Annotated in this window: 104 protein-coding genes and 3 pseudogenes (2 of these 107 only partly in view); 51 read left to right on the top strand and 56 right to left on the bottom strand. The window is 61.7% G+C overall.

Features of this window, described 5'->3' with window-relative positions; all coding sequences use genetic code 11:
• The 4 genes from VXM67_RS15115 to VXM67_RS15130 all read right to left on the bottom strand — a co-directional run.
• Nucleotides 1-669: the 5' end (the start) of a sigma-54 dependent transcriptional regulator gene (locus tag VXM67_RS15115; RefSeq protein WP_023380825.1), read on the bottom strand. 756 nt of this gene lie to the left of the window's left edge; only the first 669 of its 1425 coding nucleotides appear in the window; the start codon lies at nt 667-669; the stop codon falls past the left edge of the window.
• Complete coding sequence (locus VXM67_RS15120) at nt 638-2131, bottom strand: sensor histidine kinase (RefSeq protein WP_023380826.1); 1494 nt, start codon at nt 2129-2131, stop codon at nt 638-640. Before VXM67_RS15120 ends, VXM67_RS15115 begins: the two co-directional genes overlap by 32 nt.
• 292 nt (nt 2132-2423) lie before the next feature.
• Complete coding sequence (locus VXM67_RS15125; protein ID WP_023380827.1) at nt 2424-3881, bottom strand: HAMP domain-containing sensor histidine kinase; 1458 nt, start codon at nt 3879-3881, stop codon at nt 2424-2426.
• Between the two features lie 118 nt (nt 3882-3999).
• The gene (locus tag VXM67_RS15130) at nt 4000-4596 is read right to left on the bottom strand and encodes a lytic transglycosylase domain-containing protein (RefSeq protein ID WP_023380828.1); all 597 of its coding nucleotides are present in this window, start codon (nt 4594-4596) and stop codon (nt 4000-4002) included.
• Between the two features lie 185 nt (nt 4597-4781).
• On the opposite strand from VXM67_RS15130, the gene gspG reads away from it, so the two are divergent.
• Together gspG and VXM67_RS15140 are read left to right on the top strand one after the other, a co-directional pair.
• Nucleotides 4782-5207, top strand: coding sequence for a type II secretion system major pseudopilin GspG (gene gspG, locus VXM67_RS15135; RefSeq protein ID WP_023380829.1), 426 nt, complete (start codon nt 4782-4784; stop codon nt 5205-5207).
• A gap of 11 nt (nt 5208-5218) precedes the next feature.
• Nucleotides 5219-6409 carry a type II secretion system F family protein gene (locus tag VXM67_RS15140; protein WP_367237126.1) on the top strand — a complete coding sequence of 397 codons (1191 nt, stop codon included), beginning with the start codon at nt 5219-5221 and terminating at the stop codon, nt 6407-6409.
• Nucleotides 6410-6451: 42 nt separating this feature from the next.
• Here VXM67_RS15140 and VXM67_RS15145 read toward each other — a convergent pair whose 3' ends face one another.
• The 5 genes from VXM67_RS15145 to VXM67_RS15165 all read right to left on the bottom strand — a co-directional run bounded on the left by VXM67_RS15145 (nt 6452) and on the right by VXM67_RS15165 (nt 11899).
• Nucleotides 6452-7987 (bottom strand): DHA2 family efflux MFS transporter permease subunit, encoded by a 1536-nt coding sequence (locus VXM67_RS15145; protein ID WP_023380831.1) that lies wholly within the window; start codon nt 7985-7987, stop codon nt 6452-6454.
• Nucleotides 7984-9177, bottom strand: a complete 1194-nt coding sequence (locus VXM67_RS15150) for an HlyD family efflux transporter periplasmic adaptor subunit (protein WP_023380832.1) — start codon at nt 9175-9177, stop codon at nt 7984-7986. The genes VXM67_RS15145 and VXM67_RS15150 overlap by 4 nt, the downstream gene beginning before the upstream one ends.
• 30 nt (nt 9178-9207) lie before the next feature.
• Nucleotides 9208-9681, bottom strand: coding sequence for a MarR family winged helix-turn-helix transcriptional regulator (locus VXM67_RS15155; protein WP_023380833.1), 474 nt, complete (start codon nt 9679-9681; stop codon nt 9208-9210).
• Nucleotides 9682-9845: 164 nt separating this feature from the next.
• Nucleotides 9846-10478: a response regulator gene (locus VXM67_RS15160; protein WP_104883828.1), complete on the bottom strand. Its 633-nt coding sequence runs from the start codon at nt 10476-10478 to the stop codon at nt 9846-9848.
• Nucleotides 10479-10492: 14 nt separating this feature from the next.
• Nucleotides 10493-11899, bottom strand: coding sequence for a PAS domain-containing sensor histidine kinase (locus tag VXM67_RS15165; protein ID WP_041925503.1), 1407 nt, complete (start codon nt 11897-11899; stop codon nt 10493-10495).
• Between the two features lie 194 nt (nt 11900-12093).
• Here VXM67_RS15165 and VXM67_RS15170 point away from each other — a divergent pair, with 194 nt between their 5' ends.
• From VXM67_RS15170 to VXM67_RS15180, 3 genes are all read left to right on the top strand, one after another.
• Entirely contained in the window at nt 12094-13716 is a 1623-nt protein-coding gene (locus VXM67_RS15170; protein WP_023380836.1) for an acyl-CoA synthetase, read from the top strand.
• Nucleotides 13717-13755: 39 nt separating this feature from the next.
• Nucleotides 13756-15525 (top strand): acyl-CoA dehydrogenase C-terminal domain-containing protein, encoded by a 1770-nt coding sequence (locus VXM67_RS15175; protein WP_367237127.1) that lies wholly within the window; start codon nt 13756-13758, stop codon nt 15523-15525.
• A gap of 170 nt (nt 15526-15695) precedes the next feature.
• On the top strand, nt 15696-16703 hold the full coding sequence (locus VXM67_RS15180) for a FecR family protein (RefSeq protein ID WP_023380840.1): 1008 nt from the start codon (nt 15696-15698) through the stop codon (nt 16701-16703).
• Between the two features lie 12 nt (nt 16704-16715).
• On the opposite strand, the gene VXM67_RS15185 is transcribed toward VXM67_RS15180, so the two are convergent.
• On the bottom strand, nt 16716-18035 hold the full coding sequence (locus tag VXM67_RS15185; RefSeq protein ID WP_367237128.1) for a Na+/H+ antiporter family protein: 1320 nt from the start codon (nt 18033-18035) through the stop codon (nt 16716-16718).
• A 212-nt stretch (nt 18036-18247) separates the two neighbouring features.
• On the opposite strand from VXM67_RS15185, the gene VXM67_RS15190 reads away from it, so the two are divergent.
• The 4 genes from VXM67_RS15190 to VXM67_RS15205 all read left to right on the top strand — a co-directional run bounded on the left by VXM67_RS15190 (nt 18248) and on the right by VXM67_RS15205 (nt 23174).
• The gene (locus VXM67_RS15190) at nt 18248-20392 is read left to right on the top strand and encodes a methyl-accepting chemotaxis protein (protein WP_023380844.1); all 2145 of its coding nucleotides are present in this window, start codon (nt 18248-18250) and stop codon (nt 20390-20392) included.
• A gap of 179 nt (nt 20393-20571) precedes the next feature.
• A complete protein-coding gene (locus VXM67_RS15195) occupies nt 20572-21489 on the top strand; it encodes an AEC family transporter (protein ID WP_367237129.1) in 918 nt (305 codons plus the stop codon).
• Nucleotides 21490-21537: 48 nt separating this feature from the next.
• Nucleotides 21538-22149 carry a cell wall hydrolase gene (locus VXM67_RS15200; protein ID WP_041925504.1) on the top strand — a complete coding sequence of 204 codons (612 nt, stop codon included), beginning with the start codon at nt 21538-21540 and terminating at the stop codon, nt 22147-22149.
• Between the two features lie 173 nt (nt 22150-22322).
• The gene (locus VXM67_RS15205) at nt 22323-23174 is read left to right on the top strand and encodes a CAP domain-containing protein (protein WP_023380848.1); all 852 of its coding nucleotides are present in this window, start codon (nt 22323-22325) and stop codon (nt 23172-23174) included.
• Between the two features lie 20 nt (nt 23175-23194).
• Here VXM67_RS15205 and VXM67_RS15210 read toward each other — a convergent pair whose 3' ends face one another.
• On the bottom strand, nt 23195-24163 hold the full coding sequence (locus VXM67_RS15210) for a GlxA family transcriptional regulator (RefSeq protein ID WP_186598218.1): 969 nt from the start codon (nt 24161-24163) through the stop codon (nt 23195-23197).
• A 101-nt stretch (nt 24164-24264) separates the two neighbouring features.
• Between VXM67_RS15210 and VXM67_RS15215 the strand changes: the two genes are divergently transcribed.
• Nucleotides 24265-24876: a LysE family transporter gene (locus tag VXM67_RS15215; protein ID WP_027906689.1), complete on the top strand. Its 612-nt coding sequence runs from the start codon at nt 24265-24267 to the stop codon at nt 24874-24876.
• Between the two features lie 24 nt (nt 24877-24900).
• Here the strand turns inward: VXM67_RS15215 and VXM67_RS15220 are convergent, their stop codons facing one another.
• Nucleotides 24901-25800 carry a LysR family transcriptional regulator gene (locus VXM67_RS15220; protein ID WP_027906690.1) on the bottom strand — a complete coding sequence of 300 codons (900 nt, stop codon included), beginning with the start codon at nt 25798-25800 and terminating at the stop codon, nt 24901-24903.
• 117 nt (nt 25801-25917) lie between these two features.
• Between VXM67_RS15220 and VXM67_RS15225 the strand changes: the two genes are divergently transcribed.
• From VXM67_RS15225 to VXM67_RS15240, 4 genes are all read left to right on the top strand, one after another.
• The gene (locus VXM67_RS15225) at nt 25918-26271 is read left to right on the top strand and encodes a cupin domain-containing protein (protein ID WP_023380853.1); all 354 of its coding nucleotides are present in this window, start codon (nt 25918-25920) and stop codon (nt 26269-26271) included.
• A 298-nt stretch (nt 26272-26569) separates the two neighbouring features.
• Nucleotides 26570-28987: a glucose/quinate/shikimate family membrane-bound PQQ-dependent dehydrogenase gene (locus VXM67_RS15230; RefSeq protein ID WP_023380855.1), complete on the top strand. Its 2418-nt coding sequence runs from the start codon at nt 26570-26572 to the stop codon at nt 28985-28987.
• A 111-nt stretch (nt 28988-29098) separates the two neighbouring features.
• On the top strand, nt 29099-30370 hold the full coding sequence (locus VXM67_RS15235) for a carbohydrate porin (RefSeq protein ID WP_023380857.1): 1272 nt from the start codon (nt 29099-29101) through the stop codon (nt 30368-30370).
• A gap of 170 nt (nt 30371-30540) precedes the next feature.
• Nucleotides 30541-30927 carry a VOC family protein gene (locus VXM67_RS15240; RefSeq protein ID WP_023380858.1) on the top strand — a complete coding sequence of 129 codons (387 nt, stop codon included), beginning with the start codon at nt 30541-30543 and terminating at the stop codon, nt 30925-30927.
• A 6-nt stretch (nt 30928-30933) separates the two neighbouring features.
• Here VXM67_RS15240 and VXM67_RS15245 read toward each other — a convergent pair whose 3' ends face one another.
• The 7 genes from VXM67_RS15245 to VXM67_RS15275 are packed head-to-tail and all read right to left on the bottom strand — an operon-like array spanning nt 30934 to nt 37214.
• Nucleotides 30934-32301 carry an ATP-binding protein gene (locus VXM67_RS15245; RefSeq protein ID WP_027906693.1) on the bottom strand — a complete coding sequence of 456 codons (1368 nt, stop codon included), beginning with the start codon at nt 32299-32301 and terminating at the stop codon, nt 30934-30936.
• Complete coding sequence (locus VXM67_RS15250) at nt 32298-32960, bottom strand: response regulator (protein ID WP_023380860.1); 663 nt, start codon at nt 32958-32960, stop codon at nt 32298-32300. The genes VXM67_RS15245 and VXM67_RS15250 overlap by 4 nt, the downstream gene beginning before the upstream one ends.
• Before the next feature lie 2 nt (nt 32961-32962).
• Nucleotides 32963-33604: a tetratricopeptide repeat protein gene (locus VXM67_RS15255; protein WP_023380861.1), complete on the bottom strand. Its 642-nt coding sequence runs from the start codon at nt 33602-33604 to the stop codon at nt 32963-32965.
• Nucleotides 33601-34407 (bottom strand): SDR family oxidoreductase, encoded by an 807-nt coding sequence (locus VXM67_RS15260; protein WP_027906694.1) that lies wholly within the window; start codon nt 34405-34407, stop codon nt 33601-33603. The genes VXM67_RS15255 and VXM67_RS15260 overlap by 4 nt, the downstream gene beginning before the upstream one ends.
• Complete coding sequence (locus tag VXM67_RS15265) at nt 34394-35074, bottom strand: TenA family transcriptional regulator (RefSeq protein WP_023380863.1); 681 nt, start codon at nt 35072-35074, stop codon at nt 34394-34396. Before VXM67_RS15265 ends, VXM67_RS15260 begins: the two co-directional genes overlap by 14 nt.
• Nucleotides 35075-35086: 12 nt before the next feature.
• Nucleotides 35087-36547, bottom strand: a complete 1461-nt coding sequence (locus VXM67_RS15270) for an AMP-binding protein (RefSeq protein ID WP_027906695.1) — start codon at nt 36545-36547, stop codon at nt 35087-35089.
• A complete protein-coding gene (locus tag VXM67_RS15275) occupies nt 36537-37214 on the bottom strand; it encodes a thermostable hemolysin (protein WP_023380865.1) in 678 nt (225 codons plus the stop codon). The genes VXM67_RS15270 and VXM67_RS15275 overlap by 11 nt, the downstream gene beginning before the upstream one ends.
• 142 nt (nt 37215-37356) lie before the next feature.
• On the opposite strand from VXM67_RS15275, the gene VXM67_RS15280 reads away from it, so the two are divergent.
• Nucleotides 37357-37926 (top strand): hypothetical protein, encoded by a 570-nt coding sequence (locus VXM67_RS15280; RefSeq protein ID WP_023380866.1) that lies wholly within the window; start codon nt 37357-37359, stop codon nt 37924-37926.
• 86 nt (nt 37927-38012) lie between these two features.
• Here VXM67_RS15280 and VXM67_RS15285 read toward each other — a convergent pair whose 3' ends face one another.
• From VXM67_RS15285 to VXM67_RS15295, 3 genes are all read right to left on the bottom strand, one after another.
• Nucleotides 38013-39692 (bottom strand): MFS transporter, encoded by a 1680-nt coding sequence (locus VXM67_RS15285; RefSeq protein ID WP_023380867.1) that lies wholly within the window; start codon nt 39690-39692, stop codon nt 38013-38015.
• Nucleotides 39693-39910: 218 nt separating this feature from the next.
• Nucleotides 39911-40324: a VOC family protein gene (locus VXM67_RS15290; RefSeq protein WP_023380868.1), complete on the bottom strand. Its 414-nt coding sequence runs from the start codon at nt 40322-40324 to the stop codon at nt 39911-39913.
• A 76-nt stretch (nt 40325-40400) separates the two neighbouring features.
• A complete protein-coding gene (locus VXM67_RS15295) occupies nt 40401-41327 on the bottom strand; it encodes an alpha/beta fold hydrolase (protein WP_023380869.1) in 927 nt (308 codons plus the stop codon).
• A 231-nt stretch (nt 41328-41558) separates the two neighbouring features.
• On the opposite strand from VXM67_RS15295, the gene VXM67_RS15300 reads away from it, so the two are divergent.
• Nucleotides 41559-46436 (top strand): NEL-type E3 ubiquitin ligase domain-containing protein, encoded by a 4878-nt coding sequence (locus VXM67_RS15300; RefSeq protein ID WP_367237130.1) that lies wholly within the window; start codon nt 41559-41561, stop codon nt 46434-46436.
• A 7-nt stretch (nt 46437-46443) separates the two neighbouring features.
• Here VXM67_RS15300 and VXM67_RS15305 read toward each other — a convergent pair whose 3' ends face one another.
• Complete coding sequence (locus tag VXM67_RS15305) at nt 46444-48948, bottom strand: UvrD-helicase domain-containing protein (RefSeq protein WP_367237131.1); 2505 nt, start codon at nt 48946-48948, stop codon at nt 46444-46446.
• Between the two features lie 175 nt (nt 48949-49123).
• Here VXM67_RS15305 and VXM67_RS15310 point away from each other — a divergent pair, with 175 nt between their 5' ends.
• Nucleotides 49124-49822, top strand: a complete 699-nt coding sequence (locus tag VXM67_RS15310) for a pirin family protein (protein WP_023380872.1) — start codon at nt 49124-49126, stop codon at nt 49820-49822.
• A gap of 106 nt (nt 49823-49928) precedes the next feature.
• Here VXM67_RS15310 and pgm read toward each other — a convergent pair whose 3' ends face one another.
• The 6 genes from pgm to VXM67_RS15340 form a co-directional block, all read right to left on the bottom strand.
• The gene (gene pgm / locus VXM67_RS15315) at nt 49929-51566 is read right to left on the bottom strand and encodes a phosphoglucomutase (alpha-D-glucose-1,6-bisphosphate-dependent) (protein ID WP_023380873.1); all 1638 of its coding nucleotides are present in this window, start codon (nt 51564-51566) and stop codon (nt 49929-49931) included.
• Between the two features lie 86 nt (nt 51567-51652).
• A complete protein-coding gene (locus tag VXM67_RS15320) occupies nt 51653-53914 on the bottom strand; it encodes an ATP-dependent DNA helicase (protein WP_027906698.1) in 2262 nt (753 codons plus the stop codon).
• Nucleotides 53911-55560: a VRR-NUC domain-containing protein gene (locus VXM67_RS15325; protein ID WP_367237132.1), complete on the bottom strand. Its 1650-nt coding sequence runs from the start codon at nt 55558-55560 to the stop codon at nt 53911-53913. Before VXM67_RS15325 ends, VXM67_RS15320 begins: the two co-directional genes overlap by 4 nt.
• A gap of 79 nt (nt 55561-55639) precedes the next feature.
• Nucleotides 55640-56995, bottom strand: a complete 1356-nt coding sequence (locus VXM67_RS15330; protein WP_367237133.1) for an aminotransferase class I/II-fold pyridoxal phosphate-dependent enzyme — start codon at nt 56993-56995, stop codon at nt 55640-55642.
• A complete protein-coding gene (locus tag VXM67_RS15335; protein ID WP_104881674.1) occupies nt 56995-58377 on the bottom strand; it encodes a hypothetical protein in 1383 nt (460 codons plus the stop codon). Before VXM67_RS15335 ends, VXM67_RS15330 begins: the two co-directional genes overlap by 1 nt.
• A gap of 469 nt (nt 58378-58846) precedes the next feature.
• The gene (locus VXM67_RS15340; protein ID WP_027906701.1) at nt 58847-59869 is read right to left on the bottom strand and encodes a zinc-dependent alcohol dehydrogenase family protein; all 1023 of its coding nucleotides are present in this window, start codon (nt 59867-59869) and stop codon (nt 58847-58849) included.
• 205 nt (nt 59870-60074) lie between these two features.
• Here VXM67_RS15340 and VXM67_RS15345 point away from each other — a divergent pair, with 205 nt between their 5' ends.
• From VXM67_RS15345 to VXM67_RS15390, 10 genes and pseudogenes are all read left to right on the top strand, one after another.
• A complete protein-coding gene (locus VXM67_RS15345; RefSeq protein WP_023380879.1) occupies nt 60075-60989 on the top strand; it encodes a LysR family transcriptional regulator in 915 nt (304 codons plus the stop codon).
• A gap of 210 nt (nt 60990-61199) precedes the next feature.
• A complete protein-coding gene (gene hxsD / locus VXM67_RS15350) occupies nt 61200-61499 on the top strand; it encodes a His-Xaa-Ser system protein HxsD (protein WP_023380880.1) in 300 nt (99 codons plus the stop codon).
• Nucleotides 61496-62983: a His-Xaa-Ser system radical SAM maturase HxsB gene (gene hxsB / locus VXM67_RS15355; protein ID WP_367237134.1), complete on the top strand. Its 1488-nt coding sequence runs from the start codon at nt 61496-61498 to the stop codon at nt 62981-62983. Before hxsD ends, hxsB begins: the two co-directional genes overlap by 4 nt.
• A 5-nt stretch (nt 62984-62988) precedes the next feature.
• Complete coding sequence (gene hxsC / locus VXM67_RS15360; protein ID WP_367237135.1) at nt 62989-64218, top strand: His-Xaa-Ser system radical SAM maturase HxsC; 1230 nt, start codon at nt 62989-62991, stop codon at nt 64216-64218.
• Entirely contained in the window at nt 64215-64823 is a 609-nt protein-coding gene (hxsA, locus tag VXM67_RS15365; RefSeq protein ID WP_023380883.1) for a His-Xaa-Ser repeat protein HxsA, read from the top strand. The genes hxsC and hxsA overlap by 4 nt, the downstream gene beginning before the upstream one ends.
• A 47-nt stretch (nt 64824-64870) precedes the next feature.
• A complete protein-coding gene (locus VXM67_RS15370) occupies nt 64871-65284 on the top strand; it encodes a hypothetical protein (RefSeq protein ID WP_023380884.1) in 414 nt (137 codons plus the stop codon).
• Between the two features lie 32 nt (nt 65285-65316).
• Entirely contained in the window at nt 65317-65622 is a 306-nt protein-coding gene (locus VXM67_RS15375) for a hypothetical protein (protein WP_023380885.1), read from the top strand.
• 600 nt (nt 65623-66222) lie between these two features.
• Nucleotides 66223-66540: a type II toxin-antitoxin system PrlF family antitoxin gene (locus tag VXM67_RS15380; RefSeq protein ID WP_023380886.1), complete on the top strand. Its 318-nt coding sequence runs from the start codon at nt 66223-66225 to the stop codon at nt 66538-66540.
• Nucleotides 66540-67001, top strand: a complete 462-nt coding sequence (locus VXM67_RS15385; RefSeq protein ID WP_023380887.1) for a type II toxin-antitoxin system YhaV family toxin — start codon at nt 66540-66542, stop codon at nt 66999-67001. Before VXM67_RS15380 ends, VXM67_RS15385 begins: the two co-directional genes overlap by 1 nt.
• A gap of 359 nt (nt 67002-67360) precedes the next feature.
• A pseudogene (locus VXM67_RS15390) lies at nt 67361-67495 on the top strand (AbrB/MazE/SpoVT family DNA-binding domain-containing protein); the annotation flags it as partial.
• A gap of 305 nt (nt 67496-67800) precedes the next feature.
• Here VXM67_RS15390 and cynR read toward each other — a convergent pair.
• Complete coding sequence (gene cynR, locus VXM67_RS15395; RefSeq protein ID WP_104881673.1) at nt 67801-68748, bottom strand: transcriptional regulator CynR; 948 nt, start codon at nt 68746-68748, stop codon at nt 67801-67803.
• 110 nt (nt 68749-68858) lie between these two features.
• Here cynR and VXM67_RS15400 point away from each other — a divergent pair, with 110 nt between their 5' ends.
• The 3 genes from VXM67_RS15400 (at nt 68859) to VXM67_RS15410 (ending at nt 70342) form a co-directional block, all read left to right on the top strand.
• Complete coding sequence (locus VXM67_RS15400; protein ID WP_023380891.1) at nt 68859-69518, top strand: carbonic anhydrase; 660 nt, start codon at nt 68859-68861, stop codon at nt 69516-69518.
• Between the two features lie 30 nt (nt 69519-69548).
• Nucleotides 69549-70019 (top strand): cyanase, encoded by a 471-nt coding sequence (gene cynS / locus VXM67_RS15405; RefSeq protein ID WP_023380892.1) that lies wholly within the window; start codon nt 69549-69551, stop codon nt 70017-70019.
• A gap of 65 nt (nt 70020-70084) precedes the next feature.
• Nucleotides 70085-70342 (top strand): DUF2790 domain-containing protein, encoded by a 258-nt coding sequence (locus tag VXM67_RS15410; protein WP_081669618.1) that lies wholly within the window; start codon nt 70085-70087, stop codon nt 70340-70342.
• 116 nt (nt 70343-70458) lie between these two features.
• Here the strand turns inward: VXM67_RS15410 and VXM67_RS15415 are convergent, their stop codons facing one another.
• Complete coding sequence (locus VXM67_RS15415; RefSeq protein ID WP_027906704.1) at nt 70459-70983, bottom strand: hypothetical protein; 525 nt, start codon at nt 70981-70983, stop codon at nt 70459-70461.
• 214 nt (nt 70984-71197) lie between these two features.
• Between VXM67_RS15415 and VXM67_RS15420 the strand changes: the two genes are divergently transcribed.
• Both VXM67_RS15420 and VXM67_RS15425 read left to right on the top strand, forming a co-directional pair.
• Nucleotides 71198-71662, top strand: coding sequence for a hemerythrin domain-containing protein (locus tag VXM67_RS15420; protein ID WP_023380895.1), 465 nt, complete (start codon nt 71198-71200; stop codon nt 71660-71662).
• Nucleotides 71663-71824: 162 nt separating this feature from the next.
• Nucleotides 71825-72175, top strand: coding sequence for a hypothetical protein (locus VXM67_RS15425; protein ID WP_023380896.1), 351 nt, complete (start codon nt 71825-71827; stop codon nt 72173-72175).
• Between the two features lie 497 nt (nt 72176-72672).
• Here the strand turns inward: VXM67_RS15425 and VXM67_RS15430 are convergent, their stop codons facing one another.
• The 4 genes from VXM67_RS15430 to VXM67_RS15445 all read right to left on the bottom strand — a co-directional run bounded on the left by VXM67_RS15430 (nt 72673) and on the right by VXM67_RS15445 (nt 77870).
• Nucleotides 72673-73926 (bottom strand): OprD family porin, encoded by a 1254-nt coding sequence (locus VXM67_RS15430; protein WP_367237136.1) that lies wholly within the window; start codon nt 73924-73926, stop codon nt 72673-72675.
• A 59-nt stretch (nt 73927-73985) separates the two neighbouring features.
• Entirely contained in the window at nt 73986-75290 is a 1305-nt protein-coding gene (locus VXM67_RS15435; protein WP_023380898.1) for a CitMHS family transporter, read from the bottom strand.
• A 123-nt stretch (nt 75291-75413) separates the two neighbouring features.
• Entirely contained in the window at nt 75414-76727 is a 1314-nt protein-coding gene (gene dctA / locus VXM67_RS15440; protein WP_023380899.1) for a C4-dicarboxylate transporter DctA, read from the bottom strand.
• A 63-nt stretch (nt 76728-76790) separates the two neighbouring features.
• On the bottom strand, nt 76791-77870 hold the full coding sequence (locus VXM67_RS15445) for a 4-oxalomesaconate tautomerase (RefSeq protein WP_023380900.1): 1080 nt from the start codon (nt 77868-77870) through the stop codon (nt 76791-76793).
• Nucleotides 77871-78017: 147 nt separating this feature from the next.
• Here VXM67_RS15445 and VXM67_RS15450 point away from each other — a divergent pair, with 147 nt between their 5' ends.
• On the top strand, nt 78018-78911 hold the full coding sequence (locus VXM67_RS15450) for a LysR family transcriptional regulator (protein ID WP_023380901.1): 894 nt from the start codon (nt 78018-78020) through the stop codon (nt 78909-78911).
• A gap of 60 nt (nt 78912-78971) precedes the next feature.
• On the opposite strand, the gene tcuB is transcribed toward VXM67_RS15450, so the two are convergent.
• The 4 genes from tcuB to VXM67_RS15470 form a co-directional block, all read right to left on the bottom strand.
• Nucleotides 78972-80153 carry a tricarballylate utilization 4Fe-4S protein TcuB gene (tcuB, locus tag VXM67_RS15455; RefSeq protein ID WP_023380902.1) on the bottom strand — a complete coding sequence of 394 codons (1182 nt, stop codon included), beginning with the start codon at nt 80151-80153 and terminating at the stop codon, nt 78972-78974.
• Nucleotides 80134-81588: an FAD-dependent tricarballylate dehydrogenase TcuA gene (gene tcuA, locus VXM67_RS15460; RefSeq protein ID WP_023380903.1), complete on the bottom strand. Its 1455-nt coding sequence runs from the start codon at nt 81586-81588 to the stop codon at nt 80134-80136. Before tcuA ends, tcuB begins: the two co-directional genes overlap by 20 nt.
• Before the next feature lie 148 nt (nt 81589-81736).
• Nucleotides 81737-82657 carry a LysR family transcriptional regulator gene (locus tag VXM67_RS15465; RefSeq protein ID WP_023380904.1) on the bottom strand — a complete coding sequence of 307 codons (921 nt, stop codon included), beginning with the start codon at nt 82655-82657 and terminating at the stop codon, nt 81737-81739.
• 298 nt (nt 82658-82955) lie between these two features.
• The gene (locus VXM67_RS15470) at nt 82956-84470 is read right to left on the bottom strand and encodes a PLP-dependent aminotransferase family protein (RefSeq protein WP_023380905.1); all 1515 of its coding nucleotides are present in this window, start codon (nt 84468-84470) and stop codon (nt 82956-82958) included.
• Between the two features lie 183 nt (nt 84471-84653).
• On the opposite strand from VXM67_RS15470, the gene VXM67_RS15475 reads away from it, so the two are divergent.
• The gene (locus VXM67_RS15475; RefSeq protein WP_367237137.1) at nt 84654-85103 is read left to right on the top strand and encodes a carboxymuconolactone decarboxylase family protein; all 450 of its coding nucleotides are present in this window, start codon (nt 84654-84656) and stop codon (nt 85101-85103) included.
• 168 nt (nt 85104-85271) lie between these two features.
• On the opposite strand, the gene VXM67_RS15480 is transcribed toward VXM67_RS15475, so the two are convergent.
• Nucleotides 85272-85787, bottom strand: a complete 516-nt coding sequence (locus tag VXM67_RS15480; RefSeq protein ID WP_023380907.1) for a cupin domain-containing protein — start codon at nt 85785-85787, stop codon at nt 85272-85274.
• A 257-nt stretch (nt 85788-86044) separates the two neighbouring features.
• Here VXM67_RS15480 and VXM67_RS15485 point away from each other — a divergent pair.
• A pseudogene (locus tag VXM67_RS15485) lies at nt 86045-86218 on the top strand (hypothetical protein); the annotation flags it as partial.
• Between the two features lie 197 nt (nt 86219-86415).
• Here VXM67_RS15485 and xth read toward each other — a convergent pair.
• Together xth and VXM67_RS15495 are read right to left on the bottom strand one after the other, a co-directional pair.
• Nucleotides 86416-87204 (bottom strand): exodeoxyribonuclease III, encoded by a 789-nt coding sequence (gene xth / locus VXM67_RS15490; protein ID WP_023380908.1) that lies wholly within the window; start codon nt 87202-87204, stop codon nt 86416-86418.
• 245 nt (nt 87205-87449) lie between these two features.
• A complete protein-coding gene (locus VXM67_RS15495) occupies nt 87450-88349 on the bottom strand; it encodes a LysR family transcriptional regulator (RefSeq protein ID WP_023380909.1) in 900 nt (299 codons plus the stop codon).
• 106 nt (nt 88350-88455) lie between these two features.
• Here VXM67_RS15495 and VXM67_RS15500 point away from each other — a divergent pair, with 106 nt between their 5' ends.
• Nucleotides 88456-89457, top strand: coding sequence for a zinc-dependent alcohol dehydrogenase family protein (locus VXM67_RS15500; protein WP_367237138.1), 1002 nt, complete (start codon nt 88456-88458; stop codon nt 89455-89457).
• A gap of 160 nt (nt 89458-89617) precedes the next feature.
• Here the strand turns inward: VXM67_RS15500 and VXM67_RS15505 are convergent, their stop codons facing one another.
• Both VXM67_RS15505 and VXM67_RS15510 read right to left on the bottom strand, forming a co-directional pair.
• Nucleotides 89618-90400, bottom strand: a complete 783-nt coding sequence (locus tag VXM67_RS15505) for an SDR family oxidoreductase (protein ID WP_367237139.1) — start codon at nt 90398-90400, stop codon at nt 89618-89620.
• Complete coding sequence (locus VXM67_RS15510; protein WP_367237140.1) at nt 90397-90723, bottom strand: nuclear transport factor 2 family protein; 327 nt, start codon at nt 90721-90723, stop codon at nt 90397-90399. The genes VXM67_RS15505 and VXM67_RS15510 overlap by 4 nt, the downstream gene beginning before the upstream one ends.
• 244 nt (nt 90724-90967) lie before the next feature.
• Here VXM67_RS15510 and VXM67_RS15515 point away from each other — a divergent pair, with 244 nt between their 5' ends.
• Entirely contained in the window at nt 90968-91897 is a 930-nt protein-coding gene (locus VXM67_RS15515; RefSeq protein WP_023380913.1) for a LysR family transcriptional regulator, read from the top strand.
• Nucleotides 91898-91989: 92 nt separating this feature from the next.
• Here the strand turns inward: VXM67_RS15515 and VXM67_RS15520 are convergent.
• Together VXM67_RS15520 and VXM67_RS15525 are read right to left on the bottom strand one after the other, a co-directional pair.
• Nucleotides 91990-92217, bottom strand: a pseudogene (locus VXM67_RS15520) (IS5/IS1182 family transposase); the annotation flags it as partial.
• A 206-nt stretch (nt 92218-92423) separates the two neighbouring features.
• Nucleotides 92424-92882 (bottom strand): hypothetical protein, encoded by a 459-nt coding sequence (locus VXM67_RS15525; RefSeq protein WP_027906712.1) that lies wholly within the window; start codon nt 92880-92882, stop codon nt 92424-92426.
• 566 nt (nt 92883-93448) lie between these two features.
• Here VXM67_RS15525 and VXM67_RS15530 point away from each other — a divergent pair.
• The gene (locus VXM67_RS15530; RefSeq protein ID WP_023380915.1) at nt 93449-93652 is read left to right on the top strand and encodes a hypothetical protein; all 204 of its coding nucleotides are present in this window, start codon (nt 93449-93451) and stop codon (nt 93650-93652) included.
• Between the two features lie 312 nt (nt 93653-93964).
• On the opposite strand, the gene VXM67_RS15535 is transcribed toward VXM67_RS15530, so the two are convergent.
• A complete protein-coding gene (locus tag VXM67_RS15535) occupies nt 93965-94351 on the bottom strand; it encodes a cupin domain-containing protein (protein WP_186598205.1) in 387 nt (128 codons plus the stop codon).
• 73 nt (nt 94352-94424) lie between these two features.
• Nucleotides 94425-95249, bottom strand: coding sequence for an AraC family transcriptional regulator (locus VXM67_RS15540; protein ID WP_027906713.1), 825 nt, complete (start codon nt 95247-95249; stop codon nt 94425-94427).
• A 241-nt stretch (nt 95250-95490) separates the two neighbouring features.
• Here VXM67_RS15540 and VXM67_RS15545 point away from each other — a divergent pair, with 241 nt between their 5' ends.
• The 5 genes from VXM67_RS15545 (at nt 95491) to VXM67_RS15565 (ending at nt 101062) form a co-directional block, all read left to right on the top strand.
• Nucleotides 95491-95997, top strand: a complete 507-nt coding sequence (locus VXM67_RS15545) for a sigma-70 family RNA polymerase sigma factor (RefSeq protein ID WP_023380918.1) — start codon at nt 95491-95493, stop codon at nt 95995-95997.
• Nucleotides 95994-96992, top strand: coding sequence for a FecR domain-containing protein (locus VXM67_RS15550; RefSeq protein ID WP_023380919.1), 999 nt, complete (start codon nt 95994-95996; stop codon nt 96990-96992). The genes VXM67_RS15545 and VXM67_RS15550 overlap by 4 nt, the downstream gene beginning before the upstream one ends.
• Nucleotides 96993-97072: 80 nt before the next feature.
• Nucleotides 97073-99481: a TonB-dependent receptor gene (locus VXM67_RS15555; RefSeq protein ID WP_023380920.1), complete on the top strand. Its 2409-nt coding sequence runs from the start codon at nt 97073-97075 to the stop codon at nt 99479-99481.
• A gap of 352 nt (nt 99482-99833) precedes the next feature.
• Entirely contained in the window at nt 99834-100436 is a 603-nt protein-coding gene (locus VXM67_RS15560) for an NAD(P)H-dependent oxidoreductase (RefSeq protein WP_023380921.1), read from the top strand.
• A 2-nt stretch (nt 100437-100438) separates the two neighbouring features.
• On the top strand, nt 100439-101062 hold the full coding sequence (locus VXM67_RS15565) for a TetR/AcrR family transcriptional regulator (protein WP_027906716.1): 624 nt from the start codon (nt 100439-100441) through the stop codon (nt 101060-101062).
• A gap of 345 nt (nt 101063-101407) precedes the next feature.
• On the opposite strand, the gene VXM67_RS15570 is transcribed toward VXM67_RS15565, so the two are convergent.
• Together VXM67_RS15570 and VXM67_RS15575 are read right to left on the bottom strand one after the other, a co-directional pair.
• Nucleotides 101408-102199, bottom strand: coding sequence for a substrate-binding domain-containing protein (locus VXM67_RS15570; RefSeq protein ID WP_023380923.1), 792 nt, complete (start codon nt 102197-102199; stop codon nt 101408-101410).
• A gap of 222 nt (nt 102200-102421) precedes the next feature.
• Nucleotides 102422-103228, bottom strand: coding sequence for a hypothetical protein (locus tag VXM67_RS15575; protein WP_367237141.1), 807 nt, complete (start codon nt 103226-103228; stop codon nt 102422-102424).
• Between the two features lie 636 nt (nt 103229-103864).
• Here VXM67_RS15575 and VXM67_RS15580 point away from each other — a divergent pair.
• The 6 genes from VXM67_RS15580 (at nt 103865) to VXM67_RS15605 (ending at nt 110068) form a co-directional block, all read left to right on the top strand.
• A complete protein-coding gene (locus VXM67_RS15580; protein WP_027906718.1) occupies nt 103865-104884 on the top strand; it encodes an ABC transporter substrate-binding protein in 1020 nt (339 codons plus the stop codon).
• A 41-nt stretch (nt 104885-104925) separates the two neighbouring features.
• Nucleotides 104926-105951, top strand: coding sequence for an aromatic ring-hydroxylating dioxygenase subunit alpha (locus tag VXM67_RS15585; protein ID WP_023380926.1), 1026 nt, complete (start codon nt 104926-104928; stop codon nt 105949-105951).
• Between the two features lie 66 nt (nt 105952-106017).
• On the top strand, nt 106018-106866 hold the full coding sequence (locus VXM67_RS15590) for an ABC transporter ATP-binding protein (RefSeq protein WP_367237142.1): 849 nt from the start codon (nt 106018-106020) through the stop codon (nt 106864-106866).
• 10 nt (nt 106867-106876) lie between these two features.
• Complete coding sequence (locus tag VXM67_RS15595; RefSeq protein WP_367237143.1) at nt 106877-107680, top strand: ABC transporter permease; 804 nt, start codon at nt 106877-106879, stop codon at nt 107678-107680.
• Nucleotides 107681-107696: 16 nt separating this feature from the next.
• Nucleotides 107697-109127, top strand: a complete 1431-nt coding sequence (locus tag VXM67_RS15600; RefSeq protein ID WP_367237144.1) for an amidohydrolase family protein — start codon at nt 107697-107699, stop codon at nt 109125-109127.
• The gene (locus VXM67_RS15605; protein WP_104881646.1) at nt 109124-110068 is read left to right on the top strand and encodes a PDR/VanB family oxidoreductase; all 945 of its coding nucleotides are present in this window, start codon (nt 109124-109126) and stop codon (nt 110066-110068) included. The genes VXM67_RS15600 and VXM67_RS15605 overlap by 4 nt, the downstream gene beginning before the upstream one ends.
• A 120-nt stretch (nt 110069-110188) precedes the next feature.
• On the opposite strand, the gene VXM67_RS15610 is transcribed toward VXM67_RS15605, so the two are convergent.
• The 3 genes from VXM67_RS15610 to VXM67_RS15620 are packed head-to-tail and all read right to left on the bottom strand — an operon-like array spanning nt 110189 to nt 112439.
• On the bottom strand, nt 110189-110539 hold the full coding sequence (locus VXM67_RS15610; protein ID WP_367237145.1) for a hydroxyisourate hydrolase: 351 nt from the start codon (nt 110537-110539) through the stop codon (nt 110189-110191).
• Entirely contained in the window at nt 110536-111042 is a 507-nt protein-coding gene (locus VXM67_RS15615; RefSeq protein WP_023380932.1) for a nucleoside deaminase, read from the bottom strand. The genes VXM67_RS15610 and VXM67_RS15615 overlap by 4 nt, the downstream gene beginning before the upstream one ends.
• A 59-nt stretch (nt 111043-111101) precedes the next feature.
• A complete protein-coding gene (locus tag VXM67_RS15620) occupies nt 111102-112439 on the bottom strand; it encodes a nucleobase:cation symporter-2 family protein (RefSeq protein WP_104881644.1) in 1338 nt (445 codons plus the stop codon).
• A 182-nt stretch (nt 112440-112621) separates the two neighbouring features.
• On the opposite strand from VXM67_RS15620, the gene VXM67_RS15625 reads away from it, so the two are divergent.
• Nucleotides 112622-113536 (top strand): LysR family transcriptional regulator, encoded by a 915-nt coding sequence (locus VXM67_RS15625; protein ID WP_023380934.1) that lies wholly within the window; start codon nt 112622-112624, stop codon nt 113534-113536.
• A 201-nt stretch (nt 113537-113737) separates the two neighbouring features.
• On the opposite strand, the gene VXM67_RS15630 is transcribed toward VXM67_RS15625, so the two are convergent.
• The 3 genes from VXM67_RS15630 to VXM67_RS15640 form a co-directional block, all read right to left on the bottom strand.
• Entirely contained in the window at nt 113738-113956 is a 219-nt protein-coding gene (locus VXM67_RS15630; protein ID WP_023380935.1) for a hypothetical protein, read from the bottom strand.
• Nucleotides 113957-114178: 222 nt separating this feature from the next.
• Nucleotides 114179-114475, bottom strand: a complete 297-nt coding sequence (locus VXM67_RS15635; RefSeq protein ID WP_023380936.1) for a DUF6555 family protein — start codon at nt 114473-114475, stop codon at nt 114179-114181.
• A 74-nt stretch (nt 114476-114549) separates the two neighbouring features.
• Nucleotides 114550-114864, bottom strand: coding sequence for a hypothetical protein (locus VXM67_RS15640; RefSeq protein ID WP_027906722.1), 315 nt, complete (start codon nt 114862-114864; stop codon nt 114550-114552).
• 305 nt (nt 114865-115169) lie between these two features.
• On the opposite strand from VXM67_RS15640, the gene VXM67_RS15645 reads away from it, so the two are divergent.
• Nucleotides 115170-115343, top strand: partial view of a mechanosensitive ion channel family protein gene (locus VXM67_RS15645; RefSeq protein ID WP_023380938.1) — the beginning only. 948 nt of this gene lie beyond the right edge of the window; only the first 174 of its 1122 coding nucleotides appear in the window; it begins with the start codon at nt 115170-115172; the stop codon falls past the right edge of the window.

Genomic DNA, 115343 nt, shown 5'->3' on the forward strand with positions numbered 1-115343 from the left:
GTGACCGAACAACTCGGCCTCCAGCAGGTTGGCCGGAATCGAGGCGCAGTTGAACTCGATGAACGGCCCCTTGCTGCGTGAGCCGTCGAAATGCAGGGCACGGGCCACCAACTCCTTACCAGTGCCGGTCTCCCCTTCGATCAGCACCGGCGGCAGATCGTCACTGGCCATGCGGCGCTCGGCATCGAGCACCTGATGCAGGGTGTGCTTGAGCGTGAGCATCGCCGGCGACTCGCCGATCAATGCCTGCAGGCCGGACTTCTGCGCTTCCCGCTCCTGATAGAACGACAGTGTGCGCTCCATGCGGTCCGCTGCCAGCGCCTTGTCCAAAGTCAACTTGAGTTCTGCCAGCACCACCGGCTTGGTCAGGTAATGGAAGGCCCCCTCCTTCATCGCCAGCACGGCGTCTTCGACATTGCCGTAGCCGGTCATCATGATCACCTTGAGGTCGGGCGCCTGTCCGACGAGGGTGCGTAACAGGTCATGACCGTTCATGCCGGGTAGCGAATTGTCGGTGAGCACCGCATCGGGCTGGACGCGCTTGATCTGCTCCAGTGCCAGTTCGGCACTGTGGCACACCGTCACCTCGAAGCCTTTGATGCCCAGGTACGTGCGAATGTTATCGGCGAGGACTTCATCATCCTCGACTACCAGGATGCTGTGCTCCATGGTCTCCTCCCGCTGCGATATTGAAAGTAAGGCTGACGCGGGTTCCTTCCTCTTCACGACTGCTCAAGCTGACCGAGCCGCCAAAACGTTCCATGATGCGTTTGACCAAGGCCAGGCCAACACCCAGCCCGCCTTGCTTGGTGGTGAAGAAAGGCTTGAACACCATCCGCTCCTGCTGCCGGGTCATGCCCTTGCCGGTGTCGCTGAGCAGCAGCTGAGCGCGCTGCCCGTCCTGCACACTTACCTCGGCGCGCAGCTCGCCGCCGTTAGGCATCGCTTCCAAGGCGTTGGCGAACAAACTGTTGAGAATTTGGGTAAGCTGCAGCGGCTGGCTGGCGACCCACTGCACCGATGGCCCCTCGAAGCTGAACTGCACACCGTTGCGCTCGATCTGCTGCGTGAATGCCAGCCGGGTGTCCTCGATGGCAGCGACCAGATCCACCGCCTCGGCTTCGTCGCTGGCCGGGCGTAGCGATACCAGTAGATCGCGCACCCAACGGGACATACGGTCAACCTGACCGATGATGTCGACGATGTTCTTCTGCGCCACGGGATTGGCGATTTCCTGCGCCAACTCCGCACTGGAACGGATGTTGGCCAGCGGGTTGCGCAAACTGTGGGCCACCGCCGAGGACATCTCGCCAAGCGCCACATAGGTTTCACTGGCCACCAGGCGGTCCTGCTGCTGACGAAGCATGGACGCTGCCCGACGTACGATCCAGAACAGGCCGAAGTAAATCAGCGCGCCGCCGACCAAGGTCGACGCCCAGATCAGTACGTAGCCGCGCTGTATGCGACGGATCAGGTCCTTGGGTTCCTTGTAGATCTCAACCATAGAAAGCACCTGCTCCCCCTGGCTGTCGAACAAGGGGATGTAGTTCTCGATGAACAGGTACTCGGGCTCACGCAGAAACTTCTGTTCTTCACGGTCTTCGTGGGCCTTGTGATAGCTGGCCGACACAGCCTTTCGTGAGCGGAACGCACGATCGAGGTCGCCATCGGCCTCGATGCGCACGCCGATCAATTCTCGGTTGGTGGACCACAGGATGGTCCTGTCGCGAGCATAGACGTTGGCCAGCAAGGTGTCCGGGAGGTGCTCGACATGATCGAGGAACTCGACGCGGGTAGACTCGGCCAGCGCCGGGGCGAATTGCAGATGCTGCTCATCCCGTCGTGGGTCAAGCAATTCGCCCATCGTGACACCTGGGGGCAACTGCGAATGGCGTACCTCAGCCTGGGCCATGGACTGGATGAATTGGGCGGTCAGCATGGCATCGCGCTCGACGCTGTCGCGCACCACGAACCGAGTCGACAAATACCCCAAGCCCCCCGCCACCGCGGCGATGATCAGCAGGCTGATGATCGAAAACCAGCGCAGCAGATTGAATTCGCGCAACGGCACAGCTGGGCCACTGGTAAGGCCACGCGTCGTGCCCGGAACTTCGTTTTCCAGCGTCTGCATCGCTTGGTTCCCGCTCAGCAAGTCCATTCAGGAAGGCCTCAAGGGGTTGCTACCGTACGTAGCAAATTGATAGCACTTCGCCAGAGCGGCAACAGCCGCCATTTGTCGTGATCATGACGCTGCAAAAAGTTGGCCAGGCTATTTAGATTATATTTTATATTTACAATTCAATGACTTATGGCACTTTTATTATGCAGATTCGAGAATAATTCCCCGACATCGGGTGTTTTCCACCCAATTCGTAGAAAACGTTTTAAATCAGATACTTAAGGTCAACATGTAATTCAGGACATCACGTTCTCGCCAATCGGAAGCTCAACGAGACCCGGGTGCCATGGCCCGCGCGGCTGCTCAACCTTACCGAGCCTCCAAAACGCTCCATGATGCGCTTTACCAACATGAGGCCCACCCCCAAGCCACCTTGCTTGGTGGTGAAAAAGGGTCGAAACGCCAGTCGCTGCTGCTGCTCGCTCATGCCCTTGCCGGTATCGGAAAGACGCAAAGTCAGGTTGGTGCGATCGTGGCGTACCACCTCGACCTTGAGTTGCCCACCCTGCTCCATCGACTCCAGGGCATTGGCGATCAGGCTGTTGAATATCTGCGCAAGCAACGCTGGCTGACCCAGCACCTGAACGGCGGGTAATGGTCGCACTTCCAGGCTGACCCCTGACCGCGCGAGCGCCGCCGCGAATGTCTGCAGGCTTTCCTGCAGCGCCTGGGACAGGTCCACCGGCACCGCGTCGTCGTTCAGCGGCCGCAACGATTGCAACAACTGGCGGATCCACTGCGACATGCGGTCGACCTGGCTGATGATGTCGTTGATGTTTTTCTGTGCGGGGCCGTCGTCGAATGCCTGGGCCAGCTCTGCACTGGAGCGAATGCTGGCCAGCGGGTTGCGCAAGCTGTGGGCCACCGCCGAGGACACCTCGCCCAGGGCGACGTAGGTCTCGCTGTTGATCAGCCGCTTCTGCTGTACCGCCATCACCCGCGAGGCACGCCGCATGATGCCGTACAGGCCGATGTAGACCAGGCCTGCACCGACGGCGATCGCCAGCCAGATCAGCAACAGGCCGTGCTCGATGCGCACGATCAGGTCGTGGGGCTCCTTGTAGATCTCCACCATCGCCGTGACCTGCTCGCCCCCGGCATCGAACAGCGGAATGTAGTTCTCGATGAACAACTGCTCAGGCGGGGTCACGAACTTTTGCTCGGCCCGCGCCTGCTCGAAGTCGTGATAGCTCGCCGACACCCGCATCTTGTACTCGAAGGCGCGGTCCAGGTCTTCGTCGCCTTCGATCAGCTTGCCCACCAGCGCAGGGTTGCTGGACCAGATCACCGTGCGGTCAGGTGCATAGATGTTGGCAAGCAGCATGTCCGGCAGGTGGGCGATATGGTCGAGAAACTCACCCCGAGCCCTGCGCCGCGCGTCCGGGTCCACGTCAGGCAAGGCTTGCTGGTCGGTGCGAGGGTCGATCAACTCGCCCATGGTGCGCACATTGGGGATGGACACATGGCGCACTTCGGCATCGGCAATGGCGGTGATGAACTGGGCCGTGAGCAATGCGTCGCGCTCGACGCTTTCATCGATGATGAAGCGGCTTGAAATCAGGCCCAGCCCAACGCCGATGGACAGAATGATCGCCAGGCTGACCCAGGCATACCAACTCAACAAATTGAATGGCTTGCGCTGTGGAGCGGCCTCGCCAGCTGTGGGCACGTCGAGGCTGTTCAAATGCGGGGCGCTGTCCATGCCGGACTCCAAGGCGGGTCACCTTTGAAGGTTATAGCCCAGAGTTGGGGAATCATGACGCCGATTGGTCGGAACGCTGCGGTTTATACGTTCTAGAGCCGCGTGCAGCAGTGCGGTACTACAAAGGGGAATCTTCGGCCAACCCCTGCAATTTACGGTATTCACGCAATACGTTGGGGACATATCGGCGGGTTTCGGCGAACGGCGGAACCGCCCGTCCACGTCGCAGCACCGCATCGGGTCCAGCGTTGTAGGCAGCCACGGCCAGGGTGATATCGTTATCGAAAAGCTTCAGCATTCGCTTGAGGTAGCGTGCCCCGCCCTGCACGTTGTCTTCAGGATCCAGCGCGTTCTCCACGCCCATCTCCCGGGCGGTGTCCGGCATCAATTGCATCAGCCCGACTGCCCCGGCCGCCGAACGGGCCTTGGGGTTATAGCCGGACTCGGCCTTGATCAAGGCATGCAGCAACGCCTGGGGTACATCATGGGTTCGCGCCGCCGCCGCGACAACATCGGCGTATGGCCTTCCGGTCACCCTCTGCGCATCGGCAGGACCGGCCTGTGCGACCGTTTCGCTGATCACCCGCTGGTAGTGGCTGCCTGGCCGATGGACGTTGGTCAGGACATAGCCGCCTTTGGCATCAATGCTGATGTACACGTCGGCCTGGGCCGCACCTGCCACCAGCCAGATCAATCCCAGAATGATAACTCGCATCTCGGTCACCTCCCGTTCGCTGCCCCCGTTTTGGGGGATATGCCCCAGAAAACCTGAGCTTTCGAGCTACGACGCAAGCACCGTGCCGCTTGCCATCCCGCATGCCGCAAGGCCCCGAGGCAGACGTGCACGGCAGTTGCATAAGGCTTGAAAAAGCATGTCCACATGCAGCGGAGGGCTTCACCATGCAGCGCAGAATCAATACCCAACGTGGTTTCACCCTGCTTGAGCTTCTGGTGGTGTTGGTGGTGCTTGGCCTGTTGGCCGGGATCGTCGCGCCCAAATACTTCAGCCAGCTCGGCCGCTCCGAGGCCAAGGTGGCGCGGGCACAGATCGAGGGGCTGAGCAAGGCGCTGGACCTCTATCGCCTGGAAGTGGGGCATTACCCCAACAGTGAGCAAGGATTGCAGGCGCTGGTGGCAGCCCCCAGCGGCGAGGCACGCTGGTCCGGGCCTTACCTGCAGAAAGCGGTGCCACAGGACCCCTGGGGCCGGCCTTATATTTACCGCCAACCGGGTGAGAACGGCGGCGAGTACGACCTGCTCTCGATGGGCAAGGACGGCCAGCCCGGCGGCGATGGGGAGAATGCCGAAATCACCAGTTGGCAGTAAGGAGAACGGCCATGCGCTACAGCCTCAAAGCCTTGGGTAGCCGGGGCCTGGTGCAGTTGCAGATCGACGCAGAGGATATCGAGCAGGCGCGGCGCAAGGCCGAAGAGCAAGGCCTGAAGGTGGTCAGTGTGCGTGGCCAAGGGCACTGGCTCGGCGGCCTGACCTGGCGCCGCGAGGCAACGTTCGACCTGGTGCTGTTCAGCCAGGAGCTTTCAACCTTGCTCAATGCCGGCCTCCCCCTGATCGACGCCCTGGAAAGCCTGGCGGAAAAGGCTCCTGCCGCCGCGACCCGCAAGGTGCTGGCGGCGTTGGTAAGCCAGCTCTACGAGGGCCGCTCGCTGTCCCAGGCCCTGGGACAACAACCGCGGGTCTTCCCAAACCTGTATGTGGCGCTGGTGCAGTCCAGCGAGCGCACCGGCGCCCTGGGAGATGCGCTGACCCGCTACATCAGCTATCGCCAGCGCCTGGACCTGGTTCGGCAGAAGCTAGTGGGTGCCTCGATCTACCCCTTGCTGTTACTGCTGGTGGGTGGGGGTGTGGTGCTGTTTCTGCTGGGCTACGTGGTCCCCCGCTTTAGCCTTGTGTTCGAAGGCATGGGCACCGAACTGCCCTGGTTGTCACGGGTACTGATGCAGATCGGTCTGTTCCTGCACGCCCAGCAACTGCCGTTGGGCCTGTCGGCCTTGGTGAGCATAAGCGCACTGGTCGTACTGCGCCGGCATCCGGCGCTGCGGCGTTGGGCATCCCGCCAACTGCGACGTGCTCCGGCCCTGCATCAGCGCCTGATGATGTACGAGCTGGCTCGGTTCTATCGCTCGCTGGGCATATTGTTGCAGGGCGGTATTCCCATCCTCACCGCCATGGGTATGGCCCGCAGCCTGCTGGGCAGTGCCGCGGCCCAGGGGCTGGAGCAAGCCAGCAAACGGGTGGGTGAAGGGTTGCCACTGTCCGATGCGCTGGAAGCGGGCCAACTGGTGACGCCCGTTTCGTTGCGGCTGCTTCGGGCGGGTGAGCAGTCAGGCAACCTTGGCGAAATGCTGGAGCGCTGCGCGGACTTCCACGACCAGGAAATCGGACGTTGGGTGGAGTGGTTCGTTCGTCTGTTCGAACCGTTGTTGATGACCTTCATCGGGCTGTTGATCGGCCTGATCGTGATCCTCATGTACATGCCGATCTTCGAGCTGGCATCGAGCATCCACTGACCATCAGGCGGACGAGACGGCTCCGCCCGCCTGTGGCGCGACTCAGTGCCCTGCCGACGCCGGTCCGGCCTTGGCGGTGAAGGGTGGCTTGGCCAGCCATACCAGCAGGATCAGGCCGGCGAACACCCAGGTCATCAAGGTGAAGTAGTCCACCGTCGACATCATGTACGCCTGTCCGTTGAGCATCTGTTCCAGTTGCGCGTAATGCTGTGGGGTGGCGCCGCCCAATTGCTCCAGGGTGTGCCGCGTCGTCGGGTCGTAGGCGCTGATGTGCTCGCTGAGATAGGCGTGGTGCTGGTCGGCGCGGCGAATCCAGATCCAGGTCGTCAACGAGGCGGCAAAGCTGCCACCCAAGGTGCGTAGGAAGGTCGCCAGGCCAGAACCATCGGCGATCTGCTGCGGCGGCAGGTCCGACAACAGGATGCTCAGGGTTGGCATGAAGAACAGCGCCACACCGATGCCCATGAACAGTTGCACCAAGGCTACGTGCTGGAAATCAACGTCGCTGGTGAAGCCTGCGCGCAGGTAACAACTGGTGCCGATGGCCAGGAACGCCAGCCCGGCCAGTACCCGGAGGTCGAAGCGGTGCGCATACTTGCCCACGAACGGCGACAGCACCACCGGCAGCAGGCCGATCGGCGCCACCGCCAGGCCTGCCCACGTGGCGGTATAGCCCATCTGGGTCTGCAACCACTGCGGCAGAATCAGGTTGATGCCGAAGAATGCGGCGTAGCCCCCGACCAGCACCAGCGTGCCGATACGAAAGTTGCGGTGAGCGAACAGCCGCAGGTTGACCACAGGGTGTCGATCCGTGAGCTCCCAGATCACGAAAATCGCCAGGAACACCAGCGAAATCAGGCTGCCGACGATGATGAACGACGACTCGAACCAGTCCAGGTCGTTACCTTTGTCCAGCACTACCTGCAGGGCACCGACGCCAACGATCAGCGTCAGCAAGCCGATGTAGTCCATCGGCTGGCGACTGGTGACCACCGGGCGGGTGCGCATCTGCTGACGCACCACGGCTGCGGCGAACAAACCGATGGGCACGTTGATGAAGAAGATCCACGGCCAGCTGTAGCTGTCGGTGATCCAGCCGCCCAGAATCGGCCCGGCGATCGGCGCCACCACCGTGACCATTGCCAGCAACGCCAGCGCCATGCCCCGCTTGGCCGGCGGATACACCGCGATCAGCAGTGTCTGGGTCATCGGGTACAGGGGCCCGGCCACCACACCCTGCAATACCCGAAAGCCCACCAACTCGGGCATCGACTGCGCAATACCGCAAAGAAAAGAGGCCAGCACGAACAGCAAGGTGGCCCAGATGAACAGTTTCACCTCACCGAAGCGGCGGCTCAGCCAGCCGGTCAGCGGCAACGCAATGGCGTTGCTCACCGCGAACGAGGTGATCACCCAGGTGCCCTGCTCATAGCTGACACCCAGGTTACCGGAGATGGTCGGCAAGGCCACGTTGGCGATGGTGGTGTCGAGCACCTGCATGAAGGTAGCCAGCGACAGGCCGATGGTGGTCAGCAGCAGGCTCGGCGGCGTGAACTGCGCAGGGGCTTGGTTGCTCATCGCTGGGCCGTCTTGCCAGTCGCGCTGTTTTCGTGAATCAACCGGGCGATCAGCTTGTCAGCCTCGACCAACTGGCGATCGTAAACCTGCGTGGTGTAACTGGCCTGCTGCGGTGGCTGCTGGGCCAGCGCCGGGCCACTCTGGTCGTGCAAGTCCACCTCGACCACCGTGGACAGGCCGATACGCAGCGGGTGGTCCTTGAGCTGCTCGGGGTTCAGTTGGATACGCACCGGGACACGCTGCACGATCTTGATCCAGTTGCCGGTGGCGTTCTGCGCAGGCAACAGGGCAAAGGCACTGCCGGTGCCGGCGCCAAGGCTGTCGACCGTACCGCTGAAGGTGACCTGGCTGCCGTAAAGGTCTGCAGTGATCTGCACAGGTTGGCCGATGCGCATCTCGCGCAGTTGGGTTTCTTTGAAGTTGGCGTCGATCCAGACCTCGTCCAAGGGAATGACTGCCATGGTCGCAGTGCCCGGTTGCAGGCGCTGTCCCAACTGCACGGTGCGCTTGGCGACATAACCGGTCACTGGGGCCACCAAGGTGGTACGGGCATGGTCGAGATAGGCCTGGCGCAGATCGGCGGCGGCAGCCATCACCTCAGGGTGCGAAGACACCACAGTGTCGTCGATAAGCGCCGCGCTGGTGTTGAGCTGCTGGCGGGCGCTGTTCAGGGCGCTCTGGGCCACGCTCAGGTCGTCACGAGCGTGGGAGATTTCCTCAGCCGCGATGGCCCCGCTGTCGGCAAGCACCTTGCGTCGGTTGTAGTTGTCCTGGGCCTTCTGCAGCTCGGCCTGGCGGGTCTGCAACTGGGCCTTGAGGGCATCGACATTGCTGTACAGGCCTCGGACCTGGCGCACGGTGCGGGCCAGCTTGGCTTCGGCGGACTGCAGCGCAACCTCGCTGTCGGCCGGGTCGAACTGCAACAGCACCTGGCCCGCGTGGACCAGGTCACCATCGTCAGCACCAATGCTGGTCACCGTGCCGGTCACCAGTGGGGTGATTTCCACCACGTTGCCGTTGACGTAGGCGTCGTCGGTGCTTTCGTGCCAACGCCCGACCAGGCTGTACCAAGCCCAGGCGCCGAGGCCACCGAGGACCAGCAGCAGAAGCAGGCCGAGCAGCCAGACCTTGCGCTTGCGCGAAGGTTCGGGGGTGGCGGAGGGATGAGAGGCGTCTGCGGGAGTAGCCATGACAGTACCTTGGAGAATGCTTGACAGGGATCAACGATCGCCGAAGCGGCGGATCGTCAGGGGGTCGCCAGAACCGAGCAGAACCTTGGCCAGCAGGCTTTCGAGGGTCTTGAGTTCCTCAGGCTGCAACACACCGACCAGCTCGTTCATCGCCAGGGCGCCGATCTCGGGCAGGCGATCGGCCAGGCGCTGGCCATCGGCAGTCAGCGCCAGGCGGACCTGGCGCCGGTCGTCCTCGCAGCGGTTGCGCAGGACCAAGCCCTTTTGCTCGAGGCGGTCGAGCATGCGGGTCATCGAACCACTGTCCAGGCCCAGGTAGCGGCACAATTCGGCCGGCGTATCCACCTGGTACTGGGTGACGATGATCAGCACCTTGAACTGAGCAGCGGTCACGCCCTCGGACTCAAGGTGCCAGTCCAGAATGCGGTCCTTGAGGATCGCCGCCCGGCCCAGGAGCATGCCGATGGCACAGGTATGGAAATTTTCCGGGTTGAAATGGGACATCGGGGTCTGCTCGATTAGATGTGTAAAAATATTACTGCCTAGGCAGTTAATGTCAAAGCTTTGATTAGGTGGCTATGTAAATAGAGATGAATGGTCCGCCTTGGTTCGAGCGGCCTTGCATCGCGAAAGGCCGCTCAAACAGCGGATGTAAACACGTAGGTGATTCAAGCCTTGCTTACCACTCCCAACCCCAGTGCTTCCACCACGCCGCAGGCAATCGCCATTCCCACCAGCTCTGCCAGACTTTGCGCCTGCAATCGCTTCATCACCCGTGCGCGATAAAGATCGACGGTCTTGACACTCACCCCCAGCCGCTCGGCCACCTCGCGGCTGCTCAGGCCTTGGGCCAGAGGCACGAATACATCGCGCTCACGCGGTGTCAGGGCATCGATCCGCGCCTGCACCTGCGCCAGCTCGCCACGCCGCGCTCGCCCGGCACGCTCCAGCGCGGCCTGGACACTGTCCAACAGCAACTGGTCGTTGTAAGGCTTCTCGATGAAGTCACAGGCGCCGGCCTTGAATGCCCGCACCACGATGGGCACATCGGCATGGCCGCTGACGAAGATCACCGGAATCTCCAATCCCCGCTCACGCAGTGCCTGCTGCACCGCCATACCGCCGACTCCCGGCATGCGTACATCGAGCAATACGCAGGCCGGCCCATCGTCCACGCATGCCTCCAGAAACGCTGGTCCGCTGGCGAACGGCAACGCCTGCAACCCCACCGACTCCAAGAGCCATACCGTCGAGTCGAGCATGCCCTGGTCGTCATCGACCACATACACTTTCGCTTGCACCCTTCTGCCTCCAGTTATCCCCGGCTCACGGCCAGCCGACAGCACATCACCAGCCCGCCCTGCTCACCCAATCGTGCCCACAAGTTGCCGCCAAAGCCCTCGATCAGGCTGCGGCTCATGCTCAACCCAAGCCCCAGACCGTCCGCCTTGCTGGTGGTGAACGGTATGAAGATATCCTCCAGGCGTTCAGGCGCTACGCCTGGCCCTTGGTCCTTCACTTCGACCAGCACACTGTCGCCCTCGCGCACCGCGCCCAGCAGGATACGCGACGGTCGCTCGCCGTGCTGCTCGCGGTTGGCATCGATGGCATTGCGCAACAGGTTGAGCAGCACCTGCTCCAGCAACACCCGGTCGGCATAGACCGCAGGCAACTGCGCGCTCACACGCAGTTCGATGCTGACCTGCTCGCGGGCAGCCTCCCAAGCACACAGGCGAATGGCTTCGCCCGCCACGTCGGCCACTTCAATGGCCTGCAGGCGCCTTGGCCCCTTGCGCAGGAACGCCCGCAAACGGCGGATCACTTCGGCCGCGTGGGTAGCCTGCTCGGTGATACGCAGCAATCCCTGGCCAACCCGCTCACGCGCCTGCGGGTCGTGGTCCAGGCCCTGCAAGTAGCGCTGGCTGGCGTTGGCGTAATTGACCACCGCCGCCAATGGCTGGTTGATTTCATGGGCGATACCCGAGGCCAGCTCGCCCAGGGTGGCCAGCCGCGCACCATGAGCCAGGCTCTCCTGGGCCTCGATACGCAACGTGATGTCCCGAGAGACACAAACGATCTCCACCACCGCACCGGTGTAGGTTTCACGTATCGCGCGGGCGGCGATCTCGAACCAGCGGTAGTTGCCCGACGCGTGGCGCACGCGGCAGGTCATGGTGTGATAGCCGTCCTGATCCAGGGCCTCGGCGGCCTGCTGCAATACCTGACGGCGCTCACGGGGGTGCAACAGCGCGCGAACCGCCGTGCCACGCAGGTGCTCAGGCCATACGCCCACCAGTCGATAGGCGGCGGGCGAGGCGTCGAGGAAACGGCCATCGGGGCTGTGACGTGAGATCAGGTCAGTGGTGTTTTCGATGATCAAGCGGTAAAGGCGTCGCGCCTGGGCGGCTTCCCGAGCCCCCATACGTTCGTCGCTCGCATCGCGGCAGCGGGCCAGCACCTGTTGGCGCCGATCGTCAGGGATGAAAGTCCATAACAGGATGCGCTCACCGACCTGCACCTCCACGTCGGCAATTGCCCGGTGCTGATGCAGACATGCACGCACCAGCGCCCCAGCGTTAGACGGCAGCCAGCCGGTCAGTGCAAGGCCCTCGTCAAGCAACGCCTGGAGAGCCGGGTTTACGGCGAGGGGCTGGGCATCGGCCGCCAGAATCAGGCTCGGTTGTGGATCTAGGGCGAGCAAGGGTGAGGGGGGGGTGTCCACGTTACAAAGCTCACTCGTATAGTATTTATACTATATTGCTATGGTCGATATTCCAGATACCATAGCAATTCGCGTAAAACAGCGACAGAGGAAGGCGGCCCATTGCGCGCCTTCCCGTTCCCTGATCAGAGCTAACAATCAGCCACCGGGGTCATGCGCACAACTTGCGCCTGTCTCCCCTACAGGAAAACCGCATGTCGATCTTCTCTCAGGGCCTGATGCCCGCTGCTGTCAACCACGTCGCCCTCACCCCCTTGAGCTTCATCGAACGCACCGCGGCCGTCTACGGCAGTTACCCGGCGGTGATCCATGGCGCCATCCGCCGTGACTGGCGCGAAACCTACCAACGCTGCCGCCGCCTGGCCAGCGCTTTGGCCGGGCGCGGCATCGGCCCTGGCGACACCGTGGCGGTGATGCTGCCGAACATCCCGGCCATGCTCGAAGCGCACTTCGGCATACCTATGGTTGGCGCCGTGCTCAATACCCTCAATGTGCGCCTGGATGCCGAAGCGATCGCCTTCATGTTGCAGCATGGCGAAGCCAAGGTGCTGATCACCGACCGCGAGTTCCATGGTGTGATCAGCGCCGCCCTCGCCCTGCTCGAACACCCCCCACTGGTCGTGGACGTGGACGACCCCGAATACGGTGAGGGCCAGCCAGTCAGCGAACTGGACTATGAAGCCTTTCTGGCCGAAGGTGATCCGGCGTTCGACTGGGAATGGCCCGCTGACGAATGGCAGGCCATCTCCCTCAATTACACCTCGGGCACCACCGGCAACCCCAAGGGCGTGGTTTACCATCACCGCGGAGCCTACCTCAATGCCTTGGGCAACCAGATGACCTGGGCCATGGGCCACCATCCGGTGTACCTGTGGACCCTGCCGATGTTCCATTGCAACGGCTGGTGCTACCCCTGGACCATCACTGCCCTGGCTGGTACCCATGTGTTCCTGCGCCGGGTCGATCCCCAGCGCATCCTAACCCTGATCCGCGAGCATCGGGTTAGCCACCTGTGCGGTGCGCCGATCGTGCTCAATGCCCTGGTGAACATGCCAGAGACCGCCAAGGCGGCTATCGAACACCCCGTGAACGCCATGGTCGCAGGAGCCGCCCCGCCGGCCAAGGTGATCGGCGCGGTGGAAGAAATGGGCATTAAGGTCACGCATGTGTACGGCCTGACCGAAGTCTATGGCCCCGTCACCGTCTGTGCCTGGCACGCCGAGTGGGATGAACAGCCACTGGCCGAGCGGGCGCGGATCAAGTCGCGCCAGGGTGTGCGCTATCCGACACTGGACGGCCTGATGGTCGCCGACCCACAGACCCTGCAGCCCGTACCTCGCGACGGGACTACCCTGGGCGAGATCTTCATGCGCGGCAATACGGTGATGAAGGGCTATCTGAAAAACCCCGAAGCCACTGCCGAGGCCTTCCGAGGCGGCTGGTTCCACACCGGTGACCTGGCTGTGTGGCATGCCGACGGCTACGTCGAAATCAAAGACCGACTCAAGGACATCATCATTTCAGGTGGCGAGAACATCTCCACCATTGAAGTGGAAGACACCCTGTACAAGCACCCTGCCGTACTGGAGGCCGCCGTGGTAGCCCGCCCGGACGAGAAATGGGGAGAAACACCGTGCGCCTTCGTGGCACTCAAGCCAGGACACGAGGCCACCCGTGAAAGCGAGATCACCAGCTGGTGCCGCGAGCACCTGGCCGGGTTCAAGGTGCCCAAGACCGTGGTGTTCGGTGAACTGCCCAAGACATCGACCGGCAAGATCCAGAAATACGTCTTGCGTGACCGGGCCAAAGGACTGTGACCCGCCCTACTGCCATCCGACTTTTTCAAGAGCGCTGCCATGACTGACTACAATGCCCCCTTGCGCGACATGCGCTTCGTCCTCCATGAGCTGTTCGACGGCCCCGCCCTATGGGCGCGCCTGCCGGCCCTGGCCGAACGGGTCGACGCCGACACCGCCAATGCCATCCTCGAAGAAGCGGCCAAGGTCGCCGGCCAATTGATCGCCCCGCTCAGCCGCAACGGCGACGAGCAAGGCGTGCAATTCGATGCCGGCCTGGTCACCACTGCGCAAGGCTTCCGTCAAGCCTGGCAAACCTACCGCGAAGGCGGCTGGGTGGGCCTGGGCGGCAACCCTGAGTACGGCGGCATGGGCATGCCGAAAATGCTTGGCGTGCTGTTCGAAGAGATGCTCTACGCCGCCGATTGCAGCTTCAGCTTGTATTCGGCATTGAGCGCCGGCAGTTGCCTGGCACTCGATGCCCACGCCAGCGAAGCGCTCAAGGCGACTTACCTCCCGCCCCTGTACGAAGGCCGCTGGGCCGGCACCATGTGCTTGACCGAACCCCACGCCGGCACCGACCTGGGAATGATCCGCACCCGCGCCGAGCCCCAAGCCGATGGCAGCTATCAGATCAGCGGCAGCAAGATCTTCATCACCGGTGGCGAACAGGACCTGACCGAGAACATCATTCATCTGGTACTGGCCAAACTGCCGGATGCCCCTGCTGGCGCCAGGGGTATCTCGCTGTTCCTGGTACCCAAGTTCATGGTCGAGGCAGACGGTCGCCTGGGGGTACGCAACGCCGTGCACTGTGGTTCGATCGAGCACAAGATGGGTATCAAGGCCTCGGCCACCTGCGTGATGAACTTCGATGGTGCCACTGGTTACCTGGTCGGCGAGCCAAACAAGGGCCTGGCCGCCATGTTCACCATGATGAATTACGAACGGCTATCGATTGGCATCCAGGGTATCGGCTGCGCCGAAGCGTCCTACCAAAGCGCCGCCCGATACGCCAACGAGCGTCTGCAAAGCCGCGCCGCCAGTGGCCCGCAAGCACAGGACAAGGCTGCCGACCCGATCATCCATCATGGTGACGTTCGGCGCATGCTGTTGACCATGCGCACCCTCACCGAAGGTGGCCGGGCTTTCGCCGCCTACGTCGGCCAGCAACTGGACCTGTCGCGCTACGCGGAGGACACCAATGAACGCGAGCAAGCCCAGCGCCTCGTGGCGTTGCTCACGCCAGTGGCCAAGGCATTCTTTACCGACAACGGCCTGGAAAGCTGCGTGCTCGGGCAGCAGGTCTATGGTGGCCACGGTTACATCCGCGAGTGGGGCCAGGAGCAGCGTGTGCGTGACGTGCGCATCGCCCAGATCTATGAAGGCACCAACGGTATCCAGGCCCTGGACCTGCTGGGACGCAAGGTGCTCGCCGATGGTGGCCAGGCCCTGGCCAGTTTCATCCACGAAGTGCGCGCCTTCGCCGTGACCGCTCCCCTGCACCGCGACGCCCTGCAGGAAGCCCTGGCACGCCTTGAAGCTACCAGCCAGTGGCTGCAACAACAGGCCCCTGCCCAGGCCAACCTCGTCAGTGCCGTGGCGGTGGAATACCTGCACCTTTTCGGTTTGACCGCCTATGCCTACATGTGGGCGCGCATGGCCGCCGTGGCGCAGGCCAAGGCCGATGAAGACCCGTCCTTCTACGGCGCCAAGCTGGTCTGCGCCGACTTCTACTTCCAACGCATCCTGCCACGCAGCCTGGCCCTCGAGGCCTGCATTCGGGCCGGTAGCGCCAGCCTCTATGGGATGACGCCCGCGCAATTCTGACCCACCTCGCGCCCCATGGCCCGCAATGTCCGATGGGGCGCGAAGCATTCTCAAACGCTGAATATTCAGCGCAAAACCGACAAAAGACCGCTCATCTGATAGTCATTCGCCATTACCTCGGTTCTCGGAAACCCCTCGCCAGGGGTAGAATGCGCAAAACCGGAGCCGCAATGAACCACGATCCCTTGACCCCCGCCCCTGACGATGCCATTACCGACGCCGCCGCGCATTGGTGCATGCGTCTGCATGCCGACGACTGCACGGCGGCCGAGCGCGAGGCGTTCACTCGCTGGCTGGCCGCCGATAAGCGGCACGCCGAAGAGTACCAGGCGATGCTGGAGATCTGGGATACCGCCGAGCTGCTGCCCCGTACGGCCACGGTGGTCGAATTCAATCCGGCGCCACACGTCACCCGCCGCACTCGCACGTGGCGCCCGCTCGCTTCTGCCGCGGCCATTGCCCTGGCGGTACTGCCGTTGGCGGGCTGGATCGGGTGGGAACAAGGCTGGTTACCCAACCAGTACCAGCACTTCGAAGCCGACGGCCGGATGCAGACCGTGCAACTGGGCGATGGCAGCCAGGTCGACCTCAACCTCAACACCGAGCTGACCTACCTCAATTTCAAGGATCAACGCCAGGTCAGGCTCAAGCGCGGCGAGGCGTTCTTCAACGTCACCCACGACAGTGCGCACCCGTTCATCGTCCACGCCGGTCGTGGCCAGACCCGCGTCACCGGTACCCAGTTCAACGTGTGGAAGTACCAGGACGAGGTCAAGGTCACCCTGGTGGAAGGTTCGGTTCTGGTCAGCAGCGACGGCAGCGAAGGCGGCTACCGCCTGGGCCCTGGGATGCAGGCCAGCTACCACACCGGCGACTTCGAGCCGCAACTGGTGCAGAGCAACGACTTTGGCAACGCCCTGGCCTGGCGCAGCGGCAAACTGATTCTGGACAACCTGAGCCTCGACCAGGCCCTGCCGGTGATCAACCGCTACCTCGACGCACCGCTGTTGCTCGCCGATGCCAGCACCGGCCGGATCCGTATCAGCGGTATCTACAACACCCGCGAGGTCGAGCGGCTGGTCGACAACCTGCCCAAGGTCCTGCCGGTTTACCTGACCCGCAGCAAGGACGGCAGCACCGTCCTCAACCGCATTTCTCCTCCGCCGAGCGAGGGCTGACGGCGGCCAGCCTTACAGCACCATTGCCGCCAGCCAGCCAAAGGCCAGCAGCGGGAGGTTGTAATGGATGAAGGTCGGCACCACGGTATCCCAGATGTGGTGATGCTGGCCGTCGACGTTCAGACCTGAAGTTGGACCCAGGGTCGAGTCTGACGCCGGCGAACCCGCATCCCCCAGCGCTCCAGCAGTACCGACGATGCAGACGGTGGCCACCGGGTCGAAGCCCAGTTGCACGCACAGCGGTACGAAGATCGCCGCCAGAATGGGCACCGTGGAAAACGACGAGCCAATGCCCATGGTCACCAGCAGTCCCACCAGCAACATCAGCAAGGCACCGATGCCCTTGCTGTGATCGATCCACTGCGCCGATGCCTCGACCAGGCCCTTGACCTCACCGGTCGCCTTCATCACTTCGGCGAACCCCGAAGCGGCGATCATGATGAAGCCGATCATGGCCATCATCTTCATGCCCTCGGTGAACAGGTCGTCCGTGTCCTTCCAGCGCACGATGCCCGACAGCGAGAAGATCAGGAAACCCACCATCGCGCCGATGATCATCGAATCCAGCCACAATTGAACGATGAACGCGCAGGCAATGGCCAGTCCCGCCACCAGTAGGGTCAGAGGGTTGTACTGCACACTGACCTGCTCCACTTGCTCGATGCGTTCCAGGTCATACTCACGACGTTTGCGGTAGCTGAAGAACACCGCGATCAGCAGGCCTGCCAGCATACCGGCAGCCGGAATGGCCATCGCATGGGTCACGTTGATACCGCTGACATCGACCCCGGCGCGAGCGACATTGGCCAACAGGATTTCATTGAGGAAGATGTTGCCGAAGCCTACCGGCAGAAACATGTAGGGCGTGATCAGGCCGAAGGTGATGACGCAGGCGATCAGGCGTCGATCGATGCGCAATCGAGTCAGCACGTACAGCAGGGGCGGAACCAGCAATGGAATGAAGGCGATGTGGATAGGCAGGATGTTCTGCGACGACACCGCCACCACCAGCATCAGGCCGATCAGCAGCCACTTCATCCGACCACCCTCGGCATGTCCCTGGCGGTCGATCATGGCCAGGGCACGGTCAGCCAGCGCATGGGCCAGCCCGGACTTGGCGATGGCCACGGCGAACGCACCCAGCAACGCATAGGACAGCGCCACCGTGGCACCACCGCCCAAGCCGCCGTTGAACGCCTTTAGCGTACCTTCGATACCCAGGCCGCCGAACAGCCCTCCAGCCAGCGCACCGATAATCAGGGCGATGACCACATGCACCCGAGACAGGCTGAGTATCAGCATGATGCCGACCGCGGCGATCACTGCATTCATGGTTTGGCTTACCTCGTTTGCGACAGAAAAAAAGCGCGCACTCTGAAGCACCGAGCGAAGGATGTCAAAAGCGCCATGTGTCGACCTGTTTCGAGGCTATCAACGCGTCGCCACAGGCTGGGCCAAAAATTAAATTGATCGTTCGAATAAAGAAAAAAATTTCAGCGCCGACACAGTCTCTAGCCCAGACCTATTACAAGGGAATTCTCCCCATGCCTTTGCGACAACTTTCCATCCAGTGGAAAATCACCCTGCTCGCCGGTCTCTGCCTGGCGGGTATTGTCACGTTGCTTGTAGGACTATCGCTGTATCGCATGGACCACAGTTCGGACCTGGTCAAGCAAAGCAGCACGCAGATGCTCACCCAGGCAGCCCAAGCACGCATCGAGTCACAAGGTGAAGTCCAAGCGCTGAACATTCGCCGCCAGTTCATGGACGCCTATCAATACGGCGCAGGGTTCGCCCGTCAGGTGCTGTTCCTGCGCGAACAAGCCGAAAAGCGTTTCCTCGACGCTTTCGACCTGCGCGAGGACATGACCCGCCAGGTGCGCGCCGCGCTGCAGGCCAACCCCGACCTGCTCGGCTTGTCGCTGGTGTTCGAACCCAACGCTCTGGATAACAAAGACAGCCTGTTCGCAGACAAGGCGGAGCTGGGCAGCAACGAAACCGGGCGTTTTTCCCTGTACTGGTCGCAACCACGAGCAGGCCAGCTGACCTCCATGTCCCTCCCCGAGCGCGACTTGACCGATACCCAAATCGGGCCGAGCGGGCAGCCGGCCAACACCTGGTTCGTGTGCCCACGCACCACCGGTAAAGTCTGCGTGGTCGAGCCTTACTTCTATGACATCGACGGCCAACGGGTGCTGATGACCAGCATCGTCTTCCCGCTGTCGGTTCAGGGCAAAGTGGTCGCGACGCTTTCCGTCGACATCAATCTCAACAGCCTGCAAGCCCTGAGCGAAGACGCCAGCCGCAGCCTGTACGAAGGTCGTACCACCGTCGGCATCCTCAGCCCGGCAGGCCTGCTGGCAGGCTACAGCGCCGACGCCAGCAAGCTTGCCCATCGTTTCGACGAGGTTGACCCGGCCAAGGGCGACGAACTGGTCCGCAAGCTGGCGGAAGGCAAGCTCAACGTCCTGCACGACCAGCAACGTCTGAAGGTACTGACGGCATTCCAGCCGATCCCAGGCGCCCAGCCATGGGGTGTACTGCTCGATGTGCCGGAGAACGCCCTGACCGGGCCGGCTGAAACCCTCAAGCGCGAACTCGACACCCTCAACACCAGCGGCACCTTGCTTGAACTGGGCCTGGGCCTGGCAGCGGCGATCGCCGGTCTGCTGATGGTGTGGCTGATGGCCCGTGGCGTCACCCGACCGATTCTTGGGGTAGCGGCGATGCTCAAGGACATTGCCAGTGGCGAAGGCGACCTCACCCGCCGCCTGACCTATGACAAGCGCGACGAGCTCGGTGAACTGGCTGGCTGGTTCAACCGCTTCCTGGACAAACTGCAGCCCACCATTGCCGAGGTCAAACGCTCGGTCCAGGCTGCTCGCGGCACCGCCGACCAGTCTTCGGCCATCGCCACTCAGACCAGCGCCGGCATGGAGCAGCAATACCGCCAGGTCGACCAGGTCGCCACCGCATCCCATGAAATGAGCGCCACGGCTCAGGACGTCGCCCGCAGCGCAGCCCAGGCCGCCCAGGCCGCCCGCGATGCTGATCAGGCAACCCGCGAAGGCCTTGCGGTAATCGACCGCACCACCCAGAGCATCGACACCCTGGCCGCCGACATGAGCACCGCCATGGCCGAGGTCGAGGGGCTGGCACAGAACAGCGAGAAGATCGGTTCGGTGCTGGAAGTGATCCGCTCGATCGCCGAGCAGACCAACCTGCTGGCTCTGAACGCCGCCATCGAGGCTGCACGGGCGGGTGAAGCCGGCCGTGGCTTCGCCGTGGTCGCCGATGAGGTACGCAACCTGGCGCAACGCACCCAGGAATCGGTGGAAGAAACCCGTCAGGTGATCGAAGCCCTGCAAGCCGGTACCCGCGAAGTGGTCGGTGCCATGGACAACAGCCACCGCCAGGCCCAGGGCGGTGTCGAGCAGGTCGGTCAGGCCGTGACCGCGCTGCAGCGTATCGGACAGGCCGTGACGGTGATTACCGACATGAACCTGCAGATCGCCTCAGCGGCCGAGGAGCAGAGCGCGGTGGCCGAAGAGATCAACAGCAATGTGGCGACCATTCGCGATGTGACCGAGTCGCTGTCCGGGCAAGCCAACGAGTCGGCGCGGGTCAGCCAGTCGCTCAACAGCCTGGCCAACCAGCAACAGGCGTTGATGGACCAGTTCCGCGTCTGAGCCTCGAGGGCCGGCAAAAGCCGGCCCTCTTCACATGGCCACCACGCTGGCCGCCAGGTGCGCGGCGCTGGTTTCTGAGCGCGGCATTACACCCGTCAACCGTCTGTGTGCAAAACAACGTGATCCCAAACATCGGTCCACGCTAGTCTGTGCCGGAATCCGACAACGGAACACCGACCATGCTCCACCTGCTGCTGACCACCTTGGTCCCGATCATCGTGCTGATTGCCTTGGGAACCTTCCTGCGCGTTCGTGGTTTTCTGGCCGAAACATTCTGGCCCGGCGCAGAACGCCTCAGTTACTACGTGCTGCTGCCGTCGCTGTTCCTGCATGGCCTGGCGACCGCCAACCTCGATGGCGTTCCGGTAATGGGCATGGTTGTCGTGCTGATGCTCTCGACCGTGCTGGGTGCCCTGCTCCTGATGCTTTACCAAGGCGCCGCCAACCATGACGGGGCCGACTTCACCTCGGTATTCCAAGGCGGCGTGCGCTTCAACAACTACATCGGGGCCACATTGGCAGCCGGCATCTATGGCAGCGCCGGCATCGCACTGGCGGCAGTTGCCAACGCAGCGATCGTGCCGCTGGTGAACCTGCTTTGCGTCCTGGTCTTCGCTCGTTTCAGCGCACGCCACAGCTCACCGATCACGGTACTGCGGGCAATCTTTGCCAACCCTTTGATCGTCGGCTGCGCGGGCGGGCTGCTGTTGCGGTTCAGTGGCCTGGGTCTGCCCGCGGGTATCGAACCCACGGTCAAGGCGCTGGGCCAGGCTGCCCTGCCCTTGGGCTTGCTTTGCGTGGGAGCGGCCCTGGGCGGTGCAAGACTTGGCCAGCAGGTGCGGCCGTTGGTGGCCGCTTCGACGTTCAAGTTCCTGGTCATGCCGCTCACAACCTGGGGGCTGTGCCGGCTGCTGGGGCTGGGCGGTCAGGCGGCCGTCGTGGCAGTGCTGTTCCAGGCGTTGCCCACGGCTTCATCGTCCTATGTCATGGCCCGGCAAATGGGCGGCAACGCACCGTTGATGGCCACCATCATCGCCCTGCAGACAGTGGCTGGCGCAGTCACCCTGCCATTGATGCTCTCGCTGACGTTGAGTTGATGGCGATTGGCTAGACTGTGATTCAGCTCACAGTACGGACATTCGCCCATGCGCCTATCGTGGATGGTAATCGCGCTGACCACAGCCCTGCTTGCAGGCCCTCTTCACGCGGCCGACAGTACCAAGGCCGCGGTCGCCGAGGACAAGGCCGAAGCGCTCGAGGAAAAAGTCGTCGAGGATGCCCCGCCACCGAAGAAAAGCGAAACCCTGACCCCGAGCGAGGTAAAAGCGGTGGACCCGGCCGGCCAGTCGCCGATGGACGACAGCATCACCTGCCTGGCCCGGACCATTTACTGGGAAGCCAAGGGTGCCACGGACGAGGACATGAGTGCGGTGGCCAGCGTAGTGCTCAATCGCCTGGGCCATGAGGGCTTCCCGGACTCGATCTGCGCGGTGGTCAAGCAAGGGGTCGAAACCAAATCCTGCCAGTTCTCCTGGTGGTGCGATGGTCGCCCGGACCAGGTCGAAGAAGAACAGCGCTACACCATCGCCAAGGAAATCGCGCGCAGGGCCCTCAACCAGCAACTCAAGGACCCCACAGGCGGCGCACTGTACTTCCATGACCGCAACGTACACCCGGAGTGGGCCAAGGCCTACCGCAAGACCGCCGAGACCCAGCATTTTCTGTTCTACAAGCCAAACCAGGCGTTGGCCCGCTGAGCCAGGTCATTGGATCGCACTTTTCCGGCGACCAATGGTCTATCCCCTCCTTTGCCGCCCATAACCTTTCTGCCGGCTTCACCGGCAAGCTGCACGATTCCGGGCCAAAAGCCTCGAGCTTGTGTAGGATGGGCAGCGCTTACCAAGACGCTGCCAGCCATAGGGAGATCCACATGCGCGTCCTGTCATCCGTTGCCGCCTTGTCACTGGGCCTGGTCGTCTCGACGGGGGCCCTGGCCGTTACTGGCGAAGAGGCGCAACTGATCGATTCGATCAATGCCTATCGCAGTCAGACGCAACGCTGCGGCGGCGAGGTGTCGCTGGAACTGCCGCCCCTGAACAGCGATACGCGCCTGGCACTGTCGCCGGAAGGCACCCGCGACCTGCAGCAGGCCATGTCCCGCGCGGCCTACCCCATGGTCAATGTCCAGGCCATCAGCCTGTCCGGCCCGCGCGACGCCCGTGCCGCGATGAACGCCATCGAAGAGAGCTTTTGCCAGGTGGTGCTCGACCCCCAATTCGTCGACATCGGTGTGAGCCAGGAAGGCCGTGACTGGCGTATCGTTCTTGCCCGTCCGCTGCTAAGCGGCGGGCTGGGCGACTGGCAAGCCGAGGGGCAAAAGGTGCTGCAGGCGATCAATGCCGCACGCAAGGTGCCACGCCAATGCGGTGGCCAACCCTATGCCGCTGCCCCCGCACTGGGCTGGAACGCGACGCTGGCAGGCGTGGCCGCCAGCCATACCCGAGCCATGGCCAATCAGAATTTCTTCGACCATGTCGACAAGGATGGCCGCACCCCGGGCGACCGCGCCGAGCTTGCCGGCTACCTCTATCAGCAAATCGGCGAGAATATCGCCGCCGGTCGCGATACGGCGCGCAAGGTGGTCGACGGCTGGCTGGACAGCCCAGGACACTGCGCGACCCTCATGAACCCAGACTTCCGCGAACTGGGCGCGGCCTATGCGGTGGACCCGAAAAGCGATGCAGGCATCTACTGGACGGCGCTGTTCGGCAGTCCACAGTAAGTCCTTCTGGTGAAGGGGTTTCAAGGACCTGTCCGGCGCAAGACCTGCGCCGTGCAACCAAAGCGCCGGCGCACGCATTTGCCCAGGTAACTCGCATCGCCCAACCCTACCTCGTCGGCAATCTGCGCCAAGCTGTGACTGGAATTGAGCAGTCGCCAACGCGCCTGCTGCAAGCGCATCTCCAGCCACCAGCCTTTGGCGCTCATGCCGTGGCTGGCCTGGAACTGTCGATCCAGCTGGCGCCGACTGATGCCAAGCTCGCTGGCCAGTTGTTCGACGGACAGCTTCGCCCCCAGATGGTGACGCATCAGCGCCAAGGCCCGCGTAACCTGACGCCCCTGCCCAGCCCCGGTTTCGAGCGAGCGCAGCGCGTGACGGCTGTGGCGTGTTTCGTCCACCAACATGTCGGCCAACCCCTTGAGTGCACGGGTTCGACCGCAGGCTGCCGACAACAGCTCCACTGCAAGGTCTATGACCGCCGTACCGCCTGCACAGGTAATGCGCCCGCCATCGATGCAGTACAGCTGCTCGGGCAGAACCTGAAGGTGCGGGAAACTGGCTCTGAACTCCACTTCGTGGCGCCAGTGCACCACCACCTTGTGCCCGTCCAGCAAGCCACAAGCCGCCAGCAGAAAGGCTGCATTGTCGACTGCGACCAGCTTCACGCCCGCCTTGACAGCCTGCCTGAGCAGGCCTTGATAACGCGGAGCGAGCTGGGCGGTTGCGCCCGCGCTGCGTCCGCCGAACACCACCAGGTAGTCGTAACCGCGCAGTTCCAGCTGCTCCGGCATTACGTGCACATGGACCACCGCCCCACTGCTCGATGGCACCGGATCGTCAGTCAGGCCCAGCAATGTCCAACAGCAATACCGCTGACGGCTGTAATCCTCATCGTCGGCGCTGAAACGCAGCTTGTCGAGAAAGCCGCCGAAGGGCAGCAAGGCAAAATCCGGCAACGGCAGGATCAACAGGCGAAGATCAGGGGGCATTGCACAATGTCCAGAAAACACCATTGAATGGCCAGATAATACCCTTTGATTCGAACGGCGTACCCTAAACTGGACGCCTGTGAATCGACAAGGCACTTTACATGGCACTCGACACCTGGCTGATCTACCTGCTGGCCAGCACCGGCCTGTCGCTGACCCCAGGCCCCAATAGCCTGCTGGCCCTGACCCACGGCGCCCAGTACGGCGCTCGCCGGACGCTGTTCACCATCGTCGGCGGTGTGTTTGGCTTCAGCGCCCTGATCGCCCTGGCCATGTTCGGCCTTAGCGCCCTGCTGCAAGCGTCTGCCTCGGTGTTGACCGTGCTCAAGTGGGTTGGCGGCGCCTACCTGATCTGGCTGGGGATCCAGCTATGGCGCAGCCCAGCCCTGCACCTGGAGATGAACGCGCGTCCTGCTCGACTGAACAATGCCGGACTGTTTCGCCAGGGCCTGCTGTCGGCCTTGGCCAACCCCAAGGTGCTGCTGTTCTATGGCGCCTTCCTGCCGCAATTCATCGACCCGCAGCGCGGGCTGCTCATGCAGTTCGTGGTGATGGCTGCTACTTTCGCCAGCGTCGAGTGCCTGGTCGAGTATGTGCTGGCGCGTCTGGCATTTCGCATCCGTCCCTGGTTGGCCAAAGGTGGCAAAGGATTCAATCGCTGCTGCGCCAGCCTGTTCGCGCTGATTGGCGCGGCGCTGCCCTTGGGTCGCTGAAGGCCATCCTTTGAAAGCCTCGACTCAGGGCTTGAGCAAGCCTTCGCAGAAGCTGACGAATGTCTTGACCCGACGCGAGCCACGATGATTGGGCAGGTACAACGCATTGATGCTGTCACTGGCCGCGCCTGGGCTTGCCTGCCAATCACCGAAAATCCGCTGCAGCCGGCCAGCCGCCACGTCCTCGCGCACCAGCCAGTCGGCCAGCAGAGCGATGCCGCAGCCCGCAAGGGCAGCCTCGCGCAACATATCGGCGTTGGCGCTGCGCAACGGCCCGCTGACGTCCAGTTCCAACGCCTGCTCTGCCTGGCGCAAACGCCAGGGCCGCGCTTTTTGTCCGTAGCGAAAACGCAGGCAGGCGTGATCCAGCAGCTGCCGAGGGTGGAGTAACGGCTCGCGCCCAGCCAGATACGCCGGGCTGGCCACCAGCCAGCGGTCGAAAGTGCCCAGCTGGCGGCAGACCAGTTCGTCATCCGGCGCCGGGTCGCCCAAGCGGATCGACAGGTCATAACGGCCATCGAGCAGGTCATCGAGACGGTCGCTCATGTCGATGTCCAACTCCAGCGCCGGATGCTGTGCCATGAACGGCCCCAGATGCGGGGCGATCACCCGGCGACCGAACTCCACCGGCAAGCACAGGCGCAACACCCCTACCGGCTCCTCGCCTCGGTCGGCCACACTGGCGTCAGCCTCTGCCAACGCCTCGAGAATCGCCCGTGAGCGCTCATAGTAGCGGGCCCCCGCCTCGGTCAGGCTGACTTGGCGGGTGGAGCGATTGAGCAACGTGGCCCCCAGGGCGCCTTCCAGGGCATCGACCAGCCGGGTGACCGAGGACGGAGCCACACCCTGGGAGCGGGCAGCGGCTGAAAAACCCTGTGCATCGACGGTGGCCACGAACATCTTCATCGCCAAGAGCTTGTCCATATCTTTCCCGCCGTTGAAATCTCGGAACGGTCCTACAATCGGTGTGGCAGGTCAAGAAGCGCACTGATGACTCCTCCCGTTCATAGTGGAAACACCCCCCGTAGAGCGAGATCCCAAATGCCCCTTGCGAATGTATTCGACGCACTTCCGTCCCGTTGCCCGAGCGACGTCGAACTGGTCGACGCGTTGCTCAAGCGCCCCGGCCTGCGCATAGAACGTATCGTCTCCACCGGCCAGGCCAGCCCACCCGGCTTCTGGTACGACCAGGCCGAAGGCGAATGGGTCGTGCTGCTCAGCGGCGCAGCCGGGCTGCGTCTGGAGCACGAAGACCATACCCGCCTGCTCAAGCCGGGGGACTGCCTCGACATTCCTCCCCACTGCCGCCATCGGGTGGAGTGGACCTCCCAGCAAACTTCCACCATCTGGCTCGCGGTGTTCTACAGCGCCTCCCTGCCCTGGCCAAATAGCTGAGCCGACCTGCCCACGCCCACTGACTGAACGCCTGCCTGCTGCCCGCTGGTGGCGGCGCCGCGCAGCGTTACCGACTGCCCCTGGGTGGCGCATTACGACGAAAGTCTACTGCGTCACATCGACAAATGAACACGAACGGCACACCCCGTGCACATTTACCGGCCTGATCTAGACTTTTAGCCACTCCTTGGCAAGTTCAACCCTGCGACAATCAGCCTCAGAAAATTTTGTACTAACTTGTTAATTAGCTTGCTAAGGGCTTAAACTCCGCCGCATTCCACCTGCTGAGATCTCTGGCATGAAAGAAACCCCGCGCGCCTCTGGCGCCACAACCCTCATTCTGGTCGGCTTGGGCGTAATCGTCGCCCTGCTTGGCCTTCTCCTGGCTGCTGGCGGCATCAAGCTCGCTGGCCTGGGCGGTTCCTGGTACTTCCTGATCGGCGGCCTGGCCATGGCCATCGCCGGCGTCCTCATCGCACGCCGCAAGGTCGCCGGTGCCTGGCTGTACGCCCTGTTCCTGGTCGGTACCGTGATCTGGGCGCTGGTCGATGCCGGCTTGCAGTTCTGGCCGCTGTTCTCGCGCCTGTTCATGTTTGCCGCGATTGGCTTGGTGGTGGCATTGGTGTACCCAATGCTGGCCCGCGCCAACGGTGCCAGCGCCGGCCGTGGCGCTTATGGCATCGCGGGCGTATTGGCTGTGGTGCTGGCCATCGCCGTCGGCAACATGTTCGTTGCCCACCCCAGTGTCGCCCCCACCGGTAAAGGCCCTGGCCTGACCCCAGTGGCGCCGGAAAAAGCACAGAAAGACTGGGCCCACTACGGCAACACCGAAGGTGGCAGCCGCTTCGCCGCGCTGGACCAGATCAACCGCGCCAACGTCGACAAGCTGCAGGTGGCCTGGACCTACCGCACCGGTGACGTCGCCCTCAGCGACGGCAACGGGGCCGAGGACCAGCTGACCCCCCTGCAGATCGGCAGCAAGGTGTTCATCTGCACGCCGCACAACAACCTGATCGCCCTCGACGCCGACACCGGCAAAGAGCTGTGGAAGAACGAGATCAACGCCCAGTCCAAAGTCTGGCAGCGTTGCCGTGGCATGGCCTACTTCGACGCCACCGCGCCGATCGCACAGCCGACCCAGCCAAACAGCTCGCCAATCACCCAGGCCAGCGTGCCAGCCGGCGCCAACTGCCAGCGTCGCCTGCTGACCAACACCATCGACGGTCGCCTGATTGCCGTCGACGCCGACAATGGTGAGTTCTGCCAGGGCTTCGGCAACAATGGCCAGGTCGACCTCAAGGCTGGCCTGGGCAACGTCCCTGACTCCTACTACCAGCTTTCGTCCGCGCCGCTGATGGCCGGTACCACCGTCGTGGTCGGCGGCCGCGTTGCCGATAACGTCCAGACCGACATGCCAGGCGGCGTGATCCGTGGCTTCGACGTCATCACCGGAGCCATGCGCTGGGCGTTCGACCCAGGCAATCCGGAAGATCGCAACGCACCGACAGGTGACAAGACCTACGTGCGAAGCACCCCCAACAGCTGGGCACCCATGTCGTACGATCCGGCGATGAACACCGTGTTCCTGCCGATGGGTTCCTCGTCCACCGACATCTACGGTGTCGAGCGCAGCAAGCTGGACCACACCTACGGCGCGTCGGTGCTGGCCCTCGACGCCACCACCGGCAACCAGAAGTGGGTGTTCCAGACCGTACACAATGACCTGTGGGACTTCGACCTGCCAATGCAGCCGAGCCTGATCGACTTCACCAAGGACGACGGCAAATCCGTTCCTGCGGTGGTGATCGGCACCAAGGCTGGGCAGATCTATGTACTCGACCGCGCCACCGGCAAGCCGCTGACCCAGGTTGACGAAGTACCGGTCAAGCCGGGCAATATCCCTAACGAGCCGTACTCCCCGACGCAACCGAAATCGGTGGGTATGCCGCAGATCGGCGCGCAGACCCTGACCGAATCGGACATGTGGGGTGCCACGCCGTTCGACCAGCTGCTGTGCCGCATCGACTTCAAGAAAATGCGCTACGACGGCCTGTACACCGCGCCGGGTACCGACCTGTCGCTGAGCTTCCCGGGTTCGCTGGGTGGCATGAACTGGGGCAGCATCTCTACCGATCCGGTACACGGTTTCATCTTCGTCAACGACATGCGCCTGGGCCTGTGGATCCAGATGATCCCATCGCAGAACAAGGGTCAGGCCGCAGGTGGTGGTGAAGCATTGAACACCGGCATGGGCGCGGTACCTCTCAAGGGCACGCCTTACGCGGTGAACAAGAACCGCTTCCTGTCGGTAGCCGGCATTCCATGCCAGGCACCGCCTTTTGGCACCCTGACCGCCATCGACATGAAAACCCGTCAGGTTGCCTGGCAGGTTCCGGTCGGCACCGTCGAAGACACTGGCCCGCTCGGCATTCGTATGCACCTGCCAATCAAGATCGGCCTGCCGACCCTTGGCGGCACCCTGTCGACCCAAGGTGGCCTGGTGTTCATCGCCGGCACCCAGGACTTCTACCTGCGCGCCTACGACAGCAGCAACGGTAACGAGATCTGGAAAGCCCGCCTGCCCGTAGGCAGCCAGGGTGGCCCGATGACCTATGTCTCGCCGAAAACCGGCAAGCAGTATGTGGTCGTCACTGCCGGCGGTGCCCGTCAGTCGACCGACCGTGGCGACTACGTCATTTCGTACGCCTTGCCGTAAACCGCTTCGTCCGTCATCACCGGCAAGCCGGCCACTACAGGACCCGCGAAGGTCCCAGTAGTGGCCGGCTTGCTGGCGATGAGGCCCTGAAAGACTATCCGAGACCCCGTAATGTCCCCCGCTCTTCGCTACACCCCCACTGCTCTACTCCTGGCCCTGGCCAGTACCACAGCCCTGGCCGATGGCGACCTCATGACCCGCAGCACCCTGACCGGTGACTGGGGCGGCCTGCGTCACCAGCTGGAAGAGGACGGCATCAAATTCACCGGTGACTACAGCGGCGAAACCGCCTACAACGCCCATGGCGGCCTGCACCGCTCCGCGCGCTATTCGCAGAACCTCAAGCTCGGTGTGCAGTTTGACCTGTCCAAGCTCTATGGCCTGGATAACGGCGGCAAAGTCCAACTGACCATCAATGACCGTCGCGGCAACAGCGCCTCGGAAGATCTGGTGGGCAACCGTCTTCCGATCCAGGAAAACTACGGCGGCCTTTACACCCGCCTGACCGAACTGAGCTATGAGCGCACCCTGTTCACCCCGGCGCTGAACGTCAAGCTCGGCTACATGGCCATGGGCAACGACCTGGGCGGGCTGGACAGCGGCATCCTGTGCAACTTCATGAACGCCGGTTTCTGCGGCCACCCATTGAACATGTCGGGCGGTAGCGGCTGGACCAACTATCCCAACGCCCACCTCGGCGTGCGTGTGAAGTACGACTTCTCGCCGTCCTGGCAGTTGCGCGTCGCGGCGTTCAATGTCGACCCCGAAAGCAATGGCAACTCCAGTCGCGCCTGGCACCTGGGGCCGAAGCACACCACCGGCACCGTGGTTCCGGTAGAGCTGGTGTACAAGCTTCAAGGCGAGCTGCCGGGCGAGTACAAGCTGGGCTATTACTACGACAGCTCCGATGTAAAACGCATTGGCAGCGACGACGAAGTGTCGGGCCGTGGTGGTCACTACCTGCTGATCGACCAAGCCGTGTGGAACGATCCGCAATCGGCTGGCCGCAGCCTGCATGCCTTCGGCCAGTATTCGGCATCGAGCAAGGCCGCCTCGCCATTCACCAAGTGGTATGGCGCCGGTGTGGTGCTGTACAAGCCGTTCGAAGGGCGCCCTCGCGATACCCTGGCCCTGGGTTACGGTCGCGCCGTGCCGAACCCGCGTAGCCGCGACGTGCTGGAAGAAACTGCGCTGAACAATGGCCAGGCCTTCCCCGATATCGACAGCGCCGAACAACTGATCGAGCTGAGCTACGGCTACCAGGCCACTCCATGGCTGAACCTGCGACCTGATGTGCAATACATCATCGAGCCAGGCGCCTTCTCCGGAAAGGACATCGACAACGCACTGGTGGTTGGCCTGCAGGTCAAAGCCACGTTCTGATAGCGGTTCAGGCTAGAACGCGCCGGTGGTTTGCGCGCCCTTTTCCATCAAGGGAGGGGGCAACCGCCGGCCCGTCCCCCCAAGGCTCAGGCCGAGTTCGGATAACGCTGGCCAAACGATGCAGAGCAGCTTTACTAGAGGATAACGAGCTTTGGAAACGGTGGACGCCCATGAAGATCGTAGTCACCAGCATCCTCGTAGACGACCAGGCCAAGGCCCTTTCCTTCTACCATTACGTGCTCGGCTTCGAACCCAAGCATGACCTGCCCATGGGCCAGCATCGCTGGCTGACCCTCACCTCACCCAATGACCCTGACGGGGTCGAACTGCTGCTCGAACCGGATGTACACCCTGCAGCAAAGACCTACAAGTCAGCGCTCAAGCAGGAGGGTATTCCCTTCACGACCTTTCGGGTGCGCGATATCCAGGCCGAGTACGCCCGCCTGTGCAAAGCTGGCGTGAGGTTCACCCAGCCGCCTACCGTCATGGGGCCGGTCACCACCGCGGTATTCGATGACACTTGCGGCAACTTGATCCAGCTCGCCCAGAAGCACTGAAGGCATTCACGACTTCGTCGGTAGACGCAGCGTTGCACGCAAGCCATGCGGTGCCCGGTTGTCCAACTGCACGCTGCCGCCCACGCGGCTCATGATGGCGGCGACGATCGATAGCCCCAACCCAGCGCCATTGGGTGCATCCTTGCTGTAGAAGCGCTCAAAGACCCGCTTCAGGTTCGCAGGCTCGATGCCAGGCCCTTCGTCATCAACATCCAGCCGCACTGTCTGGCCCTCGCGACGCAGGCGTACACTCACCCGTCCACCCGCCGGCGAATGATCTGCAGCGTTGGTCACAAGGTTCTGGATGGCGATACCCAGGGCACCGGCATCGGCACTGACGCGGTAGTCAGCTTCGGCAATGTCCAGGGAAGGCTCCAGTCCTCGTGCGAGCATCCAAGGGGTCAGGTCGGCCAGGGTATCGGTGACCACCTCAGCCAGATCGACCGGCTGCCAGTCACGCGGGCCCAGTTGTGGCTCCAGCCGCGCCAGGGTCAGCAGTTGGTTGACCACCCGGGCAAGGCGGTCGACACCACCAATCAGGTAGGTCAGCGCCTTTTGTCGCTCCGCCTCGCTGGCAGCAGCAAGCGCGTTCTGCGCATGCAGGCGCAGAATTGCCAACGGCGTGCGCATCTCATGGGCGGCATCGGCGATGAAACGGTGCTCGCGTCGGAGCATTTCGTCGATCTGCGCGAGCAACCGGTTGATCGCGGCCTGCATGGGCTCGAGCTCAGCCGGTAGCGGTACCAGCTGCAAGGGCTCGAGGGATTCGGCGTGGCGCGCGCGTATGACCGTGGCCATGTTCTGCAACGGCTTCAGCCCCCAGCCAATCGCCGCCCAGACCAACAGTGCCAGCACCAGGCTGCCGAGCAGGAACGGCATCAACGTGTGGCGCACGATGCGGTCGATCAGGTCATAGCGCACATCGTTGCGCTCGCCGACCCAGATCACCCAGCGCTTTTCGGGTACCGGCAGCATGAAACTGCGCCAGCGCTGCTCGGCCACGACGATATCGGCAAACCCCGGCGTGCGCGGGGCTGGCTCGATACGCGGTGCGCTGGGCGTGTGCACCAGCAAACTGCCATCATCGGACCAGACCTGGAATGCCAGCTTGCTTTCATAAGGGTGGCCCACCCTGTGGTGCCCCGCCTTGCTCAGCGCCTCGTTGAAGGCACGGTAGAGGGCATCGCGGCTCTGTTCCTGCACCGGCAGGCTCATGATCCCTTGCAACAGCCGCGCGTTCTGCGCCAGGTGGGCGTCATAGACCTCGTTAATTTCGTGTCGACTGTCGTGGTAGTTGTACAGCGCAAGCGCTCCGCTCCCGACCAGCAACGACAGCATGACGCGCCACAACGTGCGCTGGCGCAATGAACTCATCGATGGCCTTCCACCAGGTAGCCAATACCTCGCACGGTTCGGATCAAGCCATTGAACAGCTTCTTGCGCAGCTGGTAGATGTTCACCTCCAGGGTGTTGCTTTCAGGCTCCTCATCCCACCCATACAACAACTGGGTCAGGCGCTCACGGGTGAAGACCTTGCCCGGTTGCGCGAGCAGTTCGTGCAGCAAGCGATACTCCTTGGGTGTCAGCACCACCGGCTGGTCCAAGTAATACACCTGCTGGGTCGCAGGGTCCAGACGCACCCCGGCATGTTCGATGACCAGTTGCGCACGACCGGCACTGCGGCGCAGCAGGGCCCGCAACCGGGCCTTGAGCTCGTTCAGGTCGAAGGGTTTGACCAGGTAGTCGTCGGCACCGGCATCCAGGCCATTGATGCGATCTTCGGTGGCATCCCTGGCGGTGAGTATCAGCACTGGCAGGTTCTTGCCGCTGGCGCGCAGGCGCCTGAGCAGTTCGATACCGTCCAACCGGGGCAGCCCCAGGTCCAGAATGACCAAATCGAAAGCCTCGTGCACCAGGGCGTGCAGCGCACTGGCGCCATCCTGCAGCCAGTCGAGGGTATACCCTTCCTGGCGCAGGCCGTCACAGATCCCCTCTCCTAACGCTGCATCATCTTCAACCAGCAGTAGACGCATGCTTAATCCTGCTTGTCCTTGATTGCCTTGAGTAAAGCATCGATTTCCCCTCGCCGGCCCTGGTCGGCCAATTCGCGGCCGGGCCGGGCGGGCGCTTGCAAGGCCTTCTGCAGTGCGGCGCGGGCCTCATCGTAGCGGTTCTGCCGATACAAGTGGTCAGCCCAGAAGTAGTTGCTGTCGATGCCATCAGGGTTGATCGCCAGGGCTTGACGCAACATCGCTTCGGCCTTGTCATGGTCGCCAAAACTCAATGGCCACCCCGGCACCTGATCATACAGCGCCCCCAAGCTTGTGTAAGCGGAGCCTTGCAGGGCCTTGGGGTCCATGGCCAAGGCCTTTTCCAGGCTGGCCCGTGCCGCCTTGACCTTGCCCAATGCCCCTATCCCGCCGGTGGCACCCGCCCAACTGCTGTTGACGATTCCGTCCCAGATCAACGGCTCGGCTGAACCTGGGTGCTGGTGAACCAGGGCCGCCGATTGCCCGGCCAGGGCCTCGAACGCGGCAGCCTGCTGCGCCTCGGGTACACGGTAGCGAACCTCGGCCCAGCGCTGCTGGATGGCACCGAGCTGCTGCGTGCCGGCTTGATCCAAGGCCCAGGTGAAAGGCGCGATGACCAGCAGACTGGCCAGTATCAGGGGTTTCATTTGCTCGACTCCTTGCTGTGCGAGGTGCTGTAGCGGCGAATCAGCGGCAGTTGCTTGCGCAGCGCGCGGTCGACCACGCCCGGTAGCATGCCGTTCAGACGGACGAATAATTTCTCTGGCCACCCCAGGTACAGCTCGTTGCGGTCCGATTGCACCGCCGCCAGCACGGCGCGGGCAACATTTTGCGGGTCGTCCATGCCCACCTTCAAAGCCTGGTTCAAGGCCGTCGCTGCACTACTGTTCATTGCCGTACGGGTGGCCCTAGGGGCGGCATACAGCACGCTTACCGTGGTGTCGGCCAGTTCGCGCCGCAAGGCTTCGGAGAAACCACGCAGGGCAAACTTGCTGGCACAGTAGGTGGCGTAGCCTGGGTAACCGATCGAGCCATAGGTCGAGCCTACGTTCACCACCAATGCCGCAGGCTGTTCGCGCAGCAGTGGCAGGCAGATGCGGGTGAGCTTCACTGCGGCTTTGATGTTCAGGTCGAACAGTTCGTCGAGCGCGGCTTCGTCGAGCTGTTCGATCAAGGCGAAACGGTTAACGCCCGCCGCGTTGATCAACACATTGAAACCGCCCATGGCCCGCGCCGCTGCCAACACCTCGCCGCGGCCTTCGGCGCTGCACAGATCAGCCGCCTGCCAGCGCAATTGCTGCGGGTAGCGATTCATCAGGCTGCTCAGCTTGCCCAGGTGGCGGCTGACCGCCAACACCCGCGCCCCCGCCGCGCAGAGTTGATCCGCCAACTCAAGGCCAATGCCGCCGCTCGCGCCAGTCAGCACCACCACGCAGTCAGACAGCCGCATGGCGCACCTCGCCCCGGTTGGCGCGTGGCAACCCTTCGAACATCGCGGTGTACAGCCGGTACACCACTTTCGCTGCGTGGACTACAGCCTGCTGGTCCTCGGGACTGTCGAGGCGATCCATCAGCTTGCGATACGTGGCCATGTGGTCCTGATCCAGCGCGCCGTGGGAGCTGAGGTAGCTGAATGCGGTGTCCGGCAGGCCGAGGCCTTGCTTCAGGGAACCGGCAGCCTGAGTGGCCAAGGCAATGCTGGTGCCTTCCAGTACATTGACCATTCCGAACAGCGCCACGGGGTTGCCACGGGCGACCTGGTCATAGAGAAACGCCACCATCAGCTCGATGGGTAGCGCCGGCCGCGCATCGCGTACCTGTTGCGGCTCGCCACCGCAGGCAGCGATGTCATTGAGAATCCAGTGTTCGTGGCCATATTCTTCTTCGATGTACTCGCACACCGCACCGCGTAGCCACTCCAGCCGCTCAGGCAGTCTCGCCCCGCAGGCCATCATCAGTGGCACGGTATGCCGGACATGGTGATACGCCTGGCCGAGGAAGGCCCTGTAGGACTCAAGGCTGGCCTTGCCGTCAAGCGCGTCCTTGATCACAGGCACATTGAACAACGCCGTACGTTCCTCGGCGGTTTCCGCTTGCAAGGTTGCAAAGAATGACATGATGGACCTCTTTCATTGAATTTCAGTTAGCAGCGACTCGTAGCGCTGCAGAATGTGTTCACGCCGCGGGCGGCCATTGGCCGTGAGGGTCTGCTGGGCAACACTCAGTGACTCGGGCAAACGCCTCCAGGCATGCACCTGGGCATAGTCCGGCAGCCCGGCGTTGGCCTGACGCACCGCTTGCTCGATCGCTTCATCGGACGCTGACGGGTCCAGCGGCCAGAGCAACGCCAGGTTGTGGGGCAGGTGCTCGCCGTGCACGAACGCCTGCGCGATCACGCCCCCTTGCGTCAACTCGGCCTCCACCCATTCAGGGTTCACGTTGCGTCCGAAACTGGTGGTGAACTGGTGCTTCTTGCGCCCATCGAGGTACAGGAAACCGTCCGGGTCGAAGTGCCCGATGTCCCCCGTGGGCCACCAGGCGCCGTCGAACCCAGGCTCCCCCAGGTAACCCAGCAGGGCCGAGCCACAGACCAGTACCTCGCCGTCCTCGGCGATACGTACCTGCACATGGGGCAAGGGCCGCCCGACACTGCCCAGGCGCTGCTCGCCAGGACGATTGAGGCATACCACCGATGCGCATTCGGACAACCCGTAGCCCTCGAACACCGGAAGCCCGACGGCCTCGGCTCGCTGCAGCAGGCTGGAAGCCACTCGCGCACCGCCCACCGCGACAAAGCGCAAGGGCCCCACACGCATCAGGCCCCGCTCGATGGCCGTGACCAGACCCAGCAACAGCTGTGGAACCAGAATCAGGCTTTCGGCTCCGGACAACGCGATGCAGCCCAGCAGACGCTTGAAGTCGACCTGACTGGCGCCACCCATGCCCAACTGCTGCTGCGGGTACAGCATTACACTGGCACCTGCCAGTAAGGCGGCGTACAGGCCCAGGTTCTCCAGTAGAACGGCCAAAGGCAGCACTGCCAGGTACTTGCCCGGTGCCGCAGCGCGGCTGGCGGCCTCCAGCTCACTGGCGACCCGTAACAGGCTGTCGGCGCTGAGGCACACACCTTTGGGCGCCCCCGTGCTGCCGGAGGTGTAAGTGATCTTCGCGGTGCCGAGGGGCAACGGCTGGGCGACTGTGGCTTCACGCGTCCAGTATTGTTCACGCGGGTTGAAGCCGCATTGGCGCAGGTCCTCGGCGAAGCCCTCATCGGCCACCGCCAGTACCGCGCCGCTCTGCTCCAGGCAGTGCCTGCGCTGGGCATGGCTGAAGAACGTCGGCAGGATCACGCACGGGCGATCGCCGAACAGTGCCGCCAGGTCCCAGAACAAGGCCTCGGGGCCATTCTCCAGGGCCAGCACGAAGGTACCGCGAGGTTGCCCGGCCAACCAGTCCTGCCGCCATTGCACTTCGGCCAGCAGCTGGTCATAGGTAAACGCGCCGCTGCTGCCTTGCACGGCGGGTTGCGCGCCACGGCTACGTGCATGCCGGTGCAGGATCTGCTGAAACGCTTGCAGTTCATGCGGCATGACCGGCCTCCTGTACAGATACCGGCAAGCCAAACCGCTCGAATACCCCACTCTGGGCGAGCGCCGTGTAGCCACCACCGATGCGTCCGACGAACACTTGCGGATGCTGGGCGTAGTAATGCCCCCAGCTCGCTGCCTCGCCGTGCAGGCGCTCCGGGTCCGCCGGGGCCAGTGCCGTTGGCACCAGGCCAAGTCGATGGAAGCTGTTGACCAAGGTCGTCGCCCCTGTGAAGGCCACCCACTGCAAACCACGTTCGGCCAGCAACCAGGTCACGGCAATGATCATGATCCGCGCGCTGCCCGCACTGAGTGCGGCCAGGTTCCCGACCTCCACCAGTTCCGAGCGCTGCACCGTGCCGGCGGCCAGGCGCGATACGCAAGCCTCCAGTGGCTCATCGAGATAGCGTTCGAGAAATAGCGGACCGCTGATGGCCGGGCGAATGCCCGCCGCGGCGATCAGACGATGGTGACTGTCGTACAGCCCCAGTAGCTCAGGCAGATAGTGATGGACGTCGGCGTGGTGAATGGACTGGAAGCGGGCATGGATGAACTGTTCCAGTTCGGCGCGTCCTGGGTCGGACACGCCATGCAGCAGCAGATGGGCCTGGCGCTCGGGATGCACGCCTATGGCCAATGGAAACATCGCGCCGCAATCGTTCTGGGTCATGGTATCCCCCTGGGTTCATGCGTTCGGCGCAGTATCCCGGAGAAATCTGAAGCCAGTCTGAAGTGGCTGTCCTGCGTTCACAGTCTGCAAGGCGTCCGCTACAGTTGCCCTTGCTCACCGCGTATTACAACAAGGAACAGCGATGCGCCACGAATTCAGCGAAGTGCTCACTGACTGGGTCGACTACTTTCTGGTCGGCGATATCCAGTTGCTCGAAAGCTACAAGCAGGCCCATGGCCTGCCAGACGATCTGGCCTACGAGTTCACCCATGGCGACAGCGGCGACCAGGCCGTGCGCGAGGGGGTCGTGCTGCCTTTGGCCGGCGTCGACAACCTGCCCTACCGCATCCTTTTCACCCTCGACGGCGACCCGCCCGCGCTGCGCCAACCCGGCAGCCGCCTCAAGCATCAACGCTCCGGCTATGTGTTGCGGGTTGAGAACCGCGCGCTGATGCTGTTCACCTGGCGCATCCTGCAACACTTCACCCCCAAGACCTTGGGCGACCTACTGGCACGTTACCAGGAGCCCGGGCGGCCGATCATCGAGCTCGATAACGGCTGGTATGACGTGGAGGTGCTGGCGGGTGCCGTGGTGCGCGAAGGGTTGTACGAGCCGGCATTCGAGTTCGTGTTGAACAAGCGCTGGAGCCGGGGTGAGGCCGCGCAGGTGGATATCGGCTACGCCTTCACCCTGCGCGGGTACTTCGATTGAGCAAGCACCTGCAGCGGCCCTTGGGCGGGTAAGCCCGTTCCTGGCTGCGTGGGAACGAGCCTGCCCGCGAAAGGGCCAATGAAGCCTCAACTGTGATGGATATCCCGATCCTTGGTCTCCGGCAAGAAGAAGATCCCCAGCACCGCGGTCATCACCGCAATCACGATCGGATACCACAACCCATAGTAGATATCGCCGGTCGCCGCCACCATGGCGAATGCCACCGTCGGCAGGAAGCCACCGAACCAGCCATTACCGATGTGGTATGGCAACGACATCGAGGTGTAGCGGATACGCGCTGGGAACAGCTCCACCAGCCAGGCGGCTATCGGCCCGTAGACCATGGTCACGTAGATCACCAGAATCGTCAGCAGCAGCAACACCATGGGGTAATGGATCTTCGCCGGGTCGGCCTTTTCCGGATAACCGGCATCCTTCAGAGCGCCCGCCAAGGTAGCGGTGAAGGCATCGCTCTGGGACTTGAAGTCAGCGGCCGCGAGGCCACTGCCATCGAAGCTCGGAATCACCCGCTCGCCGATACGGATCTGCGCGACGCTACCCGGCTCGGCCTTTTCGTTCCCATAGGGGATCGCACGCTTGGCCAGCAGGCTTTTGGCGATGTCGCAGGAACTGGTGAATTTGGCCTTGCCGACCGGGTCGAACTGGAAGGCGCATTGGTCAGGATCGGCCACCACCACAACAGGGTTCTGCTCCTGGGCGACGAACACGTCCGGGTTGCCGTACTCGGTCAGTGCCTTGAAGATCGGGAAGTAAGTCAACGCCGCGATGATGCACCCCGCCATGATGATCTTCTTGCGTCCGATGCGGTCGGAGAGGCTGCCGAAGACGATGAAAAACGGCGTGCCGATCAGCAACGAACCCGCAATCAACAGGTTGGCGGTCTGCGGGTCGATTTTGAGCGTCTGCAGCAGGAAGAACAGCGCATAGAACTGCCCGGTGTACCACACCACGGCCTGGCCGGCGGTCCCGCCAAGCAACGACATGATCACCACCTTCAGGTTGTCCCAACGGGCGAAGGACTCGGTCAGTGGCGCCTTGGACGCTTTGCCTTCGGCCTTCATCTTCATGAACACCGGCGATTCGTTGAGCTGCATGCGGATGTACACCGATATCGCCAGCAGCAGGATCGACAGCAGGAACGGAATGCGCCAGCCCCAGGCTTCGAATGCCTCGGTCCCCATCGCGGTGCGGCATGCCAGTATCACCAGCAGCGACAGGAACAGCCCCAAGGTAGCGGTGGTCTGGATCCAGGCGGTGAAGAAACCTCGCCGCCCTTTGGGTGCATGTTCGGCCACGTAGGTCGCCGCGCCGCCGTACTCGCCTCCCAGAGCCAGGCCTTGCAACAGGCGCAGGCTAATCAGAATGATCGGCGCCGCAACCCCGATGGTCGCATAGCTGGGCAGGATACCCACCACCGCGGTGGACAAGCCCATGATGACAATGGTGATGAGGAAGGTGTACTTGCGCCCGATCATGTCGCCCAGGCGACCGAACACGATGGCGCCGAACGGCCGCACGGCAAAGCCTGCGGCGAAGGCCAGCAAGGCGAAGATGAACGCGGTGGTTTCATTGACGCCTGCGAAGAAGTGCTTGGCGATGATGGCCGCCAATGAGCCATAGAGGTAGAAGTCGTACCATTCGAACACCGTACCCAGGGATGACGCGAAAATGACTTTTCGCTCCTCTCGGGTGATGCCGCGTTGGGGTGCGCTATTGCCCGTGGTTGCGCTATCGAGTACCGCCATGGGTTGCCTCCGTCTTGTTGTTCTAAGGCCGGAGTACCTCACACCCATTTCAGCGTCGCACCCAGGCCCTGGGGCTTGCATTGGTTGCGCGAAGCACGACGAGGCAAGCCGCCTCGGATCGCAGCAAGGACAGTAGAAGCATAATCGGCTTTTCCAGGATATCCACTGGCCAGCATCGCCAGTGAGCGCCGAGGGCTCCGCGTTCCTCGCCCTGGGGTTCAGTCCTGCACTGGCCCCTTCAACTCGACCTGATTACCGTCGGGATCATAACAGTACAGCGACAACCCTTCCCCTTCGGCACCGTAGCGTCGTTCGGCAGGTTCGACACGGATTCCCTGCTCCAGCAGGTAGGCGGTCAGCGCCTGCTCATCGAAAGGCTCGATGCGCAGGCAGAAGTGATGCAGGTTGCGCCCTTGCGACCCGGGACCCGCACCGCCCGGTTTACCCAGTGGACCATCGAGGGTGACCAGATCGATCATCGCCGAACCGGTCGCCAAGTGGACCATGCCCAGATCCTCCCGCTCGCGACTGACCCGACAGCCCAATACATCGCGGTAGAACGCAACGCTGCGCGCAAGGTCCGTGACCCTCAAGACCAGATGGTCGATATGGGCGATGGCGAAAGGTCGCATGCCGAGCCTCCCTATGGCATCCAGGCAATCATTGCCTGTCACCATAGCTCAGGACCTGACACCGTCGCCATAACCGTCACTCATTGACCCGTCGTTGCAGCAAGCTCCCCTCGTGGCGGGCCAGGATGCGCAGTATCTGGTCGACCAGCGCGCGATCAGGTGCTTCCAGGTGAAAATGGTGGCCACCCGGATGCCAGGAAACGCGGGCATGTTCAGGCAAGGCCGCCTTGCGTTGCTCGAACCCTTCACCGGTGAACGCCCCCTGGCGACCGAACATCAGATACAGCGGACAACGGATTTGCCGAAGCAGGTCGCAGGCTTCGCCCTCGGTCAGCGGCATGGGTTCGGGCAGCACCAGCCGTGGGTCGTGGCGCCAGCAGTAGCCATCGCCCAGTTGCAGCAAGTCGCGCAGGGCCAACAGTCGCGTGGCCTCTTCGGACAATTCACCGTCCAGGCGCTTGCGCCGTTGCGCCAAGGCCATCTCGATGGTGTCGAAACGCTGTGTGTCAGGCTCGCCGAAGCCTTGCAACTGGCTGCGCTGGACCATGCGCTTGAGCCGATAGGCGCGCGCCAGGTGCTGCACGCGGTCATGCTCGGCAACCGTGAACGGGGCTCCCATGCCGTCGAGGAAGATCATGCTGGCGATGCCACTGGTCATAGCACCAAGCAGCGATGCGACCCCGGTGCCCATGCCATGGGCCAACACATGAAACTGCGACAGGCCCAGGCTGTCGGTCACCGCCAGCATGTCCTCGGCATGCTCCCACAGGTAGTAGCCGCTGTCATGGCGTCGATGGTCGGAGCGCCCGTGGCCAACCATGTCCGGGGCCACCACGAAACAACCGTCGAGCAACGGCCCGAGCCGTTCGAACGAAGCCGCGTTGTCCAACCAGCCGTGCAGGGCCAATACCGGGATCCCATCTTCAGGCCCCCACGTGCGCACGGCAATTTCAATGCCTTCGAGGTCAAGCAGATGATCCTTCGGACCGCATAGCGAACGCATGCAACTACTCCCTGGCTAAACCTGGCGCCATGGCCAGACGGAATTCGCCACCGTCCTCATGCCTACCCGGTGACACCGTGTATAGCCACACCATCCTCCAGAAGCCCCGGCAACGCTGCCCTCGTACCGACCCATACATGCGCGAGACCGACCCTTGCGGGCAAGTATCTACCGCATCCTGACCGCGAAACGAAGGTCGACTATCGCCTCTGAAGACCAGAGGCTCTCGCCATGTACAGCACACCCCCGCTCCACCAGGCATCTATCAGCCGCGCCCTGCCCGAATGGGTCACGATGTTGCATCCAACGCATACCCAGTACATCGTCGAGCAATTGCGTGCCGACTACCTCGCCGATGACGGCGCCCCCTTCAGTTGGTACAGCACCGCCTCGGATGATGATCGCCAGCGACTGCGCTCACTCATCGAAGCGCGCAACACCCACCAACGAGCCCTGCAAAAGAGCCTGCGCGGGTTCCAAGGGATCACCGAATTCTGCAAACCGTTGCTGACCCGCCGACTGAACATCGCTGTGGCCGTGGACAAGGCCCACTATGTGTTCCAACCCTTCGAACCCGCCAGCAGTAACTGGCCAGGCGTTCCCAACCCGGAGATACCGCTGGTACCGGAGCGGGAAGTGGACATCCTGGCCACCCGACCTGTCGGCGCGTCGCAGTCGCGCAGCCTGTTCGAGGCGGCCCTGCACAACTTCGAAGGCCTGGATGAAGTCGGCGCCTACAGCACACTGATCAACGCGCCAGACGATGACAGCCCACTGCAAGGGCTATCGATGGCGAGCTTCGTCAGGCATTGCCGGGAGCTGGACCTGGGTCGACAGTACCAGGCCCATCTTCAGTCGTACTATGACGGCCCGCGCAAGGCTGAAATCGAGCGACTGACCCTCGACACCCTGCGCCATTCATTACGGGTGCGGGCGCAGGTCGCGGCCCTTCAGGGACTGCTTAGCCAACGCGGCCTCCGCGGCCTGAACCAGCTGGCCGAAAACGCAGCTCGGCCAACCTATGGACAACACGACCTGCACTGCTGGCGCCTGAGCCTGTTCGACATTCCCCTCCACGACCTCCTGCTGATCGGGCCAGACCAACCCGACCAGAACAATCCATGCATCGTCTACATGCCGAATGACAGCGAACACCCGGTCAGGGAGTTCAGCTCACGCCAGGAGGCTGGACGGCATCTCAGCCACAGGCTGCTGCAGAGCACGTTCCGCCGCCTGTTGATCAATTGCGCCTACCAGGACAGACAGGCGGAGCTGAACCGCTTGCTTGAGCAGGCACTGTTCGAACCGCGTGACGGCCTCGTCCACCCGCGCCGAGAGATCGATCTGCGGTTCACCCCTTCGCGAGTCAATGGCGGGCTCTGGTCGGCGCTCTACGCGGCCAATGTCTCGCGGATGAAAGCAGATGCCAGGGCCATCGCCGTCCCAACCGCCGATGTCGACGCCAAGGCCCGCCAGGAACGTCTGGCCCATTGGGCCGAGACGGGCGTGAGCCTTCTCAATGTCGCCGCCTTTTTCGTCCCCGGCCTGAATACGGTCATGGCGGGCGTGTTCGCCTATCAAATCATGGATTCGGTGTTCACCGGGTTCCACGCCTGGGAGGAAGGCGATACTGCCCAAGCGTTGGGGCAATTGACCGCACTGGCCATCAATGCGGCGGTAACGGCGGGTTTTGCGGTAGGTACGCGGCTGGTGCAGGCCTCTGGCTTCGTCGATGCCTTGCAACGCGTCTGGCATGACGGGCAAGCATTGCTGTGGCACCCGCAAATGGCCCGTTATGCCAGCTCCACAGTCTTGCCGGAGGGTGCAGTGATGGACGCGTCAGGCTATTACCGGGTCGAGGGTAAGATCTACTGGATGCACGATGGCGCGATGTTCGAAATCTTCCAGGACGCCGAACAGCAGTGGCGTGTTCGCCATCCCCACGACCCCAATGCTTATGCCCCTCGTCTGCACCACCACGGTGACGGTCGTTGGCAACTGGCTTTCGAACGACCGGTGGAATGGGAGCCAGCCCAGTTGCTGCGCCGCCTGGGCCAGTTCAGCGCCGGGCTCGACGATGCCGAACTGGCCGCCGCCCTGCGTACTACCGGCATCGACAGCACGGTCCTGCGGCGCACCCAGGCTACCGGGCTGCAGCCTCCGGCACTGCTGCGCGAAACCTTGCTTCGCCTGCGCCTGGACAACCAGGTAGAGCACATCGTCGGCAGCGTACGCCATGGCCAACGCCTGGCCGCCTACAAGAACTACGCACTGCCAGAACTGCTGAACATGCCCCAATGGCCCCTGGATCATGTGCTGAAGGTGTACGACGGCCCGGAGCCTTGGGGCGATTCGGTGCGCTACGGCGCGCCACCGATGCTTGGCCAGGTGGAAATCGAGATCACTCGCTCGGACCTGGAAAGCGGCCATTTGAGCCAGACCGTGCTGGCCCAGATGGGTGAGCAACAGCGGCAATCCCTGCTGGGCGATACGCCTTCCGCGCAGCGTGCCAGCACCCTGGACCAACGACTGGCCGATCGCCTGGACAGCAAGCGCCAGGACATTTTCGACAGCTTGCGGCACAGCCAGGGCAAATTGCGTAGCCCTGCCGAGCAAACACTGGCACGGCAGTTTCCTGGGCTACCGGACAGCGCGCTGGAGGAGATACTCAGACACATCGGGCACGGCGAGCGGCAACGACTTGCATCGGGGCGGATGCCCTTGCGCATTGCCGAAGAAGCACGGTTGCTGCAAGCCCATGCACGGCTCGATCAGGCACTCCTGGGCTTGTATCGGCCCTCGCTGGCCAATGCCGACAGCCATTTGTTGAAACAGGCGTTGCTGGCCGAACACCCCGGCGCAACGGCCACCGAGCTGTTCGGCCACGCCACCGCCGACCGAGGGCATTGCGCTGCCCTGCTCGGCCAACAGCCCATCAGGCCGAGCGTGCGATCACCCTTGCGCCTGGCCAACGGCCGTCTGGGCTACCCGCTCAGTGGCCGAGGCGCCTCCACGAGCGTCGCCACCGGACGACTCCGGGCCCTCTACCCAACGCTCAATGCCGAGCAGCTCAGCGCGCTGCAAGCGCAACTGTCCCAAGCCGGTGACTTGGGCAGCGCAATCCAACGACTCGAAGAAGAACAGCGCACCTTGCTGAGCGCACTGAACCGCTGGCATCAGGCCGTCGAGCAGTCGCCCCTGCGTGACCAACGCCGGCAATGCAGCGAACGGCTCATGCGTGCATGGCGCCAAGAAGGCGAGCCCGACGCCTCGGTGCTGGTACTCGATGACCTGGAACTGACCGAACTGCCGGCAATCAGCGCACGCTTCCCACAGGTCCGCGCCCTTACCCTCGAGCGTCTGACGTTGACCCGACTGGAAGGCGCCTTTCTGGCGTGCTTCCCAAACCTCTCGCAGCTTGAAGTGATCGACAACCCGCGAATCGACGCTGAGTCACTGTTCGACGCCCTGAGGTCGACCCCTAAATTACAGGCGCTGTCGCTGGGCGAAAACCGCCTCACCACCCTGCCCCCCACGGCGCTGCGGGCCCTGGGCGCCATGCGTGACCTGCGTGTGCTCAATCTGCATGGCAACCTGCTGGAGCTTAACGATGCCAGCCTGGATTGCCTGGCAGGATTACCGCTGGAGGCCCTGGGCCTGTCGGACAACCACATCACGCTGAACCCGGCACTGGCGGCGCGCTTCCAGGACCTGGTGCATCTCAAGGTGCTTCGACTGAGTGGCAATCCACTGCAATTGGCCCCCGACCTGCGTTACATGGCGCGGCTGAGGCAACTCGACCTGGACCGCTGCGACCTCAGCCAATGGCCCAACGGGCTGTCCACCCTAATGCGCCAGCCGCAGTACCAACTGCGCATCCTGGACCTTTCCCACAATCGCATCGGTACAGTCCCCGATCTGTCCGACGTGTTACAGACACCCTTCGCCCGCGATGTTGCCGCCCGTGTCGAAGGACGCAGCTGGCTGTTCAATTTCAACCCGCTCGAAGGCCCAACGCGTACTCGCCTGGCGAACGGTGGTGTCAACGTGACCGAGCGTACGCCACGACAAGGGGATCGGGGGATATGGCGTGACCAGGCCAGCAGTCACCAGCAACGACTCTGGAGCGACCTGTTCGAACACGGCGGGAACCGCCATCTGCTCAACGCTTTGGAGCGTTTGGCGCAATCGGCAGAAGCTCGCCAGGACGCACAAGGCGTTGCGACGCGCGTGTGGGCCATGCTCGAGAAAGCCGGACAGGACACCGGGCTACGAGAGCGCCTTGAACAAGTCGCCCAGGACTACCCACCCACCTGTGGGGATGCCGGTGCCGATGCTTTCAGCGCTCTGGAGATCGAGGTGCTGGCCCACGAGACGGCGGGTCGGCTCGGTGATCGCTCGCAAACGCTGCTGCACCTTTACCACCGGTTGTTCCGGCGCAGCAAAGTCAATGAACTGGCCGACCGCATCAGTCTGCGAAGAACGCTACGCAAGCAGGCCCTGCAAGATGATGTCTTTGACGAAGACTTGCCGCCATACGATGAGCTGGACGAGCCTTTGGCCTATCCGGATCTGTACCTGCAAACCGGCCTGGTCGACGATATCGAGGTACGACTGGCCTTGCGTCAATCGCTGGCCGCGCGCCTGGACTTCCCCGAGCCGAGCCGGGGCATGCTGTACCGTGACACCGCCAGAATCACCCAAGGCATCATCGACAAAGTGGCTGCCGAGGTGGAACGGCTCGATCGTGACCACCAGGCTCGGGAGCGCTGGTTGATCGAGCAACCAGGTTGGGTCATGCACATTAAGACCCGCTATGCCGAGCAGTTCATCCTGCTCACCGATTTCTGGCGATCAGGCCATGACTACCTGTTCTACTGCCTGGATCGAAGCAATGAGCCTGTCACGCGCCTAGATACCTCGGTCACCACCGCTCTGGCGAAAGTCATGCCGGCCAGTCCCCTGGACGAACAGCACCATCTGCGCCGCGTGCAGCTCAACGACGGGCAGTTCAAGCAAGCCATGGATGCCCTGAACGCCGAGCAACAGCAGGTCGAACATGGCCTGTTGCTCAGCCTCACCCACCAGGTGGCAACCCTCGGCGGCTAGGTCGCGCTCACTGTCCGCGCAGGTCTTCGAAGAAGGCCTGCCGGCCATCCACCTGGCTGGACGCACGCGGCGCACTCGCCGCCTCGCCATTGGCAGCCTCGACATGCCAATAGCAGTGCCGGACCGCCCGCGTCACCGCTACGTAGGCCAAGCGCTGTACCTCTTCTTTCTGCGCGGTATCGAAAGGCTGGGCATCGCCTGAACGGCCCAATTCGGCCAGTCGATAGACCTGGTTCTTGTACGGCGAACTGGTCAGGTACTGGCAGTCGCCCAACATGAACACCGCATCGGCCTGCAGGCCCTTGGCGCTGTGATAGGTCAACTGACGCAGCCGACGCTGCTCGGCGGGCAGTGCCGCTTCGGCTTGCAGTACCGTTTGCAGGTGCTCACTCATCAAGGCCCGGTCACTGCCCTTGCGGTACAGCATCATCACCGACTCACCGCGCTGGTAGTGCTCGATCAAGGTTTGGCCCAGTGCCGCCTCGTCACGGTCGAACACCCGGACCGGCGAGCCCGGCAATTCCGCAGCCGGCCCCGCGGCACGCGCCTTCTTGCCCGCGATGGCCGGAGTCCCCTTGACCAGATGCTCGGCGGCGTCGATCACCTGCTGCTGGCAGCGGTAATTGTCGACCAGCATCACCCGGGTATTGGCCGGTGACGGGAAGGTCTTGGTGAACTCCATGAAGTACTTGGGCGAGCTGCCACGCCAGCCGTAGATCGACTGCCAGTCGTCCCCCACGCACAGCAACGACGAGTGCTGGGCATTACGCCCAGTATGCATCGCTGTGCCACGCCGGCGAATTTCAGCGAGGCTGGCCCGGAGCCAACTGACGATCTGTGGTGAAACGTCCTGGAACTCGTCGATCATCAAATGGGCCAACGGGCGCAGCAATGGGTCGGGCAACAGCTGCAGGTTCTCGGGATTGTTTTCACCAAACAGGGCGAACATGCGGTTGTAGCTCATCACCGGCGGCGACTGGGCGAGCAAATGCGCCTCCAGCGCCTTCCAGTACAATGCCAGCGCTTCGAAGAACAACCCATCACTGTCGCCTGCGGGGAAGCTCATCGCTGCGACCGCTCTGCCGACCTCAAGGCCAAGGTTCTCGATGAAACTTGCCGCGCCGACGAAGGCATCGAGCAGCGGCGCCGCTGCCAGTTCGCCCTTGACCTTGTACTCGAAACCCGGTCCCGACACCGCATCCCCCGCCAACGACGCCGCCAGGCGCCGGGCCATCGCGTAGTTGTCGAGCCAGATCAGCGGCTTGTCACAGTAGGCCTGCAACAGCGTGCGCTTGACCGCCCATTCCGCACGCACCGCAAGCTTGGCGCCGGGGCGTTGGCACTGAGCACTTTCCGAGGGGTCGAAGCCCAGCACCACCCAGGTATCCAGCCCTTCTAGATGCCCGTGGACATGGAAGCGACTGCCGCGAATGTCTACCGTCTCGCGGCACGGCTCGATGCCCCTGATCGGCCAGGCGCCCGCCGCGAACCACAGGTCCTCGATCACATCGCACAGCTCTTCGTCACGCTGGGCGGCCAGCTGGGTCACCTGCACACGCTTTTGCACGTCCGGGTGGTCCGGGTCCAGGGGCTTGAGCTGCAGGGCCTCGCGACGCAAGGTCGCGATGATCTGGGCAAAGCGCGGGCTTTGATCGAGCAGCTGGCTGTAGCACAGGTTCAGCTGCTGACGCTGGGCGTCGTTCAGACGTAGATCGAACGGATTACTGTCAGCCTCAGCCTCTTGGCCGGCCGGCATCTCGCTGCCCAGTGTCTCGAATGCCCGTACCTGGCCAAAACCCGGCAGGCTGCGGACCAGCGGCAGAATGCGCGAATGGAAGGTCCGCACCATTTCCCGGGCACGGGCAGGCGACAGATCGACCTGCCAGCGTGCGAAGACCTGCACCAGGCGCTTGATGAAATCCTTGCGTGACTCGCGGGTGAAGGTGACCACGGTCATCGCGTCAAGCTCGTAGCCCAGGTAATGGCGTAGCAGCAATATCCGCAGCACCAGCGAGGTAGACTTACCCGCGCCGGCCCCCGCCACCACGCAGGTGGACGGTGTGTCGCTGAAAATCAGCTTCCACTGCGCGGCGCTGGGCTGGGCCTCGGCAGGCAGGCGCTGGGCGACATCGGCCTTGAAGCGCTTTTTCAACTCGGCGCTCAGCGGCAGACGCCAATCATCGAACAGTTTGTCGTCCTGGCCGGGAACCGCAGGCGCATCGGGGCGAGTGTCGCGAATCACCAGTACCTGGCGCCCGGCTTCGTAACCTTCCAGCCGTCCACGCTCGAAACCTTCTCGCAGGCCGTCAGCGTGGCCGCTGCGTTGGCCAGTGGCGTGCCCCAGGAACCAGGAGTCGCGGTGTTGCGCTTGCAGACGGCTCAGGCCACGCCCAAGCAGGCGTGCGGCCAGGCGACGAAACCAAGGCAGCTGGGCTGGAGGGGTAAGGTCGGCGGGCGCCTGGGTTTGCTCGTGGGCCACGATCACTCCGTTGAAAATCGAATCAGCAGCCATGTTCGCTGCATCTAAGAAAAATCGCCAGCGAATCAGTGCATTAGGCGACAAAGCGGTCAAATGCCATCTGCAATTCAATCTATTTTATAGATTGTTTTAAGCCGATATTTACGCTTTTTTTCGATCTTTAACCCACGCATCATGGCGTCATTCCACCGAATCAAGGAGCACGACCATGCTGCAACTGCGACCGTTCGAAAGCCTTGGCCACGCCAATCATGGCTGGCTCGATGCCCACCACCATTTCTCCTTCGCCGAATACTACGACCCGGCGCGCATGCACTGGGGCAACCTGAGGGTCTGGAACGACGACTTGATCGCGGCCGGCAGCGGGTTTCCACCGCACCCGCACCGCGACATGGAAATCATCACCTACGTCCGTGAAGGCGCCATCACCCACCAGGACAGCCTTGGCAACAAGGGCCGTACCGAGGCGGGCGATGTCCAGGTGATGAGCGCCGGGACCGGCATCGTTCATAGCGAGTACAACCTGGAAGACGTCGACACGCGGATCTTCCAAATCTGGATAGTGCCTGAGCGGGTTGGCGATGCGCCGTCCTGGGGAACCCGTCCCTTCCCCAAAGGCGAACGCGGTGAGGGCTTCGTCACCCTGGCCAGTGGCCGTGCCGGCGACGAAGACAGCTTGCAGATTCGCACCGATGCAAGACTCGTGGCAGCCACCCTGCGTGCAGGGGAAAGTGCCGAGTACCGCCTCGATGCAGGGCGCCGCGGTTACCTGGTGCCAGCCAAAGGACTGGTGGAAATCAATGGACTGCGAGCCAAGGCCCGCGACGGGGTGGCGATCGAGCAGGAAGAACTGCTGCAGGTGACCGCGATCGAAGACAGCGAGATCGTGCTGGTCGATGTAGCTTGAGTGAAGGGAACAACCGCCAGCAAGCTGGCTCCTACATCGCAATTTCTGTAGGGGCCGGCTGGCTGGCGATTGGGCTGCACGACAGCCCCTGTTTTAACCGTTTCGATCAGGCAATCGCCGCATCCACCAACACCTGGGCTTCTTGCACCAGACGCTGCAAATGCGCTTCGTCGATGAAGCTCTCGGCGTAGATCTTGTAGATATCCTCGGTACCCGAGGGCCGCGCGGCGAACCAGCCGTTGGCGGTCATCACCTTCAGCCCGCCAATGGCCTGGCCGTTGCCCGGTGCATGGCTGAGGATCTGCACGATTGGCTCGCCGGCAAGTTCCGTCGATGTCACCTGCTCTGGCGCCAATTTGCTCAGCAAGGCTTTCTGCCGTGCATCGGCCTTCGCCTCGACACGCGTGGCATACGGTTTACCCAGTGCTTTGGTCAGGTCGGCATAGGCCTGGCTTGGGTTGCGTCCGGTACGGGCGGTCATTTCCGCCGCCAACAACGCCGGGATCAAACCATCCTTGTCAGTCGCCCAGACCGTGCCGTCCTTGCGCAGGAACGAGGCACCGGCACTTTCCTCACCGCCAAAGCCCAACGAGCCGTCGAACAGGCCCTGGGCAAAGAACTTGAAGCCGACCGGCACTTCGTACAATGCACGCCCCAGATGCTGGGTAACCCGGTCGATCAGGCCACTGGACACCACGGTCTTGCCCACGGCGGCATCGCTGCGCCATTGCGGGCGGTGGCGGTACAGATAGTCGATGGCCACTGCCAGGTAGTTGTTCGGTTGCAGCAGGCCGTCGGGCGTGACGATACCGTGACGGTCGTGGTCCGGGTCGCAGGCAAACGCCACATCGAACCGCTCGCGCAGACCAATCAGTCCCTGCATCGCGTATGGCGAAGAGGGGTCCATGCGAATCTGGCCGTCCCAGTCGACGGTCATGAAGCGGAACGTCGGGTCAACCTCGGTGTTCACTACTTCCAGGTTCAGTTGGTAACGCTCGGCGATCGCCGACCAGTAGCGCACCCCTGCTCCGCCCAGCGGATCGACGCCCAGGCGCAGGTTGGCGCCACGGATGACATCGAAGTCGATGACGTTCTCAAGGTCTGCGACATAGCTGGAGACATAATCGTGACGCTGGGTGGTCGCTGCCTGCAGCGCCTGGGCGTGGTCCACGCGCTTGACGCCGGCAAGGCCCGCCGCCAGCAGTTCGTTGGCCTTGGCCTCGATCCACTTGGTCACATCACTGTCGGCAGGGCCGCCATTGGGCGGGTTGTACTTGAAACCGCCGCTCTGGGGTGGGTTGTGCGAAGGCGTGATGACGATGCCGTCGGCCAGGCCCTGGGTGCGGCCGCGGTTGTAGCAGAGGATGGCATGGGACACCGCGGGCGTCGGGGTGTACTCATCGTCCTTGGACAGCATCACCTGCACGCCGTTGGCGGCCAGTACCTCCAGAGCGCTGGCCGCTGCCGGGGCAGACAAGGCATGGGTATCGGCACCGATGAACAGGGGGCCGTCGATGCCCTGCTCCTGACGGTACAGGCAGATGGCCTGGGTAATGGCCAGGACATGATGCTCGTTGAAGCTCAGTTCAAGCGAACTGCCCCGGTGCCCCGAGGTGCCGAAGGCCACGCGCTGGGCCGCCACGGCGGCGTCGGGACGGCCGGTGTAATAGGCGGTGAGCAGGCGGGGAATATCGACCAGCACGCTGGCCGGAGCCGGCTTGCCTGCCAAAGGACTGAGCGTCATGCAAAAACCTCGAGTTCAACGGATGTTGGTGTTGGAACACGCAGTGTACTGGGAGTTGCAATACTGCGCGATGGGCCCGCCGAGGATTATTCGCCAGCCATGTGCCACCATCCCGGAAACATCTGCTGGACCCGCGCCTGGGCAAAGCGCTCGTCGATCAGCACCAGCACGCCACGGTCCTGATCGCCTCGTATGACCCGACCAGCGGCCTGAATGACCTTGCGCACACCTGGGTACAGATAGGCGTAGTCGAATCCGGCGCCGAACTGGCGACCCAGTCGCAACTTGAACTGTTCGTTGACCGGGTTGACTTGCGGCAGACCGAGGGTCGCGACAAAGGCGCCGACCAGGCGCGTACCCGGCAAGTCGACCCCTTCACCGAAGGCGCCACCAAGGACCGCGAAGCCAACCCCCTGGCCGTCGGCGACAAAGCGGTCGAGAAACGCCTGACGCGCCTGTTCGTCCATGCCCGGCGACTGCAGCCACAATGGGATCGTCGGGTGGCGACGGGCGAGCACGTCGGCGACCTGTTGCAGGTATTCGAAGCTGCTGAAAAACGCCAGATAGTTGCCCGGCATCCGCTGATACTGCTCGGCGATCAGGGTGGCAATAGGCTCCAGCGAGGCGTGCCGTTGGTGGTAACGGGTGGACACTTCGCTGGCGATACGCACTTGCAGCTGTTCACCCCGAAATGGCGCCGCCACCTCAAGCCATGCGGTATCCGAGGGCATGCCCAGGAGGTCGGCATAGAAATGCCTGGGGCTGAGCGTGGCCGAGAACAGCGTCACGCTCCGGGCAGCCTGCATGCGCGGGCCCAGCAGCCGCGCCGGCGTGACATTGCGCAGGCACAGGGTGGCCAGGCGCCGATTGCGCTGACCGCTGCGCAAGCTGATATCGAACAGGAAGTGCTCATCGAACAGCTCGGCCACCCGATTGAACTGCAAGGCCTGGAAGAAGAACTGCAGCACCTGCGGGTCCACTTCACCATTGGACTGGTCCAGGCGTTCCTGGATGACCCCGATGCATCCCTGCAGGGCTCGCAGAAAAGCCTCTGGTAGTTTGTCGCTGGCCTGATACGGCGCCTGTTGGGCCTTGAACACGGCATTCCACTGCCGGTTCAGACGGTCCAGCGCGCTGCCAAGGCCCACTGGTTTACTCTGGCGCAGCGCAAGCAACTGGCCCTGGTCGAGACTGGCGCTGTACATGCCGCGGCCGCGCTCGATCAGGTTGTGGGCTTCGTCCACCAGCACCGCGACCCGCCACTGGTTGGCCTGGGTCAGGCTGAACAGCAACGCATGGGCATCGAAGTAGTAGTTGTAGTCGGCCACCACCACATCCACCCAACGGGCCATTTCCTGGCCCAGGTAGTACGGACACACCTGGTGGGCCAAAGCCACCTCGCGAAGCAGTTGCCGATCGAGCATCGGCAGGCGTGCTGCTGCCTCTCGCGCCGCCGGCAGGCGATCATAAAAGCCCTGGGCCAAGGGACAGGACTCGCCATGGCACGCTTTGTCGGGGTGCTCACAGGCTTTGTCGCGAGCGATCAACTCCAGGGTCCTCAACGCCGGCTGCGCCGAGGCATCGTCGATCTGTCGCAGGGCGTCGAGGGCCAGTGCCCGGCCTGGGGTCTTGGCCGTCAGGAAGAACAGTTTATCGAGCTGTTGCGGTGCCATGGCCTTGAGCAACGGGAACAGCGTACCCAGGGTCTTGCCGATCCCCGTGCTGGCCTGGGCCATCAGGCAACGGCCAGTGCTGACCGCCTTGTACAGGGTCTCGGCCAACTGGCGCTGGCCCTGGCGAAACTGCGGGTATGGAAAGCCCAATACCTGCAAACCCTGGTTGCGCTCGACCAGGCGCTGCTCCTGATATTGGGCCCAGGCGAGAAATCGCTGGCACTGGGTTTCGTAGAAGGTTTGCAATTGGCCAGCCTGGTAGCGCTCGCTGATCAGCGTCTGGCCATCGTTGTCGACGTCCAGATACACCAGCGCGACGTCGATTGACGCCAGCTGCCGGGCCTGACACAGCAGCCAGGCATATACCTTCGCCTGCGCCCAGTGCAGTTGCCGATGGTTGGCCGGCTGGCGCGCCAGATCGCCACGATAGGTCTTGATCTCCTCCAGCCGATTGCAACTGGGGTCGTAGCCATCGGCACGCCCGCGCACCTGCAAACCCCGATACTGGCCTTCAAGGGTGATTTCCGACTCATAGTCGGCCGCGCGCCGGGCCACCACTCGCCGATGCCCCTCGATGCCTTCCAGCGCCGTGGGCGATGGCGTGAAGCGCAGGTCCAGGTCACCGACCTTGGCACTGAACTCACAAAGCGCACGTACTGCTACCGAGTAGGTCACGACGCCTCGCTCCAGCGAACATGACACACCGCCACCGGCAAGTCATGCTCGGCGCAGAATGCCAACCAGCGCAACTGGTTGTCCTGCAGGCGATCTCCCGGCCCTTTGACCTCGACCATCTGGTAACGGCCTTGCTCAGGCCAGAACTGAATCAAGTCGGGCATGCCCGCACGGTTGTTGCGAATGTCCTGCAACAGCCGCGTGAAGCAGTGTTTCAGGTGGGCGGCTGGCAAGCAGTCCAGTGCCTGGTCCAGCAACGCCTCGCTCAACTGCCCCCAGAACACGAACGGCGACTGCAGGCCGTGCTTGGCGATGTAGCATTCACGCATGGCCTGGCGATAGCTACCATCGTCGAGCCTTGCCAGGCAGGCGTCGAACAGGGCGGCACGACGCTGCTGAAAGTCGCTGTCGTGTAGGTCTTGAGGCCCGCTCTGGAACGGGTTGAAAAAAGCCCCCGGCACCGGAGCGAATATCGCATCCCAGCACAAGAGGCCGAACAGGCTGTTGAACAGGGTGTTTTCCACGTAGTGGACCACTGCGCCCTGCCCGGCCAGATGTTGCCGCACCGCTTGCTCGACGCCCAGCGCTGCCAGCTCGCGGGGCAGCTCCAGTTCGAGCAGGGTCAAGGGCGCCGTACGGCTGCGTTTTTGCGCTGGACCACCGAGTTTGCGCACCAGCCTGGGCAACATGCGCTCAAGGGCCTGGACCTCAAGGGCGTTGGCCGGTGCGGCGGCCAACTGCTGGGCCATTTCAAGGGCTTGCGGCCACCGTTCACTGCGCTCCAGCACCCGCACCTGGCGGATCCGTGCCTGCGCATGGTTGCTTTGGGCGTACACCGCCAGGGCCTGGTCCCAATCGCCGAGGCGCTCGCACTGCTGGCCAAGGGCAAACAGCAAACGCGAACGGCGTCGTGCCAGCCAGGGGTTGTCACAACTCAGGCCTTGCAAGGTAGTGAGGATGGCCACCGGTGACTCGCCCTGCTCCAGGCCCTCGGCGCACCGATGCAGCGTCATCGCCAGATCGACCTCGGCCCGTTCACGCAAGGCGCGGGAGTCGTGGCTGAACGGCACCGTTTCGAAGCGCAGCAAGCCCAGGTCGGCGAGCACGAACTCTGACCAGTCCTGGTACAGGTTGCCGAAGAACAGCAGACGAATACGGTCGCACAGCACCTGCAGGCGCCACTGAACGATGCGCATGGGGGCATCGACGTACCATTCGGCCAACGGCCGGGGTTCGAGCGCCAATGGCTGCAGTTGCGCAAACATATCGCTTTTCGATGCTCTAGGCCGGGTCAACTGGCCCGCGAAACATGCCGCCAGCTCGTCCTTGCGCAGCAGGGCGAACAGGTGCTCCAGGCTCAGCGACGCAGGCTCAGCGACCCAACCGAGCGCTTGCAACGGCTGTAGCGCCAGCATGGGGTCACCGATTTCGGCGTAGTCCAGCCGGTCGCTGCGAAACAGCTCGCCCTTGCGCATGACCATGCGCACCATCAATGCCTGTGCTGGCACTTCCAGCTGGGCGAAAGCCTGGATGAACGCCAGCTCGTGCGTATCCAGCAAGTCGGCGTAACGTTGCTCGACCCACAGCAATACCTGACGAAAGTTATGCAGGTAGTAGAGCGGGTCGTCGACGGAATGGGCAATCACGAGTAGGGTCGGGCCACGGTCACAAAACACTGTTTATACATACAGATCATAGCGACTGGCAAGCGTGACGGATCAGCGGTCAGACCCGATCGGCCTCAGGCCAGCCAGCACAGGACTCCAGAACACGGGCCAAGCGCTGCAGTGCTTCTGCCAGCGCGTGTGGTTGATCAGCCAGCCAGGTCAGCGCGATGTGCTGGCGATACTGCCCCGAGGCGCTGTAGCGCTGCCCGGGCATGACCTGCAATACAGGCCCGGACAAGGCACCGGGCGGCTGCGACCGATGCAGGCGGACCCACAAGGTTCGCCCGCCTTCGGGCATCTTGAACGCCACCAACGCACCCAAGTGCCGCTCGACCAGTTCGCAGAGCAGTTCCATGCGCTGGCGCCATTGCCCTTGCAACAGCGCCAGATTGGCATCGACCTCGCCCTTGGCCAACAGTTGGGCGAGCGCCAACTGGCGCAGTGGCGCCAACAGGAAGCCCCGTTGCGCAATGGCCGGGCAGAGCAACGGGTTGCGGCATAGCACATAGGCATAGGGCGCCTCGGCCCCGACACTGGCCTCCAATGATCCGAGCACCATCAACCAGCACGGGTCGACCCAGTCGCGCAGGCGCGCAGCCGGCGGTGCATCGAAGCAGTGTTCGCTATCGAGATCGTTCTCCAGCAACCACACGGGATGCTGATCGAGCAACTGGGCGATGCGCCGTTGATCGTGCTGTGGCATCAGACGCCCCAGCGGCATCCCCAGGCAGGACGGCATCACCAACATGCGCACCGACTCGCGACCGAGCAAACACGACAAACGCTCCACATCCAAGCTGCCACAGTCGCGCAGAGGCACCTCCAGCACCTGCATGTCGCAACGTTGCAAAACCTGCAGCAGACGCCAGCAGCACGGTGAAGCGACCACTACCGTGGCACCTCGCAGCGACAATGCCTCCAGTACGGTCTCCAACAGCCCCTGCACATCGGAACCCAGGTGAACATCCTCACCGCACCAGTATTGCTGGGAGGACCGGGTGTAACGCTCGGCCAAGGCGTTACGCAGCCGTATGTCGCCGGTGTTCTCCCAGGTGGACGCCGCCCGCTCCCGTTGCCGGGCCAAGCGCCGCTCGTGAGCCAGCAGCACCCGCTCCAATGCCGGGTGTGCAGGCACGGTAGGCCGGCCAAGTGTCATTCCTTGTGACACCTGAACGCCCCGCTGCGGATCGGACTGTACGAAGTACCCCGACTTGGGCACGGACACCACACGCCCTTCATGTTCCAACAAGCTGTAGGCGCTTTGCACGGTAGCCAGCGACACACGTAGCCGCCTGGAGAGATCGCGTAACGAAGGCAAGCGCCGCTCTCCGCTTTGCTGGGCATCGGCGATCAGGGCTTGGAGATAGTGATACACCGTCTGGTAGGCGAACTCGCCCCGTGGCGATCGCACCATCAGGGGGATGCCTTGCACGGCGCTGGAGTCGAATGGGGCTGGCGGCGCAGCAACCGCAATTGCACGTCGCGCCGAGCCAGGGACGTCAGTATTTGCCTGGCTGAGGGCGGTATGCGCCCCTCGTAGATCGCCCTCATCTGCGCCAAGGTCAAGCCGCTGGTATTGACCAACCAGTCTTTGACCGGTTCAGGGCACGGCTTGCCCTGCAAGGCACGATGAAGGTACGGCAAGGCGACCAGCATGTCAGGCTGCCGGCATTGGAGGTAACGCTCCAGATCACGTCCGCGGTGGGCGAATGGGCTGAACAGCGCACAGGTAAGCTGCGCCTGGCTTATGCCATAGGTCTTCGCGAATCGGGCCTGCACCGCCTCATAAGGCCGTAACAGGGAAGACGCATTGGCCAGGCGCAATGACAATCTGGGGGTATCGGGATCGATGCACTGCGCACGCATCTCATGCAAATGCGTGATGGCCAGCGGATCGAGAAACGCTCCGAGCGGCTTGCCATCGAGGTTGGATTCAAAGCGGCACCCGAGCAGTTCATCCAGTGGGTCCGAACCAGGTTGTGACACGCACAGATCATCCACGGCGATGACCCTCAGCATTGCGGGCTCCGACGCCGGTAGCTCTGGATCGCGCGCCGGGTCCAAGGCTGTCCCGGCGACAGCATGCAAGGCACCCAGGCCATCAAGCACCTCAGCCAGGCACTGGGGCATGCCGCGCAGCCCTTGCTCACCTGCTTGGCGCAAGGTCCGCCGGGCCCAGGACAGGTAACGTCGCCGCTGACGCGCAGGCATGGCGGTAAGCACCACGTCCCCGCCTTTCTGCCCGGCCAGGGCCTGGCGCAAGGCATCGGCCAACTCCAGGTGCATACGACTGCCGAGCAGGGCTTCCGGGCGTGCATCGATCATGTGACCGAACAGCAAAAGGGCATTGCGGGCCAGTGTCCAACGCTCGGCCTTGGGCGTTGGGCGACGGCTGAATGGAACCACTTCACCGCCTTCGATCATCTGCAACTGCACCCGGACGTCATCGTGCATGAACAGAGTGTTGAACAAGCGCTCGTGGCTTTCCAGCTTGTGGTTGCCAAGCGCCGGCAGGCATACAACCAGCACCCGCAACCGGAACGTTTCCGGCGCGCGCAGGGCGATGGTCAACTGGGCGGCACGCAACAGGGTCAGCAGGCGGGCACTACCGCGGTCATTGCCCTGCACCACCAACAAACGCAGAGCCCCCATGTATTCCACGCCCCCAGCGGCCACCAGAAGACGCTGAACCAGTAATTGCAAAGATGCACGCTGCGCCTGCGACATGTTGCCCAACACACGCTCGAGCACCTGTTTGTAGATATAGTGCATCGCTTGGTCGTGAATAGCACTCATGCTGTCACCTCATCAACTTTATCCGTTCGCCCCGCATGCTGAGAAAATGCATCGACGATTAGAAATTGAAGAAATTTCCTACAACTTATGGAAACAAAGAAGTGACAGATCACTGTCGCCAAGCCATTGAAAAAAAGCCATATCCCTGATGAAGGAGCGCTACCGTGCACTGCTCACCGCCTGGCCAACCCTCGCTCATTCCACGCTCCTTGCGCCAAACTATCACTGCGCCATTATCGAGCGTTGTAAAGTGAATAAAAGATACAGAGAGGGGTAAAAAAACCATTCAGCCCGTGCGTGTACACACAATGCCCATGGCTGCCGGCCAGTTCAACGGCCAACACTTTCCAGAATATTTCCCAGACAATCGGCGCACCTAGAAAGTATGTAGGAAACTTCCTTCGACAACGCCATTAAATGCCCCAAAAAAAACCCGGAACGTTGTCCGGGCTTTTCGTATCGCCATTTTTCAAGGCTGCAGCATGTCCAGCGCCACACGGCCGCCGCAAGGGCATTCATCCATCAGGCGATGGGCTTCGACCACTTCACTGAAGGGGTACACCTTGATGTTCAGCGGCTTTACCAACTGGTCCGCGGTGAACTGGTTGATGTCACGCAGCGCACGCTGCAGAGCCACCTGGTCCTGACTGATGCCCAGCTCAGGCTTGCCGGTGAAGTTGCCGATGCAGTGCACGTAGAACTGGATGTTCTTGCGGAACGCCGCGCAAGCCGGGAACGGCGTCTGGTTCCCCCCCTGCAGGCCGTACAGCACCAGGCTGCCACGTGGCGCCAGGACATCGCCCAGCAGCGACATCTGCGGCCCCCCCATGCCATCGAGCACCATGTCGACCCCGCGCCCATCGGTGTACTTGCCCACCTGCATGACCAAGTCCTGCTCCTCGGTGACGATCACCTTGTCGGCACCCAGGTCCAACAGGTATTCACGTTGATCAGGATCCTTGGTGGCGGCGAACACCTTCAGCCCCAGTGCCTTGCCCAATTGCACGAATGCAGGTCCGGCACAATGGCTGGCATCGGTGATCAAGGCGGTTTGCCCGGCCTTGGCCCGGGCCAGGTCGACATAGGCGAAGTAGGCGATCAACAACGGCGTGTAATGCACGCTGGCCTGGATAGGCGTAAGGATGTCCGGGTAACGGGTGATGGCCGTGCGCGGCAGGACAATCACATCGCCGTATACCGGATGCTCGTTGGCGCTGGTGGCAGGGAAGCTGGCAACACGATCGCCGACGGCGATGTCATCGACGCCCTCACCGACTGCAGTCACAACACCCGCCATCTCGTGGCCGATCCCGGCCGGCAAGCGCGCCTGGGACGGCGCAAGGTTCTGCCGCCAAAGCACGTCGTACCAGCTAACGCCGATTGCCTCGACGCGGATCTGCACCTCACCCACAGCAGGGGACGGCTCGGCCTGCTCTTCGCATCGGAGCACATCGGCCGCACCGAACTTGTGGAAACGGATCATGCGGGACATCGCATACCTCGCCTGTTTGAACCTCTATTACCACGGACTTTATCCGGGCTTTTGCCTTTAGACCATCAGTGGCTATTAATAGTCGACATGCCTGTCATTGATTGGGCACCCCACATTCCTGTGCATTGGCCCCCGGAAATCGGTGCAGGTTAACAGCCTTTGGCCTTAAGATTCACCCCTGCCCCACTTTAGGTGAAGCGCACCGATGAATCGAAACGACCTGCGTCGCGTAGACCTCAACCTGCTGATCGTGTTCGAAACGCTGATGCACGAGCGCAGCGTGACCCGTGCCGCCGAGAAACTGTTTCTCGGCCAGCCGGCGATCAGCGCCGCCCTTTCGCGCCTGCGCAACCTGTTCGACGACCCGCTGTTCGTCCGCACTGGCCGCAGCATGGAGCCTTCCGCACGCGCCCACGAAATCTTCGCGCTGCTGTCGCCGGCGCTGGACTCGATTTCCACCGCAGTCAGCCGCGCTGCCGAATTCGACCCGGCCACCAGCAATTCGGTTTTCCGCATCGGCCTGTCCGACGATGCCGAGTTCGCCTTGCTACCGCAATTGCTCAAGCGTATCCGCGCCGAAGCGCCGGGCATCGTCCTGGTAGTACGCCGGGTCAATTACCTGTTGATGCCGACGCTGCTGGCTTCGGGAGAGATCTCGGTAGGTGTGAGCTATACCAACGAGCTCCCCGCCAATGCCAAGCGCAAGGTCCTTCGCCGCAGCAAGCCCAAGCTGCTGCGAGCCGACAGCGTGCCTGGCAGCATCACCCTGGACGATTTCTGCGCACGCCCCCACGCGCTGGTTTCCTTCGCGGGGGATCTGTCGGGCTTCATCGACGAAGCGCTGGAGGAAGTGGGCCGCAAACGCCATGTGGTCCTGGCCGTTCCGCAGTTCAACGGGCTGGGAAGCTTGTTGGCGGGGACCGATATCGTCGCCACCGTGCCGGACTACACCGCCGATGCACTGACCGCAGCCGGCGGGCTCCGGGCCGAAGACCTGCCGTTGGACGTGCGCAGCTTTGAATTGCACATGGCCTGGCGTGGGGCGCAGGACAACGATCCGGCCGAGCGCTGGCTGCGGTCGCGGATTCAGATGTTCTTCGGGGACCCTGACAGTCTTTGAAGCCTTGGGGCAGACGGGCTGTTGATAAGGATGAATGGACTGAGGGAGATTTGTGCTCCGAGCACGCCCTCCTAGGTCATGGCTCAGTCACCGTGAGCATGTCGACCAATGCGCTGTACAAATGCAAGCAGATGTAAAAAAGGTGATGGCATAACGCCTCAGCAACCGGCAAAATCCACATGTCCCCAACGGATTTAAGGACCGGTTCCGATGACATGGCCAGTCATGCTGCAACTTGACAGCGCAGCCTACCCGCTCAGCGTAGTGCAACGCGCCGCTTACTCTCTGGCCGACACCGTGGCGATCCAGATCGGTATTGAAGCGGATCAGATAAGCCTCACGGTCCTTCCCGCTGCTGCAAGGCTGACGCTTGCTTCTGAGCAGGCTCACTCGCTGATCCTCCAGCATTTGAACGACTTCGCCCTACGCGACCATATCAATCGCGAAACAGCAGGGTTGCGCGAAGTCCTTGTCCGAGCCGCACTCTCTGGCTGTGGAATTGCCCAGTGACTCTCATTGCCACTGACGCTAAGCAGTACCGCTTGCTGCCTTTTCGATTCATGCGGATGAACAATGGAAACGACCGTGACATCTTGCTCACCGCCGATACCGGGGAGTATTTGCACGTGAACGATGTGCGACTACAAGCACTCAGTCACTTCGACGTTCAAGCAGGCACGCCTCTTTACAAGGATCTGCTGGCCCGCCACTTCATCTACGAACCGGGCCGCTACGACCCGCTTCCGGTAATGGCCGCTCAGTATCGCAGCCGCAAGGACTTCCTCTTCCAGGGCCCTGCACTGCACTTGTTCGTGGTTACACTGCGCTGTAACCACACCTGTCAGTACTGCCAAGTGTCGCGGGCCCCTCTGGGTGGATCCGGCCACGACCTGTCGGAAGCGGATGCACAGGCGGCGATCGATCGCCTGTTCGAATCGAACGCTCCCGCCCTGACTGTGGAGTTTCAGGGTGGCGAGCCGCTTCTGGCCTTCGAGCGAGTCCGCCAGATTGTCGAATGGATCGTTGAACGGAACGTGGTCGAACAACGGGATATCCAGTTCGTCATCACCACCACGCTGCACCACCTGACGGAAGAAATACTCGACTTCGCAGAACAACATCGCATCCAGTTTTCGACCTCGCTCGATGGGCCAGCGCCCCTGCACAATGCCAACCGCCCTACCCCGTCACGAGACTCCTACGAACGCACTGTAAAAGGCATCCAGTGGGTCCGTGAGCGCCTAGGCCATGATGCGGTTTCCGCACTGACCACGCTGACTTCAAGAAGCCTCGAACAACCTGAAGCGATCATCGATGAGTATGTAAACCAGAGCTTCTCCAGCATCTCGCTTCGGCCTCTGAGCCCTTATGGGTTTGCCACCAAGAGTGCCCATCGACTTGATTATCCTATTGAGCAGTACGTGGCCTTTTACAAGAAAGCACTGGCCTATTTGCTGCACATCAATCAACAGGGCGTATACCTCTCTGAGAGTTATACGAGTCTGTTGCTGAAGAATATCTTGACCCCTTTCTCCTCCGGCTATGTAGACCTGCGCTCCCCTGCTGGCGCTGGTACTGCCGCGCTGGTTTACAACTATGACGGTTACGTCTATCCCTCGGACGAAGCCCGAATGTTGCTGGAAATGGGTGAGGACGGCTTGAGGCTTGGCACCGTACAACAACCCTTGTCTGAATTGCTCGCATCGCCCGTTATGAATGCGTTGCTCGCCAGTGGTGTTGCAGAGGCGCTGCCTGGCTGCTCCGATTGCGCACTTGTCCCGTACTGTGGTGCTGACCCCATCGAACACTATGCCCGCCAAGCTGATCCGATCGGACACAGAGTGTTCAGCAACTTCTGCAAGAAGAACATGGGGCTGCTGAAGCATCTTTTCGGCCTGCTTTGCGATGGCAACGACAACGTGCAGAGGGTTCTGCTGTCTTGGTTGAACAGGCGCTCTTACAACGATGTCCGGTTCCCGGGTTACAGGGGCTGAAGGCGATGCTGCGCAAAGATACCCACTTCGAAATCCATCACCTGAATGAGCCGAAACTGCTCAAAGTCATCACTCTTGATGAGTTCATCGAACAAGGCCTGGCTGTTTGTGCCGGAAACGCTGAGTTCGGTGATCTGCTGCTTTGGTTGCCAAACGAAGAACGGCTACGGAGCCCGCATCTGCTCTCGTTACCATTGGGTGGATTCCTGATACCGGAGCCATTGATCGGCGACTTCAACAGCGCGCGGCCACATCTGCACACCCCCAGAGATGCGGATGTCGTGCAGCCCGGCGATGTCATTGCCATCACACCAGGCAACACGTTGGTGCGAGTGCTCTATCGACGAGGCTCAGACAGCAACCTGCTGTTCATGACCGATCGTTGCAACAGTGTCTGTCTGATGTGCTCGCAGCCGCCCAAAGATATCGATGACCGTTGGCACATCGAAGAGAACCTACGGCTGATCGACCTGATGGACCCGGGCGAGGAAAGTCTGGGAGTCAGCGGCGGAGAACCAACGCTTTATCGCGACGGCCTGCTCGAAATCCTGGCCAAGTGCAAAGCCATTTTGCCGCAGAAATCCATTCATGTGCTCAGCAACGGGCGTCTGTTCCACGACACGAGCTGGATCGCAGCGCTCTCTGCAATCGGCCACCCTCAGCTGAGCTGGGGTATCCCGCTGTATGCCGACAATGCCGAGGATCATGACCATGTAGTACAGGCTCCAGGCGCGTTCAGCGAAACCCTGCAAGGTCTTTACAATCTGGCGCGCGCCAAGCAGATCATCGAGGTACGCGTGGTGCTCAATCGCCTGACTACGCCACGCTTGCCAGAGCTCGCCCACTACGTGTTCAGGAACTTGCCCTTCGTGCGGCATGTTGCGCTGATGGGTATCGAAAGCACCGGCCTGGCCAGGAAGAACTACGAAGAGCTGTGGATTGACCCGGTGGACTATCAAGAATCGTTAAGCCAGGCTGTGTATTTCCTGTTCAACCGCGGAGTGCCGGTTTCGATCTACAACTTGCCTCTGTGCCTAATCCCGGCACACCTTTCGCGCTTCGCTCGCCAGAGCATCTCGGACTGGAAGAATCTGTTCATCGATACCTGCCAGCAATGCGCTGCAGTGAAACATTGTTCTGGCTTCTTCAAATCGCATACCGACCGCTGGCAGAGCCGCGGCGTACAGCGACTATCGACAGAGGCGTTTAGCGCCTATGCAAGGAGTGCACAGTGAAATTGTTCGACCGCTGGAAAGTCCTGATTAGTGGGATCAGCTTGCTGCCAATGGCTGGTACCACCCTGGCCCAGGCGGGGCATCCGCCGCTCGCCGATGTGAACTGGCAACCCAACGATATGTTACAGCCCCCGGTATTTGCCGATACGCTCAATGCGCCAGACACTGTCAACATCTATGCGGCACATCGCTCGCACAGTTCGCACCGTTCCCACAGTTCGCACAGCTCTCATCACAGCGGCTCGGGTGGCTATAGCGCACCTCGCTATTACAGCCCACCCGCTACCAGCACCCGAAGCTATAGCGCGCCGAGTGCTTCGAGCGGCACGTCCAGCAGCAACAGCCTTTATCAGTCGTCTGGCACTACGAGCGGGACTAGCTCGAGCAATTCAAAGAGCCGTGCGACCAATGAGCAGAAAAGCAACCTGATAACCCGTGTGCAGACCGCGCTGATGGTGCGCCAGTATTACCAAGGCACCATCGATGGGGTGATGGGCAAGGCGACACGTGGTGCGTTGATGGCCTTTCAGATGGACAGTGGGCTGACCGTAAATGGCCGGATGGATACGCCATCGCTGAATGCGTTGGGTATCAAGATTCCATAAGCCGCTTCAGGGTTAAAGCGTCCATTCAGCAACGAAGGAGTTATCCAATGCAGCACATCATTCAAGTCGACCACACACTCTGGGCATTGATCAGCCGCCTGAAAGGCAAGGAACTGCAAACACCGTCGCGTAGCGCCCGTTTCCGTATTACGACCGTTGATGCAAATCGCGTTGTGATTGAGACCGGATCAGAAAACTCGCAGTTGGCGCTGACTCGAGCAGCTTTTCAGCAAACGCTGGCCTACCTCGCCAGTAACAATCATTTCGGCCAAGCACAAGCTGTGGAAATCAGCTCTAACCATACCTACGAAAAAGCCGGCCCACTTTGCCGGGCGGCCCGTTACAGAGCAGAGGGTAAACCGGGCCGTACCAACATCACCTACATTCTGCCGATTCTGGAGCAGTGCCAGGCAGTCGGCATCCGGTCCACCACCCCCAACAGCACTTGGCTGCTGCCCTGAACAGCTCCTGATATCTTTACAAGGACGCCAACATGTACGCCAAAATGGACACCTTCCGCCCCAGCAGTGCCGCGTCGTTTGATCAACCCTGCAAGGTTACGATCGACATCGAGTTTATCACCGTATCCTATGACGACGCGGGGCAGACCTGGCAATACCGAGGCCAAGCAAAAGGCCCGGGGCATTACGAACTGCAAGCAGAAGGCTTCGACGGCAGAGCAACGCTGCACTGCTTCGAAGGCTCGAATGTGCTGGAAGGCACTTGGGTCGAAGACGGCGTACGCGGCATGTGGCGAATTGTCTGCCAGCCGATTGATTCGTCATTCGTGCCCACATAAATAAACTGAACTCGTGGGGGTTTGATGGGCCGCCTAGGGGTCATCCACCTCAACTGGCAGAACAGGACGTACATCAAGGCGGCCAAGTATTGCTATCCGCATGGATTTTTTTGGCGTTCGTCTACAGCCTGCCGAAAATTACGATGTCATCGTGTCGACTATTCCGCCTTTCAAGGTTGCAATGACAACCATGGCAGACACGTCAAGCAATCCCCCGCGCTGATTCGGCTGCTCAGCAGCGCTGCTTCAGAGATTAAGCCTTACTCGATGCCGCGTTAGCTCTGGTTGCTGAGCCAGCAGGACGGCAGCTTAAGACATCAGTGGATGAGTAAAGGTGCATCAGTGGCTCTCCACCGATCCATTTCTTACAGGGGCATAGAAGAGCTTAAGCGGCGGGATCTGCATCTTCCAGCCCCTGAACCTCCAAAACCAAAAAAGCCGTCGATACAGATAAATGGCTTTAAAAAGACAATGGAGGAAAGACTTTGATCTGGTATGGACTACCAATAGGACCCTATTTGTTCCTGATCAGGAGAGACCAAGATTGACCATGTAAGGATTATTCCTTACAATTCATTCTGTACATCCGGGAGAACGCTCATGCCTGCCATCCATGAAATCGCCACATTGACCTCGAAGGGGCAGATCACACTGCCCAAATCCGTTCGCCAGCTTCTGGGCATTGACACTGGTGGCAAGATTGCATTTGACGTGCGCGGGGGTGAAATCGTGGTCAGCCGTGTAGAAACCACGCATGAAGACCCTGCCATCGGTGCGTTCCTGGGTTTGCTGGAGGCTGACATCCGAGGCGGCCGCAACCTCACCACTCTGCCGGTAGACTTGGCGCAAACCATGCTCGCCAACGCAAACCACTCGGTAAACCTGGACGAAGATATCGATGGTGAGGTCGCGATCTGATGCTGCGACATGGCTGGACACTGTTGTTCCATGAAGGTGTGATTTTACAGCTACGCAAATTGCAAGAAGCCGCCGCCCGGGCCGAGCAGAACGACCCGCAAGGTTTTGAAAGTAACGCCAACGTGAAGCTGTTTCGGGCATTGAGCCATCTGATCATGGAGGCTGTGCCTGCCGACCCGGGCCGTGATGAGTTCCGCCAAGGTAACACGCTGGGCACTGCCTACCGACATTGGCGCCGTGCAAAAATCGGCAGGCGCTTTCGGCTGTTCTTTCGCTACGACTCAAGATCCAAGGTCATCGTCTATGCATGGGTCAACGACGAAAACACCCTACGCTCCGCAGGCAGCAAATCCGATCCCTACGCCATATTCGAGAAGATGCTGGGCCGCGGCAACCCTCCTGATGACTGGGATGCACTGACTGCTGCGACGCGTAGCGACTGGGACGAGCCCAAAGCATAAATTGCGCGAGAGGGTGAGGGATTGCACCTTTGAAACCGATCCCTCCTTGTTGCTTCCACTGCAATCCACTCGTAGCTGCTGTTGAAAGGGGTACATCTGCGGGTACAAATCCAATTTCCCATTCATAACCATTTGCTTTATATGAATTCTTTGGCGACCCTGACAGTCTTTAGGGCTTCGCGCACGCTTGTTAGCTGATCATTTCTGCCTTTTCCTAGATCATGTCCCTGGTAGTGGTGTAACTCACCCTGTGGCGCTACTAAGCGTCCTCCCTGCCTGTGCTTGATCAGCAGAAAACCAAGATTGACCACGCAAGGATTATTCCTTACCAGTCAATTAACAGATCCGGGAGAACGCTCATGCCTGCCATCCACGAAATCGCCACGTTGACCTCGAAGGGGCAGCTCACACTGCCCAAATCCGTTCGCCAGCTGTTGGGCATAGACACTGGAGGCAAGATCGCATTCGACGTACGCGGGGGTGAAATCGTGGTCGGCGCGGCAATCCTCCTGATGACTGGGATGCGCTGACTGCTGCGACGCGTAGCGACGGGGTCGAGTTCAAAGCATAAGTTGCGCAAATGGGTGAGGGTTTGCAGGTTCTGCGCCCGCCCCGCCCCCGGTGCGTCCACTGTAATCCACTCGTAGCTGCTGTCAAAAGGGGTGCATCTGGGGGTACAAAACCAGTTCCCCATTCATAACCAATGGATTTCCATGAATGGCCAAATGCTCCTCCGCGACCCGGATAGTCTCCGAGACCCCGTCTGGAAAACACCCTGGAAGCCCTTGAACACGGGGTTTCATCCACCATTGAGCCCAGGATTGGGGCACGCGCGAGTTACCAATCCCTCATTGTTCATGCCCCCCTCCAGCCGCGTCGCCACTGCCATCGCCACCTCGATGAAAACCCGCACTGCGGCACTCTGATAGGCCCCCTTGCGACGCACCAGCGCAGCGGTGCGCTGTAAGCGCACTGGCTCGAGCGCGATGGCCACCAAACCCTCATGGGCCAGTGCAATGTTGGCGGGAAGCAAGGTCGACAGTGTGGTCCGACGGACGATCTCGATGACCGCGCTGATGGTGTTGGCCTCCATCCGTACCTGCGGCTGAATGACGTGTTGCTGGCAGAATCGGTCGATCTGCTCACGAGTAGCGAACTCCGGACTGAGCAGCACCAGCGACTGCGCGCTCAGTGCCTCCAGCCCGATGGAACGCGCCGTGGCCAGCGAGTGCCGCTCGTTGACCACCAGCGCCAGCGTCTCGACCAGCAGCGGACGGGCTTCGACATCGTGGGCCTGTACGTCCTCGAACGCGATCCCCACATCCAGCAGATCCGCGACCAGCAGCTCCTCCATGCGCTCCTGGGAGAGTTCACGTACGTCCAAGGTGATAGACGGGTAACGGCTGTGAAAGGCTTCGACCAAGGGGCCCACGAGGTAGGTGGTGAAGGTTGGCGTGACCGCCACCCGCAGCGAACCCCGGCTGAGGTCGCTGACATCGTGTATGGCGCGCTTGGCCTCCTGCAGCTCTTGAGCTGCCCGGCGTGCATAGCGCAGGTAGACCTCACCCGCATCGGTCAGCCGCGTCGTACGCCCCGACCGGTCGAACAGCTGTGCGCCAAGGCTTTCCTCCAACTGCCTGACCTGCTGCGACAGGGCCGGCTGGGATACATGCAAGGCCGCCGCGGCCCGCGTGAAGCTCAGATGCTCCGCCACGGCGAGGAAGTACTGGATGTGTCGGGCAAGCATGACCACTCACATAAGATTATCTGATCCATTCGATAATAAATGAGACTTTTACCTTATGCCATCTGCTCCGTAACCTTTGCCTCACACACCGCGAGACCGAGGCAACAGCCATGAAAGACATCATTGATGGGTTCCTGAAGTTCCAGCGAAACGCCTTCCCGCAGCGGGTCAAATTGTTCAAGGACCTGGCCACCCAGCAAAACCCACGAGCGCTGTTCATCTCCTGCTCCGACAGCCGTCTGGTGCCGGAACTGGTGACCCAGCGTGAGCCAGGCGACCTCTTCGTCATCCGCAATGCCGGCAATATCGTGCCGTCCTACGGACCTGAACCAGGCGGTGTATCCGCCTCGGTCGAGTATGCGGTGGCGGCGCTCAAGGTCGCGGACATCGTGATCTGTGGCCACTCTGACTGCGGCGCCATGACCGCCATCGCCACCTGCAAATGCCTGGACCACATGCCCGCCGTCGCCGGTTGGCTGCGCTATGCCGACTCCGCCCGGGTGGTCAATGAAGCCCGTCACCATGAAGACCAGCACGGCAAGGTCAGGGCCATGGTGCGTGAAAACGTCATCGCGCAACTGGCCAACATCCAAACCCATCCGTCGGTCCGCCTCGCCCTCGAAGAGGGCCGCGTCACCCTGCACGGCTGGATCTACGACATCGAGAGCGGCCGTATCGACGCATTCGATGGCAGCACCGGCAAATTCGTGCCCCTCGCGGATAACCCGCAGGTACACGCTGTTTCCCATCCACCCAAGCACGTTGCCTGAATACGGCTATCCACCCTAGGAGAAAACGCCATGATCCAGACCCAAGCCACCCAAAGTGTTCGCCAGGCCCTGACCGAAGTCATCCTTATGGCCAAGGCCCGCAAAGACCTGTCGTATGCCCAGATCACCGAGGGCACCGGCCTGTCCGAAGCGTTCGTCACCGCCGCGCTACTGGGCCAGCACCCGCTGCCCGCCAGCGCAGCGCAAGTGGTCGGCGACAAGCTCGGCCTTGACGCCGATGGCATTGCCCTGTTGCAGACCATACCGGTGCGCGGCTGCATGGAACGCGGTGTACCCACCGACCCTACCATCTACCGCTTCTACGAGATGCTCCAGGTCTACGGCACCACACTCAAGGCGTTGGTACACGAGAAGTTCGGTGACGGCATCATCAGCGCCATCAACTTCAAGCTGGACGTCAAGAAGGTCGAAGATCCGGAAGGCGGCTCCCGCGCGGTGATCACGCTCGATGGCAAGTACCTGCCGACCAAACCGTTCTAATTCCACGGTAAACGGCCCGACGCCGGGCGGCGTCTGGGCCCCTCCTCCAGGACAGGTAAACATCGATGAAAGCATTACTGACTCTGCTTCTTTGCGGCCTTTGCTCCCTGGCGATGGCAGAGGAGCCGTCGGCCGACACCGGGCATATCCCAGTCGAGCCATACAGCTATTCCCACCCCCTGGATATTGCCCGGGTCGTCTCCCTCAGCAGTGTCCCAGATGTCTGCGAAGTCGTGCCCGCGCGCATGACTTATGACGACTCCCATGGCCATCGACACATTGTTGAGTACCGCGTCTTGGGCAATGGGTGCTCCAACAACTGATGCACAACTGATCGCGGCTCTCGCTGACAACTTCCGTCAGTTGCAGCGCCAGCCCCTCTTCCCCGCGCTGACCTGCTGGAGAAAGTCAGCGATACCGGCGGAGCAAAAAAATCGTCTCATGCCAACTGGATGAATACCGCATAGGCGCCGAGGATCACCCAGAACACCAGAAATATCCATGGCGTGCGCAGAGAGAACAACAGCGACTTACGGTGCCCGACCTGTAAAGTTTCCGCCTCGCTGAACAGCGGCGATTCGTCATAGGCCAGACCCATCAATGGCTCGCTGCGCAGCAGATTGCTCTGTTTCAATTGCCAGTGTTCGATGATCTTGTAGGCCGCGCGAATACCCGGCCAGGCATTGAGCGAGCTCAATACGCCCAGCAGGGCGAGAAATGGAGGGACGAGCAAGGTGAACATCTCGCCCCAGCTTTGGTTGAGGTTGCCCATCGACGATACGAAGGCGATCACCAGAAACGACTGGGCGGCAAGATAGGCGTCAGTGCGGTTGGCGAGAATGCTGGTCTCGTATTGGATTTCGCAACGATAGAAATCCAACCGTTCCTTGGGTGACCCGAACATGCGGGCGTTGTGCTCACTGATTTCGTGTTCAGGAGTGGTCGGGGTGATGATTCGCGGCACGCGCTGGCTCCTGGGCATTGACCGTTCGTGTCCGGTAGATGCGGCTGAAGCAACAAAGATTCAGTGCAATCGAGTCAGGTCATCGACGACGAACCCATACCGCAGCCAGTACACCCAATAGCCGGTGCGCTGATCATCCGCATTGAACCTTGCCGCTTGCGCCCTGCTCCACTGCTGGCAGCCGTAACTTTTCCCAGCCGTGAAGAGGTGCCCCATGAACGCAATCGAATTGTTGATCCAAGACCATCAACTGGTGAAGAAACTGCTTGAAGAGTTGTCCTCGACGACCGAGCGCGCGGTGAAGAAGCGTGCCGAACTGCTTGCGCGGATCAAGCAGGAGGTCAGCATCCATACGACCCTCGAGGAGCAGATCCTGTACCCGGCGATCAAGCAGGCAGGCGGCAAGGAAGAAGCAAAGATGTACTACGAAGCCAAGGAGGAGCACCGCACCGTCGACTCATTGGTCCTCCCCGACCTGTTGCAGACCGACACCGGCACGGTTGAATTCGCCGGTCGGGTAAAGGTGATGAAGGAATTGCTGGAGCATCATATCGAGGAAGAGGAAAGCGACCTCTTCCCGACAGCCCGAAAGCTGCTGGGCAAGACGGCGCTGGAAGAAATGGGCCAGGCCATGGAGGCGCAGAAAAAACTACTCAAGGGCGAGCTACGCGCCGCCTGATAAAGCAACCTGCGCGCCTCTCCGGCGCGCAGGTTTGACCGTCGGGGAAGCCCCAAGGAAGACGCGATGGCCCAATGGCGTCCGTCCGTCGATCTCGATGCACCCTTGCCCAAGCCAGCAGGACCAACAGAAGGTGAACATACCCAAAAAAGGACCATCACCATGAACGTCATGAAGCCCCATTCACTGATGCTCGCGCTGTACCTGGGCGCCTGCCCACCCTGGGCCCTTGCTGCCCCTGACAGCCAAGATCAACCGCGCACGCACAGCCAGGACCACAGGCAAATGGACGACCGGGGACGAGCCACAGGGTCCGGCACCCCTGCGGATGGCATGGGCACCGGGTCGGGTGGAACCGACAGTAATGACACCGACCGCACTGGCGGCGACGGCACCACCCACGACTCAAGCCAGGGGTCTGGCACCGATGGTTCTAGAAGCAATGACACAGGGACTGACAAAGATAACGGCGCAGGTTCCGGCAGCGGCGGTACGGGTGGTAACGGTGGCTAAAGAATCGCCATGACGACCCAGGCATTGCAGCGGCCAAGCGGTGATTCGAGCCAAGAGCGCTTCTACGGTACTGTTCTCCATCATCTTGTGCCCGTACATTGGCGCCACGGCGCCAACTGCGTTGTCGTGCCGCCTGTGCAGCTGCTTGCGATTGCGCCTCCCCACCAGCGCCGGCATTGCCGGTGAATACACAGGCATCACTCCGCCGCTCAGGAGTTCACCCCAGCACGCTAACGGGGTTAGGTCGACCTGACCATCGATAGCTCGCTCTGGATTGGCGCAGCGCTGGGCGCGATGGGCGCAGTGGTCCTTGGCCTTGGTACTCACCGACGTTGTGGGGTGTCGCAGCCGACCGGCGCTCGCTCAAGCACATCGCCCCGGCCGCTTCGCAGGTCAGCGACAATTGAGCGGTGCCGCGCCGGCGGTGGGTTTTTCCTGGGGCTGAACCAATGACTGGGCGAGCAAGCGCATCGGTTGCGCAGGCTCGCCCCACCGCATCACCAAAGCGCAATATCGTAGGTCAGGTAAATCCGATTACTGTCGCGACCGCGCGAGAAATCAGAACGGTAGACATAGTTGCGCAGTTTCACGCCCAACCCTTTGATAGGCCCGGATTGCACCACGTAGGCAAGCTCTACGTCTCGCTCCCATTCGCTGATCCCTGCGTCAGCGGAGCGACCATTGTCGCCGCTCAGGTAGCGTGCCATGAAGGTGAGGCCCGGGATACCGGCCGCCGCAAAGTTGTAGGCATAGCTCGCCATCCAGGTTTTCTCTTCCTCCTCGATGAACTTGCCAATACCAACGTTACTGAACGAGTAGACCGTCGCACCGCTGATGTACGGCAATCCCGCGTCGCCATCGAGGATCTGGTACCCGGCACCAACGGTATGCCCGCTGTGGGCGTAGGAAACCTGACCGCTGAACATGTCGTTGTCGATCTTGCCACCGTAGGCGGCCCCGCTGTCGCGGCTCTTGAAATAGCGCAGGTCGGTGGTGAACACACCGCCGGCCAACGGCAGGTCGTGTACCAGCCCGGCATAGTCCTGGCGGTAGAAGTCCTCGAGCTGCCCATGGAAATAGCTCACGCGCAGCTGCTTGCTGATGGCGTAGTCGGCACCTGCGAAGCTGAAATCGCCAGACTCGTCGCCACCATAGCCATCGAGGTACAGGCCTGTACTGTCGGAGGAGTCGCGCTGCTTGAAGCGGTCCAGGTGGCCGGCAGTCAGGGTCAGGCCGTCGATGTCGTTGCTGGTCAGTTGCGTGCCCTGGTAGGTCTGCGGCAGCAACCGCGCGTCGTTATAGACCAGCACCGGCGTCTTGGGCAGCAAGGTGCCATGCTTGACCACGGTCTGGCCCAGGCGCGCCTTGGCGGTCACACCGGCACTGGCGAACTCGTCGGCGGCGCGACCATCGTCATGCACCGGCAGCAAGCCCGTACCGCTGCGTCCGCGCCCCGAATCGAGCCGTACACCGACAAGCCCCAGGGCATCGAGCCCCAGGCCGAGCGGGCCTTGAGTGAACCCTGATTGGTAGTCGAGCAGGAACCCCTGCGCCCATTCCACCCGCTCGCTCTTGGCGTTCGCGGCAGCACGGGCGCTCATGCCCTGCTCGTCGCGGAAGTTTTCGTTGAAATAGACGTTGCGCAGCTGCAGTTTGAGCTTGCTGTCGTCGATGAATCCGGAAGCGCCGGCAACAGGCAGCCAGCCGCAGAGCAGGCCACAGGTGGCCCCACGGAAAACAGCTCGGGACATGATCGGTACTCTTTTGTTGTTCTTGGATAGAGTTGGGCGCCACGGGCGCCCGGTGCAGATCAGACGAAGAAGGACAAGGCTCCGGTGAGCAATGCCAGCGCGGTGATGACCAACGACGTCAGCACCGCCCATTTCACGGTGGCTTTCTGGAAGTCGCCGATATCGCGATCGACCATGCCCACCAACAGCAGGGTCGAGGCCACCAATGGGCTCATCAGGTGCACCGGCTGCCCCAGCACCGAGGCGCGGGCAATTTCAACCGGGTCGATGCCATAGGCCGCAGCCGCGTTGGCAAGGATCGGCACCACGCCGAAGTAGTAGGCGTCGTTGGACAGCACGAAGGTCAACGGCATGCTGGTCACCGCCACCACCAGCGGGAACCAGTGGCTCCAGGCCTCGGGAATCCAGTCGACCAGGGTCTGCGCCAGGGCATCGACCATCTTGGTACCGGAGAAGATGCCAGCGAAGATCCCCGCGGCGAAAACCAGCAGGACCACGGTCATGGCGTTGCCTGAGTGGGCGAGGATGCGCTCTTTCTGAAGTTCCAGCTGCGGATAGTTGATCATCAGCGCCGCAACGAAACCGATCATGAACAGCAGCGCGGAATGCATGACGCCCAACACCAGGGCGGTCATCACCGCAATCACCAGCGCCAGGTTCACATACGCCAGCCGAGGACGCTTGTGCGGGTTGTCGCCGAGGATTTCCTTGATATAGCAGTTGCCACCACCGGACTCCAGGGCAATGTTGCCGATCCGGCGACGCTCGGCACGACCGAGCAGGTAGGCGGTGAACACCACCCAGACAGCGCCACCGATCACGGTCGGCAGCATTGGAATGAAGTATTCGGTCGCATCCAGTCCGAGCGCAGCGATGGCTCGAGTAGCCGGGCCTCCCCAAGGGCTCATGCCACTCATGATGCTCAACGACAGCATCGACACCGTGGCCAGGATCATCGGATTCATGCCAATGCGCTTGTACAACGGCAGCATTGCCGCGCAGGTGATCATGTAAGTGGTGGTGCCGTCGCCATCGAGTGCTACCAGCAACGACAACAGCGCGGTACCAATGGCGATCTTGATCGGGTCGCCATTGACGCGCTTGAGAATCTTGCGGATCAGCGGGTCGAAAAGACCGGCATCGATCATCAGGCCGAAGAACAGAATCGCGAACAGCAACAGTGCTGCCGATGGCGCCACCATCTTCAAGCCATCGAGCATCATCTTGCCCAGTTCGGGGGCAAAGCCACCGATCACCGCGAAAACGATGGGTACCACGGTGAGCGCAACGATCGGCGACAGGCGTTTACTCATGATCAGGTAGGTGAAGGTCACCACCATGATCAGGCCCAGGAGTGCGAGCATGGTTTTTTCTCTTGTTTTTATTCTATTGCGGCCATCGCCAAGGCAGACGGCCCCCTACCCCACTCGACATCACTGGGATGTTGAGTGGGATTCTAAGTCAACGATGGGAAGTGGAAGCGACTTTCAGCCGTGACGCCGAGGCTCGGCAGACCATTCGACCTCTTCGGCTCCCGTTTCTGCCTGCGCTACCGGAACGCCATTCAGGCGGCGCAGCAGGGTTTCCCGTTCACAGGCGTTTTCCGACAACGAGATGACCACGGTCGCCACGGCGTTACTTGCCAGGCTGGTCAGCGCGCGCGCTTCCGACATGAAGCGGTCGATGCCGATCAGTAAGGCCAAGCCGGCCAGCGGGATGTCGTGGATGACCGTCAGGGTCGAGGCCAGCGCCACGAAACCACTGCCGGTCACACCCGCAGCGCCCTTGGACGACAACAGCATGATTGCCAGCATCGTCACCGTCTGACCCAGGGTCAGGTCGATGTTGCAGGCCTGGGCGATGAACACCGCCGCCAGCGACAGGTAGATGGCGGTGCCGTCGAGGTTGAAGGAATAGCCGGTTGGCAACACCAGCCCCACCACACCCTTCTTACAGCCAAGTTTCTCCAGTTTCTCCAGCATGCGCGGCAGAACGGGCTCGGTGGACGATGTGCCGAGCACCACCAGGAACTCCTCCCGGAAGTATCGCAGCAGCTTCCACAGGCTGAAGCCATGCGCACGGCAGATACCACCGAGCACCACCAGCACGAAGAACGCGCACGCGATGTACAGCGTCCCGACCAGCTTGGCCAATGCCCCAAGGGACGTCACCCCGTACTGTCCGACGGTGAACGCCAGCGCACCGAAGGCGCCGACCGGGGCAAAGCGCATCAGGTAGCCGAAGATGCGAAAAACCATGGTCGAGACGGACTCCAGCACATCGAGCACCGGCTTGCCCTTCTCGCCCATCGATGACAGGGCGAAACCGCTGAGCACCGCAATGAACAGCACCGGCAGCACTTCACCCTTGTTGAATGCACCGATGAAGGTGTCAGGGATGATGTGCATGAAGAAATCGACCACGCTGAGCTTCGCCGCAGAGGCGGCGTACTGGCCAAGCCCCTCGGTGCTGAGCGTGGCGGGGTCGATGTTCATGCCGACACCTGGGCGCAACAGATGCACCGCTGCCAGGCCGATCACCAGGCTGACGACAGTCAGTACCAGGAACAGCAGCAACGTCTTGCTCATCAACCGCCCCAGGGAGCGCTTGTCGGTCATGCCGGCAATACCGGTGACGATGGTGCAGAAAACCACGGGGGCGATCATCATCTTGATCAGCTTGATGAACGCATCACCCAGTGGTTTGAGCGCAACGGCCTGTTGCGCCCAGAAGTGGCCGACCACCACGCCCAGCAGGACGGCGCAGAGGATCTGGAAATACAGTGACTTCGCGAGTTTCATGAGGCATCACCCATTGTTGAAATTGTGCGGATGTGCTGGTTGCCGATGTGATCGGCCTGTTGCCTACCCTGCCAGCCTGCGCAAGGTTGGGGCGTAGACGAAACCTGAGAACAGCCGGCGGGCGGTTCGTACCACAGAGGCCTGGAGCGTCTTGCCGTCGGCACCGCTGCGCGAGAGCGCCACGTCGATACCGCCGCTCGGATGTTCCAGACGGACTTCTTCCAAGTGCTGGGCTTGCTCGCCGAGCATGTCCATGATCACGGTGCCAGGGCTGACGCAGGCAGTCGCCAAGCCAATAGCACCGGTGATGGCCAAGGCCCGGTGGCAGTTATGAGGCATGAAGTAACGCACCTGGAGCGTGCCGTCATGACGCGGCGGAGAAACCAGGACAGGCTTCGGGATCACCATGCCGCTGACATCGCCCAGCCCCATCGCCTTGCCGGCCTTCAGGCGCAGGGCCTCCAGCCGTTGCAGCAGGCGGGTATCGGCATCCAGCTGCGCCGGGGTCTCTGAACCGGTCATGCCCAATTCGCTGGCATGGACGATCATCATCGGCATGGCCATGTCGATGCAGGTGACCGGTACACCGTCGATCACATCCTGGGCCTGGCCAGTGGGGAACAGTTTACCTGTCTTGCTACCGACCGCATCGAGGAAGGTCAGGTGCACCGGGGCGGCAGTCCCTGGTACGCCGTCGATTGCCGTGCGGCCTTCGTATCGCACGATGCCACCTGGTGTTTCCACCAGCGAGTTGACGAAGGTGTTGGTGTTGAGGTTGCGGATGCGAACCAAGGTCTTGCCATCCTGAGGCTTGACCAGGCCTTGCTCGATGGCGAACGGGCCAACGGCGCAGAGCATGTTGCCGCAGTTGGGCGCGGTATCGACCCGGCGCTGGGCAACCATGACCTGAACGAAGAGGTAGTCGACGTCTGCGTCGGCATGCAGCGAAGGGCTGATGATCGCCACCTTGCTGGTTTGCGGGCTACCACCACCGATACCGTCGATTTCCAGTTCGTGCCCGGAACCCATCAGGTTGATCAGCAATTCGTCGCGTTCGACCACATTGGCAGGAAGATCCCATGCGTGGAAAAAAGGCCCCTTGGAGGTGCCACCGCGCATGAGTACGCAAGGAATTCGTTGCATGATTTCGCACTCTTGTTGATCAATGGACATCATTGATGTTGTGGACACAAGATTGACAGGGATGGATAAATCAATCCAATGCAAATATCGTAGGCATTATTGCGAATCGTGGATTAATTCACCGCTAAGGCCGGGGAGCGAAATCAGATGGAATATGAGCTGCAAGATATACGATCGTTCGTGAAAATCGCCGAACTTGGCAGTTTCCATGAGGCTGCGGAAGCGCTGCATTTGTCGCAGCCGGCCCTGAGTCGGCGGATAAAGAAACTCGAGGAAGGCTTGGGCACCTCGCTGCTCGAACGCACCACCCGTCGCGTCAGCCTCACCAGTGTCGGGCGGGACTTCCTGCCCAAGGCCAGACGCTTGCTCGATGACTTCGAGGACTCGATCCTGAGCATTCGCGAACTGGCCGAACGACAGACCGGCCAGGTCACCCTCGCCTGCATTCCGACCGCAGCGTTTTACTTCCTGCCTTCGGTGATCCGCGACTACAACGAGCAATACCCGAAGATCCGCATTCGCTTGCTGGACCTTAGCGCCAATGATGGGCTCGAGGCCGTGCTGCGGGGTGAGGCTGACTTCGGCATCAACATGATGAGTGGCCAGCACCCGGACATCGAATTCGTCTCCCTGGTGCAGGAACACTTCGTCCTGGCCTGCCGCCGGGACCATAAGCTGGCGACCCGCGACGCCGTCACCTGGACGGAACTTGCCGACTACCGCCTGATAGGCGTTGGCCGCCTGAGCGGCAATCGGATGCTGCTGGACCATGCGCTTTCCGGGCTCAACCTGCGGCCCAAGTGGTTCTATGAGGTCCAGCACCTGTCCACCTCGCTGGGCATGGTCGAGGCCGGGCTGGGGGTGTCGGCCATGCCCAGCCTGGCGATGCCCAGCGCCGACCACCCGACGCTGGTCAGCGTGCCGCTGATCGAACCCCAGGTGACCCGCACCCTGGGCCTGGTCTATCGCCGAGGGGCGTCGCTGTCGCCCGCAGCGGAGAAATTCGTGTCGATCCTGCTGGACAAGTGGCCTAACCGTTGAGCGAGAGGACTTGCCTGTGGTTTGGCGCAACGCAGGGCGAATGCCAGATGCGATCATGGCTCATTCCCCTCCCAGGCCCAGCGTGTTGGGTCGGCGTTTCTCGATCGCGAACTTGAGCAATGCCGCGCTGCGGAACAGGCCATGGGCGAACTTGCCGTAGGGCAACGTGATGAACAGCGCCATGACCGTACCCAGGTGAATCGCCAGCACGATCGCCATCGCAGCCGTGTCACGCAGGCCCAACAACGCCAGGCCCGTGGCGCTGACCAGCAGCAGAAGCAAGATGAACGCCCGGTCCATGGGACGCTGGGCGACATCGCCCTGCTCCGGCGCCCTGCGAAGGTTGAGCGCCAGCAGCCCGGCTGGCCCGACGATCAACCCAAGACCGCCCAACGTGCCGAGCAACACCGGTGCACTCAACAGGGGGTATGGCGCCTGGTAGCCCAACAGGTAGTGATACCCGGTGGCAACCACTGTGGCGGCGAAACACAGCATGAAGCCGTAGAAGGTGAAGTGATGGAAACGTCGCCGCCACAGTGTGTAGCGATCGTCGGCGTTGTTGCAGCCCTGGCCATGCCCTCCATCGAGATACTTGAGGGTCAATGCCGCACTCGATGCCTCCACCACAGCCCCTTTGACTGGTTGCGCCTGCGCCTCGGCCGGCGAGACCGAACGCCAGAAACGGCGTACCGCGACCGCCAGCGCCAGACTCGCCGCAGCGAAGACACCGCCGAACATCAGCGCCAGGGTGTTATGCGGGAAAACTGCATAGAAATTCCCCGCCAACCGACCGGGCAACAGCGTGCCGTTGGCGCACAAGGTCAACAGCAAGAACAACGACAGTGCCACTGCCAAAGCACTGGCGACGAAGATGCCGTTGTGTCGATACAAGCGTCCGAACAGGGCCGGCCAGGCGTACTCGGCGTAGGTTTGCCCACGCACCTTCGCCATAGCCTGCGGCACGTTGACGGCAAATTCGTGGGGTTGTGCGTACTGGCAAGCATGCAGGCACGCGCCGCAGTTGTGGCACAGGTTGGCCAGGTAGTGGATATCTGCCTTGCCGAACTCAAGCCTGCGGGTCATGGCCGGGAACACCGCGCAGAAGCCCTCGCAGTAACGGCAGGCGTTGCAAATGCGCATTTGCCGGTCGACTTCTTGCTCCTCGACGTTCAACACCGGGATCAAATCGAATGCGGGCTGGGCGGTATCAGGCTGGAATGGTTCAGGCAGTTGCGCGGTCATGGCGTTTCTCTTTTTCTGGATGTTCGTAGCCTGCCGCAGCAGCGGCGCTGGTCCCGGCGATGCGCCCGAAGGCGGTACCGATGGACATGCCGACACCGGCGGTGTAGCCCTTGCCCAGCACATTGCCCGCCATCATCTCGCCGGCAACAAACAGGTTCGGGCTGGGATTCCCATCGAAATGAACGGCGGCCGTTTCATCGGTGCGCAGCCCCAGGTATGTGAAGGTCACACCCGGTCGCAGCGGGTAACCGTAGTACGGAGGTGTATCGATCGGGCGCGCCCAGTGGCTTTTCACAGGCGCCAGGCCTACGGTGTGACAGTCGTCCAGCTGCGTGTGATCGAAGGTACCCACCTGACAGGCATGGTTGTAGGCGCGCACGGTTTCGACGAAGGCTTGGACAGGCAAGCCAAGCAGGCCCGCCAACGCCTCAAGGCTGTCGGCGGTAGCGCCCGGAAACACCGGCGGCATGAATCGACCCAGGGCTTTCTGGTCGATGATCGAGAAACCCACCTGCCCAGGCTGATGGGCCACCAGACGCCCCCAGATGGCATAGCGCTTGGGCCAGAAATCCTCACCTTCATCGTAGAAGCGCTGCCCGTCGCGGTTGACCACCACGCCCAGCGACACACAATCGATGCGGGTGCAGATCCCGCCGTCGTAGAGAGGCGCACGGGCGTCGATCGCTACCATGTGTGCCTGCGTCGGGTCGCCAATCTTGTCTGCGCCCTGTTCGATCAGGCGGCGTAACAGAACCCCGTCGTTGAAACGCGTGCCGCGAATCAGGAAATTGTCCGAGGGCCACTCCCCTCGCGGGTTCTGCCCCCAGGCCTCGCGCAACCACTGACGGTTGGACTCGAACCCCCCGGCTGCAAGCACACAACTGCGCGCCTCGATGCGCTCGGCAGGAAGGTGCCGGCCCTGGACCTCACGCGCCGGCACATGGGCTGCAACGAAGGATCCCTCTTGCAGTTCAATGTCGGCGACAGGCGTGTCGTAACGTACCTGCACCCCAAGGTTCTCGGCGCTGCGATAGTAGGCATTGATCAGCGCCTTGCCGCCGCCCATGAAAAAGGCGTTGGTTCGTGCGGTATGCAGCGCACCAGATAACGAGGGCTGAAAGTGCACGCCATGACGGCGCATCCACCCGCGGCAATTGGAGGAGGCACGGATCACCAGGCGCGCGAGCTTTTCGTCGGTCTGGCCACCGGTGACCTTCAGCAGGTCCTGCCAGAACTCTTCTTCCGGATACGCGTCGACCAGTACGTCCTGCGGGGCATCATGCATGCACCGCAAGTTACGCGTGTGTTGGGAATTGCCACCCCGCCAGGCGCGGGGGGCAGCCTCAAGCAGCAGTACGCTGGCTCCGGCTTCCCGCGCCATCAGCGCGGCACAGAGGGCGGCATTGCCCCCTCCAATGACTAGCACATCGATCATTTCGCCTCCAAGTCACGAAGCGCCGAATGTTCGGCTGCTCCTCGTGACCAGGGACTCTAATGAGTACCCAGAGGGTCCGAAACGCGATTAGCGGGGGGAGGCATTCAGTTTTTCTAAAGGCTACGGATGGCAATGCCGGGAGACTGAGTCAAAGCAACTGCGCTCCGGGCCATCGGTCCTGCTCCACCAACTCCCGAGAAACCTCCTGCAGCACGATCCGTGTCGCCAAGGCGGCCGGCGAGAGCTCGTCATCGGTCAGGCTGACGATCAGGTTCCGGCGCTGCGCCTGTGCTTCGTCAATGGCGAACACCCGCAAGCCTGCGTGATGCGCCCGTGCGACGGTCGCCCCGGGCTGGATGGTGGCGGCATGCCCTGCACAGACGCAATCCATCAACAGCGACAGGCCATCGACTTCCATGACGATCGAGGGTTCCAGCCCGGCCCGTTCGAAGATCGAGCGCAGCGTGGTGCGCAGGCCGTGCTGTGTGCTGGGCATCACCAAAGGCAGCGAGGCGATCTGTTGCAGGGTCAGGGCCTCGCCCCAGTTGGCATCGACCAGCGCGGCGGGAACCAGGACGAACAACCGCTCGTTGAGTAGCGGCCGGACCTCCAGCCTAGGCCCCGGCTCTGCCTGGAACAGCACAGCAAGGTCAAGGTGCCTGGCGTTGAGTTGGTTCATCAGGTAGCCCGACAGCATCTCCACCAGGTGCAGACGGATATCGGGATAGCGTTCGCGCATCCTGTCGATCAACGCCAGACCAAGAATGGATGCAGTAGTCGGTGCCAATCCGACACTGGCATAACCGCTCATACGGCCGCTTTGCGCGGCTAGGACAGCATGATCCGCCTGCCGTAGCGCCAGCCGTGCATGGTATTCGAAGGCCAGGCCCGCTGCCGTCGGCGAGACACCGGTACTAGACCGCGTCAACAACCGAGTACTCACTTCGCTTTCCAGCTTCGACAGTTGCTGGCTCAAGGCAGAAGCGCCAACCCCAAGCTCAAGCGCAGCACGGCCAAGGCTGCCGCACTCCAATACACTGAGGAAATAGCGAAGTTGACGTAATTCCATGTGGGTCTCTTTCAGCGATATGGGTCTGGCCCCATGGTAAAGGCAAAAGTGCAATGGCCAAGGTGCGAAAGCCTCAGCGCAACCCGGTGGCCTCAAACGACTCTACACGTCACTGCACGAAAACCCGCACCCGGGCGCTCAAAAGGCGATTGGGGGAATAGACCATAGAGATCGGATTGGACTCAAGCGACCAGCACGCCAGCAACCGAACCCGTGCGTCAGACTCGAAATGCGGTTCGACCATGCCCGCTTCGCGGGTCAAGCCGCTCCCAAAGTGGCCTGGACGCACACTGGCGTATCAGAGCAACAGCCTGTGGTTCTGCAGTGCCTTCCTGACCGCCAACGCTGCTTCAAACAGGGACCGTTCCTCATAAGGCGCGAATCCCAGCAAAAAACCTGCAGACACCGGCGCTTGGAAAAATGGCGAAAGTGGCAGTACATCAACGTTGGCTTCTTCGATTCGACGACCCGCTTCAGACTCGCTACCGACCAGCAATGAGCAAGCGATGTCCAGGCCAGCACGAATCTCCGGCACCTCGATCAAACCCTGCCAGTGTGCTTGAGCTGCGCAGTTGAGCGCCTCAGCACGCAGCGAATAGCGTTTGCGCATGCGTCTGACATGCCGTTCGAAATGCCCTTGATCGAAAAATGCCGCCAGCACCGCCTGACTCAGGCTATTAGGGTGTCGTGAGGTCAACGCTACCGCGCGGGTAAAGACATCGACCAGATGTGTAGGGAGCGCCAGATACGCCAGGCGAGCGGACGGGAACAGCAGTTTGCTGAATGTGCCGGCGAGGATTACCGACTCATCGGCACCCGCCATGGCGCGCAAGGCTGGAATGGGCTTGGCAATGAATCGATACTCGCTGTCGTAGTCATCTTCAATGATATAGGCCCCAGAAGCGCTCGCCCAACGCAGCAATGCAAGCCTCCTGGCGGGAGACAGTTCATGGCCGGTGGGCATTTGCCGCGAGGGCGTCACATAAGCGAGCTTAGCCTTGGGGGCGGCCTGAATACCATCCTCGACCCGCATACCCTGTTGATCCACCGGGACGCCCACGACCTCACAACCTGCCACCGCCATAAGCTGACGTACCCCCGGGTAACCCGGGTCCTCCATCCAGACGCTCTCCCCTGGCGGAACCAATAAGCGCAAACATAGATCGATCCCCTGTTGCACGCTACTGAGCACCACGATCTGGTCAGCCGAAATATGCACGCCTCGAGCGCAGCCCAGATAGTCGGCGATGGCGTGACGCAAACTCGGCAACCCGGCGGCATCATAATCGAGCAGCGCTTCCAGTTTGGAACTGCGCATCTGCTGGATATGCAGCTTGCGCCAAAGGTCTATCGGGAATGACCGAACGTCACTACGCATCGGGAAGAAAGGACGAAGTCCAGGCGCGACCTTGCGCCTGGCGAATGCCGGCGTGGCAGTCTGCAGCCGCTCGACCCATTCCGTGCTTGGGGGAACCCGCCGCACCGGGATTTGCGCTCCACCGCCTCGCTGGCGGGGAAACACCCGTTGTTTGGCATCAGGCAGCTCCAAGCACACACGGGTGCCACTGCCTGTTCGGCTGACCGCATAGCCCTCAGACAAAAGCTGCTGATACGCTGCCTGTACCGTTCCGCGTGCGACGCCGAGTCGTGCAGCCAGCGTCCGACTTCCCGGGAGCTTGCTTCCTGCAGCCAGACGCCCGGCAAGCATTGCCTCGCGCAACTCCAGATACAGCCACTCCTGAAGATTGACGCCCGCAGTTGACCTTCCCGAGGGTAGCGCTATCGCACCGAACAGGGTCGCATCGGATGGCATGGGCACCTCAAAAGTGGATCAGTGAATTAGAGTCCAAGTGGATCAATACTATAGTCCGCTTCATGACCACAATTGAACCCTACCCAAGCTTCTCGCGCTGTGTGCGAACCGGGCCAGGGAATCCCGCAAATGACGCCCCGCATGTCGCGCGCTCACCACCGTCCCGAAGAAAGGAAACAACCCATGAGTCGCCTCAATTGGTTTCAAGCTTCGCCTGGCGCAGCCAAGTCCCTTGGAGGTCTGCATCATTTCGTGACCACGGCTACGAATCTGCCGGCCCCCCTCATCCATCTGGTGTTTCTCAGAGTGTCCCAGATCAATGGATGCGCCCACTGCATTGATCTGCATTCACGGGATCTGATCAAACAAGGTATGTCGGTGGACAAGCTGGTGTTAGTACCGGTATGGCATGAAGCGCAGGACTTGTTCACGGATCTGGAACGCTCGGCTCTGGCCTGGGCAGAGGAAGTCACACGGGTTAGCGAGACCCATGTGTCGGACGAAGCATACGCAGCGGCCTCGGCGATGTTTGCAGAGAAGGACCTCGTTGACCTGACGGCGGCCATTGCCGCCATGAATGCTTTCAACCGTATGGGAGTCAGCTTCCGGTTACGGCCTGCTGCCGAGGCTTGATCCCGAGGTTCATGAAGAAGGCAAAAAAAGGCCCGCGCTAGAACGGGCCGAAGACCTGATTGGGAACGTCGAACGAACGTTACATCTGTTCTGATGAGCGCCCCCGGCAAAGGTTTTTCAGCGATATGGATCACACCGACGAACGGCAACCTCCGCCACGTGCCAGCCTCAGCGCCAATGGGTCATCGGCGCGCCTGTGACGGGGTCCTGCACGGGGCCTGGTACGACAGCGATGCGCGCAATTGCCTGAGCGTAGGTGTGGGCATCAGGCCGCTGGATGTCGTAGTCCTCCTGCCCGCGGGGATAGGCCCCGACCACCAGGAAGTCTTCGCTGCACTCGACGCAGCGATGGCCCGTCCCGGCCGGCAACACCAGCACATCGCCAACCCTCACGCTCAGCGTCTGACCCGCTTCGCCACCGAGGGTCACCTGGGCGCGGCCCGCGGCGACGCCCAATACCTCATGGGCATTGGGATGAAAGTGGTGATAGTCGAATATCCCGGCGCGCCAGAGCGGCGTCCAGCCATGGCCGGCGAACAATGCCTCGAACGCACTGGCATTGTCATTATCAGGGTCGAGCTGCAAGCGATAGCACAACACGGGGAAACGGTTGTTGGGCGTTACCCCGTCGTCTTCGAAGTGCAGGGTCTGCAGCGCGCCACTGCTGGTGTCGATGTCATTCATCTGTGCCCCGTCCCGATCAGGTTGTCGATGTGCCTGGGAACCCCTCGCCCGAGATGAGGTTCCGGTTAGCCGACCGACGTGAACGCCGTTGAAACTTTACCGGCGCGTGCCAAGTCCAGACCCCTATCGAGGACAGACCGGGAGAAGACAATGAGCGGCACGGTAGGCCACTTTCTGGTGGAGCGCTTGTATCAGTGGGGGGTACGGCGCATCTTCGGCTACCCCGGCGATGGCATCAATGGCATGTTCGGTGCACTGTGCTGATCGAATTCAAGACCGACCCCAACGTGCCGCCGCTACCGCCGCATATCAAGCTGGAACAGGCGAAGCAGTTCGCCAGCACCCTGCTCAAGGGCGCCCCGAACCAGGCTGGGGTCATCGTGCAGACCGCCAAGCAGGTACTCAGCTCGGTACTGCCCGGCAAGAAATAACCCACCGTGAGGACCTGCCATGAGTGCCATTTCCCTAAAGGGAGCGAAAACGCACCGCCCGCAGCCAGATCCTCGGGGCGTGGTGTGGGGCGTGGCCATTGGTCGGCGTTGCTGTGGCGGTGGCCAATGCGGTCTACCACGCCACTGGCAAACGCGTCAGGGAGTTTCCGATCACCCTCGACAACTCCTGTAACCCACTACCTGCGCCCGCCCAGTTCGATCCAGGCGGGCGCGTGGTCGCTGGCCTTGACCTGGTTGCGTACCCAGGCATCGACCCCCGCCCGTTTCAGGTAAGGTGCAAGTTCGGGGTTGAGCAACAAATGGTCGAGGCGTAACCCGGCATTGCGCGCCCAGTGATTGCGAAAGTAATCCCAGAAGGTGTAAACGCGTTCATCGGGATGCAGGTGGCGAATGGCATCGACCCAGCCCACCTCCAGCAGTTGCTGATAGCAGGCGCGGGACTCGGGCTGCAGCAGTGCATCCTTCTGCCATGAGCGCGGGTCGTAGATGTCCAGGTCGGTAGGCACCACGTTGAAGTCGCCCGCCAGCACCGTTGGATGGCCGTTGCCGTGCAGACCCTTGGCGTGCTCGATCAGGCACTCGAACCAGCGCAGCTTGTAGTCGAACTTGGGCCCCGGCTGCGGGTTGCCGTTTGGCAGGTACAGGCAGGCGACCAGCACCCCGTGAACGGCTGCCTCGAGGTAACGGCTCTGCGGGTCATCCTCCATACCCGGCAAGCCCCGGCGCACTTCCAGCGGCTCGCTGTCACGCGCCAGGATGGCTACGCCATTCCACGACGGCTGCCCCTGATAGAGGCAGCCATAGCCTGCCATTTCCAGGTCATGGCGCGGGAATTGCTGATCGGTTGCCTTGAGCTCCTGCAGGCAGGCAATGTCCGGCTGCTCGCGCTCCAGCCAGTTCAGCAGGGCCGGCAGGCGGCTGCGAATGCCGTTGATGTTGAAGGTTGCGATCTTCAGCGTTTTCATGCGTCAGGGGCGCTCCCTGGGGCCTGCACGAAGTTTCCAGCGCATGCACACGGGCCGGGACGGCCCGCGTCTTGAGCGCCAGGTCTGTAGCGACATGATGGCAGGCTTTGCTGGACAGCGCACCGCCGAGGGGGCGCCGAATAGACTCCAGTTGCCCCAGGACAGGATGGCCAGGTTGGTCGATGCTCATCTGCCGTGAGGTGGGCGCACGCCGACCGCGTACATCACGCATGACAGGTGCGGGTCTATGCCCTACCTGGGAGAACGTGCAGGTGCTCGCGCAGAAAATCGATGAACGCCATCGCCCGCGCCGAATGACGCCGCTCACGACTGAACACCGCACTGACTGGCAGCGCGGTGGCCTTGTAACGGTCGAGCACACTTTGCACGCGGCCTCGTTCAACGTCTGCAGCGAAAAGCCATTGTGGAGAGAGGGAGATGCCCAAGCCGCAGAGGACCATTTCACGAATGGCCTCGCTGCTGTTGCTGGTGACGTTACCGGTGATGGCGATCTCGAACTCGTGCGCCCCGCGCGTGAAGCGCCAGCGGTCGTAATGCTCCAGCAAGGTGAAACCGATGCAATTGTGACCTGCCAGTTCACTCGGCTCCAGGGGCACACCGCAGCGTTCTAGATAAATAGGCGAGGCGTATACCCGTCGCGTGGTTGTGCCTAATGATACCGCCACCAGGCCCTCGGTCTTCACCACTCCAATTCGGATCGCCAGGTCTATGTTTTCGGTGAGCAGGTCTTCGTTGTGATCGCTCAGCCGCAGGTCAATTCGCACATCGGGATAGCGCTGCAGAAACGTCCCGATCAGAGGCGCGATGCATAATCGCCCGTAACTGACCGGTGCGGCGACGCGCAGGGGGCCTGCGACCTGCTCCTGGCCACTGGCAAAGCTGCGTGTGGCGCTTTCGACTTGCCCGAGAATTTCCTGGCAGTGGCTGTAGAAACGTTGCCCCTGGTCGGTTAGCGCGAGGTGTCGGGTGCTGCGGGCGAACACTGGCCCACCCAGGTACTGCTCCAGAGCGCGGATCTGCTTGCTGACGGCGGGCTGGCCCATGTTCAGTTCCCGAGCCACTGCCGAAAAAGACCCACGCTCCACGACCCTCACGAAGACGCGCATGCTGTCGAACAGGTCCATGCCACCAGCCCTCTCTTGGGAATGAGTCATATGCAAATTTAGCTTCTTATCGGAATGGCTCGAAGGGAGCAACTTGTATGCATCCACTCAAACAGAGGTTTCCGTCATGAGTCAGACCATGCTTGCCGCTATCGCCGAGTCCGCCCACGCTCCACTGGTCGTACGGCGCATTGCTCGTCCAGTTCCCGGTAAGGGGCAGATCCTCGTCAAGGTGCACGCCGCCGGGGTCAACCCGCTCGATACCAAGATCGCCAACGGTGCTGGGGCACACGCCCGCCAGCCGCTGCCGGCGGTGCTCGGCCTGGATTTGGCCGGCACGGTCGTCGAGTTCGGCGAGGCGGTAGAAGGCTTCACGCTCGGCCAGGAGGTCTTCGGCATGGCCGGTGGGATCGGCGGGACCCAGGGCACCATGGCCGAATACATCGCCGTGGATGCCCGGCTGATCGCACCCAAACCGCACGCTCTGGACATGTGCGAGGCGGCCGCCTTGCCTTTGGTGTTCATCACCGCCTGGGAAGGTTTGGTGGATCGCGCCAATGTCCGCGCAGGCCAGCAGGTGCTGATTCACGGCGGCGCCGGTGGAGTCGGCCAAATGGCCATCCAGCTGGCCAAGGCGCGTGGGGCCAAAGTCTACGCCACCGGATCGGCCGCCAGCCTCGACTTCATACGCGCCCTGGGAGCCACGGCGATCGACTACCAGGCCCAGCACGTAGCGTCCTATGTGGCGCAACATACGGCCGGGGAAGGTTTCGACATCGTCTATGACACCGTGGGCGGTAGCACGCTGGATGCATCGTTCGAGGCCGTGAAGCCCTATACCGGGCACGTGCTGAGCTGCCTCGGTTGGGGCCAGCACAGTCTTGCGCCGCTATCGTTCAGAAGCGCCACCTATTCGGGCGTGTTCACCCTGACTCCGTTGCTTACGGGCAAGGGCCGCGAACACCACGGAGCAATCCTGCACGAGGCGGCTGAGCTGGCAGATGCCGGGCAACTGAGGATCCGGGTGGATCGGCAACGGTTCGCACTGGACGAGGTCAACGACGCCTTCCGCCAGGTTGCTGAAGGCCGAGCCAAGGGCAAGACGATAGTCCAGTTGCCGAGCGAATAGAGCCGAGACGATTGGAAGCCAAAGTACCCGACCAGCATTTGCCGAGCGGGACCGAAGGCAGTCTGTGGGCAAGGGCAGCTAACGGCCCAAGCCGTAAACAATTTCGGGGATGCGGCGAGCCTTGAGGGCTCGCCGTCGTCCCGTTGATTGCAGCCGTCGGTTACAGCGTTGAGATGGTACCGCCGTCGATACGGTGCTCGGACCCTGAGATCGAGGCGGCACGGGGGGACGCGAGGAAGACGATCAAATCGGCAACCTCTTGAGGTTCGGCCGGCCTGCCCAGTGGGATTCCGCCAATCGACTCCATGACAATTCGTTTGCCTCCTTCGTAGTCCGTTCCTGCCTGGGCAGCCAACCGCTCTGCCAGCCTTACGGACGCCTCGGTCTCAATCCACCCAGGCGCGACGCTCAGTACACGAACCCCCTTTGGCGTCACTTCCCTTGCAAGGGATTTGCTGTAGGTGGTGAGCGCTGCCTTGGCGGCGGCGTAGGCGGTGGTGGATCCAGGCACAGGCATCATGCGCTGAATCGAGCTCACATGGATGATAACGCCTGAGCCCTGGGCAAGCATGGACGGCAATAGCGCGCGATCCAGGCGTACGGCAGGCATCAGATTGAGGTTCAGCTCTGCTAGCCACTGCTCGTCACTGATGGCGGCAAAGCCACCACCTGGAGTGCTTGAACCACCAACCACGTTAATCACGATATCGACCCCGCCCCAGCTCTGCAGCACGGTCTGCGCGACGTGAGCCACGCCTTGTGCCGTCGTCAGATCGGCACCGATATAGGTGACGCCATCCACCGGTCGTGCCGACACGTCGCGCGCCGACGTTGCGACTCTGGCACCAGCCTCCACGAGGGTCTGCACGACTGCAGCGCCAAGGCCCATCGTGCCGCCAGTGACGACTGTGCGCAAACCCTTGAGTTGAAGGTCGAAGCTCATGCCGTTATTTCCAGCGATGCGATCAGGCCGCGTTCAAGACGAAAGCGGTACGACAGAACGATCGGGCTGCCAGGGAACTTGCCAGTGACGTTGGCGCGCACCAGTTGGAGTCCGTCCTGGCGCTCAACGGCAAAGGGCACGCTCGTCGCGCTGTACTTGGCCGAGGCCTCGGCCATGAATGCCTGGATGGCGTTGATACCCGTGTAGGTGTGACCGTCGTCCTTCAAGACGGCTTGCGTATCGAAGCAATGTGCCAAAGCTTCAGGGTCGTGTTCGGCAGCGAAGTACGCAGCAATCGGATCAGGTAGGGTCAAGGTATGCATGTTGTTGGCTCCATGGGGTCAGTGACAGCCTTAGGCTCTGTACGGAAAGCCTTGAAACTCGGTGATGCTGCGCTGAAAACAGCCTCGGAATGCTCATTTACAACCGTAAACTCCGCTTCCTCGGCTGTTTTCGCCTTGCCTGACCTTCGTCTCAATACTTTTTGTACAGCCCCTAGGATGCGTACCGGACAGCATTAATTGAATGCTCTAGAATCCGAATGGACTATGTAGAAGCGAATGCATAATGCGTGGATCCGAATTTGCTGAGCTAAAAGCCTTTGTGGCCATCGTGGAGCGTCAAAGCTTCGCGCGGGCCGCCGATCATCTGGGCTTATCGCCCTCTGCACTCAGCCAGACCATTCGACAGCTCGAACGTCGCATCGGCGCACGCCTGCTCAATCGCACGACCCGAAGCGTCGCGCCATCGACGAGTGGCGAGCTGCTCTACAGGCGTGTCGCCCCCTTGTTTCGAGAGATAGCTGTTGCCGTCGCCGAAGCCAGTGAGGCCACAGGCCAGATAAGCGGCACGCTGCGTATCAATACGCTGGGGATCGCCGCGAGAACCCTCATTGCGCCCCGGCTGGCACGCTTCCATCAGGCACACCCTGACGTGGTGCTCGATATCGTGGTCGACGACGCACTGGCCGATATCGTTCTTGGCCGTTTTGACGCGGGCATCCGTGTAGGTGGCCGGCTTGAGAAAGACATGGTGGCCGTCCGCCTGACGCCAGACCTGAACATGGTCGCCGTGGCGTCTCCGGACTACCTCGCACGTCGAGGCATCCCTCAGTCACCTGCTGAGTTGCAGGATCATGCATGCATCAACTGGCGGCTGCAGATGGACGGTAGGCCGTATCGCTGGGAGTTCCAGGAACGGGGACAGCCGCTGGAAGTGGCGGTCGACGGCCCCGTCGTCACCAATCACCCTGACATCGGCATCGCTGCCGCCCTGCATGGGCTCGGCATCGCCTATCATTTCGAGAAAGAAGACGTGGGCGAGCTGTTGGCCCAGGGACGGCTGATCCAAGTCCTTGCTGACTGGTCGATTTCACGTCCAGGGCTGTTCCTCTATTACCCGAATAGGCAACACCGGCCAGCCGCCCTAGGAGCGTTCATAGACTGCCTATTGGATCGCAAACCGTTCGATCAGGCCCATTCCGAAACCCATCGATGATAAGCGCGAGGCAGGGGTAGCGGGAAACATGACATTGAGCCCCTCGAAACAACAGCGGACGCGACGGTAGCGTTTGAGTGCTTGTCCTGCGACATCCCATCTTCCTTCGAAGAATGCCTGCAGGTCAGTAGCTGATCTGCAGGGCATCGGTATTCATCCGATGCAGCGATGTAGATGAAGCCCTGCTTGCTCAGCTGCGCTCGGCCATTTCCAACATTGGTGACTTTATGGGCAGTGATCAGAATGTGTGTGTCATCGACTGCTGTTTGTACGTTGTGGCCAACCGTGCCTCGGCCACTCGTGGCCATTTAGCGGCGATCAAAACGTTAGACAATCGCAGGTGTCTTCACACAGCCTGGCCTCAATTGGTGCCCTTCATACCGAGTAGCCATGGGACAATGTAGTTGAAAAAGTCGGATTATCAGCCCGTCAGAACTTGGCGCTATGTGACAAGTCTTGAGGCGAAGGTCAGGCGAGGCTGTTCTCAACGCAGCCTCACCGAGCATCAAGGCTTTTCGTACAGAGCCTAAGGCATAAACTGCTTTGATGCGCTGGCAATGCGTTGGTACTTACGCTGCTGCCGCTTAATGCTGCGGATATCCAGAAAAAATATTTCTGCGCTACGCCACAGCAGCATCCACGCGGTGACTGTAACGACTCCCACAGGGATGGTGCCTTCAATCCCCAGAGCTGTGCCTGCCAGCACCAAGGCAAGCGCCAAGCCTAAGAGTGTCAGCGCTACCAGCCGTTGGACGCGAATATCCCCTCTGAGTTGCTCCCTCTTTTCCGCAAAGGTATTGCTGATGGCGTGCTGCAGGCGTTCTCGCTCGTCTTCTGGGCAACGAATGTGTAGGCACAGATCGGGATGGTACCAAGCACTATCTGATAAGTAGTCGGTCAGCTCCGGGCTTAACTTGGGGTTTTCCGGCAAGGCAAATGGATTGAGGTAATCTTGGGTGATCGTGAGATCGATTATTTTAGTCATAACGAAACTCTACCGGGTTGAGCTATGAACGGAGATTTTAGTGCTCGAGGTAAAGCTAGTCGCAAGACAACTGCTCTGCCCGATAGGCCGTTGCGCGCTCAGTTGCAGAAGCGGATTCATCCGGGATCTGTGAGGGACATCAGAAAGTGACCGGCTCAGGCGGGGATAAGGGCCTGGGGCAGCGGGTGGCCGATCTCGATCAGTAATGACTAGGGTCTGTCTGAAAAGTCTTGGGACGAAGGTCAGGCAAGGCGAAAACAGCCTAGGAAGCGGAGTTTACGGGTTGAAAATGAGCATTCCGAGGCTGTTTTCGACGCAGCATCACCGAGTTTCAAGGCTTTTCGTACAAAGCCTAGCTGCTTTTGGCTGATCTCTGCCCTTCATGAATGGCAGCTTCGGGCCGAAAGCAGCCGGTCGTGAGTGACTGCTTTCGACCCATAGCTGCCCTTCGCGGAGGGCAGCAATCGGCCAGAAGCTGCCCATCCGCTCTTCGAATGCTACGCTCTGCGGTATCCGAATGACCCTTTACTACTTCTACAACCGTTGCGTGTTTGTTGGAGATCTACATGGAAACCATCGCACGGGCATTGATCCTTGCCTGCAAACATATTGACGACCGGCATAATGTCGAAAACGATGATGACGTAGCGGCGCTTGAGGCAATTGCTGCTGAACTGAACGACGCATCTAACGCGGAAATAAATTGCTTGATTGAGACGGCGAAAAAGCTTGAAGTGGAAACCTGGCCTGAAGAAATGGGAATTATCTAACACTGCGTATTCGATAGGTCATGAACTACAGCTTTTGGACGAGAGCGGTCCATGTCGGAGGTCTGCTTTAGGTCGAATGCAGCCGGTCGTGGGTGACCGCTTTCGACCCAAAGCGGGCATCGAATCTGGACTCTTTATCCAGTATCGGCCTCATCGCTTGGTAGCCGGCTCCGGACCGAAATGCGCCACCTTCCTGGTCTATGCCCCACCGGTCGGATCTGCGCTTGCAGACCATGGGGCATGAAACGGCCCCCTCTCGATAGGTGTTCGCTTCACGCCCTGATGAGGCTAGCCACTACTGTCGATGTCGACTCAGATCCAGACGTCATTCAGCGCTGTTCGCTCCCCGACTTCATGACCAGTATTCAACACGCCTCGCGGCTCAATCATCATAAGTGCTGTTTCCGTTTCTGCCGCTGTTCTGTGCTCTACACCACGTGGTACGACATACAGTTCGCCCGGCTTCACATGAACGCAGCCCTCGGGGAGATCGATGCGCAAGAGACCTTCGAGCACTAGAAAAGCTTCATCAGTTTCTGGGTGTGAATGCCAGATAAATTCACCTTCGATGCGTACCACCTTAAATTGGTAGTCGTTCATTTCCGCGACGACCCTTGGGCTCCATTGCTGCTCGATCAGAGAAGCTTTTTGAGTCAGGTTTACAGGCGGTGATGCCGATTGCTGATGCATGCTGGACATAGCTGATCCTCTCTAATTTGGAGTGACCAGCCTATCGAGCGGAAAGCGCGCTGTTCTTGTACGATCCTGCAACTTAGCGAACAGTGCGTAAGCGTTCCAGCCAACGCAGAGGCGGCACGCCGTAGGTGCGAGTGAAATGCCGGGTCATGTGGCTCTGATCATGAAAGCCTGAGGCAAGGGCGGCATCGACCAGTGAGAAGCCATCCAGAATCAGTCTGCGGAAAGAATCCAGGCGCCTAAGCGTGACAAAACGGTATGGGCTGGTGCCGTAAAGGGCCCGAAAGTCTCGCGACAAGCTCCATTGCTCACGTCCACTCGCCTGTTCGAGCATCTCCAGCGTGATGTCCACGTGAAGGTGCTCCAGGATGAACTCCCTGGCGCGCCCGGCAGAGCGGTAATCCAGACGTTTGCGACCACGCGGCTTGCCGCCGACTGCACGAAGCGCCATTGCCAAGTCATAAACGGCGTCCTGTTCCTCTAGTGTTTCCAGTGGATGATCGAGTGCCTGCACGAAAGCCTCGCTGGCGTGGTACAAGCGCGGGTCGCAGGATAGTCCGCCAGCAATGAAAGGCAACGGTTCTCCCCCGAGAACGTTCTGTATCAGCGACGGGTCGATGTAGGCCATCCGATAGCGAAAACCCACATCCGTGCCAGCCATGCCGTCATGCACTTCGTCGGGGTGCAGCACAAGTGTGTTGCCTGGCACGCCGTGGCACAGCGCTCCCTTGTAGTGAAAGCTCTGAACGCCGGCAAGAGTACGGCCTATCGAATATGTATCGTGACGATGCAGGTCGTAGCCATGGCCGCCAAACCACGCTTCGATGCGCTCCACACTGCCAGGTGTAGTGCTGCGTATGACCCAATCAGAGGTGGATGACGGGATTGCTTTTCGCTCCATGGGTATGCTCACCGCTAGTGCGCCATCTTGAATGTAAATAGCCCATCCTATTTCAGGATTACGCGAGCACCCAATCCATTTCCGTTCAATGTCCGCAATGGGTCGTTTGCTGGTCTGAAAGCGTATAGCGACAGTGAAGGTATGACCGTCGCTATACGATCCTAAGCAGACATTCTGCGTTCTTGTCGGCAGCCCAATAGTCACATATGATACTACGTCTCATTTGCATCGACTCAAACTCATGGCATCCGTCGACAATGCTCAGCTCACGGCTCTTTACGAACAGCAACACCGCTGGCTGCGTCGCTGGCTGTATCGGCAATTGAGCTGCTCACACCGCGCCGCTGATTTGATGCAGGACACCTTCATGCGCCTGTTGCTCAGCAAAGAGGCGTTGGAAGTCCGACAGCCTCGATCGTTTCTGGCGAAGGTTGCACGCAGTGTCCTGTCAAACCACTACCGCCGCACACGCCTGGAAAAAGCCTATCTGGATGCAATTCAGACGGATGACGAAAACGTGCTGCCGGATCTGGCTACCCAATTGATTATTTTCGAGACGCTGGTTCGACTCGACGAAGCACTCTGTAAGTTGGATGTCGCCGTCAAAAAGGCATTCCTCTGGTCGCAACTGGATGGGCTCAGCCATGGGGAAATTGCCGAGCGGCTGGGTATTTCAATCGCTACCGTCAAACGCCACATCATCAAGGCAGGTGCGCAGTGCATGCTGGTCACGGAAGCGCTGGGATGACGATCACCGAAAACGCCTTTACCCCAGAACCCGCGCCATCACCGAAAATGTGCGAGGCGGCGATGGCGTGGTGGCTCGATATGCAGGAAGCTCACTTTGATTCACCCGCACAGGCCGCCTTCATGGCATGGCGTAGTGAACACCCCTTGCATGAGCTGGCCTGGGAAAGGGCCTTGGCCCTGGCTGCTCAGCTAGACTCAATACGTACCCAGGGCGATCCAAACCTTGCCCGACAGGCCCTGTTGCTTTCTTCTCAGGAAGGGTTGAGCAGACGACGGGCTATCAAGGGCCTGGCCCTGCTGCTTACCACAGGCGCGGGTGCATGGTTGGCCGGAGGCAGCGAAGTGGTTTCGCGCTTGAGCGCCGATTACGTCACGGGCGTTGGAGAGCAGCGACGCGTCGCGCTGAACGCCAATCTGTCGTTTGATCTCAATACCCACAGCGCGATAAATGTTCGTCATACAGATCATCGCTGGCACCTTCGATTACTCAGCGGCGAGATCCTGGTCGACACGGTTTTGAACCAGGCACTCTCCATCGAAGCCCCTCAGATCCGCGCGCAGGCGTCCTCGGCGCGCTTCACGGTACGCCAATTTGAGAATGGCTCGACTCAGTTGGCGGTCTATCGTGGCTCGCTTCAGGTAAAACCGGCAAAAGCGAGCACGTGGACTCCCTTGCAGGCCGGGCAACTGGCTCGTTTCGGGCCGCTCGGGCTGCTCGATCAGGATGCACTGCAAGCAAACGCTCCGGCCTGGGCAGAAGGCATGATCGTCGCCAACGGCCAACCGCTCCAGGCTTTCCTGGATGAACTGGGTCGTTATCGTCATGGGCATCTCGGGTGCGACCCCGCATTGGCCAACCTGCGTGTATGGGGATCCTACCCGCTGGCAGACAGTGATCGAATCATCGATGCCATTGCCCAGACACTGAAACTGGATGTCCAGCGTTTCACTCGCCTATGGGTCAACTTGCGCGCCTTGCCAGCAACCGTTTGAACTATTTTCGTCTTCGATGAGCCGTTTTGATTTCTGGCGAGACTTATAGGCCAAACATCAAAAACATCGGGGAACTTCACATGCATCACCGCAGTATTTCGTCGTGCTACGCAACCCCGCTCGCCAGCACCCTGGGTTGCGCCGCGGCGGTTCTGATTGCCAGTTCATCGCCAGTGTGGGCAGCCGCCGATAGCAGCGTGCAACACTACGAAATCCCCGCGGCGCCACTGGGCACTGCGCTCAGTCACCTGGGCCAGCAAGCCCATTTGTTGTTGTCGTTTCCCAATGAATTGATTGCCGGACAAACCAGCCCTGGCTTGAAGGGTGATTACACGGTCGACGGTGCGTTACAGGCGCTGCTTGAGGGCAGCCAGCTCATAGCGGTGCGCCAGCCGGATGGGCGATACACCCTCCAGCGAGCGCCGGCCTCTAACGTGCTGGAGCTTCAAAGCATTTCAATTTCGGGCAAAGCGCCCGGGTCGACTACAGAAGGTACCGGGCTCTACACCACCTACTCATCCAGCAGTTCGACCCGTCTGAACCTGACCCCCAAAGAGACCCCGCAGTCGCTGACCGTCATGACCCGCCAGCGCCTGGATGACCAGCGCCTTACCAATCTAAGCGATACCCTCGATGCCACACCGGGCATCATCGTGTTGCGCGACGGGCTGGGTGCCGAATCCGATGGTTACTTCTCACGCGGCTTCGAGGTTCAGAACTTTGAAATCGATGGTGTGCCCACCGTCAAGCGCATGGACAATTACACCCAGAGCATGGCCATGTATGACCGGGTGGAGGTGGTGCGCGGTGCTACCGGCCTGATCAGCGGCCTGGGCAGCCCTTCAGCGACGATCAACCTGATCCGCAAGCGTCCGACCTCCGAGGCTCAGGCCAGCGTCACCGCAGAAGCGGGTAACTGGGACCGCTACGGAACTGGCTTTGATGTATCTGGCCCGCTGACCGAAACCGGCAACGTACGCGGTCGTCTGGTCGCCGATTTCAAGACAGAGCAGTCATGGGTAGACCGCTACAAACAGGACTCGCAGCTGATCTACGGCATTACCGAGTTCGACCTGACTGAAGACACCCTGCTGACGATGGGCTTCAGTTACCAACGCACAGACGTTGACTCGCCCATGCGCTCCGGCCTGCCGACCCGCTTCACCGACGGGTCTCGCACCAACCTCAAACGCTCACTCAATTCGGCTCAAACGTGGTCTTACAACGACCATGAGCAAACCAGTTTTTTCACCTCGATCGAACAGCAGTTCGCCAATGGCTGGAGCGGAAAGATCGAGCTGACCCACTCCGAAAACAAGTTTGATGAAGTCTTCAACTACGTCAACGGCAGCCTCAACCCGGACGGAAGCGGCACCACACAGTTGCCCGTGCGCTTCTCCGGCATCCCCCGCCAGAACAACATCGATGCCTACCTGACCGGCCCGTTCAGTCTGTTGGGCCGCGAGCATGAATTGATCGCCGGCGTGACCTTGTCCAACTACTACGAGGACGTGCCAAGCTACGGCGGCTGGAAATACGACTATTCCGGCTCTCCGGCTGGCGCAATCGATAACCTGTTGAACTGGAACGGCGGCTCGGTCAAACCGGAATTCGACGTCACTGGCAAATCCACTGCCGACGAAACTCAATACGCCGCTTATCTCGCCACGCGCCTGCACGCCACCGACGATCTCAGTGTCTTGCTGGGTAGCCGCGTGATCGATTGGCATCGCGACACCGAGGATAAACCCTACAACGCCGAGCAAACCAAGACCAAGGAGTCGGAAACCGGCGTGTACATCCCGTATGCTGGCGTGGTGTATGACGTCAACGATACGTGGTCGCTGTATGCCAGTTATACGAAAATCTTCAACCCACAATCGTCCTGGGTTCGCGACATCGACAACAAACCTCTGGATCCGATGGAGGGCACCGGATATGAAGTCGGCGTCAAGGGAAGCCACTTCGACGGCAAGCTGAACTCCAGCGTCGCGCTGTTCAAGATCGAGCAGGACAACCTGGCAATCTGGATCGATACTCCAGGCGGTAACACGTACAAGTCGGAACAGGGAACCACTACCAAAGGCGCTGAATTCACCCTGGACGGAGAGCTGGCCGAAGGCTGGCAGGCATCTGCCGGTTATGCCTATGCGGTCAGCACCGACGCTGACGACCAGCGTATCGTTACCACCCTGCCTCGCCACAGTCTCAAGACTTTCACCCGCTATCGCCTGCCGGGGATTCTGGACAAGCTCACCCTTGGCGGCGGTGTGAACTGGCAGAGCAAAACCGGTGCCGACCTGCACACCTTCACCCAGGGTAGCTATGCCGTCACCAACCTCCTGGCTCGCTACGACTTCAACCAGCATCTAAGTGCGTCAGTCAATCTGAACAACGTGTTCGACCGTGAATACCTCAGCTATGCCGGCGACCACGGTATGTACGGTGCTCCAAGAAACATCATGACGGGTTTCAAGTACAACTTCTGACGTTCGCGCGCTTCGTGCTGGGCGATGGGTCGATAGCAACGACCGCCTTACAGGCCGAGCATGGCATGCCTGCCAAGTTGGGTAAAAATGCCGGAGAGTGCGCAATGGACGGTGGGAGAGCAGGTTCGCCCACGAAACAGGCCGCGCGGTGAATGGCGAGGGCTTCGCCCGTGTTTGCGGGTGAACCCGTTCCTACAAAGATTACTGCCGACCTCACAGACCTCTGCAGTATGAAAAATTCACGGAGTAGCATACCGAACTGGAAAAGCTACTATCAGTAGGTTACCTTTAGTAGCTAAAGCGCGGTCGCTTCTACATCGAGGACCACGCGTCCTCTGTCGGAGAACCGATCATGCACAGTTTAATCGTCGTCGCCCATCCCGATCCGCGTTCTTTGACCCATGCCATCGCCCAGCACATCGTCCACGGCATCACGGCCTCTAACCCACACAACAGCGCAGAGTTTGCCGATCTCGTCGCCGAGGGCTTCGACCCGCGTTTCAACCTGGCGGACCAAGCGCTATTTCACAAGCAGGCAGAGCCACCCGCCGACGTTGCTGCCGAACAAGAACGACTGGACCGTGCAGACGCTTTGGTCTTGGTCTACCCAGTCCATTGGTGGTCCTTCCCTGCCCTGCTCAAGGGTTGGATCGACCGCGTCTTCTCCCAGGGTTGGGCCTACGACGACAGCGACGGTAAGGTTGTGAAGAAGCTCAAGCGCCTTAACGTTCACCTGGTAGCCATTGGCGGCGCCGATGAAGGTACCTATACGCGGCACGGCTACACATCCGCCATGAAGACCCAGATCGAGCACGGCATTTTTGATTACTGCGGCGCACAGGTGCACAGTTCAAGCGTACTGCTTCCTTCGGAAAAGGGTTATCCGCAGGCTCATCTGGAAACAGCACAGGCCATCGGTGCCGGTATCTTCGCTTCACACACGCAGGGGCGTTGAGCATGACAACGCCAAGTGACGCACCTTCCCGTCGACGCCTGCCCAGAGCTGCACGCGCCCGCCAGTTGCTGGAAACATCCTGGATGCTGATCGCCGAAGAGGGCACGGATGCTCTGACCCTAGGTCGCCTGGCCGAAGCGGCGGGCGTAACCAAGCCGGTGGTCTACGACCACTTCGGTACCCGCGAAGGCCTGCTGGCTGCACTGTACGAAGACTATGACGCTCGCCAAACCGCCCTCTTCGACGCCGCGATCGCGGCGGCTGAGTCCACCTTGCAGGATAAAGCGACTGCCTTCGCCAGCGCCTATGTCGATTGCGTGATGACCCAGGGGCGGGAGATTCAGGGTGTGCTGGCAGCCCTGAGCGGTTCACCGGAATTGGCCATGTTGAAACGTCAGTATCAAAAGGCCCTGATCACGAAGTGCCTCGGGATTTTTGCACCTTTCGCCCAGCCTGCTGGTATTTCCAACGCCTACCTCTGGGGCATGTTGGGGGCGGCCGATGCATTATCGGATGCAGCCGTGGCAGGAGACATCACTCAGGCCCAGGCGAAGGAAGAACTACGACAAACGCTACTGGGCGGCATTGAGCGCAACACGCCGCAGAGTAGGCGACCGACCGAGTAGGTGTCATGACGATGCGGGCCGGTAACCGTCTCCTGCCAATCAGCTTACTGCCCGAGGTGCCACTGCGTATGACCCAGTGGGCGGTGCTTGAGAGGGTGCTCTGCTCCCAGGAGTGATCTTTCTGCTACTGCGCCACCTTACCGGGCAATCCCGTTCCCCAGACTCCATCGCTTTGCGCGTTCAGGCGATCAATCCCAGTGGCAGGCCTTTCAAGGTGGCGGTCGCCCGGGTCGAGCATTCCAGGAAGGACCCGAGCGCACCTAGCGGCAGATCACATCATCTGCAGCAAACCGTCGAACCGCACTAATCGCGCACGCTACATGAAACCAGGCATCGCCCCTGGTTTCAGCCGGCGTTGTGAATCAATGGCTTCAGGCCGCTGTCCTCGATCGCCGCGTCCGCTTGTGGCGAGGCCAGGTAGTCCAGTAGTGCCTGGGCCGCGGCATGGTGCGGGCTCTTGCTGACGATGGCGCCCGAATACATTGTCATTTTCTGCGCCTGGGCCGGGATCAGGCCAACGATGTCGATGCCCTTCACGGGCTTGAGTTCGCTCAGTTGTTGGAAACCGATCTGCGCTTGGCCACGGGCAACCACGGCCCCGACCGGCTCGGCAGGGATCATGTGGGCTTTGGCATCGAACGCTGTGCCCAATTGCATGCGCGGGAAAAGAGTCTTGGAAAGGTACACGCCGCTTGCACTGTCGGAATAGGCAACCGACTTGCTGTCGAGCAGAGCCGTACGCAAGCCCTGCAGGGTGCTGATGTCCGGCTTCGGTTCGCCTTTGCGCACGGCCATGGCAATGAAAGACTTGCCCAGGTCGACTCGGCTGGCCTTGTCCGCCTGGCCGTGGTCGACCAACTTATCGAGCGCCGATCCGACCATGAGCACGACGTCTGCCGGCTCGCCGCGAGCCAGTCGGTTCGGCACGGCTTGCGGGGTCTCGCCCATCGACGGAGCAGCCACGACGTTGAGCTTGACGCCGAATTTCTTTTCATACGCGGGGGCCACTTCGCGGATAGCGCCCATGATTCCGCCAGAACTGAGCACCGTCAGAGCCTCCCCCGAGGGCGCCGCGTCAGCCGCCGAGCAGGCGAACGTGGCCATCAACAGGACAGTGCAAGACAGCATCCGAAACATTGTGGGTTCTCCGCAAATTCATGAAAAACAGAACCTTACCGAAGTGCGGAGACAGCCATGGTTAATCAGTCGTTAAGAATGTTTCATATCCCAAGCCGTACGGGCGATGCGAACGTGAGTCGGCGCGCCGTCATCCTCGGCCACAGCGTTACCGATGCGCCGCCCGGACGGCGCTCGGTGCTCAGGGACATGCACAGGACGGCACTGGACCGACCCTGCTCTTCAGAAATGAACCTTGAGCAATGCGCTCAGCGCATTCTGGTCGGTTGCAAAGCCGTGACTGTCCTCGATCCCATACTTGTCCGACCAGTAATCCCACTCTACCCCCACGTAGAACTGCTTCGGGTTGTGCCCTAACGCCTTGCCAAGGTCGTACTTGATCTGCGGATTGAAGTGGAAACTCTTGGCTACATAGTCCGACGCGCCCTTGCGGCCAACGTCGTTCACATACCATTCCAGGTAACCATCGAACAGGATGTCCGACCGCCCCAACGGAAGGGTCATCGCCCAGGTCGGGTTGATCTGCCACTGCCCCGATGCCTTGCCGGTGATGCCGTCGGGCTTGCGATAGTAGGTGTTGAGCGAAAAGCGGTCGAATCCAGGCAGCAACAGGTCCACCGCTGGCCCCAACAGGTACCGGCGAATACGCCCCTCCCCGCGCTCGTAGGTGGCGGCAATCAGCACATCCTTGATCACGCCGTAACGCAGGTTCTGCCCGCTGACCTTGCCCAGCGACAAGCGCGGAGAAAACTCGCCATAGTAGGTATACCCATCACTGCCGGATAAACCGTTCGACCACTTGTTGTCGACGAACAGAAACACATCCCCCCAGCTCCAGCCGCTGGCATGTTCGAAGGTGACGGTCTGCTGGATGTCATTGCCGGTGCCATCGACCTTGTAGTTATGGCCGTAGAGATAACTGAGGCTGTTGTCGCTCCACATCAACGGGCCAGCCTGGGCGCTGGCGCTCGCCAGGGCGCAGACGGGCAGGAAGCTGTGGAAGAACCAGGCAAATGGGCTGAGTTTCATGGGCATCCCTTGGGTTGAGGTCGGTGAAATTCACCCGCAAGGGACAGGCGGACAGACCTCGTCTCTGGCCACGGAGCAAACCGTGGCGCCACCCCTGCCGGGTGTGCGGCGTGATGCCGCCAGAGCAATGTCCCATGCCATTTCCAGGCACTGACCGCTTCTACTCCCATGATCCCTAGCAGGGTACGTGCCAGCTGATCGAATACAGTAATACGCATGGATTGTGAGCAATAAATCCGACAAATGAATACTCACCAGTCACGATATTGCGCACTCAAATAGCGCTGGCGCAGGCCTCGCTGCACCGTATCGATCCACTGCCCTGACCTCGCAACGCCCCGGCCAGGCTCCGCCAGCCCTGTTTCAGCGGCTCTCAGGAACTGGCACGCTTCTGGCTTCGTGTACGGTCGAGTAGAAGCGGTCAGTGCCGGTGGACGGCATGGGGCATTGCTCTTGCGCCTTTGATCAGGCGTACATCCGAGTGGATGTTTGCACGCGGCCAATCGGCCATGGGCAAGAGAACAATGTCAGCCGAGAACACTCTCCCTGCTCCTGCCGCGTTGTTTCTCCACTCGGTCTTCTCGTTGAGGTGCCCACAGGCACCCTGCGGATTTCGAATCGAGGTGGAGAACAATCATGAAAAACCGCTTTGGCTTGACTCAACCGCTGCGCTCGCTGGCGGCAGCGCTCAGCGTGATGCTGGCGGGCACGTCCCTGGCCGTGGCCAACGACAAGGTCGTGCTGCTCACCTCCTGGTACGCCCAGGCCGAACAGGGTGGCTTCTACCAGGCCCTGGCCGAGCGTCTGTACGAGAAGGAAGGCCTGGATGTGACCATCCGCATGGGTGGCCCGCAGGTCAATGGCATGCAGTTGCTGGTCAGCAAACAGGCCGACTTCATCGTCAACTACGACCTGCAGATCCTCAAAAGCGTGGAACAAGGCCTCCCAGTGGTTGCGGTAGCCGCCCCCTTTCAGGGCGACCCACAGGGCCTGATGACCCACGCTGACATCCAAGGCCTCGACGCGCTGAAGAACAAGCAGGTGCTGGTGTCTACCTCCGGCCAGCAAACCTGGTGGCCGTGGCTCAAGGGCAAGTACCAGCTCCAGGACAACCAGGCGCGCCCCTATACCTTCAACCTGCAGCCGTTCCTCGCCGGCCCGGATACCACCCAGCAGGCCTACGCCAGCTCGGAGTTGTTCCAGGCAATCAAAGCCGGCCAGCAGCCGAATTTCTTCCTGTTCGCCGACGCAGGCTACCCACCCTACGGTTCCACCTTGGCCACCCGCCAGGACATCATCGATGAACATCCGCAGCGCGTCGCGGGGTTCGTCCGAGCCTCGCTCGAGGGCTGGAAGCGCTACCTGGAAAACCCCGCCGCCGGCAATGCGCTGATCAAGCGCGATAACCCCAACATGACTGACGAACTGCTGGCCTGGGGCCTCTCGACCCTCAAGCAACACCAATTGCTGACCCGCGGCGATGCCGCGACCCAAGGCATCGGCACCATGAGCGACGCCCGCTGGCAGGCCACCCGCGATTTCATGGTCGAGGCCGGCCTGCTCGGCGCCGCCGCACCGTGGCAGCAAGCCTACACCACTCGCTTCGTGGGCGACCTGAAGGTGCTGCCCGACGCGCCCCAGGCCGCTAGCCGCTGAACGAATAACGACAACTTCAAGCCGTGTGAGGAAACTGGATCATGTTGGTCACCAAACAACCTGTATTGCGTCGCTTCTGGTACGCCCTGCTGCCCCTGACCGCCCTGGACGACGGGCCAAAGCCGTTCACCCTGCTCGGTGAAGCCCTGGTCCTGTGGAAACGCCCCGACGGCACGCCGGTGGCGATGCGCGACCGTTGCTGCCACCGCACCGCCAAACTGTCCAAAGGCTTTGTCAGCGAGGCCGGCAACATCGCCTGCGGCTACCACGGCTGGGAATATGACTGCACCGGCGCCTGCGTGAAGATCCCGCAGAACCCGACCGGCGCGATTCCACCCGGTGCGGCGGTCGAGACCTTCCACTGCCAGGCGCGATACGGCTATGCCTGGGTGGCACTGGACGATCCGCTGCAGCCGATCCCCGACTTCCCCGAGGACGGTGCCCCTGGCTATCGCCGAATCTTCCAATTCTACGAAGAGTGGAAAACCAGCCCGCTGCGGGTCATGGAAAACTCTTTCGACAATTCGCACTTCTCCTTCGTGCACAAGGCCAACTTCGGCCTGTTCGACCAACCGCAACCGGCCAGCTACGAATTTCGCGAGACCGACTACGGCTTCGAGGCCGAAACACGCGTCCCGATTCGCAACCCAGAAGAAAGCTTCGCCATCACCGGAACCCGTGCGCCGATCACCGAGCGCCATCTGATCAACCGTTACTACCTGCCGTTCTCGCGCCGCTTCGGCTGCATGTACCCCGATAGCGGCATTCACCACATCATCTACAACTGCGCCACACCCATCGACGATGGCCGCCTGATGCTCGTGCAATGGCTGTACCGCAACGACAGCGAAGAACAGTGCTCGACCCAGGCGCTCATCGACTGGGATGCGGCGATCACCGCCGAGGACCGCGACATCCTCGAAGCCACCGACCCCGACGCCTGTGTCGATACCCGTCGGCGCGTCGAGCTGCACATGCCCTCGGACAAGCCTGGCCTGGTGATCCGCCGGCAACTGCTGGGGCTGCTCGAAGCCCATGGCGAAAGCGAAGTGTTCGCCAGCCACTGACTACCTGTTCGACGCCCCGGTGCGCCGGGGCATACGCAACCGCTCAATGTCCCACGGGAGAGCGCCATGTTGATGCAGACCTTATCCGAAGCCAACGCCCGGCTGCAGGCCCCCATCGGTGCCGACGCCGTGAGCGCCGACACCCCGCTGTTCGCCAATCAGGTCGAGAAGACCTACAGCAATGGCACCCATGCCCTGAGCCGAGTCAAGCTGGCGATCCAGCGCGGCGAGTTCGTGTCGTTGCTGGGCCCCTCAGGCTGCGGCAAAAGCACCTTGTTGAAGATGTTCGCCGGACTGGAACAGCCCTCCGCCGGCCACGTGCGCTGGTGGGGCAAAGAGGCCCCCGACAGCGACAGCCGCGGCACTGGCCGCCGCCTGGCAATGGTGTTCCAGGAAGCGACCTTGATGCCCTGGTCCAAGGTGCAGGACAACGTGCGCCTGCCCCTGGACCTGGCCGGCGTGCCGCGGGCCGACAGCCAGGCCAAGGTACAGGCCGCACTTGAACGGGTAGGCCTGGGCGCGTTCGGCGAGGTTTATCCGCGGGAACTCTCAGGCGGCATGCAGATGCGCGCATCGATCGCCCGGGCGCTGGCCACCGAACCCAACCTGCTGCTGATGGACGAGCCGTTCGGCGCCCTGGACGAGTTCACCCGCAACAAGCTCGACAGCGACCTGCGCCAACTCTGGGCCGAGCGCGACCTGACGGTGGTGTTCGTCACCCACAGCATCTTCGAGGCGGTGTACCTGTCGTCGCGTGTCGTGGTGATGGGCGCCCGCCCCGGTCGGGTGATCGCCGATGTCGCCATCGACGGGCCACGGGAGCGCGACGAAGCCTACCGCACTTCCCCCGCCTTCATCGCCCAGTGTGCCCACCTGTCCCAGCTGCTGGCCAAGGCCAACGGCGAGCCTTCCTGAGAGCCCCGACATGAGCCGAACCTCTACGCCCTGGCTACACAACCCAGCCCTGTTGTGCATCGCCTCACCATTGGTGGTCGGCGCCGCGTTGCTCGCACTCTGGCAACTGGCGTGCATCGCCTGGCAGGTACCGGTGTACCTGGTGCCCTCACCCGCCGATATTGGCCGCACGCTGATCGCCGACGGCCCGATGCTGCTGGGTGCACTGTGGATGACCTTGAAGATCACCTTCCTGTCGTTTGCCCTCGCGGTGGTCATCGGCACCCTGGCAGCCTTCCTGTTCGTGCAGAGCCGCGTCGTGGAAGCCAGCCTGTTCCCCTACGCCATCCTGCTGCAGGTCACGCCAGTGGTTGCCATCGCACCACTGATCATCATCTGGTGCAGCGACACCACCCTGGCACTGGTGATCTGCGCCACGTTGGTCGCGGTGTTTCCGATCATCGCTAACACGGTCCTGGGACTGCGCAGCGTCAACCCGGGGCTGCTGAACCTGTTTCGGCTCAATCGCGCCAGCCGCTGGCAGGTGCTGCTGCGTCTGCGTATTCCCAGCGCGTTGCCATGCTTCTTCGCCGGCTTGCGGATTGCCAGCGGGCTGGCGTTGATCGGTGCAGTGGTGGCCGAATTCGTTGCCGGCACAGGGGGGACGGGCGCCGGGCTGGCGTACCAGATCCTGCAAGCGGGCTTTCAGCTGAACATCCCGCGGCTGTTCGCCGCCTTGGTGTTGATCGCGCTGACCGGCGTCGCGCTGTTCAGCCTGATGGCCGTGCTGGCTCGCCTGAGCCTTCGCCATTGGCACGAAAGTGAATTGGGCTAAGCCTATGGAGACCCACATGAAGCATTCAGACAGCTGGCTGATCCGCAACGCCAGCGCCATTCTCACCGGCCTGCGTGGCGTGCCAGCGCGTCATGCCGGGCCGGACATCCGCATCAGCCAAGGGCGTATCGCAGCCATCGGCACACTGCGGCCGGAGACAGGCGAACCCGTGCTCGACGCTACCGATTGCGTCGTCTATCCCGGCTGGGTGAATACCCACCACCACCTGTTCCAGTCGCTGCTCAAGGGTATTCCGGCAGGGATCGACCAAAGCCTTGGGGCGTGGTTGGGCGCGGTCCCGTATCGCTACCGCGGGCTGTTCGATGAGCACAGCTTCCGCCTGGCCGCACGTATCGGCCTGGTTGAACTGGCTCGCTCCGGCTGCAGTACGGTTGCCGACCACCATTACCTTTACCTGCCAGGCATGGGCTTCGATAGCGCACAGATCCTGTTCGAGGAAGCACAGCAGCTTGGCCTGCGCTTCGTGCTGTGCCGCGGCGGCGCGACCCAGGTGCGCCAGGCCGAAGGCCCGGCAAGTGCGGGGCCGGAGACCCTGGAGCAGTACCTGGATGACGTCGAGCGGTTGGTACGCACCTACCACGACCACGCCGCCGACGCCTGGCGCCGGGTCGTAATGGCGCCCACCAGCCCACCTTATTCGATGCCACCCGAGCACCTGCGTGAAACCGCCCGCGCCGCCCGCAAGCTGGGCATCCGCCTGCACAGCCACTTGAGCGAAACGGTGGAGTACCAGAACGAAGTCCAGCGTCGCCATCAGCTCTCACCGGTTGCCTTCTGCGCAGAACACGAATGGCTGGGGCCGGATGTGTGGTTCGCCCACCTGGTCAAGCTCAGCGCCGAGGAAATCCGGCTGTTGGGCGCGACCGGAACCGGCGTTGCCCATTGCCCCCAGAGCAACGGCCGGCTGGGCAGCGGCATTGCCGACATCGTCGCCATGGAAGCTGCTGGCATGGCGATCTCGATCGGTGTGGACGGGGCGGCCTCCAACGAAGCCTGCGACATGATCAGCGAAACCCACGCCGCCTGGCTTATGCAGCGGGCCAAGGGCGGCGAGCGGGCCTTGCCTGGTTACGCGAGCGGCACGCTGGAGGGGGGTGCCCATGTCGCCTGTGTGGAAGACGTGGTGCGCTGGGGCACGGCCGGCGGCGCCCAGGTGTTGGGGCTGGATGCGCTGGGCACGCTGGAAGTCGGCATGGCGGCGGACCTCGCCTTGTACCGGCTCGACCAGCCACGCTACTTTGGCTTGCATGACCTCGGAATCGCGCCAGTGGTCGGCGGCGGGCGACCGACGTTGCGGGCGTTGCTGGTCGGCGGCCAGCTGCGGGTGGAGAACGACGCCATCCCTGGCCTGGACCTTGCCGAACTGGGCTGCCAGGCCCGCGAGGCCGTGGTGCGGCTGCAACGGGCGGCGGGAGTACGCGCATGAACTGGACGTCCCTGCAAGTACGTGCCTTGCGCCTGGAAGCCGACGATGTGCTGGGTGTCGAACTGGGCACACCGGGCGGCGGCGCCCTGCCCTTCAGTTGGGCCGCCGGCGCCCACGTCGACCTGCGTCTGGGCAACGGCGTGGTGCGCCAATACTCCGTGGCCAGCCTGCCCGATGAGGGGCATCTGTACCTGGGCATCAAGCGTGAACCCACTTCACGGGGCGGTTCGAAATGGCTGCATGAGCACCTGCGCCTGGGTGCAAGAATAGAGGTAAGCGCGCCGCGCAACCTGTTTTCCCTGCAACCTGGCAACGGCCCGGTGACGCTGCTGGCGGCGGGCATCGGCATCACGCCGCTGCTGCCCATGTACCGGCAATGCCAGGCACAGGGGCGTGCGGTGCGGCTGCTGTATTTCACCCGGCACTTGCACCAGGCGCCCCTTGTCCAGCACCTGGGTCCACACGTCGAGGTGTTCAGAGGCTTGCGCGCGGCGCAGATCCGTGACTGCCTGCATGAGCAACTGCCCGACTGGCAACATCAAGCCAGCGTGTACTGCTGCGGGCCTGCGGGGTTCATGGAAAGCGTCGAGCAGATCGCCCTGGCTCGCGGCTGGCCGGCTTCGGCGCTGCACCGCGAGCACTTCAGGCCGGCTGAGCCACTCGATCAAGCCGGCGCCAGCAGTGTGCTGGTTCTGCAGCGCAGTGGGCGTGAAGTCCAAGTGCACGCGGGCGAAAGCCTGGTCCAGGCTGCCGCGAGAGTTGGGGTGGCGCTGCCCATCTCATGCGGCATGGGTATTTGCGGTGCTTGCGTGTGCCGGGTCATCGAGGGCGAACCGCAACACCGTGACGAATGCCTCAGCGAGGCACAGCGCAACAGCGGTGAATGGATCGCGCCATGTGTCTCGGTCGCGCGGGGTCCGCACCTGGTGCTGGACGCCTGAGGCCGGGCAACCAGTGCCCGATAACCTGACATCCAACGGGTTGGCGAGGTTACAGGGGCGGGCGCACCCGCAATGCTCGATCGCCAACCCTGCCAGGCTTAAGCTTGGCAGCGATGCAGCTCAAGCGCCTCCACGAAAACAGCTGACACCCCAGGCGGTGATCTTGAAAGGCAGGTGATAGTGCGCCTGCGCCTCGCCGATGCCGAAGCGATACACCAACTCGTCCAGGAAGGGTATGGCGGGCAATTCGGTGCCGAGCTGGCGATAGAACTGCGCCACCTGCAGGCGCAGTTCGTAGACGCCGACGCCAAATCGCTCGTTCAGCGCAGCCAGAGCCGGGCACTGGCCGCGGGCGTCGATAATGCCTTCGGCAAACGCCGCCTCGCCAACTGCCCCGATGCTCACCCGCAGCCCATGCGCGGCGCGCCCGCTGGCGATGTCGACGACATGCACGGAAACGCCGCCGTTCATGACCAGAACCCTTGGTGAGCTCGCGCCGCCTCATCCTCCAGCACTGGCCCATGCACCTTCACGATGCGCTGACCACGGGCGAACACTTCGCGGCATGGCAACGAGAACGTAGGGTTTTCCGGGTGGGCGCCGGTCAAACCCAGCAGGGCATGCTCCGACAACGCATAGACTACCCTGCCGATACCGGTCCAATACACCGCCCCGGCGCACATGCAGCAGGGCTCGGCGCTGGTGTATAGCGTGCAGGACGCGAGTTGCTCAGGTGTCAGCAGCTTGGCTGCCTGCGCGGCCGCCACGAGCTCGGCATGCTGGGTCGGATCGCCCTCGGGGGGCATGGAATTGTTGCCAGCGCTGGCGATGATGCGGCCCTGGGCATCGGCGACGAGTGCGGCGAATGGATGTCGGCCATCCCTGCGCGATTGCTCGGACAGGCTGATCGACTGGCGCAGCAGGTCAAGGTCCAGCTCGGACAGGTCGGTGGCATGGGGGGTGGACAGCGTCATGGCGGTTGCTCCCTGAGAGGCAGTTGAAAGCGCGCCGACGGGCGCGCGTGAAGAAAGGCTCACTTGGCCAGTTTGGAGTCGATGGCGTCCTGAGTGCTTGTCTCGGCTTCACGATTGAGCAGCAGGTTGAGCACAATGGCACTGACTGCGGCGAGGAAGATGCCGCTCTCCAGCACCAGTTTCAGCGGACCGCTGACATGCTCGAACAGCGCCGGCATTGACATCGGCAATACGCCAATGCTGACCGATACCGCCACCACCAGGCCGTTGCGAGTCCCCTCGAAGCGCACCCGCGACAGTTCCTGGATCCCCGCCACGGTGGTCATGCCAAACATCACGATGGCGCAGCCACCGAGCACGGGTGTCGGCACGCTGGCGATCAGAGCACCCAGCTTGGGAAACAGCCCCATCAACACCATGATGGCGCCTGCGGCAGCGACCACGTAACGGCTCTTGACGCCAGAAAGCGCAATCAGGCCAGTGTTCTGGGTAAACGCGTTGTAGGGGAAGCTGTTGAACAACCCGCCCAGCATGGTCGACAAACCATCGGCACGAAACGCGTTGCCCAGGGTTCGCGGGTCGGCAGGCTTGCCGGTCAGCTTGCCGATGGCCAGGCAGTTACCGGTGGTCTCGGCCATGATCACCAGCATGGCCAGGAACATGATCAGCACCGGCGTCAACGAGAACTGCGGAACACCGAACGCCATTGGCGCACTGAGCTCGAACCACGCCGCCGCCCCCACCCGGCTGAAGTCGGTCATGCCGCATGCCGCCGCCGCCAAGCTGCCGACGATCAGCCCCAGCAGCACGCTGAGATTGCCGATGAAACCGCGAAAGCGGGCATGGATCACCAGGGTTATCGCCACCGTCGCCAGGCCCAGCAACAAGTTGGCCGGTGCGCCGAAATCCGGGGCACCTGGCTGACCTCCCCCGAGCCAGATCGCTGCCGCAGGCATCAGCGAGATGCCAATGACCGTGATGAGGCTGCCGATCACCACCGGCGGGAAGAAACGCAGCAGGCGGCTGAACAGCGGTGCTATGGCCATCGTGAGTGCACCGGCGGCGATCACCGCACCGAACACATGGGGTAGACCGAATTCCTTACCGATCATGATCATCGGTGCCAAGGCGATGAACGAGCAGCCCTGGATCAGCGGCAAGCGCGCACCGAAGCACCTCAGGCCGAGGGTCTGGAGCAAGGTCGCGATTCCCGAGGTGAGTAGGTTGGCATTGATCAACGTGACCACCTGGGCATGGCTCAGTCCCAGGGCGCTACCGAGAATCAATGGTACGGCGACGGCACCGGCGTACATCACCAGCACATGCTGCAGGCCGAAGGTGAACAGCTCCCGTGGAGGCAGTACTTCGTCCACGGGGTGGATCAGAGATTGGCTCATGTTGTGACGCTCCTGAAGTGCGGCTCTTTTTATTGTTGAAGGCGCCCGGAGTGACATGCAGCACAGGAAAGCATGGCAGCTGTCGCCGATGTCGACGGGGAGCATCCTGTTAATTCAACGATGGAGCAAATGATTAACCATCGCTAATATCGATGGTTGGACCGTTTGGGAAGGATCAGGCGATGCGCTTTTCACTGGAACAACTTCAGGTGTTCGTCAGCGCCGTGCAGGCAGGCTCATTTTCTGCCGCGGCGCGGCGACTGGGGCGCACGCAATCGACGGTCAGTGCGGCGATCAGCAACCTGGAAACCGACCTTGGCGTGCAGCTGTTCGACCGCTCCAGCCGCATTCCTGGTCTGACACCCGCCGGCCACAAGCTGCTGCTGCGGGCCGAAGGCATCCTCGAACGCTGCTATGCCCTGGAGGGCAGCGCCGACAGCCTGGCCGGCCAGGTCGAAGCGGCACTGACATTAGCCATCGAAGTCCCGTATGGCCCACTGATACCGCCGTTCAAGGGCTTCGACGCAGCGTTCCCCTTCGTCGATCTGCTGATCCGCCACCCGCTGCACGGCGATGTCAGCGAGATGATCCTCACCGGCGAAGCTGACCTTGGGGTGACATTCGCCCAGCCCGACTACCCGCCTGAGCTTGCCTTCCAGCAGTTGGGCAAGCTAATCATGACCCACGTCTGCCATCACCAGTTCGCCCTGGCGCGACAATCACCGGTCAGTTTCGCCGACCTCAACGCCCATCGCCGGCTGGCCTTCTTTGCCCATGCCGACAAACTGCCCAGCAGCGAGTATCTGCGTGCGGGCCAGCTATGGCGTGCGGAGAGCTACCTGGCACTGGTCGAGATGGTCTGCGCAGGGCTGGGCTGGGCGACCCTGCCGCGCCTGCTGGTGCAGCGCGAATTGGAGAGCGGCCAATTGGTGGAGTTGCAACTGGAAGCCTACCCACACACCGACTGGCTGGTGGGGGTGGACCTGCTGTGGCATCGCAGCCGCCAAGCGGGGCCGGCGGCGAGCTACCTGCGCGAGCGCCTGCAGCACAGCAAGGTGTTCGAGCTGGATCGACTTGGGCGGGCAACGACTTTATAGAAGCGTGTCCGTGGGGTGGCGGCGGAAATCGCCTGCCGCTGAAGGCCAGGCGCTCAGTGCCCGCAACAGCGTCTGCACGAGCTGAGGTGAAGCCCCGATACGTCCCGCAACCGGGTATGCCACCTGGAGAACGCTGTCGCGTGGAGAACCTGGAACGGGGGCAACGGTTCATCGACGGGCACGACGCTGCTGGCGAACGGTCTATCCACTGCGCCGCTCGCCCGCGCAGGCGTGAGGCTTGATCATCAAGGTGAAACTGCCGGTCAACTTGGCACGCAGTTCCTTGGGCATGAAATAGGCGAAGTGGACGAGCCAGGTGCCATCACCCAGCAGATATGATTCTCCCCGGTAGTGTTGGACTTGTGATTCGCTGATGTCGATCAAGGTCGCAACTTCCTGGTTGGTGGGCTCGTTGGGCATGGTTGAAGCTCCTCCTCTGACTCACGCTGATGGCCCTGCATGAACAGCTGAGTGTCATACCTTCGTATTCGTTCAAAGGTTTTAGGCTCTGTGCGAAAAGCCCTGATACCGGGTGATGCTGCGTTGGACCAGCCTCGGAATACTCATTTACAACCCGTAAAGGGGTTGCAACAAAAAAGCCAGGGCAAATCGCCCTGGCTCATCGTGCCCGTCTGCAAGGCTTCACGTGTCGGCAGTGCCGCTATTAGAGAACTTCTTCATATCGATAAGCGGCGCGACGAACTCCGGACCTTGCCCCGATACCCACCACCGTACGTTGGCGATACCGTACCGCTCGGCCATGGGCCGGCTGACCTTCTTGATCCTGTGCTGGCCAAACCTGGGGATGATGCCAACCCCCGCATCGCAGCTCGCCCAGTGCCAGGCCTGAGCATTGTCCATACGCTCCTGGCGGATGATGAACGTGCGAAACTCCCCGTGAAGCTCATATTCGATCACATACAACTGCTGTCCTGCCATTGGACTCTCCTCCTTCGATTCAAGCCAATGGAGCGAGTCGAGGCAGAAAAGATTCAGTTAATTTGACCGATTGGTCACTGTTGTTGGCCAAGCGAACCGCCAGCGGCCTCGGCCCTGACTGCATCACCTGCGACCGCGACTCGCCTGGCATATCCCACGCCCCATACCAATGCCCGGCTCATGGTTTCTCCGGGGCGTCGGCTGTAGACCCGCTCGCGCACCACCGAGCCATCGCGTCGATAGACACCAATGAACAACTGCGTTTCTCCCGTGCGTGACAGACGCGTCTGCACTTCCAGACAGGTGCCATCGTCGAGGGTCTCCTCATGGGCCTGATGATGCAGGATCGGGTCACACCACTGTCGATAGGTCTCGCCTCTGTGCTTCATCTGCTGGCCCTCGCCGCTGTTGTCGTCGGTAGATCCTCTGATCGGCGCTGCCGATCGAAAAAAATCGACGCCGTCGGACAACCGGCCAGGCCTCTACAAAACGACTGACGCTGTACAACCACCGGTCATCGGCCGTGCGCGAATGAGCCACCCCCTCTGCGTCCCGCCCGTCCTTCCCACTGAACGCGCCGAAACATTCGGCGCTATCGCTCGGTTGATGAAATCCAATCGACCTGTGGCGTCGGCCGGACGTCCAAGACAAGGAATTGCACACCTATCGATGGCAACCAGGAGGCGAGCCGCTGATGAACGATCGCATCATTGCACTGTTCACCGACACCACCGTATTCGGTATTTCCATTCTCAACGTGTTGTTGGCGCTGACCACCACCCTCGTGACCTTCCTGGTCGCCCGTGCGGCGATCAGCTTCCTGCTGCACCGGGTCCGGCGCTGGTCAATGCACGATGGCGCCTTGAGC

The organism is Pseudomonas sp. Rh2, assembly GCF_040762985.1.
Classification (GTDB): domain Bacteria; phylum Pseudomonadota; class Gammaproteobacteria; order Pseudomonadales; family Pseudomonadaceae; genus Aquipseudomonas; species Aquipseudomonas taiwanensis.

Bases quoted from the DNA above. Each gene is read 5' to 3' on its own strand.
- VXM67_RS15600 (WP_367237144.1), top strand. From the start codon at position 107,697: ATGAAGCATTCAGACAGCTGGCTGATCCGCAACGCCAGCGCCATTCTC.
- VXM67_RS15475 (WP_367237137.1), top strand. From the start codon at position 84,654: ATGAGTCGCCTCAATTGGTTTCAAGCTTCGCCTGGCGCAGCCAAGTCC.
- VXM67_RS15185 (WP_367237128.1), bottom strand. From the start codon at position 18,035: ATGAATGCAGTGATCGCCGCGGTCGGCATCATGCTGATACTCAGCCTG.
- tcuB (WP_023380902.1), bottom strand. From the start codon at position 80,153: ATGACCGCGCAACTGCCTGAACCATTCCAGCCTGATACCGCCCAGCCC.
- VXM67_RS15370 (WP_023380884.1), top strand. From the start codon at position 64,871: ATGCAGCACATCATTCAAGTCGACCACACACTCTGGGCATTGATCAGC.
- VXM67_RS15200 (WP_041925504.1), top strand. From the start codon at position 21,538: ATGCGCCTATCGTGGATGGTAATCGCGCTGACCACAGCCCTGCTTGCA.
- VXM67_RS15580 (WP_027906718.1), top strand. From the start codon at position 103,865: ATGAAAAACCGCTTTGGCTTGACTCAACCGCTGCGCTCGCTGGCGGCA.
- VXM67_RS15515 (WP_023380913.1), top strand. From the start codon at position 90,968: ATGCGTGGATCCGAATTTGCTGAGCTAAAAGCCTTTGTGGCCATCGTG.
- VXM67_RS15230 (WP_023380855.1), top strand. From the start codon at position 26,570: ATGAAAGAAACCCCGCGCGCCTCTGGCGCCACAACCCTCATTCTGGTC.
- VXM67_RS15590 (WP_367237142.1), top strand. From the start codon at position 106,018: ATGTTGATGCAGACCTTATCCGAAGCCAACGCCCGGCTGCAGGCCCCC.
- hxsC (WP_367237135.1), top strand. From the start codon at position 62,989: ATGCTGCGCAAAGATACCCACTTCGAAATCCATCACCTGAATGAGCCG.
- VXM67_RS15345 (WP_023380879.1), top strand. From the start codon at position 60,075: ATGAATCGAAACGACCTGCGTCGCGTAGACCTCAACCTGCTGATCGTG.
- VXM67_RS15635 (WP_023380936.1), bottom strand. From the start codon at position 114,475: ATGGCAGGACAGCAGTTGTATGTGATCGAATATGAGCTTCACGGGGAG.
- VXM67_RS15510 (WP_367237140.1), bottom strand. From the start codon at position 90,723: ATGCATACCTTGACCCTACCTGATCCGATTGCTGCGTACTTCGCTGCC.
- VXM67_RS15195 (WP_367237129.1), top strand. From the start codon at position 20,572: ATGCTCCACCTGCTGCTGACCACCTTGGTCCCGATCATCGTGCTGATT.
- VXM67_RS15210 (WP_186598218.1), bottom strand. From the start codon at position 24,163: ATGCCCCCTGATCTTCGCCTGTTGATCCTGCCGTTGCCGGATTTTGCC.
- VXM67_RS15225 (WP_023380853.1), top strand. From the start codon at position 25,918: ATGCCCCTTGCGAATGTATTCGACGCACTTCCGTCCCGTTGCCCGAGC.
- VXM67_RS15470 (WP_023380905.1), bottom strand. From the start codon at position 84,470: ATGCCATCCGATGCGACCCTGTTCGGTGCGATAGCGCTACCCTCGGGA.
- VXM67_RS15640 (WP_027906722.1), bottom strand. From the start codon at position 114,864: ATGAAGCACAGAGGCGAGACCTATCGACAGTGGTGTGACCCGATCCTG.
- VXM67_RS15545 (WP_023380918.1), top strand. From the start codon at position 95,491: ATGGCATCCGTCGACAATGCTCAGCTCACGGCTCTTTACGAACAGCAA.
- VXM67_RS15175 (WP_367237127.1), top strand. From the start codon at position 13,756: ATGACTGACTACAATGCCCCCTTGCGCGACATGCGCTTCGTCCTCCAT.
- VXM67_RS15260 (WP_027906694.1), bottom strand. From the start codon at position 34,407: ATGCGGCTGTCTGACTGCGTGGTGGTGCTGACTGGCGCGAGCGGCGGC.
- VXM67_RS15430 (WP_367237136.1), bottom strand. From the start codon at position 73,926: ATGTCCCGAGCTGTTTTCCGTGGGGCCACCTGTGGCCTGCTCTGCGGC.
- VXM67_RS15570 (WP_023380923.1), bottom strand. From the start codon at position 102,199: ATGTTTCGGATGCTGTCTTGCACTGTCCTGTTGATGGCCACGTTCGCC.
- VXM67_RS15270 (WP_027906695.1), bottom strand. From the start codon at position 36,547: ATGCCGCATGAACTGCAAGCGTTTCAGCAGATCCTGCACCGGCATGCA.
- VXM67_RS15235 (WP_023380857.1), top strand. From the start codon at position 29,099: ATGTCCCCCGCTCTTCGCTACACCCCCACTGCTCTACTCCTGGCCCTG.
- VXM67_RS15145 (WP_023380831.1), bottom strand. From the start codon at position 7,987: ATGAGCAACCAAGCCCCTGCGCAGTTCACGCCGCCGAGCCTGCTGCTG.
- VXM67_RS15420 (WP_023380895.1), top strand. From the start codon at position 71,198: ATGAACGCAATCGAATTGTTGATCCAAGACCATCAACTGGTGAAGAAA.
- VXM67_RS15140 (WP_367237126.1), top strand. From the start codon at position 5,219: ATGCGCTACAGCCTCAAAGCCTTGGGTAGCCGGGGCCTGGTGCAGTTG.
- VXM67_RS15155 (WP_023380833.1), bottom strand. From the start codon at position 9,681: ATGTCCCATTTCAACCCGGAAAATTTCCATACCTGTGCCATCGGCATG.
- VXM67_RS15295 (WP_023380869.1), bottom strand. From the start codon at position 41,327: ATGCGTTCGCTATGCGGTCCGAAGGATCATCTGCTTGACCTCGAAGGC.
- hxsD (WP_023380880.1), top strand. From the start codon at position 61,200: ATGACATGGCCAGTCATGCTGCAACTTGACAGCGCAGCCTACCCGCTC.
- VXM67_RS15450 (WP_023380901.1), top strand. From the start codon at position 78,018: ATGGAATATGAGCTGCAAGATATACGATCGTTCGTGAAAATCGCCGAA.
- dctA (WP_023380899.1), bottom strand. From the start codon at position 76,727: ATGAAACTCGCGAAGTCACTGTATTTCCAGATCCTCTGCGCCGTCCTG.
- cynS (WP_023380892.1), top strand. From the start codon at position 69,549: ATGATCCAGACCCAAGCCACCCAAAGTGTTCGCCAGGCCCTGACCGAA.
- VXM67_RS15630 (WP_023380935.1), bottom strand. From the start codon at position 113,956: ATGCCCAACGAGCCCACCAACCAGGAAGTTGCGACCTTGATCGACATC.
- VXM67_RS15300 (WP_367237130.1), top strand. From the start codon at position 41,559: ATGTACAGCACACCCCCGCTCCACCAGGCATCTATCAGCCGCGCCCTG.
- VXM67_RS15240 (WP_023380858.1), top strand. From the start codon at position 30,541: ATGAAGATCGTAGTCACCAGCATCCTCGTAGACGACCAGGCCAAGGCC.
- VXM67_RS15120 (WP_023380826.1), bottom strand. From the start codon at position 2,131: ATGCAGACGCTGGAAAACGAAGTTCCGGGCACGACGCGTGGCCTTACC.
- VXM67_RS15335 (WP_104881674.1), bottom strand. From the start codon at position 58,377: ATGAGTGCTATTCACGACCAAGCGATGCACTATATCTACAAACAGGTG.
- VXM67_RS15480 (WP_023380907.1), bottom strand. From the start codon at position 85,787: ATGAATGACATCGACACCAGCAGTGGCGCGCTGCAGACCCTGCACTTC.
- cynR (WP_104881673.1), bottom strand. From the start codon at position 68,748: ATGCTTGCCCGACACATCCAGTACTTCCTCGCCGTGGCGGAGCATCTG.
- VXM67_RS15410 (WP_081669618.1), top strand. From the start codon at position 70,085: ATGAAAGCATTACTGACTCTGCTTCTTTGCGGCCTTTGCTCCCTGGCG.
- VXM67_RS15150 (WP_023380832.1), bottom strand. From the start codon at position 9,177: ATGGCTACTCCCGCAGACGCCTCTCATCCCTCCGCCACCCCCGAACCT.
- VXM67_RS15500 (WP_367237138.1), top strand. From the start codon at position 88,456: ATGAGTCAGACCATGCTTGCCGCTATCGCCGAGTCCGCCCACGCTCCA.
- VXM67_RS15280 (WP_023380866.1), top strand. From the start codon at position 37,357: ATGCGCCACGAATTCAGCGAAGTGCTCACTGACTGGGTCGACTACTTT.
- VXM67_RS15495 (WP_023380909.1), bottom strand. From the start codon at position 88,349: ATGGACCTGTTCGACAGCATGCGCGTCTTCGTGAGGGTCGTGGAGCGT.
- VXM67_RS15220 (WP_027906690.1), bottom strand. From the start codon at position 25,800: ATGGACAAGCTCTTGGCGATGAAGATGTTCGTGGCCACCGTCGATGCA.
- VXM67_RS15595 (WP_367237143.1), top strand. From the start codon at position 106,877: ATGAGCCGAACCTCTACGCCCTGGCTACACAACCCAGCCCTGTTGTGC.
- VXM67_RS15625 (WP_023380934.1), top strand. From the start codon at position 112,622: ATGCGCTTTTCACTGGAACAACTTCAGGTGTTCGTCAGCGCCGTGCAG.
- VXM67_RS15385 (WP_023380887.1), top strand. From the start codon at position 66,540: ATGCTGCGACATGGCTGGACACTGTTGTTCCATGAAGGTGTGATTTTA.
- VXM67_RS15330 (WP_367237133.1), bottom strand. From the start codon at position 56,995: ATGGTGCGATCGCCACGGGGCGAGTTCGCCTACCAGACGGTGTATCAC.
- VXM67_RS15445 (WP_023380900.1), bottom strand. From the start codon at position 77,870: ATGCAACGAATTCCTTGCGTACTCATGCGCGGTGGCACCTCCAAGGGG.
- VXM67_RS15555 (WP_023380920.1), top strand. From the start codon at position 97,073: ATGCATCACCGCAGTATTTCGTCGTGCTACGCAACCCCGCTCGCCAGC.
- VXM67_RS15285 (WP_023380867.1), bottom strand. From the start codon at position 39,692: ATGGCGGTACTCGATAGCGCAACCACGGGCAATAGCGCACCCCAACGC.
- VXM67_RS15375 (WP_023380885.1), top strand. From the start codon at position 65,317: ATGTACGCCAAAATGGACACCTTCCGCCCCAGCAGTGCCGCGTCGTTT.
- tcuA (WP_023380903.1), bottom strand. From the start codon at position 81,588: ATGATCGATGTGCTAGTCATTGGAGGGGGCAATGCCGCCCTCTGTGCC.
- VXM67_RS15465 (WP_023380904.1), bottom strand. From the start codon at position 82,657: ATGGAATTACGTCAACTTCGCTATTTCCTCAGTGTATTGGAGTGCGGC.
- VXM67_RS15125 (WP_023380827.1), bottom strand. From the start codon at position 3,881: ATGGACAGCGCCCCGCATTTGAACAGCCTCGACGTGCCCACAGCTGGC.
- VXM67_RS15550 (WP_023380919.1), top strand. From the start codon at position 95,994: ATGACGATCACCGAAAACGCCTTTACCCCAGAACCCGCGCCATCACCG.
- VXM67_RS15565 (WP_027906716.1), top strand. From the start codon at position 100,439: ATGACAACGCCAAGTGACGCACCTTCCCGTCGACGCCTGCCCAGAGCT.
- VXM67_RS15525 (WP_027906712.1), bottom strand. From the start codon at position 92,882: ATGACTAAAATAATCGATCTCACGATCACCCAAGATTACCTCAATCCA.
- VXM67_RS15620 (WP_104881644.1), bottom strand. From the start codon at position 112,439: ATGAGCCAATCTCTGATCCACCCCGTGGACGAAGTACTGCCTCCACGG.
- VXM67_RS15180 (WP_023380840.1), top strand. From the start codon at position 15,696: ATGAACCACGATCCCTTGACCCCCGCCCCTGACGATGCCATTACCGAC.
- VXM67_RS15575 (WP_367237141.1), bottom strand. From the start codon at position 103,228: ATGAAACTCAGCCCATTTGCCTGGTTCTTCCACAGCTTCCTGCCCGTC.
- VXM67_RS15130 (WP_023380828.1), bottom strand. From the start codon at position 4,596: ATGCGAGTTATCATTCTGGGATTGATCTGGCTGGTGGCAGGTGCGGCC.
- VXM67_RS15310 (WP_023380872.1), top strand. From the start codon at position 49,124: ATGCTGCAACTGCGACCGTTCGAAAGCCTTGGCCACGCCAATCATGGC.
- VXM67_RS15535 (WP_186598205.1), bottom strand. From the start codon at position 94,351: ATGTCCAGCATGCATCAGCAATCGGCATCACCGCCTGTAAACCTGACT.
- VXM67_RS15610 (WP_367237145.1), bottom strand. From the start codon at position 110,539: ATGAACGGCGGCGTTTCCGTGCATGTCGTCGACATCGCCAGCGGGCGC.
- VXM67_RS15215 (WP_027906689.1), top strand. From the start codon at position 24,265: ATGGCACTCGACACCTGGCTGATCTACCTGCTGGCCAGCACCGGCCTG.
- gspG (WP_023380829.1), top strand. From the start codon at position 4,782: ATGCAGCGCAGAATCAATACCCAACGTGGTTTCACCCTGCTTGAGCTT.
- VXM67_RS15340 (WP_027906701.1), bottom strand. From the start codon at position 59,869: ATGTCCCGCATGATCCGTTTCCACAAGTTCGGTGCGGCCGATGTGCTC.
- VXM67_RS15255 (WP_023380861.1), bottom strand. From the start codon at position 33,604: ATGAAACCCCTGATACTGGCCAGTCTGCTGGTCATCGCGCCTTTCACC.
- VXM67_RS15560 (WP_023380921.1), top strand. From the start codon at position 99,834: ATGCACAGTTTAATCGTCGTCGCCCATCCCGATCCGCGTTCTTTGACC.
- VXM67_RS15245 (WP_027906693.1), bottom strand. From the start codon at position 32,301: ATGAGTTCATTGCGCCAGCGCACGTTGTGGCGCGTCATGCTGTCGTTG.
- VXM67_RS15530 (WP_023380915.1), top strand. From the start codon at position 93,449: ATGGAAACCATCGCACGGGCATTGATCCTTGCCTGCAAACATATTGAC.
- VXM67_RS15275 (WP_023380865.1), bottom strand. From the start codon at position 37,214: ATGACCCAGAACGATTGCGGCGCGATGTTTCCATTGGCCATAGGCGTG.
- VXM67_RS15265 (WP_023380863.1), bottom strand. From the start codon at position 35,074: ATGTCATTCTTTGCAACCTTGCAAGCGGAAACCGCCGAGGAACGTACG.
- VXM67_RS15380 (WP_023380886.1), top strand. From the start codon at position 66,223: ATGCCTGCCATCCATGAAATCGCCACATTGACCTCGAAGGGGCAGATC.
- VXM67_RS15425 (WP_023380896.1), top strand. From the start codon at position 71,825: ATGAACGTCATGAAGCCCCATTCACTGATGCTCGCGCTGTACCTGGGC.
- VXM67_RS15540 (WP_027906713.1), bottom strand. From the start codon at position 95,249: ATGGAGCGAAAAGCAATCCCGTCATCCACCTCTGATTGGGTCATACGC.
- VXM67_RS15505 (WP_367237139.1), bottom strand. From the start codon at position 90,400: ATGAGCTTCGACCTTCAACTCAAGGGTTTGCGCACAGTCGTCACTGGC.
- pgm (WP_023380873.1), bottom strand. From the start codon at position 51,566: ATGACGCTCAGTCCTTTGGCAGGCAAGCCGGCTCCGGCCAGCGTGCTG.
- VXM67_RS15585 (WP_023380926.1), top strand. From the start codon at position 104,926: ATGTTGGTCACCAAACAACCTGTATTGCGTCGCTTCTGGTACGCCCTG.
- VXM67_RS15290 (WP_023380868.1), bottom strand. From the start codon at position 40,324: ATGCGACCTTTCGCCATCGCCCATATCGACCATCTGGTCTTGAGGGTC.
- VXM67_RS15305 (WP_367237131.1), bottom strand. From the start codon at position 48,948: ATGGCTGCTGATTCGATTTTCAACGGAGTGATCGTGGCCCACGAGCAA.
- VXM67_RS15615 (WP_023380932.1), bottom strand. From the start codon at position 111,042: ATGACGCTGTCCACCCCCCATGCCACCGACCTGTCCGAGCTGGACCTT.
- xth (WP_023380908.1), bottom strand. From the start codon at position 87,204: ATGAAAACGCTGAAGATCGCAACCTTCAACATCAACGGCATTCGCAGC.
- VXM67_RS15205 (WP_023380848.1), top strand. From the start codon at position 22,323: ATGCGCGTCCTGTCATCCGTTGCCGCCTTGTCACTGGGCCTGGTCGTC.
- VXM67_RS15605 (WP_104881646.1), top strand. From the start codon at position 109,124: ATGAACTGGACGTCCCTGCAAGTACGTGCCTTGCGCCTGGAAGCCGAC.
- VXM67_RS15190 (WP_023380844.1), top strand. From the start codon at position 18,248: ATGCCTTTGCGACAACTTTCCATCCAGTGGAAAATCACCCTGCTCGCC.
- VXM67_RS15170 (WP_023380836.1), top strand. From the start codon at position 12,094: ATGTCGATCTTCTCTCAGGGCCTGATGCCCGCTGCTGTCAACCACGTC.
- VXM67_RS15435 (WP_023380898.1), bottom strand. From the start codon at position 75,290: ATGCTCGCACTCCTGGGCCTGATCATGGTGGTGACCTTCACCTACCTG.
- VXM67_RS15400 (WP_023380891.1), top strand. From the start codon at position 68,859: ATGAAAGACATCATTGATGGGTTCCTGAAGTTCCAGCGAAACGCCTTC.
- VXM67_RS15250 (WP_023380860.1), bottom strand. From the start codon at position 32,960: ATGCGTCTACTGCTGGTTGAAGATGATGCAGCGTTAGGAGAGGGGATC.